Annotated in this window: 115 protein-coding genes, 1 tRNA gene and 1 riboswitch (2 of these 117 only partly in view); of the genes, 64 read left to right on the top strand and 52 right to left on the bottom strand. The window is 36.9% G+C overall.

What is annotated here, in order from left to right:
• The 3 genes from LUD75_RS16110 to LUD75_RS16100 all read right to left on the bottom strand — a co-directional run.
• On the bottom strand, positions 1-1,210 hold the 5' portion of the coding sequence (locus tag LUD75_RS16110) for an NADP-dependent malic enzyme (RefSeq protein ID WP_232706841.1). 1,073 nt of this gene lie to the left of the window's left edge; the window shows 1,210 of its 2,283 coding nt (coding positions 1-1,210); the start codon lies at positions 1,208-1,210; the stop codon falls past the left edge of the window.
• A 207-nt stretch (positions 1,211-1,417) separates the two neighbouring features.
• Positions 1,418-2,278 carry a BadF/BadG/BcrA/BcrD ATPase family protein gene (locus tag LUD75_RS16105; RefSeq protein WP_034972862.1) on the bottom strand — a complete coding sequence of 287 codons (861 nt, stop codon included), beginning with the start codon at positions 2,276-2,278 and terminating at the stop codon, positions 1,418-1,420.
• Positions 2,279-2,332: 54 nt separating this feature from the next.
• Complete coding sequence (locus LUD75_RS16100; RefSeq protein ID WP_232706840.1) at positions 2,333-2,587, bottom strand: hypothetical protein; 255 nt, start codon at positions 2,585-2,587, stop codon at positions 2,333-2,335.
• 262 nt (positions 2,588-2,849) lie between these two features.
• Between LUD75_RS16100 and LUD75_RS16095 the strand changes: the two genes are divergently transcribed.
• The 4 genes from LUD75_RS16095 to LUD75_RS16080 all read left to right on the top strand — a co-directional run bounded on the left by LUD75_RS16095 (position 2,850) and on the right by LUD75_RS16080 (position 6,628).
• Positions 2,850-3,308: a GtrA family protein gene (locus tag LUD75_RS16095; protein WP_232706839.1), complete on the top strand. Its 459-nt coding sequence runs from the start codon at positions 2,850-2,852 to the stop codon at positions 3,306-3,308.
• Between the two features lie 31 nt (positions 3,309-3,339).
• On the top strand, positions 3,340-4,068 hold the full coding sequence (locus LUD75_RS16090; RefSeq protein WP_034972868.1) for a lysophospholipid acyltransferase family protein: 729 nt from the start codon (positions 3,340-3,342) through the stop codon (positions 4,066-4,068).
• A gap of 72 nt (positions 4,069-4,140) precedes the next feature.
• Complete coding sequence (locus LUD75_RS16085; RefSeq protein WP_232706838.1) at positions 4,141-5,589, top strand: MFS transporter; 1,449 nt, start codon at positions 4,141-4,143, stop codon at positions 5,587-5,589.
• The gene (locus LUD75_RS16080) at positions 5,579-6,628 is read left to right on the top strand and encodes a DUF3810 domain-containing protein (RefSeq protein WP_232706837.1); all 1,050 of its coding nucleotides are present in this window, start codon (positions 5,579-5,581) and stop codon (positions 6,626-6,628) included. Before LUD75_RS16085 ends, LUD75_RS16080 begins: the two co-directional genes overlap by 11 nt.
• A 282-nt stretch (positions 6,629-6,910) precedes the next feature.
• Here LUD75_RS16080 and LUD75_RS16075 read toward each other — a convergent pair.
• The 7 genes from LUD75_RS16075 to greA all read right to left on the bottom strand — a co-directional run bounded on the left by LUD75_RS16075 (position 6,911) and on the right by greA (position 12,795).
• Positions 6,911-6,984 (bottom strand) — tRNA-Met (locus tag LUD75_RS16075).
• Positions 6,985-7,032: 48 nt separating this feature from the next.
• On the bottom strand, positions 7,033-8,313 hold the full coding sequence (locus tag LUD75_RS16070; protein WP_232706836.1) for a thioredoxin-like domain-containing protein: 1,281 nt from the start codon (positions 8,311-8,313) through the stop codon (positions 7,033-7,035).
• A 60-nt stretch (positions 8,314-8,373) separates the two neighbouring features.
• Positions 8,374-8,601: a hypothetical protein gene (locus LUD75_RS16065; RefSeq protein WP_232706835.1), complete on the bottom strand. Its 228-nt coding sequence runs from the start codon at positions 8,599-8,601 to the stop codon at positions 8,374-8,376.
• A gap of 11 nt (positions 8,602-8,612) precedes the next feature.
• The gene (locus tag LUD75_RS16060; RefSeq protein WP_232706834.1) at positions 8,613-10,571 is read right to left on the bottom strand and encodes a hypothetical protein; all 1,959 of its coding nucleotides are present in this window, start codon (positions 10,569-10,571) and stop codon (positions 8,613-8,615) included.
• An 82-nt stretch (positions 10,572-10,653) separates the two neighbouring features.
• Positions 10,654-11,829, bottom strand: coding sequence for an ATP-dependent Clp protease ATP-binding subunit ClpX (clpX, locus tag LUD75_RS16055; protein WP_232706833.1), 1,176 nt, complete (start codon positions 11,827-11,829; stop codon positions 10,654-10,656).
• 48 nt (positions 11,830-11,877) lie between these two features.
• Positions 11,878-12,267 carry an HIT family protein gene (locus LUD75_RS16050; RefSeq protein ID WP_232706832.1) on the bottom strand — a complete coding sequence of 130 codons (390 nt, stop codon included), beginning with the start codon at positions 12,265-12,267 and terminating at the stop codon, positions 11,878-11,880.
• Positions 12,268-12,327: 60 nt separating this feature from the next.
• Positions 12,328-12,795, bottom strand: coding sequence for a transcription elongation factor GreA (greA, locus tag LUD75_RS16045; protein ID WP_232706831.1), 468 nt, complete (start codon positions 12,793-12,795; stop codon positions 12,328-12,330).
• Positions 12,796-12,893: 98 nt separating this feature from the next.
• Between greA and LUD75_RS16040 the strand changes: the two genes are divergently transcribed.
• Positions 12,894-13,355, top strand: a complete 462-nt coding sequence (locus tag LUD75_RS16040) for a hypothetical protein (protein ID WP_232706830.1) — start codon at positions 12,894-12,896, stop codon at positions 13,353-13,355.
• Between the two features lie 15 nt (positions 13,356-13,370).
• Positions 13,371-13,820, top strand: coding sequence for a D-aminoacyl-tRNA deacylase (dtd, locus tag LUD75_RS16035; RefSeq protein ID WP_232706829.1), 450 nt, complete (start codon positions 13,371-13,373; stop codon positions 13,818-13,820).
• An 80-nt stretch (positions 13,821-13,900) separates the two neighbouring features.
• Here the strand turns inward: dtd and LUD75_RS16030 are convergent, their stop codons facing one another.
• From LUD75_RS16030 to LUD75_RS16005, 6 genes are read right to left on the bottom strand one after another with little or no spacing between them, the layout of a single operon-like run.
• Positions 13,901-14,641 carry a T9SS type A sorting domain-containing protein gene (locus LUD75_RS16030; protein ID WP_232706828.1) on the bottom strand — a complete coding sequence of 247 codons (741 nt, stop codon included), beginning with the start codon at positions 14,639-14,641 and terminating at the stop codon, positions 13,901-13,903.
• Between the two features lie 4 nt (positions 14,642-14,645).
• Positions 14,646-15,164, bottom strand: coding sequence for an ankyrin repeat domain-containing protein (locus LUD75_RS16025; RefSeq protein ID WP_232706827.1), 519 nt, complete (start codon positions 15,162-15,164; stop codon positions 14,646-14,648).
• Positions 15,164-15,706: a YceI family protein gene (locus tag LUD75_RS16020; protein ID WP_232706826.1), complete on the bottom strand. Its 543-nt coding sequence runs from the start codon at positions 15,704-15,706 to the stop codon at positions 15,164-15,166. Before LUD75_RS16020 ends, LUD75_RS16025 begins: the two co-directional genes overlap by 1 nt.
• Positions 15,707-15,729: 23 nt before the next feature.
• Entirely contained in the window at positions 15,730-16,089 is a 360-nt protein-coding gene (locus LUD75_RS16015) for a cytochrome c (protein WP_232706825.1), read from the bottom strand.
• 11 nt (positions 16,090-16,100) lie between these two features.
• Positions 16,101-16,940: a DUF5777 family beta-barrel protein gene (locus LUD75_RS16010; RefSeq protein WP_232706824.1), complete on the bottom strand. Its 840-nt coding sequence runs from the start codon at positions 16,938-16,940 to the stop codon at positions 16,101-16,103.
• A gap of 56 nt (positions 16,941-16,996) precedes the next feature.
• Positions 16,997-17,632 (bottom strand): Crp/Fnr family transcriptional regulator, encoded by a 636-nt coding sequence (locus LUD75_RS16005; RefSeq protein ID WP_232706823.1) that lies wholly within the window; start codon positions 17,630-17,632, stop codon positions 16,997-16,999.
• A 178-nt stretch (positions 17,633-17,810) separates the two neighbouring features.
• On the opposite strand from LUD75_RS16005, the gene LUD75_RS16000 reads away from it, so the two are divergent.
• The 6 genes from LUD75_RS16000 to LUD75_RS15975 all read left to right on the top strand — a co-directional run bounded on the left by LUD75_RS16000 (position 17,811) and on the right by LUD75_RS15975 (position 23,631).
• On the top strand, positions 17,811-18,326 hold the full coding sequence (locus LUD75_RS16000; RefSeq protein ID WP_232706822.1) for a thioredoxin family protein: 516 nt from the start codon (positions 17,811-17,813) through the stop codon (positions 18,324-18,326).
• Between the two features lie 120 nt (positions 18,327-18,446).
• On the top strand, positions 18,447-19,526 hold the full coding sequence (gene dinB / locus LUD75_RS15995) for a DNA polymerase IV (protein WP_232706821.1): 1,080 nt from the start codon (positions 18,447-18,449) through the stop codon (positions 19,524-19,526).
• Positions 19,527-19,703: 177 nt separating this feature from the next.
• Positions 19,704-21,215 (top strand): alpha-amylase, encoded by a 1,512-nt coding sequence (locus tag LUD75_RS15990; RefSeq protein WP_232706820.1) that lies wholly within the window; start codon positions 19,704-19,706, stop codon positions 21,213-21,215.
• A 56-nt stretch (positions 21,216-21,271) separates the two neighbouring features.
• Positions 21,272-21,673, top strand: coding sequence for a VOC family protein (locus LUD75_RS15985; RefSeq protein WP_232706819.1), 402 nt, complete (start codon positions 21,272-21,274; stop codon positions 21,671-21,673).
• Between the two features lie 20 nt (positions 21,674-21,693).
• Positions 21,694-22,446, top strand: coding sequence for an AraC family transcriptional regulator (locus LUD75_RS15980; protein WP_232706818.1), 753 nt, complete (start codon positions 21,694-21,696; stop codon positions 22,444-22,446).
• A 24-nt stretch (positions 22,447-22,470) separates the two neighbouring features.
• Positions 22,471-23,631: an NAD(P)/FAD-dependent oxidoreductase gene (locus LUD75_RS15975; RefSeq protein WP_232706817.1), complete on the top strand. Its 1,161-nt coding sequence runs from the start codon at positions 22,471-22,473 to the stop codon at positions 23,629-23,631.
• A gap of 67 nt (positions 23,632-23,698) precedes the next feature.
• Here LUD75_RS15975 and deoC read toward each other — a convergent pair whose 3' ends face one another.
• Together deoC and LUD75_RS15965 are read right to left on the bottom strand one after the other, a co-directional pair.
• A complete protein-coding gene (deoC, locus tag LUD75_RS15970; RefSeq protein WP_232706816.1) occupies positions 23,699-24,442 on the bottom strand; it encodes a deoxyribose-phosphate aldolase in 744 nt (247 codons plus the stop codon).
• A gap of 107 nt (positions 24,443-24,549) precedes the next feature.
• Positions 24,550-25,020 carry an Lrp/AsnC ligand binding domain-containing protein gene (locus tag LUD75_RS15965; protein WP_232706815.1) on the bottom strand — a complete coding sequence of 157 codons (471 nt, stop codon included), beginning with the start codon at positions 25,018-25,020 and terminating at the stop codon, positions 24,550-24,552.
• Between the two features lie 409 nt (positions 25,021-25,429).
• Here LUD75_RS15965 and LUD75_RS15960 point away from each other — a divergent pair, with 409 nt between their 5' ends.
• Positions 25,430-28,243, top strand: coding sequence for an alpha-amylase family glycosyl hydrolase (locus tag LUD75_RS15960; protein WP_232706814.1), 2,814 nt, complete (start codon positions 25,430-25,432; stop codon positions 28,241-28,243).
• A 58-nt stretch (positions 28,244-28,301) separates the two neighbouring features.
• Here LUD75_RS15960 and LUD75_RS15955 read toward each other — a convergent pair whose 3' ends face one another.
• Positions 28,302-28,832, bottom strand: coding sequence for an SRPBCC family protein (locus tag LUD75_RS15955; RefSeq protein WP_232706813.1), 531 nt, complete (start codon positions 28,830-28,832; stop codon positions 28,302-28,304).
• Between the two features lie 356 nt (positions 28,833-29,188).
• On the opposite strand from LUD75_RS15955, the gene LUD75_RS15950 reads away from it, so the two are divergent.
• Complete coding sequence (locus LUD75_RS15950; RefSeq protein WP_232706812.1) at positions 29,189-31,210, top strand: M3 family metallopeptidase; 2,022 nt, start codon at positions 29,189-29,191, stop codon at positions 31,208-31,210.
• Positions 31,211-31,304: 94 nt separating this feature from the next.
• The gene (locus LUD75_RS15945; protein WP_232706811.1) at positions 31,305-31,682 is read left to right on the top strand and encodes a YchJ family protein; all 378 of its coding nucleotides are present in this window, start codon (positions 31,305-31,307) and stop codon (positions 31,680-31,682) included.
• Positions 31,683-31,687: 5 nt separating this feature from the next.
• On the opposite strand, the gene LUD75_RS15940 is transcribed toward LUD75_RS15945, so the two are convergent.
• Positions 31,688-31,933 carry a VF530 family protein gene (locus tag LUD75_RS15940; RefSeq protein WP_232706810.1) on the bottom strand — a complete coding sequence of 82 codons (246 nt, stop codon included), beginning with the start codon at positions 31,931-31,933 and terminating at the stop codon, positions 31,688-31,690.
• A 191-nt stretch (positions 31,934-32,124) separates the two neighbouring features.
• On the opposite strand from LUD75_RS15940, the gene LUD75_RS15935 reads away from it, so the two are divergent.
• The 5 genes from LUD75_RS15935 (at position 32,125) to LUD75_RS15915 (ending at position 37,170) form a co-directional block, all read left to right on the top strand.
• Positions 32,125-32,778, top strand: a complete 654-nt coding sequence (locus LUD75_RS15935; protein WP_232706809.1) for an SGNH/GDSL hydrolase family protein — start codon at positions 32,125-32,127, stop codon at positions 32,776-32,778.
• Complete coding sequence (locus LUD75_RS15930) at positions 32,778-33,308, top strand: YfiT family bacillithiol transferase (protein WP_232706808.1); 531 nt, start codon at positions 32,778-32,780, stop codon at positions 33,306-33,308. Before LUD75_RS15935 ends, LUD75_RS15930 begins: the two co-directional genes overlap by 1 nt.
• Positions 33,309-33,326: 18 nt before the next feature.
• Positions 33,327-33,728 carry a lysozyme inhibitor LprI family protein gene (locus tag LUD75_RS15925; protein ID WP_232706807.1) on the top strand — a complete coding sequence of 134 codons (402 nt, stop codon included), beginning with the start codon at positions 33,327-33,329 and terminating at the stop codon, positions 33,726-33,728.
• A 418-nt stretch (positions 33,729-34,146) separates the two neighbouring features.
• Entirely contained in the window at positions 34,147-35,634 is a 1,488-nt protein-coding gene (hutH, locus tag LUD75_RS15920) for a histidine ammonia-lyase (RefSeq protein ID WP_232706806.1), read from the top strand.
• Positions 35,635-36,567: 933 nt separating this feature from the next.
• A complete protein-coding gene (locus LUD75_RS15915) occupies positions 36,568-37,170 on the top strand; it encodes a hypothetical protein (protein WP_232706805.1) in 603 nt (200 codons plus the stop codon).
• 360 nt (positions 37,171-37,530) lie between these two features.
• Here LUD75_RS15915 and LUD75_RS15910 read toward each other — a convergent pair whose 3' ends face one another.
• The 3 genes from LUD75_RS15910 to LUD75_RS15900 form a co-directional block, all read right to left on the bottom strand.
• Entirely contained in the window at positions 37,531-39,075 is a 1,545-nt protein-coding gene (locus LUD75_RS15910; protein ID WP_232706804.1) for a PglZ domain-containing protein, read from the bottom strand.
• Positions 39,076-39,221: 146 nt separating this feature from the next.
• Positions 39,222-40,778 carry a ribonuclease E/G gene (locus LUD75_RS15905; protein ID WP_232706803.1) on the bottom strand — a complete coding sequence of 519 codons (1,557 nt, stop codon included), beginning with the start codon at positions 40,776-40,778 and terminating at the stop codon, positions 39,222-39,224.
• A gap of 233 nt (positions 40,779-41,011) precedes the next feature.
• Positions 41,012-41,302, bottom strand: coding sequence for an HU family DNA-binding protein (locus tag LUD75_RS15900; RefSeq protein WP_027383593.1), 291 nt, complete (start codon positions 41,300-41,302; stop codon positions 41,012-41,014).
• 47 nt (positions 41,303-41,349) lie between these two features.
• On the opposite strand from LUD75_RS15900, the gene mutY reads away from it, so the two are divergent.
• The 14 genes from mutY (at position 41,350) to rimM (ending at position 54,595) form a co-directional block, all read left to right on the top strand.
• Positions 41,350-42,372 carry an A/G-specific adenine glycosylase gene (gene mutY / locus LUD75_RS15895; RefSeq protein ID WP_232706802.1) on the top strand — a complete coding sequence of 341 codons (1,023 nt, stop codon included), beginning with the start codon at positions 41,350-41,352 and terminating at the stop codon, positions 42,370-42,372.
• A 57-nt stretch (positions 42,373-42,429) separates the two neighbouring features.
• Positions 42,430-42,756 (top strand): type II toxin-antitoxin system HigB family toxin, encoded by a 327-nt coding sequence (locus LUD75_RS15890; protein WP_232706801.1) that lies wholly within the window; start codon positions 42,430-42,432, stop codon positions 42,754-42,756.
• A 5-nt stretch (positions 42,757-42,761) separates the two neighbouring features.
• Positions 42,762-43,118, top strand: a complete 357-nt coding sequence (locus LUD75_RS15885; protein ID WP_232706800.1) for a helix-turn-helix domain-containing protein — start codon at positions 42,762-42,764, stop codon at positions 43,116-43,118.
• Positions 43,119-43,186: 68 nt separating this feature from the next.
• Positions 43,187-43,377, top strand: a riboswitch (cobalamin riboswitch).
• Complete coding sequence (locus tag LUD75_RS15880) at positions 43,377-45,215, top strand: TonB-dependent receptor (protein WP_232706799.1); 1,839 nt, start codon at positions 43,377-43,379, stop codon at positions 45,213-45,215. It overlaps the preceding riboswitch by 1 nt.
• A gap of 73 nt (positions 45,216-45,288) precedes the next feature.
• Entirely contained in the window at positions 45,289-46,344 is a 1,056-nt protein-coding gene (locus tag LUD75_RS15875; protein WP_232706798.1) for a DUF5074 domain-containing protein, read from the top strand.
• A gap of 151 nt (positions 46,345-46,495) precedes the next feature.
• On the top strand, positions 46,496-47,755 hold the full coding sequence (locus LUD75_RS15870) for an NAD(P)/FAD-dependent oxidoreductase (protein ID WP_232706797.1): 1,260 nt from the start codon (positions 46,496-46,498) through the stop codon (positions 47,753-47,755).
• Positions 47,756-47,828: 73 nt separating this feature from the next.
• Positions 47,829-48,503 (top strand): tRNA (guanosine(37)-N1)-methyltransferase TrmD, encoded by a 675-nt coding sequence (gene trmD / locus LUD75_RS15865; RefSeq protein WP_232706796.1) that lies wholly within the window; start codon positions 47,829-47,831, stop codon positions 48,501-48,503.
• Between the two features lie 43 nt (positions 48,504-48,546).
• A complete protein-coding gene (locus LUD75_RS15860) occupies positions 48,547-49,602 on the top strand; it encodes a serine hydrolase domain-containing protein (protein ID WP_232706795.1) in 1,056 nt (351 codons plus the stop codon).
• 1 nt (position 49,603) lies between these two features.
• A complete protein-coding gene (locus tag LUD75_RS15855) occupies positions 49,604-50,278 on the top strand; it encodes an alpha/beta hydrolase (protein ID WP_232706794.1) in 675 nt (224 codons plus the stop codon).
• A 106-nt stretch (positions 50,279-50,384) separates the two neighbouring features.
• Positions 50,385-50,834: a hypothetical protein gene (locus LUD75_RS15850; RefSeq protein ID WP_034970033.1), complete on the top strand. Its 450-nt coding sequence runs from the start codon at positions 50,385-50,387 to the stop codon at positions 50,832-50,834.
• A gap of 117 nt (positions 50,835-50,951) precedes the next feature.
• Complete coding sequence (locus LUD75_RS15845) at positions 50,952-51,464, top strand: nitroreductase (RefSeq protein WP_232706793.1); 513 nt, start codon at positions 50,952-50,954, stop codon at positions 51,462-51,464.
• A gap of 139 nt (positions 51,465-51,603) precedes the next feature.
• Positions 51,604-52,896, top strand: a complete 1,293-nt coding sequence (locus tag LUD75_RS15840) for a deoxyribodipyrimidine photo-lyase (RefSeq protein WP_232706792.1) — start codon at positions 51,604-51,606, stop codon at positions 52,894-52,896.
• Between the two features lie 429 nt (positions 52,897-53,325).
• Positions 53,326-53,898: a 30S ribosomal protein S16 gene (locus LUD75_RS15835; RefSeq protein WP_034970017.1), complete on the top strand. Its 573-nt coding sequence runs from the start codon at positions 53,326-53,328 to the stop codon at positions 53,896-53,898.
• A gap of 154 nt (positions 53,899-54,052) precedes the next feature.
• Positions 54,053-54,595 carry a ribosome maturation factor RimM gene (gene rimM, locus LUD75_RS15830; RefSeq protein ID WP_034976531.1) on the top strand — a complete coding sequence of 181 codons (543 nt, stop codon included), beginning with the start codon at positions 54,053-54,055 and terminating at the stop codon, positions 54,593-54,595.
• A 3-nt stretch (positions 54,596-54,598) separates the two neighbouring features.
• Here rimM and LUD75_RS15825 read toward each other — a convergent pair whose 3' ends face one another.
• The gene (locus LUD75_RS15825) at positions 54,599-55,528 is read right to left on the bottom strand and encodes an XRE family transcriptional regulator (protein ID WP_232706791.1); all 930 of its coding nucleotides are present in this window, start codon (positions 55,526-55,528) and stop codon (positions 54,599-54,601) included.
• Positions 55,529-55,631: 103 nt separating this feature from the next.
• Here LUD75_RS15825 and LUD75_RS15820 point away from each other — a divergent pair, with 103 nt between their 5' ends.
• The 8 genes from LUD75_RS15820 (at position 55,632) to LUD75_RS15785 (ending at position 64,325) form a co-directional block, all read left to right on the top strand.
• Positions 55,632-56,198 (top strand): hypothetical protein, encoded by a 567-nt coding sequence (locus LUD75_RS15820; protein WP_232706790.1) that lies wholly within the window; start codon positions 55,632-55,634, stop codon positions 56,196-56,198.
• 16 nt (positions 56,199-56,214) lie between these two features.
• The gene (locus LUD75_RS15815; RefSeq protein WP_232706789.1) at positions 56,215-56,814 is read left to right on the top strand and encodes a CDP-alcohol phosphatidyltransferase family protein; all 600 of its coding nucleotides are present in this window, start codon (positions 56,215-56,217) and stop codon (positions 56,812-56,814) included.
• 176 nt (positions 56,815-56,990) lie between these two features.
• Positions 56,991-58,439 carry an asparagine--tRNA ligase gene (gene asnS / locus LUD75_RS15810; RefSeq protein ID WP_232706788.1) on the top strand — a complete coding sequence of 483 codons (1,449 nt, stop codon included), beginning with the start codon at positions 56,991-56,993 and terminating at the stop codon, positions 58,437-58,439.
• Positions 58,440-58,595: 156 nt separating this feature from the next.
• The gene (gene rpoN / locus LUD75_RS15805) at positions 58,596-60,062 is read left to right on the top strand and encodes an RNA polymerase factor sigma-54 (protein WP_034976517.1); all 1,467 of its coding nucleotides are present in this window, start codon (positions 58,596-58,598) and stop codon (positions 60,060-60,062) included.
• A 193-nt stretch (positions 60,063-60,255) separates the two neighbouring features.
• A complete protein-coding gene (locus tag LUD75_RS15800; RefSeq protein WP_232706787.1) occupies positions 60,256-60,915 on the top strand; it encodes a succinate dehydrogenase cytochrome b subunit in 660 nt (219 codons plus the stop codon).
• 11 nt (positions 60,916-60,926) lie between these two features.
• On the top strand, positions 60,927-62,939 hold the full coding sequence (locus LUD75_RS15795) for a fumarate reductase/succinate dehydrogenase flavoprotein subunit (protein WP_232706849.1): 2,013 nt from the start codon (positions 60,927-60,929) through the stop codon (positions 62,937-62,939).
• Positions 62,940-62,945: 6 nt separating this feature from the next.
• The gene (locus LUD75_RS15790; protein WP_232706786.1) at positions 62,946-63,527 is read left to right on the top strand and encodes a hypothetical protein; all 582 of its coding nucleotides are present in this window, start codon (positions 62,946-62,948) and stop codon (positions 63,525-63,527) included.
• A 24-nt stretch (positions 63,528-63,551) separates the two neighbouring features.
• A complete protein-coding gene (locus tag LUD75_RS15785) occupies positions 63,552-64,325 on the top strand; it encodes a succinate dehydrogenase/fumarate reductase iron-sulfur subunit (RefSeq protein ID WP_232706785.1) in 774 nt (257 codons plus the stop codon).
• Between the two features lie 308 nt (positions 64,326-64,633).
• Here LUD75_RS15785 and LUD75_RS15780 read toward each other — a convergent pair whose 3' ends face one another.
• From LUD75_RS15780 to LUD75_RS15760, 5 genes are all read right to left on the bottom strand, one after another.
• On the bottom strand, positions 64,634-64,870 hold the full coding sequence (locus tag LUD75_RS15780; protein ID WP_034969986.1) for a hypothetical protein: 237 nt from the start codon (positions 64,868-64,870) through the stop codon (positions 64,634-64,636).
• A 15-nt stretch (positions 64,871-64,885) separates the two neighbouring features.
• Positions 64,886-66,154 (bottom strand): DUF2851 family protein, encoded by a 1,269-nt coding sequence (locus tag LUD75_RS15775; protein ID WP_232706784.1) that lies wholly within the window; start codon positions 66,152-66,154, stop codon positions 64,886-64,888.
• Positions 66,155-66,318: 164 nt separating this feature from the next.
• Positions 66,319-67,473 (bottom strand): N-acetyl-alpha-D-glucosaminyl L-malate synthase BshA, encoded by a 1,155-nt coding sequence (gene bshA, locus LUD75_RS15770; protein WP_232706783.1) that lies wholly within the window; start codon positions 67,471-67,473, stop codon positions 66,319-66,321.
• Between the two features lie 12 nt (positions 67,474-67,485).
• Positions 67,486-67,986, bottom strand: coding sequence for a hypothetical protein (locus LUD75_RS15765; protein WP_232706782.1), 501 nt, complete (start codon positions 67,984-67,986; stop codon positions 67,486-67,488).
• Between the two features lie 16 nt (positions 67,987-68,002).
• Positions 68,003-69,754 (bottom strand): glycoside hydrolase family 3 protein, encoded by a 1,752-nt coding sequence (locus LUD75_RS15760; protein ID WP_232706781.1) that lies wholly within the window; start codon positions 69,752-69,754, stop codon positions 68,003-68,005.
• A 114-nt stretch (positions 69,755-69,868) separates the two neighbouring features.
• Between LUD75_RS15760 and LUD75_RS15755 the strand changes: the two genes are divergently transcribed.
• Entirely contained in the window at positions 69,869-70,396 is a 528-nt protein-coding gene (locus LUD75_RS15755) for a hypothetical protein (protein WP_232706780.1), read from the top strand.
• 143 nt (positions 70,397-70,539) lie between these two features.
• Entirely contained in the window at positions 70,540-71,175 is a 636-nt protein-coding gene (locus LUD75_RS15750) for a peroxiredoxin (protein ID WP_232706779.1), read from the top strand.
• A gap of 113 nt (positions 71,176-71,288) precedes the next feature.
• Here the strand turns inward: LUD75_RS15750 and LUD75_RS15745 are convergent, their stop codons facing one another.
• From LUD75_RS15745 to LUD75_RS15735, 3 genes are read right to left on the bottom strand one after another with little or no spacing between them, the layout of a single operon-like run.
• Positions 71,289-72,050, bottom strand: a complete 762-nt coding sequence (locus LUD75_RS15745; protein ID WP_232706778.1) for a hypothetical protein — start codon at positions 72,048-72,050, stop codon at positions 71,289-71,291.
• An 18-nt stretch (positions 72,051-72,068) separates the two neighbouring features.
• The gene (locus tag LUD75_RS15740) at positions 72,069-73,151 is read right to left on the bottom strand and encodes a PorV/PorQ family protein (protein ID WP_232706777.1); all 1,083 of its coding nucleotides are present in this window, start codon (positions 73,149-73,151) and stop codon (positions 72,069-72,071) included.
• A gap of 10 nt (positions 73,152-73,161) precedes the next feature.
• A complete protein-coding gene (locus LUD75_RS15735) occupies positions 73,162-74,061 on the bottom strand; it encodes a DMT family transporter (protein WP_232706776.1) in 900 nt (299 codons plus the stop codon).
• Between the two features lie 293 nt (positions 74,062-74,354).
• On the opposite strand from LUD75_RS15735, the gene LUD75_RS15730 reads away from it, so the two are divergent.
• The 5 genes from LUD75_RS15730 to LUD75_RS15710 all read left to right on the top strand — a co-directional run bounded on the left by LUD75_RS15730 (position 74,355) and on the right by LUD75_RS15710 (position 79,470).
• A complete protein-coding gene (locus LUD75_RS15730; protein ID WP_232706775.1) occupies positions 74,355-75,983 on the top strand; it encodes a carboxyl transferase domain-containing protein in 1,629 nt (542 codons plus the stop codon).
• Positions 75,984-76,021: 38 nt separating this feature from the next.
• Positions 76,022-76,723, top strand: coding sequence for a hypothetical protein (locus LUD75_RS15725; RefSeq protein ID WP_232706774.1), 702 nt, complete (start codon positions 76,022-76,024; stop codon positions 76,721-76,723).
• 146 nt (positions 76,724-76,869) lie between these two features.
• The gene (locus LUD75_RS15720) at positions 76,870-77,136 is read left to right on the top strand and encodes a DUF2089 family protein (RefSeq protein ID WP_232706773.1); all 267 of its coding nucleotides are present in this window, start codon (positions 76,870-76,872) and stop codon (positions 77,134-77,136) included.
• 5 nt (positions 77,137-77,141) lie between these two features.
• A complete protein-coding gene (locus LUD75_RS15715; protein WP_232706772.1) occupies positions 77,142-77,711 on the top strand; it encodes a YIP1 family protein in 570 nt (189 codons plus the stop codon).
• A gap of 103 nt (positions 77,712-77,814) precedes the next feature.
• Positions 77,815-79,470, top strand: a complete 1,656-nt coding sequence (locus tag LUD75_RS15710; protein WP_232706771.1) for a serine hydrolase domain-containing protein — start codon at positions 77,815-77,817, stop codon at positions 79,468-79,470.
• Positions 79,471-79,539: 69 nt separating this feature from the next.
• On the opposite strand, the gene LUD75_RS15705 is transcribed toward LUD75_RS15710, so the two are convergent.
• The 3 genes from LUD75_RS15705 to LUD75_RS15695 all read right to left on the bottom strand — a co-directional run bounded on the left by LUD75_RS15705 (position 79,540) and on the right by LUD75_RS15695 (position 82,538).
• Positions 79,540-80,640 carry a hypothetical protein gene (locus LUD75_RS15705; RefSeq protein WP_232706770.1) on the bottom strand — a complete coding sequence of 367 codons (1,101 nt, stop codon included), beginning with the start codon at positions 80,638-80,640 and terminating at the stop codon, positions 79,540-79,542.
• On the bottom strand, positions 80,621-82,105 hold the full coding sequence (locus tag LUD75_RS15700) for a helix-turn-helix domain-containing protein (RefSeq protein WP_232706769.1): 1,485 nt from the start codon (positions 82,103-82,105) through the stop codon (positions 80,621-80,623). Before LUD75_RS15700 ends, LUD75_RS15705 begins: the two co-directional genes overlap by 20 nt.
• 85 nt (positions 82,106-82,190) lie before the next feature.
• On the bottom strand, positions 82,191-82,538 hold the full coding sequence (locus tag LUD75_RS15695) for a helix-turn-helix domain-containing protein (RefSeq protein WP_232706768.1): 348 nt from the start codon (positions 82,536-82,538) through the stop codon (positions 82,191-82,193).
• A 184-nt stretch (positions 82,539-82,722) separates the two neighbouring features.
• Between LUD75_RS15695 and LUD75_RS15690 the strand changes: the two genes are divergently transcribed.
• Complete coding sequence (locus LUD75_RS15690) at positions 82,723-83,355, top strand: nitroreductase family protein (RefSeq protein WP_232706767.1); 633 nt, start codon at positions 82,723-82,725, stop codon at positions 83,353-83,355.
• A 115-nt stretch (positions 83,356-83,470) separates the two neighbouring features.
• A complete protein-coding gene (locus LUD75_RS15685) occupies positions 83,471-84,742 on the top strand; it encodes a T9SS type A sorting domain-containing protein (RefSeq protein ID WP_232706766.1) in 1,272 nt (423 codons plus the stop codon).
• A 114-nt stretch (positions 84,743-84,856) separates the two neighbouring features.
• Here LUD75_RS15685 and LUD75_RS15680 read toward each other — a convergent pair whose 3' ends face one another.
• From LUD75_RS15680 to LUD75_RS15670, 3 genes are all read right to left on the bottom strand, one after another.
• On the bottom strand, positions 84,857-86,248 hold the full coding sequence (locus tag LUD75_RS15680; RefSeq protein ID WP_034969917.1) for a decarboxylase: 1,392 nt from the start codon (positions 86,246-86,248) through the stop codon (positions 84,857-84,859).
• Positions 86,249-86,338: 90 nt separating this feature from the next.
• A complete protein-coding gene (locus tag LUD75_RS15675; protein WP_232706765.1) occupies positions 86,339-86,968 on the bottom strand; it encodes a thiamine diphosphokinase in 630 nt (209 codons plus the stop codon).
• A 180-nt stretch (positions 86,969-87,148) separates the two neighbouring features.
• A complete protein-coding gene (locus LUD75_RS15670; protein WP_232706764.1) occupies positions 87,149-87,721 on the bottom strand; it encodes a cob(I)yrinic acid a,c-diamide adenosyltransferase in 573 nt (190 codons plus the stop codon).
• A 168-nt stretch (positions 87,722-87,889) separates the two neighbouring features.
• On the opposite strand from LUD75_RS15670, the gene LUD75_RS15665 reads away from it, so the two are divergent.
• From LUD75_RS15665 to LUD75_RS15655, 3 genes are read left to right on the top strand one after another with little or no spacing between them, the layout of a single operon-like run.
• Positions 87,890-89,698, top strand: a complete 1,809-nt coding sequence (locus tag LUD75_RS15665; protein WP_347343913.1) for an ABC transporter ATP-binding protein — start codon at positions 87,890-87,892, stop codon at positions 89,696-89,698.
• Entirely contained in the window at positions 89,691-90,647 is a 957-nt protein-coding gene (locus LUD75_RS15660; RefSeq protein ID WP_232706763.1) for a YafY family protein, read from the top strand. The genes LUD75_RS15665 and LUD75_RS15660 overlap by 8 nt, the downstream gene beginning before the upstream one ends.
• Before the next feature lie 6 nt (positions 90,648-90,653).
• Positions 90,654-91,754 carry a linear amide C-N hydrolase gene (locus LUD75_RS15655; RefSeq protein WP_232706762.1) on the top strand — a complete coding sequence of 367 codons (1,101 nt, stop codon included), beginning with the start codon at positions 90,654-90,656 and terminating at the stop codon, positions 91,752-91,754.
• A 180-nt stretch (positions 91,755-91,934) separates the two neighbouring features.
• Here the strand turns inward: LUD75_RS15655 and LUD75_RS15650 are convergent, their stop codons facing one another.
• From LUD75_RS15650 to lptB, 3 genes are all read right to left on the bottom strand, one after another.
• Positions 91,935-92,411, bottom strand: coding sequence for a DinB family protein (locus LUD75_RS15650; protein WP_232706761.1), 477 nt, complete (start codon positions 92,409-92,411; stop codon positions 91,935-91,937).
• Between the two features lie 141 nt (positions 92,412-92,552).
• On the bottom strand, positions 92,553-93,047 hold the full coding sequence (locus tag LUD75_RS15645; protein WP_232706760.1) for a hypothetical protein: 495 nt from the start codon (positions 93,045-93,047) through the stop codon (positions 92,553-92,555).
• 11 nt (positions 93,048-93,058) lie between these two features.
• Entirely contained in the window at positions 93,059-93,787 is a 729-nt protein-coding gene (gene lptB, locus LUD75_RS15640) for an LPS export ABC transporter ATP-binding protein (protein ID WP_034969887.1), read from the bottom strand.
• Positions 93,788-94,030: 243 nt separating this feature from the next.
• Between lptB and LUD75_RS15635 the strand changes: the two genes are divergently transcribed.
• Positions 94,031-94,801, top strand: a complete 771-nt coding sequence (locus tag LUD75_RS15635; RefSeq protein WP_232706759.1) for an RNA methyltransferase — start codon at positions 94,031-94,033, stop codon at positions 94,799-94,801.
• Between the two features lie 50 nt (positions 94,802-94,851).
• Here LUD75_RS15635 and LUD75_RS15630 read toward each other — a convergent pair whose 3' ends face one another.
• Entirely contained in the window at positions 94,852-95,082 is a 231-nt protein-coding gene (locus tag LUD75_RS15630; protein WP_232706758.1) for a hypothetical protein, read from the bottom strand.
• Positions 95,083-95,247: 165 nt separating this feature from the next.
• Between LUD75_RS15630 and LUD75_RS15625 the strand changes: the two genes are divergently transcribed.
• Positions 95,248-96,333 carry a hypothetical protein gene (locus LUD75_RS15625; RefSeq protein ID WP_232706757.1) on the top strand — a complete coding sequence of 362 codons (1,086 nt, stop codon included), beginning with the start codon at positions 95,248-95,250 and terminating at the stop codon, positions 96,331-96,333.
• Positions 96,317-96,913, top strand: coding sequence for a hypothetical protein (locus tag LUD75_RS15620; RefSeq protein WP_232706756.1), 597 nt, complete (start codon positions 96,317-96,319; stop codon positions 96,911-96,913). The genes LUD75_RS15625 and LUD75_RS15620 overlap by 17 nt, the downstream gene beginning before the upstream one ends.
• 32 nt (positions 96,914-96,945) lie before the next feature.
• On the opposite strand, the gene LUD75_RS15615 is transcribed toward LUD75_RS15620, so the two are convergent.
• From LUD75_RS15615 to LUD75_RS15600, 4 genes are all read right to left on the bottom strand, one after another.
• Entirely contained in the window at positions 96,946-97,182 is a 237-nt protein-coding gene (locus LUD75_RS15615) for a hypothetical protein (RefSeq protein ID WP_232706755.1), read from the bottom strand.
• 163 nt (positions 97,183-97,345) lie between these two features.
• Entirely contained in the window at positions 97,346-97,918 is a 573-nt protein-coding gene (locus LUD75_RS15610) for a 5-formyltetrahydrofolate cyclo-ligase (RefSeq protein WP_262908223.1), read from the bottom strand.
• A 7-nt stretch (positions 97,919-97,925) separates the two neighbouring features.
• Positions 97,926-99,269, bottom strand: coding sequence for a rhodanese-related sulfurtransferase (locus LUD75_RS15605; RefSeq protein ID WP_232706754.1), 1,344 nt, complete (start codon positions 99,267-99,269; stop codon positions 97,926-97,928).
• A 255-nt stretch (positions 99,270-99,524) separates the two neighbouring features.
• Positions 99,525-100,103 (bottom strand): hypothetical protein, encoded by a 579-nt coding sequence (locus LUD75_RS15600; protein WP_232706753.1) that lies wholly within the window; start codon positions 100,101-100,103, stop codon positions 99,525-99,527.
• A 149-nt stretch (positions 100,104-100,252) separates the two neighbouring features.
• Between LUD75_RS15600 and LUD75_RS15595 the strand changes: the two genes are divergently transcribed.
• Positions 100,253-102,388, top strand: coding sequence for a S9 family peptidase (locus LUD75_RS15595; RefSeq protein ID WP_232706752.1), 2,136 nt, complete (start codon positions 100,253-100,255; stop codon positions 102,386-102,388).
• Positions 102,389-102,461: 73 nt separating this feature from the next.
• On the opposite strand, the gene LUD75_RS15590 is transcribed toward LUD75_RS15595, so the two are convergent.
• Entirely contained in the window at positions 102,462-102,764 is a 303-nt protein-coding gene (locus LUD75_RS15590) for a type II toxin-antitoxin system RelE/ParE family toxin (protein ID WP_232706751.1), read from the bottom strand.
• Positions 102,754-103,002, bottom strand: coding sequence for a DUF2281 domain-containing protein (locus LUD75_RS15585; protein WP_232706750.1), 249 nt, complete (start codon positions 103,000-103,002; stop codon positions 102,754-102,756). Before LUD75_RS15585 ends, LUD75_RS15590 begins: the two co-directional genes overlap by 11 nt.
• Before the next feature lie 82 nt (positions 103,003-103,084).
• On the opposite strand from LUD75_RS15585, the gene LUD75_RS15580 reads away from it, so the two are divergent.
• Positions 103,085-104,761: a peptide MFS transporter gene (locus tag LUD75_RS15580; RefSeq protein WP_232706749.1), complete on the top strand. Its 1,677-nt coding sequence runs from the start codon at positions 103,085-103,087 to the stop codon at positions 104,759-104,761.
• A gap of 124 nt (positions 104,762-104,885) precedes the next feature.
• On the opposite strand, the gene LUD75_RS15575 is transcribed toward LUD75_RS15580, so the two are convergent.
• Entirely contained in the window at positions 104,886-105,368 is a 483-nt protein-coding gene (locus LUD75_RS15575; RefSeq protein WP_232706748.1) for a GNAT family N-acetyltransferase, read from the bottom strand.
• Positions 105,369-105,475: 107 nt separating this feature from the next.
• Between LUD75_RS15575 and LUD75_RS15570 the strand changes: the two genes are divergently transcribed.
• The 5 genes from LUD75_RS15570 to recG all read left to right on the top strand — a co-directional run bounded on the left by LUD75_RS15570 (position 105,476) and on the right by recG (position 112,558).
• The gene (locus LUD75_RS15570) at positions 105,476-107,191 is read left to right on the top strand and encodes a peptide MFS transporter (protein WP_232706747.1); all 1,716 of its coding nucleotides are present in this window, start codon (positions 105,476-105,478) and stop codon (positions 107,189-107,191) included.
• A 141-nt stretch (positions 107,192-107,332) separates the two neighbouring features.
• Positions 107,333-108,844, top strand: coding sequence for a peptide MFS transporter (locus LUD75_RS15565; RefSeq protein WP_232706746.1), 1,512 nt, complete (start codon positions 107,333-107,335; stop codon positions 108,842-108,844).
• Positions 108,845-108,882: 38 nt separating this feature from the next.
• Positions 108,883-109,419 carry a thioredoxin fold domain-containing protein gene (locus LUD75_RS15560; protein WP_232706745.1) on the top strand — a complete coding sequence of 179 codons (537 nt, stop codon included), beginning with the start codon at positions 108,883-108,885 and terminating at the stop codon, positions 109,417-109,419.
• A gap of 22 nt (positions 109,420-109,441) precedes the next feature.
• A complete protein-coding gene (locus LUD75_RS15555) occupies positions 109,442-110,401 on the top strand; it encodes a tetratricopeptide repeat protein (RefSeq protein WP_232706744.1) in 960 nt (319 codons plus the stop codon).
• A gap of 69 nt (positions 110,402-110,470) precedes the next feature.
• Positions 110,471-112,558, top strand: a complete 2,088-nt coding sequence (gene recG, locus LUD75_RS15550) for an ATP-dependent DNA helicase RecG (protein ID WP_232706743.1) — start codon at positions 110,471-110,473, stop codon at positions 112,556-112,558.
• A gap of 474 nt (positions 112,559-113,032) precedes the next feature.
• On the opposite strand, the gene LUD75_RS15545 is transcribed toward recG, so the two are convergent.
• The 3 genes from LUD75_RS15545 to LUD75_RS15535 form a co-directional block, all read right to left on the bottom strand.
• Positions 113,033-113,527 carry a GNAT family N-acetyltransferase gene (locus tag LUD75_RS15545; RefSeq protein ID WP_232706742.1) on the bottom strand — a complete coding sequence of 165 codons (495 nt, stop codon included), beginning with the start codon at positions 113,525-113,527 and terminating at the stop codon, positions 113,033-113,035.
• 138 nt (positions 113,528-113,665) lie between these two features.
• A complete protein-coding gene (locus LUD75_RS15540) occupies positions 113,666-114,343 on the bottom strand; it encodes a recombination protein O N-terminal domain-containing protein (RefSeq protein ID WP_232706741.1) in 678 nt (225 codons plus the stop codon).
• Between the two features lie 50 nt (positions 114,344-114,393).
• A protein-coding gene (locus tag LUD75_RS15535; protein WP_232706740.1) for a hypothetical protein crosses the window boundary here: on the bottom strand, positions 114,394-115,343 show its 3' end. It continues 1,375 nt past the right edge of the window; the window shows 950 of its 2,325 coding nt (coding positions 1,376-2,325); its start codon lies beyond the right edge, outside the window; it ends in the stop codon at positions 114,394-114,396.

The raw sequence follows: 115,343 nt of genomic DNA, 5'->3' as shown, positions 1-115,343 counted from the left end.
CTGCTTTTGCAACAGCGATAGAAACTTTGGTGATCAATCTATTATCAAATGGTTTTGGAATGAAATACTCTTTCCCGAAACTCATATTCGTTACGTTGTATGCCAGTTTTACCATCTCAGGAACTGGTTCTTTTGCAATTTCTGCCAATGCTTTTACAGCTGCAAGCTTCATTGCCTCATTAATTCCTTTTGCCTGAACATCCAAAGCGCCACGGAAAATGTATGGAAAACCAAGAACATTGTTCACCTGATTAGGATAATCACTACGTCCAGTCGCCATCATCACATCTGGTCTTGTTGCCAATGCCAGATCATAACTGATCTCTGGATCCGGATTTGCCAAAGCAAAAACGATCGGATTATTTGACATCGAAAGCAACATCTCTGCAGACATCACATTTCCTTTTGACAAACCGATGAAAACATCTGAACCTTTGATAGCATCTTCCAAAGTGTCGATATCAGTTTGAGCTATGAAATCCAGTTTCTCTGGTGTCAAGTTTTCTCTTCTTTGATTGATGACACCTTTGCTGTCACACATCAAGATATTTTTTGGATCAAGGCCTAATGAAATGTACAATTTCGCACAAGCTACTGCAGCAGCTCCAGCTCCATTGATCACCATTTTCACTTCCCCGATTTTCTTTCCTGCAATTTCCAAAGCGTTGATCAAAGCGGCTGCGGAGATGATTGCGGTTCCGTGCTGATCATCGTGCATCAAAGGAATATCCAATTCTTCTTTCAGTCTTTGTTCTATATAGAATGCTTCTGGCGCTTTGATATCTTCAAGATTAATTCCTCCGAACGTTGGCGCAATTGCTTTTACCGTTTCGATGAATTTGTCCGGATCTTTTTCGTTGATCTCAATATCAAAGACATTGATCCCGGCGAAGATTTTGAAAAGCAAACCTTTTCCTTCCATTACTGGTTTTGAAGCTTCGGGACCGATGTCGCCCAGACCTAGAACGGCTGTTCCGTTGGAGATCACGGCAACTAGATTTCCTTTGGATGTATATTCGTAAACTTTTTGAGGATCATCGTGGATCGCCATACAAGGCACGGCAACACCTGGAGAATAAGCCAGCGAAAGATCTCTTTGTGATGAATGCGGTTTTGAAGGAATGACTTCGATCTTACCTTTTGGTTCCTGACTGTGATAATCTAAAGCAGCCTTATCGAAAGCGATCTGATCTCTTGAATTTTTTGACATTTTTAATTTCTTTTGAGTGGATCAATTGGTTGATATGACCCACAGGTTTTTATTAGGACTCTGCTGCGTAAGGGCGGAGGGCATTGTTGGAGCTCTCCCGATAGAAACTTTGCAAAGTTTCCATCGGGAAGCGACTGCCCGTAGACCGGCCCGCTTGTCCCGATTTTTCATCGGGGCAAAGGGATACGCCCAAATATCTGTGCAAAGTTAAAGCTTTGGAATGATATAGTCACGATGATAATTCACCAGACTTTCTATCGGTTTTTGAACAACGGTCCCAATCTTCAAATGAAAATCCGAGGCCGCTGCACGAAGAATATCCTCGAAAAAATAGGCAATGGAACCTATGAAATTGACCTCGCTGCTACGGCACTCTTCATACGGCATCACCTGAAACTCAAGGAAGTTCTTGAGTTCTTTGTAAATGAAATTCTGAAAATATGGGTGCGTTTTTCTATCGACAATGAAGCGTGTAAAATCTGCCATATATGCATTCGCCCGTGGATTGTGGTACATATTTTTGAGCAGATCATCAATGTTCAACTGATAAATCTCAGTAAACTGCTGGTGCAAATCTGGCGGTAGTTTCTTCATAAAATAATGACGCACCAATTGCTTTCCGAGTGCACTTCCGCTGCCTTCATCACCAATTAGAAATCCTAAAGAAGGCAATTCGGTTTTGACTTTTTCGCCATCGAAGTAGCACGCATTGGAGCCAGTTCCCAGAATGCAGACAATTGCCGGAACACCTCTGTAAGCCGCATACGCCGCCGCCAGAAGGTCCTCCTTGATATTGACCTGCGCATTGAGGAAAACCTTTTGAATCTCTCGCTCGACAATCAATCTGTTTTCTGGCGTTCCGCAGCCGGAGCCGTAGAAGAAGATGTTTTCTATGTAATCGTGGAATTTGGAAAGTGCCTGATTGTTTTCTATTTCGGGCGCAATCAATTCTGCTTTTATAATATTAGGATTGAAACCGATGGTCTCGGTCTTGAGTACTTCTGTACCATCATTTTCCAGGATAACCCAGTCGCATTTGGTAGACCCTCCATCAACAATAGCAATCATATATATATGTTTTAAAACGCTAATGTAATATTTTTTGGGAAGATTTTGTGAGAATTATGTGGATTTGCCGTCTTGTACGAGCCAATCTTCAATCTCGTCTTCCAGATAGGAAGTCTGAAGTTTGATGGCATTGATGAAATCGTCGGGAATGCTCTCTGCAGTCTCGTTGCTTTCCATATCCCAGAGTTCATCGGACATCAATTCATATTCTGAATAGATTCTTTTGAACCTCGAGCTGCTTTTTTCCAATTCCTCAATTTTTTTTTGCTGAGGCAGAAATTTTCTGTACGGTCTGTTAGAATTTTTCATTTTTTGTAATAATTATTTCGTGAGTGTGGTGTCTTGACTAGCGATGAAAAAATTTCCCGGCTGAATTTCTAGAGCCAGGATTAGTTTATAACATCGATTAATATTAAGATTTTCGTAAATAATTAGACTAAAAACAATTAAATATTCAATGATATTTTCTAAAACCTTAATATTAAATAAATGTAAAAATAATATTGATACAAAAAAATAATTTAACTATTATTTAAAAAGATTTAACAAATCGTATAAATTTGCAAACGAAATGAAACAATTACTACTTCGTCACAAGCAAATTCTATTTTTTATCATCGCCGGAGGTTTGAGCGCCATCGTCGAAATTGGAAGCTTTAAACTTTTCAGCGTTTATCTTCCGAGAGTTTTTGCGAGTGAGTATAATCTGTACGGCATCAAATATCCGTTTAGCAATATTTTATCTACAAGTTGCGGCATCATCACGAATTATTTTCTGAGCATCTGGTTTGTGTTTGAACGAGGGAAACATTCCAAGCGGAAAGAGTTCGCTTATTTCATTTCTGTTTCGGTGGTTTCTACATTCATCAGTCTGATTTTGTTCCAGATTCTTTACCATTATGTTTTCAAAGATGCAGTGGATTTAGGTTTCTATGTGTTGTCTCAGGAGATGATGAGTAAAATAAGTTCTATCGTGATTGTTTCGCTCCTTAATTATTCTGTAAAGAAAAAAGTGATATTTAACGGATAAAATCATATTTTTGAACTAAATAGATTATAAAATGAAGGTTTTGTTGGTTTATGCCTGGCGGTTTTGGATGATAGTTGTAGCGACTATTTTCACGTTGATTTTTTTCCTCCCAGTTTATCTCTTATCCATCCGAAAGGAAGATTATAAAGCCTGCTACTTTTTCATCCGCATCTGGGCGATGGGAATTTTCTACGGCACCGGTTTCCGCTACCGAATCATTAATAAGACCGATAAAAAAATCGATAAAAACCAGCCGTACGTCATCATTTCCAACCATACTTCTTTGATGGACGTGATGATTCCCTGCATACTTTTCCCCAATCATCCACTTTGCTACGTTGGTAAAAAAGAACTTGAGAAGATTCCGGTTTTCGGAAGTGTGTACAGAAGAGTTTGTGTGATGGTGGACCGGAAAAGTGCGAGAAGCCGCGCCGACGTTTACAGAAGATGTGCTGAGAGAATGCAGGACGGACAAAGCGTTGTCATCTTCCCAGAAGGTGGCGTTCCGGATGACACGAGTATTATTCTTGATGATTTCAAAGACGGCGCTTTTATCCTTTCTACCAAACATCAATTTCCGATTGCCGTTTACACTTTTGTTGGACTTAAGGAAATGTTTCCTTTTGATAATAAAAAAGGATATCCCGGCCGCGTTGATATTTTCTTCAATGATATCCTGACGCCGGATGCTCCTTTGAAAGAACTTAAAGAAAAAGCGCACGAGGAAATGCGATTGTCCCTTATTGAGAAATTAAAATAATTATTCTACCAATAAGACTTTTTACTTACATTTGTTTTTGAATATTAACCTTAAATTAACATTAAATAAATAATGGAAACACAAAAAACCAATTGGGCACAGTTTATCCCGCTCGTCACCGTTTTTTTCTTCTGGGGATTTGTCGCGGCAAGTAACGACATCTTGATTCCAGTTTTCAAAAAAGCATTCGATTTGACACAAGGTCAAAGTCAGCTCGTGTCCGTCGCATTTTACATTGCCTACACGGTTGGTTCCATCATTTATATGTTGATTTCATTAGCCATCGGAAAAGATTTGGTCAATAAGATTGGTTATAAAAACGGATTGGCGTTAGGACTTACGATTTCGGCTTTGGGAACATTGTTGTTCTACCCTGCTGCAAATCTTCAATCCTTTCCGCTGATGCTTGCCGGGTTGTTTACCGTGGCATTGGGATTCTCACTACAACAAACCGTGGCGAATCCATTGGCAATTGCGCTTGGACCTATCACAACAGGTTCTCAGCGATTGACCTTGGCAGGAGGAATCAACAATCTTGGAACCACGATTGGACCATTGATTGTGAGTTTTGCCATCTTTGGTTCTGCTGCTTCCGAGAATACCAATATGAGTATCGAAAGTGTGAAAATCCCTTACCTGGTTTTAGGTGTGGCCTTTTTAGCAGTAGCAATTTTGCTTAAATTATCTTCTTTGCCAGAACATCCTGCAACCATAGAAGAAACGGCGACAGAAGAAGGCGGCGCAAAAAATTCCGCTTTGAAGTATCCTCAATTGCTATTGGGAATGTTGGCCATCTTCATCTATGTAGGTGTAGAAGTTTCTACCGCAAGTAATTTGCCTGCGTATATGGAAACTATCGTGAATTCTCAAACAGGCGTTCTCTATACTTTGCAAGAAGTTTCTCCATTCATTTCGCTTTATTGGGCGAGTTTGATGATTGGTCGTTGGACAGGTGCTGTAGAGGCCTTCACAGACAATATGAGTCTTCAAAAAATCTTACGTTTCGTAGCGCCATATTTAGCTTTCGGTGTTTTCCTTTTGGTAAATGCAGTTGCTAAGCACGACCTTTCTCCTTTCTATGTTTATGGACTAATCATTTTGGTATTGATTGGTGCTGATATGGCAAGCAAGGGAAATCCCGCAAGAATGCTATTAATATTCTCAGCACTTGGAATCATTGCAATTACGATTGGAATGTTTACAGACGGCATCGTGAGTATCTACGCTTTCACCAGTGTTGGATTGTTCTGTAGTACGCTTTGGCCTTGTATTTTCACATTGGCAGTTAGTGGCCTTGGAAAACACACGAGTCAAGGAAGTAGTTTCCTGATTATGATGATTATGGGCGGTGGAATTGTAAGCTGGCTGCAAGGTGTTGTTTCTGAAAGTATCGGAATTCAGCACAGTTATATTGTTGGGATTTTATGTTTTGCTTACTTGGCCTTCTATGCCTGGAAAGTAAGTGGAATCCTGAGAAACCAAGGTATTAGTTTTGATAAAAAAGTTTCAGGTGGACACTAAAAAGAACATCTTTCTTAAAAATAAATTTTGGGCAATCATTCTGGTTGCCCAATTTTCGTTGTTCTTCATCCTATCGAAAATCGATGTTGCCGTTGATTTCTTTTCGCGCCTTTTTGAATGGAAAAAGAATTTTCACATTCTCTCGTTTTCGAAGTTTGGATTTTCTGTTGGTGATGTTATTTATACACTTGTTTCACTCTATTTACTCTTTGCCATCATTAATCTTATTAGAAAGAAAAAGAGTGAGACGCTAAAGCAACTATTTATTTTTATTAATGTTGCTTACTTCATCTATCAATGTTTTTGGGGAATGCTTTATTTCCAAACTCCCATCATTAAAAAACTTCCGAAAAAAGATATTACTGAACAAGATTTAAAAAACTTGACCATCAAATATCTTGCACTTTGCAAAGAAACGAGAGAGCAGGTTTCTGAAGACAAAAAAGGAATTTTCATCATTAATGATTTGAAGAAAATTGAGATGGAGATACTTTCTCAACAAAAGAATTTGCCCAGAAATATCACTTCAAAAAGCTCAGTTGAAATCTTGTCTGTTAAACCAAGCCTATACAATCAGGCGATGAATTATACAGGCATTTTAGGCTACTATAATCCTTTCACTGCTGAATCACAATTCAATCCAAATTTACCATCTACACAACTTCCTTTTACGCTGGCACACGAGATGTCGCACCAACTGGGATTTGCGCGTGAACAAGAAGCCAGTTTCATTGCTTATCTGTGTGCTAAAAAGTCCGAGAATCAAGATTTGAAGTACAGCACTCAGCTTTATGTTTTAAAAAGTTTGTTGAGAAGTCTGTCCATCAAAGATGAATCATTTGTCAAAAATATTCTATCCAATTATTCCGACAAAATGAAAAAAGATAGAAACAGCGAACTTGAGTTTTTGAAAAACCACGAAAGTGTATTGGCTGATATTTTTGGATTTACAAACGACCTATTTCTGAAATCCAATCAGCAGGATGGCAGCATTACCTATTCGTATTTCATCACACTTGTTGCTCTTTGTGAAGCATAAAAAAAGAATCGTACACGAGGTACGATTCTAAAAACACAAATGATGAAAAAAAATTTATTGCTCCTGAGTGATTGTCTCAAAAGCCCCGTAAAAGTACAACTTCTGAATATAACCTCCAAATATATTTCAATAATATTTTAAAATAATTCAAAAACTATTCACAATCAAAAAGTTACAAAGTGAATAATTTTAACATCATTGCCTCTAATTGAAGCAATAAATTTAAAATCCAGAATATTAAAATAAAAAAACTCTCTCCTTAATTAAAAGAAGAGAGTTTTGTAGCGAAGACGGGAATTGAACCCGTGACCTCAGGGTTATGAATCCTGCGCTCTAACCGACTGAGCTACCTCGCCATTTTTTGGTGGTGCAAATATAAGGATATTTTGCTTTTCACCAAATTTTTAATTAACTTTTAAGTAATCTAAAACGTCGGCCACGTGATTTGGTTTGCTAATGATTTTATTATCAGCATCTAAGACAAAATACGTCGGCGTCGCATTTATATTGTAAGTTTCTCCGTAAGAGCTGTACCAGCCTTTACCTTCCGAAACATTGATCCAAGGGAAGATGTTGGCTTTATTTTTAAACTCCTCCAGACTGCTGTCCAAAGAGAATCCTACGATCTCAATATTCTGTGCCTTCAATTTGTCATATTTCTCCAACAACTTTGGCAGCTCTGCTTCACAGTGCGAACAAGTGGATGACCAGAAGACAACAATTTTCTTAGAGGCTTTTACATCGTACAAAGATTTGGCTTTCGTATGAATGGCATTTTCGAAGTTATTGTTTGGCATTTTGGCGCCAATCTCTGTATTCTTATTCGCTTTGATGGTTGACGAAAGTCTGTCATTGATGGTACACTTAAGATTATTGGCCTGCGCAAGATATTTATCTTTCAGCTTATCCATTCCATAAGTATTGAAAATTTCAATTAATTCCGATAAGATAGTCTGACCTCTTGGTGTTTCCAAATTAACCGCATCCAGGAGCTTATCGACGCTTCCTTCTACATTTGACTTGGAAACGTTTAGGAAATTAATTAATGATGGCTTCAGTATCGTAGATGTCTCAAGATATTCACCGGATTTTGAATAGAAGTTGATAAAATCCTCTGGTTTTAATTCGGCGACCTTTTCCTGATTGGAATATTTCTGATTTTTCTGATAATAATCTAAAAATGGATGAGCCTCGTAAAGAGCAGTATCACTTTTTGACAACAAAGTGATCTCGCTGTCCAAAGATTTGTAAAATGCGTCAGAAGGCTTATAATAATCCTTAATTTGGATGAGTGCCGGAAGAATCAGTTCCTGCTTTTTCTGAACCTCTACTTCATTACTGAAAAGCTGGTTGGTCTGATCATCAAAAGTAACATTAGAAATTTTGTTCTTACTATCCAGATCTATTTTAAAATTGATATCCTTATTTTCAGAAACCATATTGACAGACGAATTCGCTTTCTGAAAAAACGCCCTCATCATTCCGATATACTTTTTGTCAACTTTAAAAGTTGCTGTGTTTCCAGATATTTTTGCTTTGGAATACAGAATTTCTTTCGATCCGTTGAAACCGTATAAATAAACATCTGAATCTGACAAATATGCTGGAATAGTAACCTTAACGTTGAATTGTGCAAATGTAACTGCAGACCATAGAATGCTGCCTGCGACCAATATTTTTTTCATAGAGTAAAAATAAAAAAAACCCACCATAAAAAGTGGGTTTTGTAATATTAAAAATAAATTTTATTGAAGTATTCTTTTATTTGATTTTGCTGCAAAATAAACAATCATCGCAAATGCCACCAAAAACAAAACAAATGTGTAAGCATCTATCGGAGATGCCGGATATCCTCCGATATCACCAGATTCCGGATTCTCCGGTGGAGGTGGAACGGACTGTGCAAAACTTAGTACGTTTACCAATATAAACAATAAATAGTAAGCCTTTTTTAATAATATATTCTTCATCATAATGTGTGTGTTTAGTTACTAATTTTTTTGATCACAACCTCCCCTTTTTCAGAAACAGTTTTCACTAGGAAAACACTTTTCGCCTGATAATTAAGTGGAATTTCATAATCTGAACCTGTCGAGATCTGAGATTTGGAATTTAAAAGCTGACCTGCAACAGAATACACTTCAACAGTTGCATTTTTCCAATCTTTAGCAAATCTTACAACCCATTTATTATCTTTTTTAGCGATTACTGTTTTAGAAAAAATTGAATTCTCATTTCCTAAAGTACCACTTTCCGGAAGTTCATAAGACAAGGCAAGATTTTGAGCACCGCTTAGGGAAAGACTTTCCCCATCTACGATTTTCACATATTGTCCACTAGGATTTTTGATGTAAAAACTATTTCCGTTGGAAAGACCGTCTGCTGCTCTTTCTCCCTTTTCATAAACTTCAAACTTTAATTGATAAGGCTGATCATAGTTGATAAAAAGCGGGATTAATTTTGATTTAAAATTAACCTCATTAGCCTCATTAATATAAACTTTATCTGTGTGATTAATATCTTCTCCTCCTTCTAACTTCTCTTCTTTAGTGAAAATCACTTTATCATCAGTAGCGTATGCCTGCAGCATCGTTGTAGCAGGACTATATCCTGTAACAGCTGAAGGTGAAACTGCGTAATATGTTCTTGCAATTTCCAGACCGTCTGCATCATACATCACAACAGCTACCTGTTTTACGATTTTATCTTCCGGAATTCCTGTGTCATCTCCATCTTTAGCAAATGCTACCGAATAATCTACTCCATCCGCACGTGAAGTATAGGCAAATCGTCTGGTTCTATTCAAGTTAATTGTTTGAGCGGCGTTTGAACTAAGTTTTACCATAAACTCACCCATTGGTTTTATTACCAGCCTGCTTGCGCTGATATCACCAGCTTGAAATACACCACTTGAAGCTAAAGCTACTATTGTATTACCATTATTATACTGACTACCAGCATAAGTATTTGTAATATTACCAGATCCATAATATGCTATCCCAACAAGATTTGATATATTATTTCCATCGCTGGCATTACCGGTCTCAGCAAGTCCAATAAATTTCAAATCTAAATTTGTAAGAAATGGATTTGCCAATTGATAAAGATTCAAAGCATAATCTGCAGCCCAATTGGGTGTTTTTGATCTAAAAGGATCATCCAGATAAGTTCGGTACTGTTCTGTATAATAATTTGCAGCATTACCATTATAACCAAAGCTACCTGCATAGCCTCCGGACAATGACATTTGTACATTTGAAGTCGTCATATCAGAAACCGGAATTCCCGTAAATGTTTTCTTGTCAGTATTTGGTACCCAGAAATAAGTATTATCTGCTCTTCTTCTAGGAATGATGTAATAAGTTAATGGTGTACCGATAACTGTAGCGTCTGTACCTCCAACAATCTGATCAAAACGGGCTCTCTCATTGTTCCATTTGAAAATAGAACTTGGATTGAATCTGCCAGAAAGAGTCTGACCACCATTAGTCAAGTTAAGGTTACCATCACCAAAAGCAGCTTTTAGATCTGCATAAGTGAAATTAAAAAACGGCAAACCTGTTTGCTGTCTTCCAGTTGTACCATTATTATAATCCGCAGTATATTCTTTATTTACCTTACCAGCAATGTTGCCTTGGGCAATTCCAGTTACATAAAGTTGTCCGTAATCTGTTGTAGAAGCCAACCTAAGATTAAAATTTGCTGTTGTGGCAAGATCAATTCTTGGTTCGGTTGCAGGAACGCCGGTAGCGGTTCCACTTATCATCACATTCCCTGAGTTGTTAACTACCGCACTTCCGAAAGTCTGCAATCCACCGCCATTGTAAAAAAGTGTTTGGGATTGAATTGTTACCAATGCAGAATTACCAACATATGTAAGCACTTGAGAAGATGCAACAACAGAGAAAAAAATCGATTGTAGAATAAATAATTTTTTAATCATTGTAATAAAATTTGTGTGTTTTATCCTGCAAAGATATTAATTTTTTAATTAGTTAGAAATTTTAATATCATTATTAAAGATTTTATAATATTGATTCAATCTTTACATCCTCTTTATTATCGATATCAAACATATAATCTTCCAGAACTTTCTCCGTCGTTCCTCTCAGTCCTCTTGCTCCAAGTCCTTTATTCATAGTATCGTCCACGATTTCTTCAATAGCCTGATCTGTAAATTCCAGTTTTACATTATCCATTTTGAAAAGTTCTGTAAACTGATTGATGATAGAATTTTTTGGTTCTTTCATAATTCTTACCAGCACATCTTTTGTCAATTTCTCAAGATAGGTGATAATTGGAAATCTTCCCAGAAGCTCCGGAATAAGACCAAAACTTTTCAGATCTATGGCGTTGATCTGACTGAGAATGTAGTCCTCATCCTCTGTTTTCCCCAATTTATCTTTAGAAAAACCGATAGCCTGCTTATTAAGTCTTCTCTCGATGATCTCAGTCATTCCATCAAAAGCTCCTCCTGCAATAAATAAGATGTTTTGTGTATTTACCTGAATATATTTCTGATCCGGATGTTTACGGCCACCTTGCGGCGGAACATTCACAATACTACCTTCCAAAAGCTTCAAAAGTCCCTGTTGAACGCCTTCTCCGGAAACATCTCGCGTAATACTAGGATTGTCAGATTTTCTGGCGATTTTATCGATCTCATCAATAAAAACAATTCCTTTCTCTGCTTTTTCTACATCATAATCCGCCACCATCAGCAATCTGGATAGAATACTTTCCACATCTTCCCCAACATAACCCGCCTCAGTAAGAATTGTAGCATCTACAATACAGAAAGGAACATTCAGCTGTTTTGCAATGGTTTTTGCCAACAGTGTTTTCCCGGTTCCGGTTTCGCCAATCATTATGATATTGGACTTTTCTATTTCAACCTCACGATTTTCATCCTGAGCGTGTAAGATTCTTTTATAATGATTGTAAACTGCGATAGACAGCTGTTTCTTTGCCTGATCCTGCCCTATCACATATTCATCAAGAAAAGATTTGATCTCTCTTGGTTTCTTCAGCTCATCCAGAGATGAAGCCATTGATGGTTTTGCACTTTCATCAGCAGTATCTTTCACAATAAGATGTGCCTGTTCTATACAGTTTTCGCATATAAAGCCATTCTGTCCGGAAATAAGGATTTTAACTTCACTTTTTTTTCTCCCGCAAAATGAACATTGATTTGGATTCATAAATATCTTGAATTCTATTAATTAAAAAAAAGAAGCCGAAACTTCTTTTTATGCATTTATTATTGATTGCTGAATTTCTTTGTATTCGTCTGGCGAAAAGATCAACCGGACATTTTTAAAATTAAGATCTTCTATATTATTAAGAGGTATGAGGTGAATATGAGCGTGTGGAACTTCCAAGCCTACCACTGCAACACCGACTCTCTTGCAGGGAACAGCTTTTTTGATCTGCTTTGCAATGTCCTGAGTGAATACCCAAAGATCTTTATAATCTTCAGAATCAAGATCGAAAATAAGATCTGTTTCCTTTTTAGGGACTACCAATGTGTGGCCTTTTACCAATGGCATTGCATCCAGGAAAGCAATATGCTTGTCATCTTCTGCAATTTTGTAACTGTCTATTTCTCCGTTGATGATTTTAGAAAAAATACTGCTCATAATCTAACTATTGATTTTGAAAAATTTCAGCAATTATCAAACCAATACTGCCTTTTTTATTTATAAAGAAATCTCTAAAACTTCGAATGAAAGTTTATTACCATTTGGCAAAATAATATCAGCTGTTTCACCGACCACTTTACCCAAAAGTCCTTTAGCGATTGGTGTGTTTACAGAGATTCTTCCAGCTTTGATATCACTTTCATTATCAGGCACAAGCGTGAATTTTTGCTCGCCTTTTGTTGCATTATTTTTCAGCCTTACCGTTGTCATAATAGAGACTTTGCTAAGATCCAGCTGAGTCACATCAATGATTTTTGAAGTCGAAACAATATCTTTCAATTTGGAAATTCTCATTTCCAGCATTCCCTGTGCTTCTTTTGCTGCATCATATTCGGCATTTTCCGACAAATCGCCTTTATCTCTTGCTTCAGCAATTTGCTGTGTTATTTTTGGTCTTTCTATGGTTTCAAGTTGTTCTAGTTCAGACTTCATTTTGTCCAAACCTTCTTTGGTTACGTAGTTCATAACAATAAAATTTATCGTTTGTATAAAAAAATAATCCGACCTTTGCCGGATACTATTTTGTCTCGAATTGAGTTTACAAATATATAATTTATTTTGAAATGAAAATTAAAAAAATCATATCCATTTTCACATTATTACTGGCTTTCAGTTTATTAACTTTCAACAGTTCCTGCAGCAACGAGCGAAATGAAACCGTAAGCTGCTTCCCAAATTCTGCCATCTCTGTACAACTCAATCTCAGTCTGCCTTCATACTATCAACTGCAAAACGTTGGAGGCTGGGTTTATGTAAGTGATGTAGGATCCGGAACCCGAGGATTGATTGTGGTAAGAGTTGTCAGCGGCTTTAAAATCTATGACAGAAATGCACCTCATATTTGCCCAGACACAAACACAACTTTAGAAGTCAAAAATGACACTACAATCTACTGCCCAAATGACGGCTCAGAATGGATTCTGATAACTGGTCAACCCGCGAACAACAGCGTCGCAAAAATCGCCCCGAAAACTTACGCTTACAGTTATGATTCTAATTCAAATATTTTATCTGTTTATAATTAATTTCCATTTCAAAATATGAAAGTTGTACTCCAGCGCGTTTCCGAAGCCAGTGTAAAAGTTGATGATGAAATTGTAGGAAAAATCAGTCAAGGTTTGATGCTGCTGATTGGCGTTGATGAAAATGATGAAAATGCAGATGCAGATTGGCTTGTAAAAAAAATAATTGATGTGAGAGTTTTCTCAGACGAAGAAGGAAAAATGAACCATTCCGTAAAAGACATCAATGGAGAAATCCTTTGCATCAGCCAGTTTACATTGATCTCTGACTACAAAAAAGGAAACCGCCCGTCTTACATCAAAGCGGCAAAGCCGGACAAAGCTATTCCTCTCTTCGACTATTTCAAAGACGAACTGAAAAAATCGGGTCTCAAAATCGAAAGTGGAATTTTTGGAGCGGATATGAAAGTTTCATTAATAAATGACGGACCAGTAACTCTGGTGTTCGACAGCAAAACAAAACTTTAAAAAATCGCCTGTTCTGATAAAAATAAAAGTCTGATCCATTTAACAAGATCAGACTTTTTTTATATTAAGGTCTTTAATTCCTAGTTTTTGATAAACTTTTCATAAGCAATCGTCCCGTCCATTTTTTCAACCTCAACAAAATAAACACCTTTGCCGAGTGTAGAAACATTCAGATTTGAAACGCCTTTTTGACTAGGCAATTGTTTCCCTGTTGCGTCAAATATCTTTACAGATTTAATTTTATCCGCATTCGTAAAGTTTAGAACATCCTGTACGGGATTTGGATAAAGCGAAACTTTGTTAGCTGCCAAAGCCGATTCATCAACGGCCAAACTCGGAGACAAAGTCAATGTTGCATAATCTCGGGCTGCGTGGTAAGCCAAGCCCAAAGCATTTCCTCTGGCGTAGAAAATCGGAACACTACCCGCAGCATTTGTAAAGACGTGATCGCCCGCTCCGCCAGCCAGCGTTCTTTTTACAACCAAAGTTCTGATGCCGGAAGCTACCGTATTAGACTGCTCTGTCCAGTTTTGAACAGCATCTGCAGCTGGCGTAACACCAATACCAGAGAAGGTGTAATCCCGGTTTGCACTACTGTTGTAGATGAATCCATCTGCACCGGACTGCATTCCGCTACTTCCAAATCCTATTCCCAAATAGCTGGTGCTACTTCCCGTAAGCGTCATTGTAACATCCGTTGCATTCACATCAATTTTTATTGTCATAGCCGTGGTTGGCAAGCTGACAACTCCCGTAGAAAATTGAGAAAACATTGTTCCGCCAATCAGTAGCGGAAGCATCTTAAGTAAGTTTGTAGTCATATTTTTAATGTTTTAGAAGATTTATTAATTCCGTGTTATTGGACTTTACAGCATATTCAAAAGCTGAAATTCCTACTGAATCTTTCATATTGATGTCGGCCTTATTCTTAAGAAGCAGACTTACAAGTTCCAGATTATTCCTTTTGACAGCCCAAAGCAGCGGCGTATTGCCGTGAGAATCCTGAATATTGGGATCTGCCTTTTTCGCCAGTAGTTTTTCAACCAACTCTTTATTATAATTAATACAAAGTGAAGACAAAGCGGTTCCTTCCGGACTGTTGTAGTTCACATCTTTTGTCATATCGATCAGATATTTCGCAACCTCTACATTCCCTCTGTAGCAGGCCAGAATCAACGGTGTGAATCCCATTGGACTGATGGTATTGATGAGATCTGGATTTTGCTTTAATAATGATTCCATTTCCTGTACAGTGCCGCTTCTGGCAACGTCAAACACATTTTTGTCCTGAGAAAAACCTAAAAAGCTAATCATTAGGAACAATAAAAAAAGATACTTTTTCATTATTTCTGAAGGATAAAATTATAGTCTACATCTACATTCTCTGCGATTTTTGCCACAACCATCTTCGGTATTTTGACTTTGAAATCTGCAGGTCTTGCAATGAATTTCCCCTGAACAACCACTTTATCATCTTTCAAATAAACAGAAGCTGAGGACTGGACCTGTTTATCAACACCGTGAAAATTAAGCGTTCCTGTAATCGTGTAAGTTTTTGCCTTTGCAGAAAGATCACTTTTGTTGAAATTTGCAATCTTACCTTTGAAACTCGTCTTCGGATATTTCGCAGATTCCGCATAGTTTTCGTTAAAATGTTCCTGCATCAGATTGGTTTTGAATTTAAAATCCTTCACCATTGCAAGAGAAGCAATTTCTCCGGTGTCTGCGTTCAAAATTGCTGTAGTTGCATTATTCTCAGCGTAGACATCTTCAAAAAGCGGCACCGACGCTTCGAAAGCTACTTTCCCAGTTTTGCTAGAATATTTTTGGGCAAAAGCAAAATTCGTTGTGAGAAAAATGCCTGTTATTAAAATGATGGGTTTCATTATTTCTGTTTTTTTTTATTTAATTAATTTTCCAAAAGCCCGTCAGCTTTCCATTTTTTGATGATATTAATATGGTCTGGAGACAAAGTTCCGCCTTGCGGCATTTTCAGTGGATCGCCGTTAGCTCGTTGTATTCTGTCGAGGATATTATCAATGGCATTTTTTGTGGCAGTGTAATCTGTCAGTGGGAAATATGGATTTGATCCGGTTGCAGAATGGCAGACCACGCAATTGCTCTGAATGATAGCTTTCACATCTTTGTTATAGGTTACCATTTCCGGAACTGGTGTATTTTCAGAAATATCTTCGAAGGTTTTTGTTTCGCAGCTTATCAATACAAAAAGGCTCAGAACAACAGTGGAAAATTTTATCGTATTCTTCATAATAATTTCTTTTAAAAAACCCTGTAAAGATTGAAGCCAAAGAAAAAATGACCTTTTAACCAATCGCCTGTTGCATTGCTGATATAGCCGCTTTCTGTATTGGCTTGGGAATTACTGAAAACCAACTGGAAAATATGCCCGCCTGTATCAATATCCATCCCGACAGAGAGTGGATTTTTGTAAAAATTTTTGTTCTCAAAATTGTAGAAATATTCCGCGTTGATGGAAACTCTTTTGGAAATCTTGTAACGTCCGCCCAAGCCTGTAGAAAACAGATTTTTGCTGTCGATCGTTGGTTCGATGAGATTTCTATGAATATAACTCGGCATCAGCTGCAAGCTGAGATTCTCTGTAAACCTTCTTGAAATCAAAACTTGCGAAACGTAAACCATTCGGTCTGCAAATTCCAATTTTGGAAAATCGTCTTTTCGGAGTTCGGAATTAATATCTAAAACATTGTAGCCAACAATATCAACCGGCGATTCGCCTTCCTGTTTTACAAGCCGGTACTTCGTTCCAAGTTCATAAGTTTTTTGGTAAGTATGTCTTGCGAAATTGACTGACATCCAATCTGTAAGTCCATAGATAACACCCAGTTTTGTAGTCGCATTATCCAGTCCGAAAAAGTTTTTGAAACCATCACTCACATCGCCGAATCTGTGCGAAATATCCAAATAGAATTCCTTCTTGGCAGGCAGTTTTGTAGATTGTGCAGTCACAATCTGCAAGGCTTTGAAGCTTGGAGAATAAGGCTCTTTCGCTGCAGAAGTATCAATTTCTTTTAACAAATCATCCTGTGCAAAAGAAAAAAATGACATTAGCAAAAGGATAAAGGAGATAATTTTCGACATATTTTCACTTTGAGTCAAAAATATGAAGTCTCTATCCTAAAAAACGGTAACTAATGTCACACTTTTTTAAGAATCTCTATCCCTAGCTGACCCTGGATGATGACGCCTTCTTTCTCATATTTTTTCAAAATCCGGCTCACAACTTCTCTGGCCGTTCCCAGATCGTCAGCAATTTTTTTATGTGAAATTTTGATAGCAGTAGCGCCGTGTCTTTTGATTCTCTGATCCAGATATTCAAGGATTCTTTTATCAAGCCTTTGGAAAACAACCTGGCTGATAGTGTCCATCATTACTTTATATCTCTGGTCATATTCCAGAAAAAAATACTGATTGAGTTCGGGATATTTTATAAGCCAGTTCAGCAATTGGGAAACAGGCATCAGCATTACTTCGGATTTCTCTTCGCTTACCGCATAGATTCTGCTGGTCTTATCTGTAAAAATCGAGGAAAAAGTCATCGTACAGCCTTCATTGGGTTCTATATAATAATACAGCAACTCTTTACCGTCATGTAAGGTAAAGACTTTTGCAAGACCGCTGATGAGTATCGGGATGTGACTTATCTTTTGTCCTTCTTTGATTAATTCTGTTTTGGCATCAACTGTTATGAATACCGCATTTTCCAGCAATTCTTTGTGAAATCCTTCATCCAAATTTTTAAATTTTGTTTTAATGAAGTTAAAATGTTCCATCCCTTTATTTTTTATTCAAAAGTAAAATATATTTTAAAACATTAATCTCATTTGATATTAAAAATAAAACAATCGCAGGATTTGAAAAATATTTATACTGATTCTAAATTGAATTCAAATTTTACAATCCATTGATTTTGCTATTTATCACTACCTTCGTTCATCAAAATTTAAAAAAATGAAGAGGATTTTAGTTTACATCTTATTAATGGTTTTCCAATTCGGATTTTCTCAGGAAGTTCCAAAAGTCCTGAAAACCAAATTTTCCAAAGAAGCCTTAGCGCAAAAATTACAGGATAAAAATGGGAAAGAAATTTCCATGAATGATATTTTGAAGCAACACCAGGGCAAAATAGTAATTCTGGATTTCTGGGCCGGCTGGTGCAAGGACTGTCTCAAAGCATTTCCAAAAGCCAAGGAATTGGAAGAAAAAAATCCCAACGTTAATTTCGTTTTTCTTTCATTGGAGCGCTCAAAAGATGGTTTTCTGAAAAGTCTTGACAAGCACGAGATGACCGACAAAGAAAATTATTGGTTCTCATCTGGCTGGAAAAACGATTTCAATAATTATATCGACCTCAACTGGATTCCAAGATACATTGTTGTAGATCAGAAATCTGCTATTGCAAAATATTACGCCATTACGCCGGAAGATCCCGAGATTCAATCCACGATTGACAAGCTGACAAAATAGAAACATCATCCCGAAATTTTTCGGGATTTTTTTTGATTAAATTTGTATTGAGCAAAATAATTAAATTTTGTAATCGAATCAAAATCTAACTTCTAAAATCTCATTTCTAACCTCTAAAAGATGCAGCGCAAAATAATCCACGTAGATATGGACGCATTTTATGCTTCCGTGGAGCAGCTCGACGATCCGAGTCTGCGTGGAAAAGCCATTGCCGTTGGCGGCGGTCATCGTGGTGTGGTTGCAGCAGCAAGTTATGAAGCGAGGAAATTCGGTGTGAGATCCGCAATGCCAAGTAAAACTGCAAGGGAAAGATGTCCGCATCTTATTTTCGTAAAACCGAGATTTGCCAGATATAAAGAAATCTCCAGCAAAATCCGAAGCATCTTCCACGAATATACAGATTTGGTAGAACCGCTTTCTCTCGACGAAGCTTATCTTGATGTGACCGAAAACAAAAAAGACATCGAGTCTGCGAATGACATTGCGAGGGAAATCAGAAAACGTATTTTCGAGGAAACAGGATTGACAGCTTCAGCAGGAATTTCCGTTAATAAATTTTTGGCTAAAGTTGCCTCGGACATCAATAAACCGAACGGACAGAAAACCATTCATCCAACCAAAATCAATGAGTTTCTGGAAAATCTTACGATTGAGAAATTCTACGGTGTGGGGAAAGTTACGGCGAACAGAATGCACACTTTGCACATTTTCAAAGGTTCTGATCTGAAAGCGAAATCTCTGGATGAATTGGAAAAGCTTTTCGGGAAATCCGGGAAATATTATTACAATGTTGTCCGCGGCATTCACAACGGCGAAGTGAAACCAAACCGAATACAGAAAAGTGTAGCGGTGGAAAGAACGTTTTGGGACGACATCAATGAAGATGAAGAAATCGACCAAAAACTGAAATCCCTGAGTCTGGAACTGGAAGAACGTCTCGGCAAAAAAGAAATCAAAGGAAAAACTTTGACGCTGAAGATAAAATACAAAGATTTCACGCTTTATACACGAAGTAAAACGCAGGAATTTTACTTCGAGGATGCGGAGAAATTCTACAACACGGCGAAGCAGCTTTGGGAATTGCGACCGTTTGACAAAGCGATTCGACTACTCGGACTTTCATTATCAAATCTTAATACGGAAGAGAAAAAACAAATTTCAGTTCAGTTGAAAATTCCGTTTGAGGAGTTTGATAACTAATCTTCAATTTTGCGAAGCGCGCCCCGGCTTGATAGGATCCCGATGTAAAAGCGGGAGGAAGCGGAAGACGGATACAGACGCCCAAATTATTTTTTCTGACAAGCTCGTAATTTTTACAAATATGACTTTTATCTTGAATCTGCGTTCCATTACGCCTTGGCGTGATATTTTCTATAGTTGAGAAATCAAATCAAACAATCTGAAAAAATCTACATTCTTATGAACGGAACTATGATACAGTTTTTCCATTGGTACACCGATGGCGACTCATTCCTTTGGAAACACGTAAAAGACCAATCACAATATCTTGCCGATCTCGGCATCACCGCAGCCTGGCTTCCGCCAGCATATAAAAGCACGTCCGGAGCTATGTCCGTAGGCTATGATCCTTATGACTTGTTCGACCTTGGGGAATTTGACCAGAAAAACAGCATTCCCACAAAATACGGTACAAAAGAAGAATACATTAAAGCAGTCAAATCGCTGAAAGAAAAAAACATTCAGGTCATTGCAGATGTAGTTCTCAACCACAAAGCGGGCGGCGATGAGCTGGAGAAATTCAAGGCGGTGAAAGTGGATGAGAACAACAGGGAAAAAGTCATCTCCGAAGTCATCGACATCGAGTCTTACACCAAATTTACTTTCCCTGGAAGAGGCGATACTTATTCCAACTTCAAATGGAATTTCACTTGTTTTACCGGTGTAGACTATGCGGAAGGAATGGATTCCGGCATCTACAGAATCTTTAATGATTTCAGTAATGGCTGGGACGAAATCATCGATAATGAAAAAGGAAATTATGATTACCTGATGTACAACGACATTGAACACCGCAATCCTTTCGTCCGCGAAGAACTGAATCACTGGGCAAAATGGTACCACGATCAAACAGATTATGATGGGGTACGACTGGACGCCGTGAAACATATTTCGCCGGGATTTTACAGAGAATGGCTGACACTTTTGCGTTCGAACACAGGGAAAAATATTTTTGCTGTCGGCGAATATTGGGCGCCGGGATTGCTGCCGCTTTTGGAAGCTTACATAGATTCTACTGAGGGTTGTATGAGCCTGTTCGATTCTTCGCTTCAAAATAATCTCCACACGGCTTCAAAAACGCCGGATTATGATCTGAGAAATATTTTTAAGGAAACTCTGCTGGGTTCTCATCCCGATAAAGCCGTTACGGTCGTTGACAATCACGATACGCAGCCGCTGCAGGCTTTGGAAGCGCCCGTTGAAACATGGTTCAAACCTTTAGCGTATGCCTTGATTTTGTTAAGACAAGACGGTTATCCTTGTGTTTTCTATCCTGATCTTTATGGCGCAAGTTATAAGGATAATGGGAAAGATGGCAATGAATACGAAATTCATCTTGATAAAGTTGACGCAATTGAGGAACTGATCAAAGCAAGGAGAGATTTTGCATACGGCAATCAGAAAGATTATTTTGAAGATGCACATTGTCTAGGTTGGGTACGGGAAGGTGACGATGAACATTCTGGCTGTGCGGTTGTTTTGAGTAATAAGGATGCTTATCACAAACCAATGGAAATTGGAAAACGATATGCGGGAAAGACTTTCTACGATTTCACCGGACATTTGGAAGATAAAGTTACAATCAGGGAAGATGGCTGGGCAGATTTTCCTTGTCCTGCGGGGAATGTGAGTGTTTGGGTGGCTGAGTAAATTTTGGTTTAAAATCTTTATATTTGATTTAAAATTAGACTATTACAAATTACAATATGGAAAACTCAGACAAAATACCAAAAGTAACCGGCATTGGCGGTATTTTCTTTTATTCCGATGATCCTAAAGAAACCAGAGACTGGTACGCTAAAAATCTGGGAATTGATACCACGGAATGGGGCGCCACTTTCGAATCGAGAAATCATAATGATACCGACATCATTGAGTCTATGCAATGGAGTCCATTCAAAACGGGAAGTAGTTATTTTTCACCGTCCAAAAAGGAATTTATGATCAATTACCGCGTTCAAAATATTGAAGAACTGGTGAAAAATCTGAGAGATAACGGCGTCACTATTCTAGATGAAATCGAAGATTCCGATTATGGAAAATTTGTTCACATCCTAGATTCCGATGACAACAAAATAGAACTTTGGGAACCTTCTGAAAGTAAATAATATTTCCTGACAGATAAAAAATGGACGAAGAATTAAAATACAGACTCATCAAGCCAGATCAGTCAATTGCTGATTTTGTGTATTGTTTTTCATCCCTTCAAAATCTGTCAACTCAAAAAGAAGGCATCGTAATTCCTAACGGAAAAATCGATTTACTTTTCTATAAAACAAGGGATAACCAGCTTCAAATTGTACTGATGGGTTTGGAAACAAGACCAAAGCCAACGCCGAAGCTGGATATTACTTCTTTCTTTTCCATCAGCTTCAATCCGCTGGCACTGGAATATATTCTTCACCAGTCGATTGCGGAGTTAGTCAATAGCGGAATGGCATTGCCCAATGATTTTTGGGATTTCAATATTGATGACCTGGATGATTTCGAAATATTTTGCGAAAAAGCATCAACTAAAATCCATTCACTTTTACCAAAAGAAATTGATGAACGAAAATTGAAATTATTCAATTTGATCTTTGAGACTGATGGAGAAATTAACATTAAGGAACTTTCAGAAAAAATAGTTTGGGAAGAGCGTCAGATCAACCGTTATTTCAAAAAGCATTTGGGGATTTCGTTAAAATATTACTGTAATATCCTTCGGTTTCAGGCTTCTCTTTTTCATATCAAAGACGGCAATCTTTATCCGCAGCTTAATTTTACAGACCAGTCTCATTTCATCAAAGAAATCAAAAAACTGTCTGGCGTTTCTCCTAAAGAACTGTTCAAAAATCAAAACGACCGATTTTTACAATTTTTGGTTTACCACACGAAGTAATTTTGCAGCATATAATTTAAAATTATGCTCATCAATAATAAATCAATCGCCATTGTCGGCGGTGGTCCCGGCGGACTGACTTTAGCAAGACTTTTACAAATGAAAGGTGCAGATGTTAAAGTTTACGAAAGAGAATTTGATAAAAATGCGAGAGTCCAGGGTTCACCTTTGGATTTGCATGAGGATTCCGGACTGGCTGCAATTCGAAAAGCTGATCTCTTAGCTGAATTCAAAGAAAATTTTCTTCTAGGCGCAGACAAAACATTGATCGTCAATGCAAAGGCAGAAGTTTTTTACAGCGATCATGAAACTAATCTTAAGGAAAATTTTGGCCACGAACATTTCCGTCCGGAGATCGATCGCGGCTCATTAAGGAAAATATTGCTGGAATCTCTGGAGCCTGAAACGGTGATTTGGAACAGTCATTTTATCGCGATAGAAAAGCAGAATAATGGGTGGCTTTTACATTTCAAAAATAAAGAATCCGTTTATGCAGATATTGTGATTGCTTCTGATGGTGCCAATTCCAAAATCCGCCCGTACATTACAGACATTAAACCAATCTTTTCTGGAATTGTAATGCTGGAAGGGAATATCTGTCAATCGAAGACGAAAGTCCCTGCTATTGATAAATTAATCGATGGCGGAAAAATAATGGCTTTCGGAAACGGGAAAAATATTTTGATGGGACAAAAAGGCAATGGCGACCTTGGTTTCTATGCCAGCTTTAAGGCTCAGGAAAATTGGGAAATCGAAAGTGGTTTGGATTTTTCTGATAAACTCCAAATTCTCAATTGGTTCAAAACCGCTTATAATGAATGGAGCAACTTTTGGTATGAGCTGTTTGAGAATGCAGAATTACCTTTCGTGCCGCGTCCTATATATTATATGCCTTTGAATCAAAACTGGAAAACTCAATCCAACTTAACAATGATTGGCGATGCTGCCCACGTAATGCCGCCTTTTGCTGGTGAAGGTGCGAATATGGCGATGTTGGATGCTTTGGAATTGAGCGAATATCTGACTTCGGAAAAATACAATTCTTTGACAGAAGCTATTTCTGAATATGAAATTAATATGAGAAAAAGAGCATCACAAGCCACACAGGAGTCTCTTGAAAACGGAGAAAAAATGCATTCTGAAAATGCTTTGGAAAAGATGCTTGAGTTTTTTGGCAGACATTAATTTAAAATTTAAACATAAAAAAACCTCCCAAAATCACTTTCGGGAGGTTTACGTTCTATAGATAAATTCAATATCCCGATCCAGCTTCGCCTTCGCCGAGAAGTGCTTTTGCTGCGGATGTTCCGATTCTTTGAATTCCTAAATTGATCATTTTCTCCGCATCTTCCGGAGTTTTCACGCCGCCTGCAGCTTTTACGGGAAGTCTTCCAGCATTGTCCAGCATAATTTTTACACCTTCAAAAGTGGCTCCGTTTGGTTTTCCGCCTTCCGTCACATAAAATCCTGTTGAAGATTTGACGAATATTTTTTCGAAATCTTTTTCTTCAAAATTTTCTTGCGCCCATTTCCAAATATTAGCCGTTAAGTCAGCAATCTGATCATCAGAAAGTGCAGCAATTTCGATAATCCATTTTACTGTTTTGCCAAAATGCAAACCTAATTTCGTTCCTTCAACAAATTCTTTTTCTACCAAATCAAGATTTCCGGATTTGAATGCTTCATAATTGATGACATAATCCAACTCGTCCACGCCATCCAAAACTGCCTGGTTGGCTTCGGCCAGTTTCTCCTCCAAAGAATAAGTTCCTTCGTGGAAACCGATGACAGTTCCTACCAAAACATCAGAGTTTTTCGAGGTCAGATAATCTTTTATTAATTTCACATAATTCGGTCGGATCATTACTTCTTTGAAATCGTAAGTAATGGCTTTATCCGTCAGCTCTCTTACTTTTTCGAAAGTCTGTTCTTCCGTCAGTCCGGATTGCTCCGGCGTTTTCAGGTATGTAGAGTCTAAATATTGATTGATTTTCATAATCAGATTTTAATTTTTCAGCGCGTAAATCGAGCAGTTTCTATTAGTACAAAAATAAAAAAAGGATACAAATATTTTGCATCCTTTTTTTATTTTATATGTTTTCATTAAACTTTTAGCTGTCTGCTGATACTTTGCTCCAGAGAAAGAATCGTTTCTGTTCTGGTAACGCCTTTCAGTTTTTGGATTTTGTTCAGAATCTCCATCAGGTGGTCATTATCCTTACAAAGGACTTTTAGGAAAATCGTGTAATTTCCTGTGGTGTAATGTGCTTCTACAACTTCATTTACAAGATTAAGATTTTTGATCGCATCCTGATAGTGACTTGGCTGATCCAAGAAAACACCAATATAAGAAACCACTTTATATCCAATTTTTCTTGGATTAAGGAAAGAAATAGAATTTTCGATTACGCCAGCCTGCTCCAATTTTTTGATTCTTTGGTGAACGGCTGTTGTAGAGATGCCAACATGTTTTGAAATGTGAGCAAGAGACGTTTTAGCATTATCCATTAACATGTAGACAATTTCTTTATCAACACCGTCTAAATGGTAACCAGATTCAGATACACTCTTCATAATTTATTTTGATTTTTGATTTTTAAATTTAATACAAAATATTTTAAATAAACGAATAATTTTAATTGAATATCAAATACAAGCTAGATATAATATCTGTTTTTTAATCAAAATAATTGTTTATTGTTTTCTATTTGGTTGTAAAAATATAGAAAATAATATGAATTATAAAATTATAATAGGATTATTTTTCCAAAACTGCAGAAATATCATATAAACTAAATTTTATCCAAATGTGTATTTAACGTTAATATTTGGTTAAAATAATCTGGACAAACATTAAAGACTTCAAACAAATGCTTTAAATAAAACATTGAAAATCAAATATTTAAAATTTAAATTTAAAGGAAAATAAATTTTGTTGGGAATCATGAAAAAATGATATATTTAAAACCTTATATATAGACCAATGAAAAATTTTTACAATCTTATCGCATTCTTTATTGCGATACTTAGCTTTGCGCAGACGCAGACGGTCACCTACTCGATCACTCCGACTGCATTCAACGAAGACGAATCGATTACCATTACCATCAATGGAAGCAGTATTAATGAAGCAACCTGGGGCGTTGCCAACAATGCGCTTTACCTGTGGTCCTGGTCGTATGATGCCAATGACGCCAACAGTGTGGACTGTCCTACCAACGGAGCGTGGACTGCATCCAGTGAAACAAACAGACTGACTTACAATTCCGGAAATGATACTTACACCATTTCATTTGTTCCAAAAACCTTCTACAACAGAACAGGATTGGGCAGAATCGGTTTCCTTGTCAAAACCAAAACCGGAAACGGACAATCTCAGGATATCTATTCCGAAGTTGGGAAATTCCAGTTTACAACCAACTCACCAAGAAATGGCTCCATTAGTTTTGTAGCTTCAGGCGGATCATATCCAATTTCTTACGGAACATCTCTTCCGGCAAATTTTGAATTGAAAGCCAATGGTGTAACCGTTCATACTGCCACCAATGTTTCCAGTATGTTCAAAGCATATCCGGTGACTGGAGATACTCAAATGGAACTGACTGCAACCAGTGTTGCTGACGGTACTGTTTTAAAATCGAACTTCACATTTGGAGTTACACCAACTGTTCAATCTGCAGCTATTCCTTCTTACATGAGACAAGGGATCAATTATGATCCGAACGATCCTACAAAAGTGGGATTGGCTTTGTATGCACCTCTTAAAAATTACGTCCATGTGCTTGGAAGTTTCAACAACTGGCAGATTTCTTCCAATTATGTGATGAAGAGAGACACCAATAACACCAATCTGTTTTGGATAGAAATTACAGGATTGACAGCTCAACAGGTTTATACTTTCCAATACCGAACTAATGACGGTGTAAAAGTAGCAGATCCTTATTCTACATTAGTACTTTCACCGGATGACGATCCTTATATCACAGCATCTACATATCCTGGATTACCAGCTTATCCTGCCGGACAGCAATATGATGTCTCTGTGATTCAGACTGCGAAACCTGCTTACAACTGGACTGTAACCAACTTCCAGAAACCTGCAAAACAAAATCTTATTGTTTATGAAGCGCTTGTAAGAGATTTTACCGAAGGAAAAAATTGGCAGGCAATGATTGACAAAATCCCTTACATAAAAGGATTAAACGTCAATGCCATCGAACTGATGCCGGTAATGGAATTTGACGGAAATAATTCTTGGGGATATAATCCTGGATTCCATTTAGCTTTAGATAAAGCTTACGGAACACCAGAAAAATTCAAAGAATTCATTGATCTATGCCATCAAAATGGTATTGCAGTAATTCTGGATGTAGCACTAAACCACGCTACAGGAAGATCGCCATTAGAGAGACTTTGGTCTACAAGCACAGATGGAAGTTATGGTGGTGTTGCAGCAAATAATCCATACTTTAACCAAACAGCTACGCACGCGTACAGTGTTTTCTACGATTTCAATCATTCAAAACCAGACACAAGATATTATGTGAACAGAGTTCTTGAGCAGTGGATCAAAGAATACAAAGTTGACGGATTCCGTTGGGATCTTACAAAAGGATTTACGCAAAACTGTACTGCATCAGACGAAGGTTGTACCGGCTCTTACCAGCAGGACAGAGTGGATGTATTAAAATTATATTCAGATTATCAATGGGCTCAGGATCCTAGTTCTTACATCATCTTCGAACATTTGGGTTCAGATGCTGAAGAGCAGCAATGGGCAAATTACAGAATCAATGAAGGAAAAGGTGTGATGATGTGGGACAATTTGATTGGTCCTTACGGTCAAAACACAATGGGTTACGACTCTAACAGTAATTTCAACAGAGTGGATTTTGAAAACCACGGATTCAGCGAAAGAAGAAATGTAACTTACGGCGAAAGCCACGATGAGGAGCGTCTAATGTTCAAAAACCTGAACTATGGAAATGGATCGGTAAGAACTCTTGCAACAGCATTGGAAAGACAAAAGGCATTCGGTGCAGTTTTCTTAGCAGTTCCTGGTCCAAAAATGATCTGGCAGTTTGGAGAGCTTGGATACGAATTCAGTATCAACAGATGTGAGAATGGAACCATCAGCAACGATTGCAGACTATCTCCAAAACCGGTAGCTTTTACCCTTGGTTATGACACCGATGCGGCTAGAAAATCAATCTATGATACTTGGTCAAAGATATTGGCAATCAGACTATCAAGCCAGGTTTTTGACACAACGACTTTCACTGTAGAATCAGGAAATCTATTACCAAGAATCTACATTTGGAATGATGCTCTACCGGCAAGCAGCCTTAAAAATGTCGTGGTAGTTGCCAACTTCACGACAACCGCTCAGACCGTGACACCAAACTTTCCTTATTCCGGAACATGGTACAATTTGATGAACAACACTTCGATGTCTGCTAGTGCCGCTACAACAGTGGTTCTTCAGCCGGGCGAATTCAGAATTTTCGGGAACCAAACGGCTTTGGCAGCTGACGAAACTAAGATTGATGCTAACAAAACATCACTTCAAATCGTTCAGAATCCGGCAACAGACGGATTATTAAAAATCAGATACAACAAAGCCAAAAACGGACAAATCAACGTGTTTGATCTTAACGGAAAGCTGGTTAAATCATTCGGAATGAAATCTGCTAAAGGAGACGAAACATTCTCTGTAAACGGATTGACGTCTGGTGTCTATATGGTTCAGTTGAAATCTGACGAAGGTTTGGCAGTTTCAAAATTGATCATCAAATAAGACAAAATAAATTTTTCAAATTCAAAATGAAATCGCCCCGAATCATCGGGGCGATTTTTTATTTCTCAGCAAGTTCTTTCAATTTTCCAAGACCTTTTGAGAATGATTTATTCATCTGCCAGGTCATCATCGGTTTCATCGGTTTGAAAACCGTTTCAATCTCATAATCTATTGTCCAAGTCACTTTGGTTCCAGCACCTTCCGTTGCTAGAAGAAGATCAGAAGTCGCAGTATCATTCATAGGCTCAATAAAATGCATTTTGGTCGCCACTTTCTCATTCGGAACAATTGCCGTGATTTCCTGCTCACCTTCTCCCACATCATCATTACCTTTCCAGTGGTAGCCGTCACCAACTTCCCCACTCGCGCCCTTGTAAGTCACCACTAGTTTCGGATCCATCTTCATCCACGGATTCCAGGTGTTGAATGCTTTCATAGAATTCACATTCTGCCAGACTTTTTCTTTCGGTGCATTGATGACGATTGACTGTTCATTGTGTGCTTTGCTGTCCACAACCAGCATAGCAATGGCACAATAAGCAATAAAGATTGCCAAAATTACACCCACGATTTTCAGAAATTTTTTCATAATAAGTATAGTTTAAGTTCAAAACAAATCTAAAAATAATTTGAATAACAAAACTTTTCCTAAGACAATATTTTATTTGGGGCGCCTTTATCCGCCTTCCGTTCCCAATCTTTTTTGCTCGACATTTCAGTTAAATTGAACTCGACGACAAGCAAAAAAGGATTTCCACTCAAGTCGGGGCGCAATTTTGTCATACTTTCACCTTTAGGTACTAAATTTGTGATTTAAATAATATATTAGAAAAGTCTTCGAAAGCCTTAGCCTGACAAACATCCTTAAAGCCTTGTCAAGGTTTCAAACCTTGACAAGGCTAACTATCAACTATCAACTATCAACTATCAACTATCAACAAAATTATGAATCCACTTTTAGAAAAATTCAACACCAAATATACCTCATCACCTTTCAACGACATTAAAGAAGAACATTACCTTCCCGCATTTCAGGAATTAGTAAAAACTGCTCAAAAGGAAATCGACGAAATCACAAACAATCCAGAAGCGCCAACATTCGAAAATACGATTGAAGCAATGGCTTTTTCCGGTGAACAATTGGACAGAGTTTCCAGCATTTTCTTCAATCTAAATTCAGCTGAAACGAATGATGAAATCCAGAAAATCGCGCAAGATGTTTCACCACTTTTGACAGAATTCTCATCCAAAATTTCACAAAACGAAAAACTATTCGAAAGGATCAAAAACGTTTACGACCAAAAAGACACTTTGTCATTGAACGAGGAACAAAAAATGTTGCTGAATGAAACGTACAAAGGTTTTGTGAGAAGCGGTGCTTTGTTGAATGAAGAAGAAAAAAAGAAACTTGAGAAAATCAATATGGATTTGTCCATCAAGTCGCTTCAATTCGGGCAAAATGCTTTGGCTTCGACCAACGCTTATTTCAAACACATCACAGACAAAGAACAATTGAAAGGAATTCCCGAAGCAATTCTGGCGCAATATGAGGAAGATGCAAAGGAAAAAGGTTTGGAAGGCTACGTGATTACGCTCCAATATCCAAGTTATCTTCCTGCACTGACTTACGCAGAAAATCGTGGATTGAGAAAAGAATTGGCTTTGGCAAATGGCAAAAAATCCTTTGACGGTGGAGAATTTGACAATCAAAACCTCATCAAAGAAATCGTAAAACTTCGTCAGGAAAAAGCGGAATTGTTGGGTTATAAAAATTATGCGAATTTCGTCTTAGAAGAAAGAATGGCAAAATCGCCGGAAAAAGTGTTTGAATTCCTAAACGAACTTTTGGATAAAGCAAAACCTTACGCTCAAAAAGAAATCGAGGAATTAAAAACCTTAGCAAAAGCCGACGGAATCGAAGAAATCCAAAGTTATGACCACGCTTTCTATGCTGAAAAATTAAGAAAACAAATATTCGATATTGATGATGAAGAACTGAAACCTTATTTCCAATTGGAGAAAGTTCAGGAAGCAGTTTTTGGATTGGCAGGAAAATTATTTGGATTAGAATTCAGGGAAATCAACGATGTTCAGAAATACCACGAAGACGTAAAAACCTACGAAATCACAGAAAACGGAGATGTAAAAGCCCTACTCTACGTCGATTATCACCCTAGAAAAGGAAAACGTGCCGGCGCGTGGATGACGAGTTATAAAAATCAGTATAAAAAAGACGGCGAAAATTCGCGTCCGCATATTTCCGTGGTTTGTAATTTTACAAAACCTACGAAAGACACGCCAAGTTTATTGACTTTTCAGGAAGTGACCACTTTGTTCCACGAGTTTGGACACGCACTTCACGGCGTTTTGGCAGACACGCAATATCCGAATCTGTCAGGAACTTCTGTAAAATGGGATTTTGTGGAATTGCCTTCCCAGTTTTTAGAAAATTTCTGCTACGAACCGGAATTCCTGAAAACCTTCGCTAAACATTATCAAACCGGAGAAATCTTACCAGACGAAAAAATCGAGAAGTTATCTCAAAGCAAATCCTTTATGGAAGGCTATCAAACGATGAGACAAGTTGGCCTAGGATTGTTGGATATGGCTTTTCATTCGGAAGTTGAAGAGTTGGAGCGTTTGAGCGTGAAAGAGTACGAAGTTGAAAAAACTGAGGCTACAATTATCTATCCATCAAATCCGGAAACAGCGACGGCACCGAGTTTTTCACACATTTTCCAAGGTGGATATTCGGCTGGTTATTATTCTTACAAATGGGCGGAAGTTTTGGATGCGGATGCGTTTCAATATTTCAAAGAAAATGGAATCTTCAATCCGGAAATCGCTTCGAAATATAAAATCCTCCTTTCTTCCGGCGGAACCAAAGACCCTATGGAATTGTTCAAAGCGTTCCGTGGAAGCGAGCCGAAAGTGGAGAGTCTGTTGAAGAGAGCTTTTGGTAGCTGAGAAATAATTACTTTAACAACGTTTGAATTGCAACCCTTTCGGAGTTTGAAACTCTGAAAGGGTTTTTCGAAAAATAATATTAAATTTTAACAAAATGACTTGTCCCTGCTGTTCCGGAAAACCTTACGAAGATTGCTGTCAACCTTATCACAAAAAAGAAAAATTTCCACCAACTGCGGAAGCTTTGATGCGTTCTCGCTTTTCGGCGTTTGCCATCCCGAACGGTGAATATCTTTGGGAAACGATTTCGCCTGGAAAACGTAAATTCCATAACAAAAAAAGCCTGCAGGAATGGGGCGAAATCAATGAATGGACAAAGTTGGAAATTGTGGATACACCGTCAGTGAACAAGGTGGAATTCAAAGCGTTTTATACGTATGAAGATGGAAATCCGCAAGTCCATCACGAGTTATCGACCTTTAAAACGATTCAGAATCGGTGGTATTATGTGAGCGGAATATTTTTGGATTAAGGAATTTAAAGCAAACCTTTTTTCTTTTTCTGTCTCAAAACATAGAGATACAAACTTTCTACTTTTGCCCTTGCCCAATCTGTTTTTCTGAGGAATTTCAATGAGGAATTGATGCTTGGATTGTCGGCGTTGAAACATCGGATGTTGATTTGCTTCCCCAATTCTTCGAAACCATTGTAATAATCTACCAATTCTTCCAAAATTGCGTCCAGTCTTTTGCCGTGTAAAGGGTCTTTCGAAGTTTGTTCCATTTTGTAAAATTATGATTTTAATATAATTTTGAACGCAAAGCGCGCAATGATTTTTTATAATTGTTGAAAATATTTTTAAGGTTCGCAAAGGCGCTTCGCTCAATTAAGATTTGAAATCTGTTAATGAATTTTATTATCAATGTAATTTCTGATTGTCGAGATTTCATATATTTGATTATAAATCAGAAAAAATGAAAATCCTAACTTTTATTATCCTTTTATTTTCTACAATGTCTAATGCTCAGGACTTCGCTAATTTCGGCAAATATCAAAAACAAAATCAAGAAGTAAAATCCAAAAATACAACACCAAACTCTGTACTGATGGGCGACTCTATCACAGAAGGCTGGTTTGCCACAGATCCGGAATTTTTCAGCAAAAACAATTTCGTCGGAAGAGGAATTGGTGGTCAGGTAACTTCGCAGATGCTTTTGAGATTTCGGGAAGATGTAATCTTATTGAAACCCAAACGCGTGATTATCCTCGCTGGAACCAATGATATTGCGGAAAATCAAGGTCCTATTTCTTTGGATAAAGTGTTTGGAAATATTGTTTCGATGGTGGAATTGGCAAAAGCTAATAACATCAAAGTGGTTTTGTGTTCGGCGCTTCCCGCGTCCGATTTCCCTTGGAGAAAAGGAATTATGCCCGCTGACAAAGTGATTGCACTGAATCAAATGATAAAAGATTATGCTCAGAAAAACAAAATCACCTACATCGATTATCACACGCCTTTGAAAGACGACAAAAATGGTTTGCCTCAAGAAATTGCAGAAGACGGAATCCATCCGAACAAATTGGGTTATGAGAAAATGGAGGCCATCCTGATGAAAAATTTGAAGTAATGAATCTTGAAGCACTAAAATTCCCAGTCGGAAAGTTCGTAAAACCGGAAACCATCACCAAAGAAATCATCGATTCCGCTATTCATGAAATTGAAAACTTTTCCAATCTTGTGAAAGCTGAAATTGAAAATCTGGATGAAAACGATTTGAAGTTAAAGTACAGACCAGAAGGCTGGACAATATCTCAAGTAGTTCATCATTGCGCTGACAGTCATATTAATAGTTACGTGCGATTCAAATTGGCTTTGACTGAAAATGTTCCAACAATTAAACCTTACGAGGAAAGTCTTTGGGCAGAATTGCCGGATAGCAAACTTTCGCCTTTTGTTTCTTTGAAGTTGCTGGAAGCGTTGCACGAAAGATGGGTTTTCATTATGAAGAGTTTGTCTGATGAAGATTTGAACAAAGAATTTATCCATCCTGAACAGCCAGAAAAGATTTCGCTCACAGAAAATATTTTGATTTATAGTTGGCATTGTCAGCATCATTTGGCTCATATTCGCCAAGCGAAGGAATTGAGATTTAATTAAGAACTTTAAAATTGAATTATGAAAAAACCAATCTCTCTTTTACTTCTACTTTTCATTAATATTTTTTCATTGGCTCAAAACAAAATTGACCAAGATTTAGAAAAATGTTTGAGTAAAGACAATTCAACAGCTGGACAAAGAAATTGTATCAATTCTGCTCAAAAATCGTGGGACAAAGAACTTAATAAAACCTACATTTCATTAAGCCAAAAACTTTCAAAAACCGGAAAAAACGAATTGGTAGAAGCGCAGAGAAATTGGATGAAATTCCGTGATTCTGAGTTCAAATTGATTGACAAATATTATTTCAATATCAAAAAAGGAACTTTGTTTTATGTGATTGCAGGGAATAAAAAATTGGAAATTGTTAAAGATAGAGCGTTGCAGCTTAAAGATTATGATGAGCAGTTTGATTATTGATAAGTTCAATACGTTAATCAATGGAAATAAACCACATTAATTACAGTTATAAAAAATTTACACTAATCATTGTTTGCGCTTTTATAATTGCACTTATTATTCCACGCATTTTAGGAAATTCTCTACGATATTCAGAGTTGAGAGTTGTTTGGCAAATTGGGATTAATACTTCGATGATTTTACACGTATTTTCAATTCTTTTTTCATTTATTAATTCGTTATTTACTTTCCTTGAATTTCGTGAAACCAAAAAATGGAATGTACTTTGGCTAATTTTAAGTCTTATTCCCTTTTTATATTGGACTTATTGGTTAACTTACATCTCTTTCTTCCTAAGCAATGACTATTGATTGATAAAATATAAAATCATTCTTACGTTCTTCCCGAAAAGTGTATTTTTAGGCAAAATTTTTTAGTAATGATTTACGGAATCGATACGCTCGGATATCAGGATGTTTTGGCAATAGCAAAAAATCCATCGCTTGCAAAACTCAGTGAAAAATCAAGAGAACAAATTATAAAGTCGCAAAAGAATGTTCAAGAAATTGTAGCTTCTGACAGGACGGTTTACGGTATTAATACAGGATTTGGACCACTTTGCGACACCAAAATATCAGAATCGGAAACAGCGCAACTTCAGCACAATCTTATTATTTCTCACGCTGTTGGTGTTGGACAACCGATTGACAAGAATATTTCAAAAATAATGATGATTGCCAAGATCCACGCTTTGTCGAAAGGATTTTCGGGTGTTTCTTTGGACGTGATCGAGCGTTTGATATTGATGTTGGAGAAAGACATCATTCCTGTTGTTCCGGAGCAAGGTTCTGTTGGAGCTTCGGGAGATCTGGCGCCTTTGGCACATTTGGTTTTGCCACTTTTGGGATTAGGCCAGGTTTGGGAAAATGATCAACCTGTTACTACTTCAATAGTTCTTGAAAAGCATAATATTCAACCTTTGAAACTTGGCCCGAAAGAAGGTTTGGGATTGATCAATGGAACGCAATTCATCCTCGCTCACGCCATTATTGGATTATCAAAATTTGAATATCTTTTGGATCTGGCAGACCTGACCGCCGCCATGAGCCTTGAAGCTTACCGAGGTTCTGCAAGTCCTTTCAAAAAAGAATTGCACGACATTCGTCCGTTTGACGGAAGTCGAAAAGTCGCAGAAAGAATGAGAAACTTCCTGAAAGATTCCGACAATCTGAAGTCTCACGAATTCTGCGACCGCGTTCAGGATCCTTATTCGATGCGATGCGTGCCACAAGTTCACGGCGCGAGCAGAAATGCCTTCGAACATTTGAAACAGATGGCAGACATAGAATTGAATTCTGTAACCGACAATCCAATCATTCTAAGTGCAGAAGAATCTATCTCAGGCGGGAATTTCCACGGACAGTTGATGGCTTTGCCTTTGGATTATTGTGCCTTGGCAGCGGCTGAATTAGGAAATATCTCTGACCGAAGAAGTTATCTTTTGCTGGAAGGAAAATATGGTTTACCTAAGTTATTAGTAGAAAGTTCTGGACTCAACTCTGGCTTTATGATCCCGCAATATACAAGTGCAGCATTGGTTACAGAGAACAAAACGCTTTGTTTCCCGGCTTCCGCAGATTCTATACCGACAAGTTTAGGTCAGGAAGACCACGTTTCTATGGGAAGTATTTCGGGAAGAAAATTCAATCAAATCCTTGGGAATCTTGAAAATATTTTGGCGATTGAATTGATGTTCGGCGCTCAAGGTCTGGAATTCAGAAGACCTGCAGTTTGCTCGGAAATTGTTGAGAAGAATTACTCCATTATTCGTTCTGTAGTTCCGAAATTGGAAAATGATAGATTAATCGGAGAAGACATTTTGAAAATTGCAGAGTTGATTGGAGAAAGGAAACTGATTGTAAATTAAAAAGGTCTTCGACTCCGCACAGACTGACAAATCTTAAAATAACTATTAGTTTTAGAGATGTCATCTGAGCGGAGATAAATAATTACGAGTGTGAAAACAGCTGCCAAAAGTACAACTTTCCATTTTCCCGAACCATTCTCTTCTATGAAAAGCGTATTTTTCTGACTTTGAAATTTGGTAGGTTTTCCAGATATCCTTTTTCGTAGGCGATAAATTCTGGTTTGTCTGCCATTACTTTTTTGACTTCTGCCCAATCCGGATCGGAAGGAAGACAACCTTTTCCGGCTGATTGTTCAACTTTAATTTAACGCTTAACTGTCCATTTTTGTTGAGCATCTTCACTGGGACATTGCTGTTACCTGAGAAAGAATTCTATTCAGCAAAATGTGTATAATTGCTTTCGATGGTTTCTACGAAATCTTCAGAATTTCTCAAATCCTGATTTTTTCAGAATTTTAATGAGTCCAGTCGAACTTCATAGATGTTTAGGAAATTATTTCACGATCTATCAAAGTTCGCAATTTTGGACGGAATGGCCAAAAAAGAAAAATATTAAATAATAAACAACACTACCTAACTAAAATTCAAATTTTAATTATTACTAGGACAATATTAATAAAAAACTATTACTATGGTTTAATTAAAAAATATTTAATAAATTATAAACTTAATATTACAAAATATAAATATTAAACCTATTTTTGAATAATTAATTTTAAAAAAACTTTATTATGAAAAACAATTTTTATATTATTTCAATTATCGGTTTATCATTAATTTCTTGTTGAAAATGGAAAAAATTATTTGGTGGCCAATACTTACACTCTACATTTAAAATATAATTCCGCCGGACAATATTTAGGAAATCTTTTTAGACCAATGAATCCCAGTGCAATTAGATTCACTTACAGATATGTTAAATTTTAGAACATAATGAAAACTTTATATATTATAACATTTTTATCCTCAATATCCATTTTTGGTCAATACATTCGTATTTCTCCAGAGTTTTCCATTAATTCTATTAAAGGAAGCAATGTAGATGTTTTGGAAACGAATATTCAAACTTATAATATTACTCTGGGTATTGATTATGCCGAGCACGAAAAATATTTCGTTTCGAGTAATTTGGGTTATAAACAGAGAGGTGGACGAGAGAATAATCCTTTATTGATGGGAAATTGGAATAAAATCACAAAACGATGGAATTACATTTCCATGAACAGTTATTTTAATTACAAATTCAATCTTTCTGATGCTTATTTTTATTTTGGAATCGGACCGGAAATTAATTTTTTACTATCTAAAAAGCCATTCGAAAATACACCATACGAAAATGACTATGGATTGAATAAGACCTTATTTTCTGCAAATACACAAGTAGGATTTACCCGTACTTTTGGGGATTTCAGATTTGGAGCTTATTCTTATTACAATTTGAATCTCTCAAAAATCGGGAAAAGTGATTTCAACAATTTAAAAAATAGCGGTTTTAATTTTGGAGTTTCTTTTGCTTACGACTTAGATAAATTATAAAAATATCTTTTTAAACAATTTCTTAATTCCTTGTCTATTTTTTGACAGGGAATTTTTTAATTAGCCTTATCAAGGTTTTGAACTGTGACAAGGCTGTTTGTGCTATTTCATTTTGATTTTAGTTTGGACAAAAGAAATACCAGACCTCAACCTAGCCCCGATTGCAACGGCATCCTTTTTTGCTTTGTGATAATTCTCGTTTTGATGCCAAAACTTCTGAAAGCAAAAAAGATATAGTGGAAAGCGGGTTGGGAACGTCTAAAGAATTACAAAACTTGGTGCTCCCAAAAAATAAAAAGGCGGAAAAAGCATTCGCTCCTTCCGCCCCGGTAAACCCAAATCAAATAAACTATGAAAAAACTACTTGGGTTCTAGGATGCTTATCGGGATGATGACTTCCTCGAGGGAAATCCCACCGTGCTGATAAGTGTCTTTGTAATAATTCACAAAGTGATTATAGTTCTTTGGGTATGCTAAAAATATATTGTTCTTCGCAAATATATACTTTGAACTCAGATTTCCCTTTGGTAGAAATAGTTTGCCGGGATCGTTGATCGCCCAGACATCTTTGTCTTCGTAGGTTAAGCTTCGTCCTGTTTTGTATCTTATGTTGGTAGACGTTTCTCTGTCGCCAACTACCTTACTAGGTTTTTTAACATAAATTGTGCCGTGATCTGTTGTAATGACCAATTTGAATCCACTTTCTGCAGCAGCCTTGATAATTTTCAGTAAAGATGAATTTTCAAACCAGTTGTAAGTGAGTGATCTGAAGGTTTTATCGTCTCTAATCAATTGATTTACAATATTATTATCCGTTTTTGCATGAGACAGAATATCGATAAAGTTGTAAACGATGACCAAGAGATCATTATTTTTGTGCTGATTAAAATCCTCCAAAATCTTTTTCTCAAAGTCTGAATTAAGGATTTTCAGGTATTTCATAGATTTGCTGGAGAGTCCAAGACGTTTCATCTGATCTTCTAGAAAATCTCTTTCAAATTCGTTTTTGTTACCATCTTCGTTGTCATTGAACCAGTTGTTTGGGAATCTCTTCTCAATTTCTGACGGCATCAATCCTGCAAAAAATGAATTACGGGCGTATTGCGTTGCTGTCGGAAGAATACTGAAATAATAATCTTCGGATGTTTTGTTGTAGAATTTGGTAAACAATGGCTCTATCACTTTCCACTGGTCATATCTCAAATTGTCAACCATTAATAGAAGAACTTTTTCCTTTTCTAATTCCGGTTTCACTTTGTCTTTGAAAAGCGTGTGGCTCATCATCGGTTTATCGTTGCTGTGAAGCCATTCTTCGTAGTTATTTTCTATAAATTTTGAGAATTGGATATTGGCTTCTTCTTTCTGATTTTGAAGCAGATCGGCGAATTCGTTGTCCGAAACTTTATCAAATTTCACTTCCCAATTCAAGATCTTTTTATAATATTCTGCCCAATCCTGATAAGTTCTCAAATATGACAATTCCATACTGAGATTCCTGAATTCCTGTTGATAATCAACTATTGTTTTCTGCTCAACGAGAGATTCGCTTTGAAGGATTTTTTTGAGTGACAAAAGAACCTGGTTTGGATTCACAGGTTTTAAAATATAATCTTCGATCTGCGAGCCAATTGCCATTTCCATAATGTGCTCTTCCTCACTTTTGGTTACCATCACGATCTTGATGGCATTATCTTTTTCTTTGATCATTGGAATGGCTTCCAGACCGGAAATTCCAGGCATATTTTCATCAAGAAATGTCAGCACGAATCTTTCTTTTTCTATCAGTTCCAAAGCCTCATTTACGTTGTTCACGGGTGTTACATTATAACCTTTGTTTTCCAAAAAGACGATATGAGGTTTGAGAAGATCTACTTCATCATCGATCCATAAAATTTTTCCTGACATATATTTTTATTTAAGTTTAAAGTATCAAAATTATGACCAAAATATCACAATAATATTTAAATAACAGATTGTAGGCGTTAAATATTAGTTAAAGGAAAAAGAAATAAAAAAAACTTTGCCGCTGCCGACAAAGTTTATAATTTTTATTAATTGGAAAAGCTGATCAATTCCTTTTTCTGAGCGTTGTAGAGATGGAACTCCAACATCTTGAAAGAATCTCTAGGAATGATAGTTACCCATTTTTTGTATTTTAGGAACCATTTGTTTTGGATGCTTGCCAGACCTTTCGTCAAATAAGCTTCCACAAACGGATGCACGTGAAGGAAAAGTTTTCCTTTCTCTGTCGCCATAATTGTTCTGATGGAATCTTCCATCTTTTCGATGATCACGATCGGAGCGATAATTTCGCCGTCCTTGTTGGGATTTTCTTCGTTGGTTTCGATGCTTTTTTCTGCGCGCACACGCTGTCTTGTCATTTGGATCAGACCAAACTTCGAAGGTGGGAGAATCTTGTGTCTTGCCTTGTCACGCTTCATCTCGTCTCGGAAATGTTCGTACAGTTCCTTTCTATGTTCCGCATCCACCATATCAATGAAATCCACCACGATGATTCCGCCCATATCCCGAAGACGAAGCTGTCTTGCAATTTCTGTGGCCGCCATTTTATTGACTGTCAAAGCGTGCATTTTGTTGGTTGATGACGATGAAATATTGTTTCCGGAGTTCACATCCACCACGTGAAGGGCTTCTGTATGCTCGATCACGAGATAAGCACCTTTTGACGCAGGAATATTCACGTGTTTTCCGAAACTCTGCTTCAACTGTTTTTCAACATTGTAATATTCCAAAAGTGGAATATGAGAATCGTAAAACTGAACGATATTTTTTCTTTCAGGAGCAATGACTTCGATGTAAGCTTTCATATCCTCCACCATTTTCTCATCATCACAAATGATGCTTACGAAATCCTGGTTGAAGTTGTCCCTCAAAATAGAAGATGCTTTGTCCTCCTCGCTCAGAACCTTGCTTGGAACTTTATTTTTCTGGATATTCTTGAAAGTCGTTTCCCACTTCTTCACTAGCTGATTCATGTCATTATGAAGTTCAGCCACTTTTTTTCCTTCAGCCACCGTCCTGATAATGACACCAAAACCTTCCGGGCGAATGCTTTCAATCAAAGTTTTGAGGCGTTCTTTTTCAGCGCCGTCGCTCACTTTTTTGGAAATCGAAATTTTATTATCAAAAGGAATCAGGACCAAAAATCTTCCTGTAAGAGAGATCTGCGTAGAAATACGTGGTCCTTTCGTAGAGATTGGCTCTTTGGTGATTTGAAGTAATACAATGTCGCCTGCTGTCAGCACTTTGTCCACCGTTCCCATCTTGTCGATGTCTTTGGAATGTTCGGCGTTTTTGAGACTTGGCGTCTGTTGTTTTTTGGAAATGGTATTTTTCAGGAATTTCTGGTAAGACAGAAATTGAGGTCCAAGATCCTGATAATGCAGGAATGCATCTTTGTCTGTTCCGATGCTTACGAAAGCAGCGTTTAAGTTCGGGGCAAGTTTTTTTATTTTCCCTAAAAAAAGGTCACCAACTACAAAATCGGATTTGGTTTTCTGCTCGTGAAGTTCAAAAAGGCGTCCATCTTCCAACAATGCGATCTTTGAAGCGTCTTCCTCATTGGAAATTATCAGTTCTTTCTTCATAACTTCATAAACTGGTTTTTTTACTAAGATTAGGTTGTAAATATAAAACAAAAATATAGTTGGCAATAGAACCAACTATATTTATATGTGTAAGACGTTAAAATAATAAATTATTTCTTCTTGTGTCTGTTTGCTCTTCTTCTTTTCTTTCTTTTGTGAGTTGCAACCTTATGTCTCTTTCTTTTTTTTCCGCTTGGCATAATTTATATTTTTATACGTTTATATTCTATTGATTATTTAACTGCAACTTTAGTTTTAACTTTCTCTACAAAAGTTTTTGAAGGTTTGAAAGCCGGAATATTGTGAGCAGGGATTTCAATTGCTGTATTCTTAGAAATGTTTCTTCCTGTCTTAGCCGCTCTTGTTTTGATGATAAAAGAACCAAAGCCTCTTAAGTAAACATTGTCTCCATTATACATAGAGGTTCTGATTTCCTGCATGAATGCTTCTATAACTTTCTGTGTATCATTCTTTTCTACTCCCAGCTTGTTCGAGATGGTATTTACCAATTCTGCCTTTGTCATTTTATAATTTTCTTTATATTTTTGGTGTGCAAATATAAGACATATTTTTGAAAACAAACAAACAAAATGCTGATTTTCTTCACATTGGGAAAAAGCTAATAAAGTGGTATGATACTAATGCCAGACAACTTCCCTGGAGAGAAAACCAGCATCCTTATAATATATGGATCTGCGAAATTCTTTTGCAGCAGACTCAGGTAAAACAAGGTCTCGGACATTACCTCAGATTCATAGAAAGATTCCCGCATGTTGAGGAACTTCACAAGGCTTCAGAAGATGAAGTTTTGTTGTACTGGAAAGGCTTGGGCTATTATTCGAGAGCAATCAATCTTCATAAGGCGGCGCATCAGATTGTAGAAGATTTTGACGGCAAATTCCCGAATCATTACAACGATATTCTGAAACTGAAAGGCGTTGGAAAATATACAGCTGCTGCAGTCGCAAGTATTTGTTTTGATGAAAAGATCCCAGCGATTGATGGCAATTTCTATCGTGTTTTGTCACGGATTTTTGCGGATGATTTTGATATGTCGAGTTCCAAAGCGTTTCAATATTTTACTGATTTGGCTTTATTAATCATGCCGGAGGACAAACCCGGGGATTTTAATCAGGCCATTATGGACATTGGTTCGGAAATCTGTAAACCAAGAAATCCACTTTGCCCGGAATGCCCCGTGAACGATGATTGCATCGCTTATCAAACGGGAAGAATAGCAGAATTCCCAGTCAAAACGAAGAAGGCAAAAGTCACAGATCTGAGCTTGAAATATTACTTCATCAAATTTCAAAACCAATTTCTCATTAAACAGAGAGGAAATGACTTCATCTGGAAAAAACTGTACGAATTTCCTACTTCTGTTCCTACAGAATGGGAAGAATTAATTGTCAATTCGAAGATCATCAATCATAAACTGACGCATAAAAATATGACGATAGAAATCAATACCATTGAATTGGAAACGAAAAAAGAGTTGAAGAAATTTGCTTCGGAAAATGATTTTCTAATAGTAGATCAAGATGAAGCTGATCAGAAATCTTTCCCAAAACCTTTGCAGGATTTTTGGATTTAAAATATTAGAAAACAATAAAAGTTTGCAAATTGAAAACTTTAATTTTATCTTTGTCCTATGAAAATCCTTGTAAAGAAAACAATTTTATTTTACACAGAAAAATATCCGGCTGCTAGAACACAACTCTTAATCTGGCATAATGAGTTTTCAAAAATGAATTTTCATAATTATAATGACCTCAAAAAGGTTTATGGAAATGCCAGCATTGTAAGCAATAACAGAGTTGTTTTTAATATTAAAGGAAATGATTTTCGACTGGTTGTTTCGATCAATTTTTCGCAGACTGCTTGTTATGTAATTTGGTTTGGAAGTCATAAGGAATATGACAAAATTAACGTTGAAACGATCGCTTTTGATGTTGCGATATTAAATTATAAAAAATAGTATTAATGACTTGGAAAGTAATAAAAACGGAAGAAGATTATAAAAAAGCTTCACTTAGATTGATGGAAATTTTCCACGCAGAACAGAATACGCCAGAAGCGGACGAACTGGATTTACTAATGGTTTTGGTCAAAGATTATGACGAAAAACATTATCAATTACCCGAACTTGATGCCTTAGAAGTGATTAAATATAAAATGGAAGAAATGGGAATGAAAGCCAAAGATCTCGAACCGATCATTGGGAGCAAAGGCCACGTTTCCGCCATCCTTTCCGGCAAGCGGGAAATCACCTTGAAAATGGCGCAAAAGCTTAAAAATTATTTCCGTATTCCTGCCGAAGTTTTTCTTCACAATGCCTGATTTGGATTGGAGAGTTTTTGAAGTCAGAGAGTTTTTTTTCAACAAAATTATTATAACAATTTAATTTCTATATTTGCCGAGAATTTGGTTCCCGAATGTTTCGGGATTAAAAGGGAATGAAGCGCAATTCTTCAACTGTCCCCGCAACTGTAAATCGCAACAAAGTATTTTGCAATCTTTGCCATTGCCCGCCTTAGGCGGGTGAGAAGGCGCAAAATCAGCGAAAGTCAGGAGACCTGCCAGAAAAAAAATTAGTCAATGCTTTCGGAGGAAAGGCAGGTCATTATGAAACGTCTATTTACACTTTTTTCTCTGTTAATCTTGCATCAATATTCCGCTCAGGAAACTTTGATCGATACTGTATTTATTGATAACCAATACAATAAAGTAGAGAAAACAGCAAAAATATCGAATCTGAGTTCTGATCAGATTTTAGAAAATTCGACATCACTTTCGGATCTTCTGAGATTTCAATCCAACATTTACATCAAGGAAAATGGTCGTGGCGCAACCTCTTCGCCTTCGTTTCGTGGAACCGGAGCGCCAAGAACGGCTTTTGTATGGAATGGAATTAATGTGAATTCTATTTTTCTTGGTCAGGGCGATATTAATAATCTTAATCCGTTGAGTTATGATAATGTCGGAATTAAATTTGGTGGCGGAAGTGTGATCTACGGAAGCGGCGCAATTGGCGGCTCGATTCACCTTAATAATACGCTGGATTTTGACAAAGGATTTCACGGAACATTGTTTTCGGAATATGGCTCTTTTGGAACTTTTAATTCATTAATCAAAACAAAATACAGCAACGAGAAATTGAGCTTCAGCTTTTCTGCAAATCATTCTCAAAGTGAAAATGATTATGAAGTTTCCGAAAAGAAATTCATCAACAGAAACGGAGAATATCAAAATACGGGATTCAATCTTGGTTTGGCTTATAAAACAGATCAGAATAACGAATTTTATCTTCAAACCCAACATTACGACAGCGATCAGCACTACCCTATTTTTGATGAAAATCAAACCAAAACAAAATATCAGGTTCAGACTTTGCGAAGTTTAGCCGGCTGGAAACTTAATTCAAACAAGATAAAAAACGATTTGAAGCTGGTTTATCTGGAAGACAACTTTCAGTATTTTGGAGACATTAATCAAGCAAAAGCCAGCGGCGGAACAGGAAAACAATACATCGTGCGAAATGACCTCGATTATTCAGTTTCAAAACAATCTTCTTTCAATTTAATTTCGGAATATCAATATAAACAGGGCGAAGGCTACCAATCCGGAATCCAAAATCCGAAAAGAAACGAATTCAACCTTTCTTTGCTTTACAGAAACGGAAATCAGGAAAAATTCTATTGGGAACTGGGTGCAAAATATGATTTTGTGGAAGGTTTTGAAAGTCCGTTTTTGTTCTCAGCGAGCGGAAAATTTAAGGTAAATAATTGGTACCAGACTTCAATCAATATTTCCAGAAATTTCAAAGCGCCAACTTTCAATGATTTGTATTGGCAGCCAGGCGGAAATCCGGATTTGAAAGCGGAAACATCGTATCAGGCAGAGATGTCGCATTACTTCAGTTACAGAAATTTTAAATTGGGAATCACGCCGTATTATATGCAGGCAAAGGATCTGATCCAGTGGATTCCAATGTCTTCCGGTATTTGGTCGCCTGTCAATGTAAGAGATGTTGATTTTTATGGTCTTGAAACCGAATTATCGTTTAATAAAAACTGGACAAATCAGAAATTGAAATCTCAAATCAGCTATTCTTATACAAGATCTACTGATCAGGAAACAAAGAAACAACTGAGTTATGTTCCGTTTAATCAGATTAATTTCAATACCAATTATCAATATAAAATGGTTGGCTTATTCGTTCAGGCTTTGTATAACAGCAAAATCTATACAGACAACGATGAGAATCGTTTTATAGATGACTACTTAATTTTAAATGCCGGAATTACTATTAATCCAATTAAAAATATTCAGATTGGCTTCAAGGTCAATAATATAACGGATATGGTGTATGCAACGGTAGATTACTACTTTATGCCAAAAAGGAATTATGCTGTCAGCCTGAATTTAAATTTTTAAAACAATAAATATATAATGAACCCAGCAATTTGCGGTAAACATTATTCAAATAAAAACAATAAATAAATATATTATGAAATTCAACAGATTTTTAACCGCAGTTTTTGCATCAGCCCTTTTGGTTGTTGCATCTTGTAATGACGATGACGAGATTTACAACAATCAGGAAACTTCTTACAGTGGGATTCTGGTTGTCAATGAGGGTTCATTTACAAAACCAGATGCCAGCGTAGACTTTCTTTCTTCAGATTTAAGTGAAGGAAAATCGGACATTTACACAAAGGCAAATAACGAAAATCTTGGAGACGTTCTCCAAACGATCGGTTTCAAAGGGACTAATGCTTATTTGGTTGTTAACAACAGCAACAAAATTGTGATCGCAAACCGTTTCAATTTTAGCAAAAATACAACTGTCACTTCCAATCTTGTAGGTCCAAGATACATCGCATTTACAGAAAGCCAGTATTACGTTACAAACTATGATTTTGCCAATGTAAAAAAGTTGAACATCTACAACAATGCAGACAATACATTCATAAAAAGCATCAACTTTGACCGTTACGCAGAAAAAGTAGTGGAAGCAGGTGGAAACATCGTTGTACAGACAGATGGAACTCTTTACAATTTTGCAACCAACTCTATGGACATTACAGGTCACACGATAACGATTGTAAAACCGTCTACCAATGCTATCGACAAGACAGTTATATTGCCAGATTCAGGAGCAATTTCTGATCTTATTTCTTACGAAGGCTATGCTTACGCTTTATCTTCGGGGAATACAGATTCTTACATTTATAAGATCAATGCAGCAGACGGAACTTTTACTGTAACTACGCTTACCGGAATTCCAAACGTTCAGAAATTAAGAATCGAATCTGGCAACTTCTATTTCTTAGATGGTGCTAACAAGGTTTATTCTAAGAACATGTCATCAGCAACCTCTGCTGTCACTACATTATTCACAACACCGGCTTATTCTTACAGTTTTAATGTGATAGACGGGAAGATTTTTGTATCCAATTCGAGTTTTAGCGGAGAAAGTACATCTTATGTTTATTCACTAAGCGGAAATCAAATCAAATCGTTCAAATCCGGAATCGGAACGAATGGTTTCTATAAAAATTAATTTTTCATCATTTGTGTTTTTAGGGGTCCTGTCAGATTATTCTGGCAGGGCTCTTTTTTATTTTAAAAAATGTTTTTTTTAATAAATTTCAAGCATAATATTTGCTGACTCACAAGCCAAATAAAAACCTTAATTTTATAAAAAATTCGCAATGAGGGAAAAGATTGTCATTATCGGAGGTGGTTTCGCAGGTTTGCAGCTTGCAAGGAATCTTAATAATCAGGGAAAATATAAAGTGATGGTCATAGATAAAATGAACCACCATATGTTCCAGCCTCTCTTCTACCAAGTGGCAACAGGAAGAATCGAACCTTCCAATATCTCCTTCCCTTTCAGAAAAATCTTTCAGAAATCTAAGAATATCCAATTCCGGATGACTGAAGTCAAAAAGATTATTCCGTCCGAAAACAAAGTGATTGGCGAAGACGGCGTTTTCACGTATGACAAACTCGTGATCGCAACAGGCTGTAAAACCAACTTTTTCGGCAACGAAAAAATGCAGGATTTGGCGCTCGGAATGAAAAATACCCAGGAAGCCATTACGATCCGAAATCATATCTTAATGACTTTCGAGAAAATGATTATTGAAAGGAAAGCCAGTGATGATGGGAACTGGAATCTCGTAATTGTAGGCAGCGGACCAACCGGCGTGGAATTGGCAGGTGCATTTTCTGAAATGAAATCCAGCATCTTGCCAAGAGATTATCCGAGAATGAATTTCTCCGATCTTAATATCATTCTAATAAGTTCGAGCGACAAACCTTTGGACGCCATGAGCCAGGAATCTCAGGATGCAGCGGAGAAATATCTGATCCAGCTGGGTGTCAACTTTATGAAAAACGAACGTGTGACGGATTATGACGGCGAAGTGATTTATATGAAAAGCGGTAACTCTATCCCAACCAATAATGTAATCTGGGCAGCGGGCGTTACAGGAAATATCATTGATGATTTTAATATAGAAAACCTTGTCAGAAACCGATATATCGTTGACCGGTACAACAAAGTCAAAGGTTTCGATAATATCTTTGCCATTGGCGACATAGCATATATGGAGACGCCAAAGTATCCACAAGCGCATCCACAGTTAGCAAATGTGGCCATTAATCAAGGGAAAAATCTGGCTAGGAATTTCAAAAAAGAGTCGGAAAAAGACTGGACAGAATATGAATATATTGACCGTGGATCGATGGCGACTATTGGAAAACACCGCGCAGTTGTCGACCTTCCTAAATTTAAATTTCAGGGATTTCTTGCTTGGTATTTCTGGATGTTCTTACATTTGATGCTGATTCTGAGCGTTAGAAATAAGCTGGCCATTTTCTTCAACTGGATGTGGAGTTACATCAACAAAGATTCTTCATTAAGGTTGATCATTGCGCCATCAAGAAAAAACGCTACAGAACAGTAATATAATCGATAGTTGATAAATGATAATTGATTGCAATTCATCACTTATCATTCATCATTCATCATTTATAATTATGCGAATAGACATCATAAGTGTACTTCCAGAACTGATGGAAAGCCCATTCCAAACCTCGATTTTGAAAAGAGCGATGGAAAAAGGATTGGCAGAAGTGCATTTTCACAATATCAGAGATTGGAGCACCAACAAACACCGCAAAGTCGATGACGAACCGTACGGCGGTGGCGCAGGAATGATAATGACAGTCGAACCTTTGGACAACTGCATCTCCGACCTAAAATCGCAAAGAGATTACGACGAGATCATCTACCTCACACCAGAGGGCGAAACTTTGAATCAAAGAATTGCGAATACTTTATCTATCAAAAAAAATCTGATTTTCCTTTGTGGACATTACAAAGGCGTTGACCAACGAGTTCGTGACCTTCACATCACGAAAGAAATTTCCATCGGCGACTACGTTTTGACTGGCGGAGAATTGGCGGCCTGTGTTTTGGCAGATTCCGTCATCCGACTTTTGCCTGGCGTTTTGAATGATGAACAAAGTGCTTTGACGGATAGTTTCCAAGATAATCTTCTTTCGCCTCCAATCTACACAAGACCAGAAACTTACAAAGGTTTATCTGTTCCAAAAATCTTGTTAAGCGGAAATACTTCAGCCATTGAAGATTGGTTGCACGATGAAGCAGTGAGAGTGACGAAGGAAAGACGACCTGACCTTTTGGAATAATTTCAGGAAAAAACCAAACTTTTAACCAATTTCAAAAACACAAATGAGACACTTTTTCAAATTGGCTGGCTTTGTTGTCGCTATTTTATTGACATCTTGTAAAGCCGAAGCACAACGAAAAGACGATTATTCATCCAAAATCGACAGCTTAATCAAGGGCAAAACGCTACGAACTTTCAACGGCGTTGTTTTCATTCAACAAAATGGAAAAGAAAAATATTCTAAGGCTTTTGGTTACGTGGATTTCAACAAGAAAACGCCTTTGAAAATTAAGGATAGATTTTCGACAATGTCCATCGCCAAGCAGATTACAGCAACCTTGATTTTGCAAGAAGTTGAAAAAGGAACGATTGATTTGCACGTCCCAATTCGGAAATATTTGCCGGATTTCGAATATTCGTGGGCAGATACCATTACCGTTCATCACTTATTGAATCATACTTCGGGACTTTACAGCGATGATTTGAAACCAACTTTGAAATTGAAAACGGGAACGGAATTCAGTTATTCCAATGTCGGATATTCTGTCGCGGGATTGGTCTTGGAAAAACAAAGTGGGAAAAGTTACGAGGAATTGGTGACGGCATTATTCAAAAAATGCAAAATGAATGACAGTGCTTATCCTAACGAAAACAATAGTAAACTTTTGACAAAAGGCCACACCATTAGAAAAGACGGCAGTTTCAAAATGAATGAAAAATCAAGTTTTGATACTTCGTATTATTTTGGAAGTCATCTGATTGTGACCGCACCCGATTTAGCCAAATGGAACGAAGCTTTGCACAACGGCAAACTTTTGAAACTAGAAACTTATAAATTAATGACCAATTATTCTGTAACGGCAACACATCAACTCTTTGGTGAAAATCCGATTGGTTATGGCTACGGTTTGAGAATCAATGACAAGGGCAACATCAACGAAATTGGGCACACAGGTTTTCATCCAGGTGAAGGTTTTACGGCGGTCAATTTATATTATCCGAAGACCAAAACGAGCATCATAGTAATGGAAAATGTGGCGAATGAGAATTTTGATATTGCTTATTATTTTGAGCAGGAAATCAGAAAAATTGTATTAGAAAGTAAACTTCTAAAATAATATGAAAAAGCTTATAAACCTTATTCCGCTTGTACTTTTTCTGATTTTTACCAGCTGTAATTCCAATAAAGAAGCTCAAAAATCTGAAACCGAAAAAGATTATATTTTCTTTATTCATAATAAATTTCTGGAAGAAAATCCAGATGGAACTTTCGCAGATAAATACAACGTAACAGTTGATTACAAAGGCATTTTACAGTCTTTCAAAAATGACGGCTTTGTGGTTTTCAGCGAAAAAAGAAATCCAAAAGCCAATGAACGTGCATTTGCAAACAAAGTCGTTTCTCAAATCGACAGTTTAATTTCAAAAGGTGTTCAGCCCAATCACATCACGGTTATCGGAACTTCAAAAGGTGGTTACATTGCACAATTTGTTTCCACTTTTGCGAAAAATCCGGATTTGAATTTTGTTTTCATCGGCAGTTTTCAGGATTCTGATATTGAAGAAATTCCAACAATCCAGTTCTGTGGGAATATTTTGACAATCTATGAGAAATCTGACATATTTGGTGTTTCAGCAATTAGGCGAAAGGAAACTTCGAAGTTAAAAGTTAATCATTTTAAAGAAATCGAATTGAACACAGGATTGAAACACGGATTTCTATACATCGCTTCTGATGAATGGATAAAACCTTGCAAAATGTGGGCGAAACGAAATTATGAATTGAGTCAGTAAAATCTCAATGACAAAAGACAAAAAGCCTTGTCAAGGTTCAAAACCTTGATAAGGCTAATATTTCGATTCCAAAAAATAATTTTTATCTTTATTCAAAATTGGATTTATGCAGAAGACGGTTTACGATAAAAGTGAGTTGCGCAATTTTGTGAATGACAGCATTTCGGGGAAAGTGAAGACGCTTGAGTTTTACCTCAATTTCTCTCTGGAAGCCAGCCGGGACATCAAGAAAACTTCAAAATACGATTCGATAAGAGAAGAAATCCAGGAGGAAATTTATCTCTTGGACAAACAAATGGTTTCGCTGAAAAATATGCAACGCGAAATGCGAAGAGTCCTGAACTCCGTTTCCGACAAGGTGAAACTCGGTTCGCTGGTCATCACAAACAAAGCCCGTTTTTACATATCGGTTTCTTTGGGGGAATTTTTCTTCCAAGGCGACCGCTTCTACGCCATCTCGCCAGAAAGTCCAATGGCACAAACGATGATGGGAATGCAAGCCGGCGATTCCTTTGTCCTCAATAAAATCGGACAGGAAATTGTGGAGGTGTTTTAAAATTCCCATCCTTTGGAGGGGTGGCGAAAATTTGAAAAATTTTTGACGGGGTGGTTACTACTTGACTCTTTTTTCTTTCCTCTTTGCTCTTTTATCTTTCTTCCCGTATCTTTGAATATGGAAAACGCTAAAATTTTAAAAAACATCATAGAAGAGCGCAGAAGCATCTTCCCAAAAGATTACACCGACAAAGAAATCCCTCAACATATTCTTGACGAAATACTAAGCAACGCCGTTCTGGCGCCCAATCACAAGCGCACAAAACCTTGGCGTTTCAAGACTTTCAAAGGTGAGGAAAAACAAAAGCTTGGATTGGAACTTCAAAATATTTATAAAAATTCGACGGCGGAAGCTCAGTTTCTTCAAAAGAAATATGATGATATTGGATTCAAGATTTCGAAGGCGAATGTTGTGGTTTCAATTGTTGTCAATTTCAGTGGATTGGTTCCGGATTGGGAGGAGATTTCGGCCGTTTCTATGGCGGTTCAGAATATGTATTTGACTTGTACGGCAAATAATATCGGTTGCTACTGGAGTTCACCAAAAATCGTTGAGCAACTGAAAAATGCTTTGACCATCGAAGAAAACCAGCAATGTTTGGGATTGCTCTATATGGGAAGTTTGGAATAATTTTTATTTCATAAATTTTTTACTCTCGCAGATTTAGCAAATCCAGCAAATTTTCATTATCGGTTAATCTGCAAAATCTGCCCAATCAGCGAGAAATATTTATGACATTTAAATTCTTAATTCATTTTAAACTTCATCAATGCAAAAAGTTTCAATATTCTGGTTTCGACGCGACCTTCGTTTGGAAGACAACAAAGGTCTGTACGAAGCTTTGAAGTCCGTCGAGAAAGTGATTCCGATTTTTATTTTCGATAAGGAAATCCTGGGGCAGCTTGAAGATAAATATGACCGACGTGTCGATTACATTCATCAGGTTTTGGAAAAAATCAATCTTGAACTGAAAGAATCCGGAAGCAATCTTCTGACTTTCCACGGAAAACCATTGGAAATTTTCAAACAACTGCAGAAGGATTATGATTTGAAATCCGTCTATTGCAATCGGGATTATGAACCGTCAGCTATTAAAAGAGATGAGGAAATAAATAAATTTCTCAATACTAAAAAGATTGATTTCGTTGATTTTAAAGACCAAGTTATATTTGAAAAAAATGAAGTTTCAAAAGACAACGGCGAACCTTACACGGTTTACACACCTTTCTCCAACAAATGGAAAAAACTTCTGACCGAAGACGGTTACAAATCGGTTAAGATTGATAAAACCCAATTTCTGAATTTACCTTCGAAGAAAATACTGAGCTTAAAAGAAATCGGATTTGAGAAAACAGATTTTGATTTTGAAGAACCAACGCTGGAATCGAAAATCATAGATGACTACGATAAAAAAAGAGATTTCCCGGCTTTGGATGCGACGACGCATTTGGGAATTGCGCTCAGGTTTGGAACCATCTCCGTTCGCAAATGCGTGAAATTCGCCTTAAGTCACAACGAAACTTGGCTTAATGAATTGATTTGGCGGGAGTTCTTTATGCAAATCCTATTTCACTTTCCGAAGGTTGTCAATTATTGTTTCAAAGAGAAATACGAAAATATCCCGTGGCGGAACAACGAATCCGAATTTGAAAAATGGAGCAACGGCGAAACTGGGTATCCCATCGTAGATGCAGGAATGCGCCAACTAAACCAAACCGGCAGAATGCACAACAGAATCCGAATGGTCACTGCGAGTTTTCTCACAAAACATCTTTTGATTGACTGGCGCTGGGGCGAAGCTTATTTTGCGAAGAAATTGTTGGACTATGATTTGTCAGCCAACAACGGAAACTGGCAATGGGCGGCAGGTTGTGGTTGCGATGCGGCGCCGTATTTCCGGGTTTTCAATCCAGATGAGCAGACGAAAAAGTTTGACAAAGATTTGAAGTACATCCGAAAATGGAATCCTGATTTTGAAAAAGACATTGTGGAGAACCGAATCGTGGAGCATAAATTTGCGAGGGAAAGAGCTTTGGAGACTTATAAGAAAGCTTTAAAATAATGTTTTTAACCACAAAAGTCACAAAAGTTTTTAACACTTAAGTTGATGATAAGATTTGTGAGGTAGTTCAATTAAGGACACATAAGTTTTGGAAATCTTCCATTCTTTGATGACTTAATTGTTTGATTAGAATTGTTCATAACTATCTAAATTTTCAAGAATTGTTGATTGGATGACAAATCCCATAGCCCTGATTGCAGTGGAAATCCCACAGCAGGCGTTGGGAAAAGCCAGGCGCGAGGAATTGCAACGGAAAGCAGGTTCCCGGCTCCGAAGATTCAAAGTTTTTTTATTCGATATTCGAGGTTTGAAAAAACTTCTGACATCTGACTTCCAACTTCTAACTAAAATTTTTCGTAATCGAAAATTTTGTATATCTTTGCACACTTAATATTTAACCGGGACGTGTTCCCACAATTTTAAAATTATATGTCAGTAAAAATCAGATTACAAAGACACGGTTCGAAAGGAAAACCTTTCTTCCACATCGTAGTTGCGGATGCAAGAGCTAGAAGAGATGGTAGATTCATCGAAAAATTAGGTACTTACAACCCAATTACAAACCCAGCAACTATCGATTTGAACGTTGATTCTGCTGTTAAATGGTTGAACAACGGTGCACAGCCAACTGACACTGCAAGAGCTATCCTTTCTTACAAAGGTGCTTTGTACAAAAAACACCTTCAAGGTGGTGTGGCTAAAGGTGCTTTTGACGAGGCTGAAGCTGAGAAGAGATTCGCTGCTTGGGTTGACGCTAAAGATGCTAAAGTACAAGGTAAAGTTGAAGGTTTATCTACAGCAAAATCTGACGCTAAGAAAGCGGCTTTGGAAGCTGAAGCCAAAGTAAACCAAGCAAGAATTGACGCTGCTGCGAAAGCTGAAGCTGATGCAAAAGCTGCTGAAGAGGCTGCAAACGCACCTGCTGAAGAAGTTGCAACTGAAGAAACTGCGACTGAAGAACCAACTGCTGAAGCAGAAGGAACTGAAGAAACTCAGGCGTAATTCTTTACAAAAAGATACAATCTCAAAGACACGATAATCTCGTGTCTTTGTTGTTTAATAAAAATCAATTTGTTTCCCCAGCCCTAAAGGGAGCAAATTGATTTTCATTCCACCCTTTAGGGCTGGGGAAAGAAGAAAATTAATCTTTGAAATAATGAGAAAAGAAGACTGCTATTTTTTAGGAACCATTACCAGAACGCACGGACTGCAAGGAAACGTCATCCTGAAATTGGACACAGACCAACCTGAAATGTACGATAAACTGACATCGATTTTTTTGGAAATCAATGGATTGCTGGTTCCGTTTTTTGTTGAAAAACAGCAGTGGCAGAGAGGCGACACAAAAATCCTTTCTTTCAAAAATTCTTCCGAAGCCTTGGTGAATCAGACCATTGGGAAAGGTGTTTACCTCCCACTTTCTACCCTTCCGCCTTTGACGGGGAAAAAATTCTATTACCACGAGGTTGTCGGTTTCGAAATCCGTGAAGAGGATGGAAAATCTTGCGGAACGATTGTTTCCATCAACGATATGACGGCTCAGAATTATTTCATTCTGAATCTTGCCGGAAAAGAAATCATCATTCCACTTATCAAAGATTGGATTCTTGAGGTAAATCGTGAAGAGAAATTCATCAAAATGTTTTTACCGGAAGGTTTGATGGATGTTTTCTTGGTGCCTTCGAAAAAGGATGAGTAATTCCTAAATCGAATTCTTCAGACTTTCTATTCTTTCCAACATACTATTGAAAAATTTTTTACGGTCGCGTTGTCCGGAAAAGCTGAGCGACGTTGAGTTTTTGATTTGATGTTGAAAGAAATTGAGCGCATCATCACACGTACTTTGGTCATCCGTCATCATATAACCGAACATATTGTAAGGCACGAAAAGCGATGATTTTTCTTCATTTTTGAATAAAATACTATTGTTCAGAATTAGAATATCGTGGGCATAGATGTGGAAATTTTTGTTTTCATTTTCTGCTTTTTTCTCGATGCTTTTGATTAATATTTTCAGTTCTTCGAGAATTAATTTCGCAGTTTCCTTGGACAGAATTTCGATTTCTGAATAAAATAAAACCTGATTCAGAATGCTGGAAATGGTGGTGTTGTTCCAGATTTCTGTCACGTTCAAATTCTCATATAGACTTTTCAAATCTTCACTTTTGTCGGAATATCTTTCTAATTTGAAATCGTCGAACGGTTGCATAAAGTCTTTTTCGTTCAAGAGATTCATCCAGACAAACAACTTAAATCTCGACAAAACCGAATCCGAAATCGTATAAAAAAACGGAATGTCCTTCGCAGAATAGTAAACCTCGGTTTCTTTGTTGATTTTGAAATCATTCAGAAGATGCAAGGCGTCATCAAAATAATTGAGCAAATCCGTGACGGTTCTGATGGGTTTGGTTTTCTTCGCAATGATTTGTTTGTCACTTTCCATAAAACTGTCGAGCGAAATGTTATAGAATTTTGCCAAAACCAGACTTTCTTCCAGAGAAAATTTAGACTTCATCGATGTTCTTCGGTGCGATGCGTCGTAGCTAATGTTGAGAACATTGGCAATCTCATCGTTCAGAGATTTGTCTCCAATCTTGCTTCGAATCTGTTTCAATAAAAGTTCCTGATACATCTTTTGCGATTTTCACAAATTTAGAAAAAATATTAATTCTTTTCCGCATTGAGAAGATTGGGTTTCGAATATAATTTTACATCATCATTAAAAAGATAAAATTATGAAAACGAAAATATTAGAACTCGCCATTCTTCTGACAACGCTCACTTCTTGCGTTAGTTTTGACAGAAAATTAATCAAAGATGATTTGACAAAGATTTCTGAAAACAACGGGAAATCAATCGATGGAAAATATGAATTCAAAGGTTATGATAATTCAAGTTCATTAATTTCAATACCAAGCGAATCCATAGGAATTGCCAGAATGTTGGATTTGAAAAATCAAGGTTTGGAAGATTGCGACTTGTTGGAAATCAAATCTAAAAAATTGGACACCAAACTTTACGAATTGGAATTGACATTATTCAAAAATGATTCGGTCAAACATTCTTACAAGTTGAACGCCACTTTGAAAAACGGAATCTTGACCTTGAAAAACCGAACGACAAAATGCACTGGAATCCCCTACTTCCTCGGCGGATGCGAAGTTTCCCAATCCAGAATCGGTTTGACGGCAGACAATAATCTTGTGATTCACAGCTACAACGACAACAACGGTTCTTTTCTTTTTCTAATGTGGGCTGGCCGAACGATTAATTACGCAGAGAAATTCAAACGTATTCAATAATTTTAAAACATTAATTATGAAAAAGTTACCATATATTCTCATCGCTATAAGGTTTCTACTTGCGCCAATTATTTTCCTATTGGCTTATTTTGAAATTGAAAATTCCCGGAATTTGATTTTAATATTAATGTACTTCGGATTGTTCACCGATATTTTTGATGGAATCATCGCCCGGAAAGTTGGCGTTTCATCAGAAAAACTGAGACGATTGGACAGCCAAACGGATTTGGTCTTTTGGTTATCGATTGGTTTTGCGACGTTTTTTTTGAATCCGGAAATCATCCAAGAACATTGGAAAAGCATCGCTTTGATTTTCATAATGGAAGCTTTGTGCTATATTGTCAGTCTTTGGAAATTCGGGAAAGAAACTTGCACGCACGCTTGGCTGGCAAAACTTTGGGGACTGAGTTTGCTCATCGCTTTCACTTCTCTTATTGGATTTTCGGAAGCTGGCTGGGCATTTTACTTTTGTGTGATTTTGGGTTTCATCTCGCATTTAGATGTTATTTTGATTATTTTAATCTTACCAAAATGGCAGTTTGATGTTCCAAGTTCCTATCACGCCTGGAAAATCAGAAATGGAAAACTATTGAAAAAATCTGTTTTGTTGAATTAAGATATTTGCTCTCGCTGATTTGGCAGATTGAGCAGATAAAAGTCTCGAAAAAAATCTGCTTGATTGGTAAAATCTGCGAGAAAAATCGATTCAAATTAAAATGGAATAGTTCTGTTGATAATCTCACAATAAATTACAACGTTTTTTCGTAAATTTGCGCACATTAATTTTGTACAATGAAACGACAGACAATTAAAGACCTATTATCAGATTACAAAAAAGTATTACATCACGACATTACCGTTCAGGGTTGGGTTCGGGCTTTCCGTTCCAATCGTTTTATCGCGCTAAATGATGGTTCTACGATTAATAATTTGCAAATCGTGGTTGATTTTGAAAGTTTTGATGAGGAAACCATCAAGAAAATCAATACGGCTTCGTCTTTGAAAATTGTAGGTGAAGTGGTGGAAAGCCAAGGCGCGGGACAAACCGTGGAAATCATTGCGAAAAAAATCACGATTCTGGGCGACAATTTCTTTGAGGAATTGCAGTCCACGATTCTTCAGCCGAAGAAACACAGTTTGGAAAAATTGCGTGAGCAGGCACATTTGAGATTCAGAACCAATGTTTTTGGGGCGGTTTTCAGAATCCGTCACTCGGTGAGTTTTGCGATTCACTCGTTCTTTAATCAAAATCAATTTTTCTACATCAACACGCCAATCATCACTGGCGCTGATGCAGAAGGCGCTGGAGAAATGTTCGGCGTTACGAATTTTGACCTTAATAATATGCCGAAAACCGAAGAAGGCGAAATCGATTTTTCTCAGGACTTTTTCGGAAAGAAGACCAACTTGACCGTTTCTGGACAATTGGAAGGCGAAACTGCGGCGATGGGATTGGGAAGAATTTACACTTTCGGACCTACTTTCCGTGCAGAAAACTCCAATACAACGCGTCACCTTGCTGAGTTTTGGATGATTGAGCCGGAAGTTGCGTTCAATAATCTTGAGAATAATATTGACCTTGCTGAGGATTTCTTGAAATATGTGATTCAATATGTTTTGGACAACTGCAAAGATGATTTGGAGTTCCTTGACAAACGTTTCGAAGAAGAGCAGAAATCGAAACCAGAGAAAGACAGAGCAAAAGAAGGCTTGATTGAAAAACTTCAAAACGTGGTGGCGAAGCGTTTCAAGAGAGTTTCTTATACGGAAGCAATTGAGATTTTATTAAACTCAAAAGAAAATAAAAAAGGCAAATTCCAATATCCGATTGAGAAATGGGGAACCGATTTGCAGTCTGAGCACGAAAGATATTTGGTGGAGAAACATTTCGAAACACCAGTTGTCCTTTTCGATTATCCGAAAGAAATCAAGGCTTTCTATATGAAACTGAATGACGACGGAAAAACGGTTGCTGCGATGGACGTTCTTTTCCCAGGAATCGGAGAAATCATCGGCGGTTCTGAAAGAGAAGCGAGACACGACGTTCTACTTGAAAAAATGAAAGACTTTGGTGTTGACGAGCACGAACTTTGGTGGTATCTTGATACGAGAAAATTCGGTTCTGTGCCACACGCCGGGTTTGGATTAGGTCTTGAAAGATTGGTACTTTTCGTAACCGGAATGACGAACATCAGAGATGTGATTCCTTTCCCGAGAACACCAAAAAATGCAGAGTTCTAAGATTTAACAAAATATAAAAGCAAAAACCTTCAGAAAAATCTGAAGGTTTTTTGTTAACTATTATTAACTCATCAAAAATCGTGCTAAACCTGTTGTTTTTTGAAAATTATTTTTTAACTTCGTAAAAGTTAATCATAACTGATAAACGTTACAAATATGCTAAAGCAAAATCTACAACTTAGACTCGGACAAAAACTTGCTCCACAACAGATTCAACTGATGAAGCTGATACAACTTCATACTTTGGAATTTGAAGAAGAACTTGAAAGAGAGCTTGAGGAAAATCCTGCTTTGGAAAAAGTTAACGAGGAGGAAAGCAAAGAAGACGACTACACCGCTGCTGAAGAAGCCTATGAAAACGAAGGCACAGAAAGCATTGAAACGGATTTCGATGTCAATGATTATCTTTATGATGACGAGCCAAATTACAAGACCGCCAGCAGCAACTACTCTGCGGACGATGAGGAATTTGACAACCAGTCACTTTTGACGGAAGGACAAACGCTTTATGATTATCTATTGGAGCAAATCAGATTGTCAACCGTTGAGGAAGAAGATTTGAAAATTTGTGAATATGTGATTGGAAATCTGGATACAGACGGTTATTTAAGAAGAGACATTAAATCCATTGTTGACGATTTGGCATTTTCACAAGGTATTTATACAACCATTGAAAGAGTTACTTATATCCTTGAAAATTACGTTCAGAAATTGGACCCGCCAGGTGTTGGCGCAAGAGATTTGAGAGAATGTCTTTTGCTTCAAATTGAGAAAAAAGTAAGTTCAAATAAAACTGTAATTCTGGCAGGAAATATTTTGAGAAATCAATTTGATGCACTTGCCAATAAGCATTACAACAAAATCATCCAGAAATACGACATCGAGGAAGAAGATTTAAAAGATGCGCTGGAAGAGATTGCAAAACTATCTCCTAAAGTTGGTGGAAACTTTGATACTCAAACGATTACCATTAACCAGGAAATCATCCCGGATTTTGTACTTCAAGTAAAGGACAATCAGGTTATTCCAACATTAAACAACAAAAACGCACCTTCGCTTAGAGTTTCGGATGAGTACAAAGAGATTTTAACGACTTATTCTCACGATAAAAAATCTGCAGAACACAAACAGGCAGCACTTTTCATTAAGCAAAAACTGGATGCGGCAAAATGGTACATCGATGCAATTAACCAAAGACAGAATACGCTTTTGCAAACCATCACAGCGATTGTAAAACTTCAGAAAGATTATTTTATTTCTGGAGACGAGAAAAACATCAGACCAATGATTCTGAAAGATGTTGCCGATATTACTGGATTTGACATTTCTACAATCTCCAGAGTTGTTAAAAGCAAATACGCCGATACACCAAACGGAATTGTTTATTTGAAAAATTTATTTTCCGATTCATTAACGAATGATGATGGCGAGGAAGTTTCAACCAAAGAAATCAAACAACATTTGCAGGAAGCTATTGATAAAGAAAACAAAAGAAAACCCTGCACAGACGATGCTTTGGTAGGAATCCTAAAAGAAAAGGGTTATAACATCGCGAGAAGAACGATTGCAAAATACAGAGAACAACTCAACATTCCGGTCGCAAGATTGAGAAAAGAATTATAATAGACAAAATCCCGAATCAATTTCGGGATTTTTCTTTTCATATAATATAGATTGACTATCAGATTTGAAATATCGTTAACATTCCCTTAAAGTTATTTAGAAAGATTACAAACTGTATTTTTGTGATATTTCTCAATGTTAGTTGAGTCAACTATTTTCTAAATTTGTGGAAATTCAAATAACAAACAGAATTATGGCAGGGACTACGTCTTCGATAGGCAGAAAATATGCTATGGCACTTTCAGCAATGTTTTTGCTGATTTTCTTGATAATGCATCTTTCCGTAAATTTATTATCAATTTTCGGAGAAACGGCTTACAACAATGCCTCTCAATTTATGGGATACAATCCCTTGATTCAATTTTTGATGCAGCCAGTATTGATGGTCGCAGTAATTTTCCATTTCGTAATGGGATTCATCCTGGAAATCAGAAACAACAGAGCACGTCCTGTAAAATATGCAATGAACCAAGGATCAGCCAATTCAACCTGGATGTCGAGAAATATGATTATTACAGGTGCTGTGATCTTGGCATTTCTAGCTTTGCATATGTACGATTTTTGGTACCACGAGATGAATTACAAATACATTGAAGGTCTTCCTGTAGAGGAAAATCGTTTCTGGGGAGATTTGCACAACAAATTCAGTAATCTTTGGAGAGTTGTACTTTATGTAATTGCATTTGTCTTATTAGGTCTGCACTTAGCACACGGATTCCAGTCTTCTTTCCAGTCCATCGGAGCAAGACATCCTAAGTACACGCCTTTCATCAAAGCTTTTGGAAACTGGTATTCTGTACTTATTCCACTAGGATTTATCATCATCGCTGTTTATCATTTCGTTACTCAATAATAATAAAATAAATTATGGGTTTAGATTCAAAAATTCCTTCCGGTCCACTTAAGGACAAATGGAAAAATCATAAAGATCACATGAACTTGGTTGCTCCAAACAACCGGGACAAAATAGATATTATCATCGTCGGAACAGGATTAGCGGGCGGTTCTGCTGCTGCGACTCTTGCCGAGCAAGGTTATAATGTAAAAGCATTCTGTTATCAGGATTCTCCAAGAAGAGCGCACTCTATCGCTGCTCAAGGTGGTATTAATGCTGCTAAGAATTATCAGGGTGACGGAGATTCAACTTACAGATTGTTCTACGATACGATCAAAGGTGGAGATTACCGCGCAAGAGAAGCTAATGTTTACAGATTGGCTGAAGTTTCTGCAAATATCATCGACCAATGTGTTGCGCAAGGTGTACCATTCGGAAGAGAATATGGCGGACAGTTGGACAACCGTTCATTTGGAGGTGTTCAGGTAAAAAGAACTTTCTACGCTAAGGGACAGACTGGACAACAGTTATTATTAGGCGCTTATTCCGCGCTTAGCCGTCAAATCGGAAAAGGACGTGTGAAAATGCACAACCGTCACGAGATGCTGGATCTTGTAATCGTTGACGGAAAAGCAAGAGGAATCATCGCAAGAAATCTTGTAACAGGAGAAATAGAAAAACATTCTGCACACGCGGTTGTAATTGCTTCCGGAGGTTATGGAAACGTGTATTTCCTTTCTACCAACGCAATGGGATCTAACGTTTCTGCAGCATGGAAAATTCATAAAAAAGGAGCTTATTTTGCAAATCCTTGTTATGTTCAGATTCACCCGACTTGTATTCCGGTTCACGGAACGCAGCAGTCTAAATTAACTTTGATGTCAGAATCTCTTAGAAACTCCGGAAGAATCTGGGTTCCTAAAAATATCGAAGATTCTGTTGCCATCAGAGAAGGAAGACTTAGACCAGAAAATATCGCTGAAGAAAATAGAGATTATTATTTGGAAAGAAGATATCCTGCATTTGGGAATTTGGTTCCTAGAGACGTTGCTTCCAGAGCTGGAAAAGAACGTTGCGATGCCGGATACGGAATCGAAAATAATGATACGAAAGAAGGTGTTTACCTTGATTTCTCAACTGAGATCATCAAAAAAGGTAAAGAAGCCGCTATCGAAAAACATATTCACAATCCTACAGATCAGCAGATTTATGATCTTGGAAGGGCTTGGATCGAAGAAAAATATGGTAACTTATTCGTAATGTACGAGAAGATTACTGCTGATGATCCTTACAAAACACCGATGAAAATCTATCCGGCTGTTCACTACACAATGGGTGGCGTTTGGGTTGATTACAACTTGCAATCTACAATTCCTGGATGTTTCGTCGTTGGAGAAGCTAACTTCTCGGATCACGGTGCTAACAGACTTGGAGCTTCTGCTTTGATGCAAGGTTTGGGAGACGGATATTTCGTTTTACCTTACACGATTGCAGATTACCTTTCTGCAGACATCAGAACCGGAAAAATCTCTACAGATACAACGGAATTTAACGAAGCTGAAAAAGAAATTAAAGAAAAAATCAATTTCTTCTTAACAAATAAAGGAACGCATACGGTAGATCATTTCCACAAACAATTGGGTCATATTATGTGGAACAAAGTTGGAATGGGAAGAACACCTGAAGGTCTTAGAGAAGCGATCAAAGAAATCGAGGAAGTGAGAAACAACTTCTGGAAAGATGTGAGAGTTCCTGGTGAAGCTGACAATATGAATCCTGAATTGGAAAAAGCTTTCAGAGTAGCAGATTTCTTAGAGTTAGGACAATTGATGGCGATTGACGCGCTGAACAGAAATGAATCTTGTGGAGGCCATTTCCGTGAAGATCACGCAACACCGGAAGGTGAAGCAGAACGTGACGATGTAAATTACAAATACGTTGCAGCGTGGGAATACAAAGGTATGGACATCAATCAATCTGTAGTTCACAAAGAAGACCTTGTGTACGAGAATATTGAAGTGAAAGCAAGAAGTTACAAATAACAGCAGATGAAAATTATCAATAAATTATTTGTACTAATTGTCTTGGTTTGCGGACTATCTACTGCGTATTCTCAGAAAGTTACAACACAGGAAATTGACAAGCCTACAGAAGGTAAATCTTTGGTTTACATCTTGAGAACTGGCGCAGGCGCACTGATCAACTTTAGAATTTATGACAAAGATAAATTCTTGGGAGCACTTTCAGGTTTTAAATATATGGTTTATGAGTGTGAACCGGGAAATCACATTTTTTGGGCAGCATCCGAAAATAGAGATTTTGTAGAAGCTAATTTAGAACCTAATTCAGTTTATGTATTGAATGCCGAAGGCCAAATGGGCGCCTTCATTGCGCAGGTAAGTCTTAGTCCTTTAAATCCGAATGAATTTCGGGACAAAAGAACATTTTATCAGGTAGTAAAAGGTGCAAAAAAACAATTATATGTTCCTACAACAGATGATAAAACTGAAAATATCAAAAGTGGATTAGAAAAATATGATGCTTTAAAAGCTTCAAATTCTAAGAAAATAAAAGTATTAGCATCCGATATGAAATTTGAAAATGCTGATAAACCAGAAAAAAATAAATAATCTCCATTCAAAAATATATACAACATGAGTGCAAAAAAAGGCTTAAATCTTACGCTGAAAATTTGGAGACAAAAAAACAATAAAACAAAAGGTCAATTCGAAACCTATAAATTGGCTGATGTTTCCACGGATTCTTCATTCCTGGAAATGTTGGACATCCTGAACGAGCAGTTGATCAACAACGGACAAGATCCAGTTGCATTCGATCACGATTGTCGCGAAGGAATCTGCGGAATGTGTTCACTTTACATCAATGGTAGAGCGCACGGACCTGATACAGGAATTACGACTTGCCAGTTGCATATGCGTCATTTCAAAGATGGCGAAACCATCCACATCGAACCTTGGAGAAGTGCTGCTTTTCCGGTGATCAAAGATTTGGTGGTTGACAGAAGTGCTTTTGACAGAGTAATGGCTGCCGGCGGATTCGTATCTGTGAACACTTCCGGAAACACTTTAGATGCCAACGCAATCCTGGTTCCGAAAGAAGACGCTGACAAAGCGATGGATGCTGCGGCATGTATCGGTTGCGGCGCTTGTGTGGCTTCTTGTAAAAACGGCTCAGCAATGTTGTTCGTTGGTGCAAAAGTATCTCAGTTCGCATTGTTGCCTCAAGGTCGTGTAGAAGCTACCAGAAGAGTTCTGAACATGGTAAAAGCAATGGACGAAGAAGGTTTCGGAAACTGTTCCAACACGGGCGCTTGTGAAGTAGAATGTCCGAAAGGAATCTCTCTAGAGAACATCGCAAGAATGAACAGAGAATATGCGTCTGCAAACCTTAAAACTGCAAATCCATAAGTGTAGATTTTAGAAGTCAGATATTAGAATTTAGACTAATATTTCAAAATACAAATCCGGTTGAGTTTTTCAATCGGATTTTTTGTGGATTATATTTGGGCAGCTATTTCCGTCTTCCGTTCCCAATCTTTTTGCCTTTGCTTTTCCAGCCGCAAAAAAGGATTTCCACTCAAGCCGGGCTGCGGATTTCAGTACAAAACAACATTTGTCTATAAAACGAAAACCCGTTCAAAATCTGAAACATTAAACCGGCTTAAATATCTTTAAAGCAATCTGCAAAATTTGCTAAATCTGCGAGATTAAAATTTTTACAAATCAAAAACACTCGGTCTCTTCGTCACAATACAATCCTTAATCCAGAGCATAAAAGCCAATCCGAGATAAAACAAAAAGAAAATCCCAGCCGTCGCAAACGTAGAATAAATAAAGAAAACACGCAATTTCGAAACCGGAATTCCGAGTTTGGTTCCGTATCTTGTGAGCACGCCAAACCATTCTCTTTCCATTTTGTGGCGCATTCCGTTGATTACAATTGGCTCTTTCATTTTGGATTTATTACTTTAATCGTGGCTCTTCAACAACTGAAAACCGATACTGCAATTTAAGCATTTTTTCTGAGTGCAAAATGTTTTGTATTGGTAAAGAAAAGCCTGTGTCTTCAAAGCATTTTCAAATTTCACACCCAAGTTTTTCCATTCATCCAGTACAGAATTCTTCTCCGATTTCAGCTGTTTGTAGAATTCAAAAATATCATCTACAATTTCCGGATTGTGATTCTTTTGATAAAAATATTTGATGGGAAGAATCGCATTAATGATAATCAAATCGATGAAATCTCTGCTCGACAATTTCTGACTTTCAACCGGTGAAATTTTCCCAAAATTAAAATGATTGTCCCAATATTCCGAAGCCGAAACATTTTCAAAAATCAAATACAAATCATCAACAGTCTTTGCCCCAATAATCTTCGAAAAGAGATTGGGCTGAGAATGATAAAGATTTGCCAATTGCGAAAGCCGAATCGTCGGGAAATTTGGTGGACGGAGTTTTGAGAATTTTGGATTGATTCTAACCTCTGACAAATTGAATTTCACTTTCAAAAAATCAAATTCCCGTTTCCAGACTTTCATCATTTCATCTTTTGGCTCGTCCAGAAAATTACAAATCCCGAATAGCAAAGCTTCCAACTGAACTTTATTCTGTTTGATTTTTTGAATGACTGAGAAATCCAGACTTTCAGCCAATTGCAGAAAAATCTCCGCGTTGACTTTCAATCCAAACGTGTAAGCCAATTGCTGAAACAGAACCGCTTCATAATTATTCTGATTTTTCTTTAATGATAATTCCAACGCCTCAGATTTGAAATCCAATTTTTTCAACAAAACTTCCTCCTCAAAAAACAACGGAATTTTATCTTTATCAAACAAATCTTCACAAGGAACAAACGAATGTTCTTCCCTCAAATTCTGATGTTTTTGAATCAAGGTTTCATCAATATAATCCTTGAGTTCCAAGGTCGGAATCTGTTGGTTTTCCAATTCAGGAATTTCGCAATCATTGATATAAACAGCGTGCAAAATCAAATTCCCAAACTCGGGATTTCCGGAATGATTATGGAAAAACCAATCGGACGCTTTGGTGTGAATTTCGATGTTTCCGGCGAAAATGATATTGTCAATTTTAATCTTTGCAAACAAAAAATCCGGTCCCGAATTCTTATTCCATTCGCCGAATTCTAAGATTTCAATATTCTTTCCATCAACGGAAACAAAATCGAACCGCCGGAATTTCTTAAAATTCCAGAGATATTGTAATATTTCTTCATTCATTTGTGTATTGATTTTCGTTAAACAAAAACCCTTTCAAAGTACGTGACTTCGAAAGGGTTAAGTTATAAAAATATTTTTAATTGTGAATTAATATTGGACACTTCGACTCCGCTCAGTGTGACATTTCAATAATAATCATTTGAGCATTGTCAGTCGAAGACCTTCTATCTAACATCAATCAACTTAGCTTCTTCAAACTTCGTAATCGTGGTTTCGTACATCTCGATGTAGATTGGAAGGATATTTTTGAGGTCGAATTTCAGTGCTTGTGCTTTCGCATTCTTTTTCATTTCGGCAAGAAGCTCTTCGTTGCTCAAAAGTTTGATGCAGTAATTGGACATCGCTTCCACATTTCCGATTTCAGCCAAAAATCCGGTTTCGCCTTGAATATTAACTTCGGGAATTCCACCCGCATTACTGCTGATTACCGGCGTTTTTGCCGCCATCGCTTCCAGAGCCGCCAATCCGAAACTTTCCTGCTCGGAAGGCAAAAGAAAGACGTCTGAAAGCTGAAGAATCCTATAAAGATCGTTGACTTTTCCAAGCAACTTGATTTTCCCAATCAATTCTGGATTTTCTTCCAGAAACTGGTTGATTTTCTCCATCTCTGGACCTTCGCCGATGATGATGAGTTTTGATTGTACCTTTCTGTTCACATTCCTGAAAATCTCCAAAACATCCTGAATTCTCTTTACTGGACGGAGATTCGAAACGTGAATCAGGATTTTTTCGTCGTCGCTGGCAAACTGTTCTCTTTGGCAAGTTTTGCAATCATCGAAAACAGAATTATCAATAAAATTGGTAATCACCTGAATCTCTTTGTGAATATTGAAAAACTGGAGCGTATCTTTTTTCAGACTTTCGGAAACAGAAGTTATCGTATCGCTCTGATTGATAGAGAATTCGACGGCGTGTTTGTAACTTGGATGTTGGCCAACCAAGGTAATATCTGTCCCGTGAAGCGTCGTCACCAAAGGCACATCTTTGTGTTCTGCCTTCAACATTTGCTTTGCCGTGAACGCGGCGTAAGCATAAGGAATCGCATAATGCGCGTGCAAAATATCCAGTTTGTAAAGGTTGACAACTCGATAAATCATCGATGACAAGGCGATATCATAAGGCTGGTACTGGAACAACGGATAAGTCTGAACATTCACTTTGTGGAAGAAAATGTTCGGATTGGTAACGTCCAAACGTGCTGGCAATGCAGAACTTATGAAATGAACTTCATAACCTTTGTCGGCCAGACTCATTCCTAATTCCGTTGCCACAATTCCGCTTCCGCCGTAGGTTGGATAGCAAAGTATTCCTATTTTCATTAATTACTTATTTTATTTTCTGTGATTGTTTCCTTTTATTTCATCAATGAATAATAATTTCCCATCAACGATATTGTACAGTCTAACAGGATAAACAATGTCTATTATTGGTGAATTTTTTAAAATATATGTTTCAATATTTTCCTTCTTTTTTACAGTGACAAATCTGTCAATGAAATTTGCTTCATCATAAATTACTGTTTTTTGTAAAAATTCATCTTGATAGACACCATAGCACAGTTTTTTTAAATCGTCTCTTATTCCAAAGACTGACATTGTGATAAATAAAGAATAATTTTTATCTTCTGGATTGGAATATTTTGGAGGTAAAATTACCACTTCGTAAATAAAATGTCCATCACTTAAAAATTGAGAGTCAGATTTATCAATAGGATTTTCCTTCTGATATTTAATTATTTCTTTATATAAATCATTGTTAATACCTGATGTATTTTCTTGTTTTGCACAAGACAATAGAAAAAACAGAATAATAATACTTGCTGGAAATTTCATTTTTCGTCTTCCAAATTTACTCAATTACTGTCTTGGAATTCTTCGTTTCCGAACTATTTTTTCTATCGGTTTGATTGGCTGGGATTTTAGCGTCAATATCCATTCCCATTCCGAATTTTAAATTGTCATTGACCAAAACCGGAAGTCTTCCCCAGATTTTAGTTTGACCTAAAAGTCCGTTGGCTGTGGCTTTCATCGCGTCATCATTATTTTCGTAAGAAACTAAGACTGTGGAAACTTTGGAAATATCAATATCTTTCAAAGCGTAAGGACTTCCGAAAACATCAAGAATCACAGTTTGATTTTTGCTTAAATCTGAAAGAATCTTTTTGCTTGAATCTGAGATTTTATATGGTTTGTAAGCCGTGGAATTATCTTTATGAAAACCGACAATCACTTTTGAGTTAGCTGGAATTGAATTGATTTCCGAAGCTTTTTTCAAAATCACCGTCGTTTCTGTATTCAATTGATTGAGGAAAGTTTCGTAAGGCGCTTCTTCCAACGGAACATAATAATAAGTTTCTTTGCAATCAAGAGGCAACAATTTCTTGTCATTTTTAATTAATGTCAAGGCGTTGGAATACATTTTCTGGACGATTTCGGAATGTGAAGCGTTGTTCAAATCTTCGTTGATGTTTTCCGGGTTAACGTTGGAATATTTATCAAGACCTAGAAAATATTTGGTCAAAAGAATTTTCTTCACGCTCTCCTCTACTCTACTTTGCGAAATTTCTTTATTATCAATCGCTTTCTGAATCAACCTTTTTCCAGTTGCAACATCCTGCGAAAACAACATAATATCATTCCCAGCTTTGAAAGCCAACGCATCCAATTCTCCCGCTTTGAACTTGTTTGCAACCGCGCCCATATTAAGCGCATCGGTGATAATCAAACCTTTGTAGCCGTATTTTTCTTTCAACAATCCAGTGATGATTTTTTTGGAAATCGAAGCTGGAATTCCTTTTTCGATTTCAAGACTTGGAACATAGAGATGTGCGACCATTACGCCACCGATTCCTTTGTCCATCAATGCTTTGAAGGGTGCTAATTCGGTTTTTTCCAATCGTTCCATATTGTGGGAAACAACTGGCAAATCCAAGTGAGAATCTTTGTCCGTGTCGCCGTGACCAGGAAAATGCTTGATTGCGCCAAGAACTTTGTTGTCCTGCAAACCGTTGGAATATGCCAAAGCGGAATTCACGACATTATTGACATCAGAACCGAAACTTCTGTTTCCAATAATTGGATTGTTTGGGTTCGTATTCACATCCACAACGGGCGCAAAATCCCAATTGATGCCCATCCGCTTGCAGTCTTCGGCAATTTTGGATGCCATATCGTGAATCAGATTTTTATCCTGAATCGCTCCCAACGTAATTGCCCAAGGATATTTGTGTGCTTTTGCAATCCTCTGGAAAACGCCCCATTCTGCATCCATCCCAATCATCAACGGGACTTTTGACTTGGACTGGAATTCGTTGACCAAATTAATTTCTCTCGTCGCATCGTCTTGCATCAAAATCAATCCACCGATTTTATCATTCAAAACAATATTTCGGATTTGGTTGATGTGTGCTTCGTCCTTATTCGTATAAAGTGCAACGATGAAAAGCTGACCAAGTTTTTCCTCCTGTGAAAGCGCATTGTAGGTTTTATCAACCCAATCGTTTGCTTTTTTGAGGTCGGAACTGGAGAGATTTTTTGGTTGGTATTGAGGGAAATAAAACTGCGAAATAAAAGTTATTATTATAAGACTTAACCTTTTCATTTTTTTGATATCTAAAATTTTAGAAACTTTCCATAAAGATATTAAATCCGCTGAAAACAGCTATTTTTATGGTCTGTTATTTGTAATAAAATTATAACGTAAAAAATTTAACTTATGAAAAAGTTCCTTCCCCTTTTATTAATACTGATTTCCAGTATATTTATTTTTAGCTGTAAAGATGACGATGATGATGTGCAAGTACAAGTTGAGTATCCTGCTGTTTATGATGTCAATCTTAATTTTATAAAAGATCCTGAATTTAATAATTTATATCATTACACTGTCGAATTCAACCGTGCTCTATTAAATCAAGATATTGTTTTGGTTTATCGTAAAAATAATCCTGGCGCAAACAGCCCAATTTGGGAGCCTCTTCCAAAAACTTATTACTTTAGCGGAGGTAGTTCAATGGATTACATTTTCGATTTTACAACTGCAGATGTTCAATTAACTTTAGATGCAGATTTCGATCTTACTATACAGGATGGCCTTTTCAAGAGCACATATCTCAATGGACAAACTTTCAGAGTTGTTTTAGTACCAGCGGTTTTTGGCAAAAATTCTGTTGATCCACGAACTTTATCTTACGAAGAAGTGATTGCAAAATACAATATCGACGACAGCAAAATTGGTAAATTGTAAAAAACACTTATCAAAATAAACTAGGACCATTTAGAATTATCTGAATGGTTTTTTTATGATCAAAAATAATTAATACTAAATTAGTATGAATTGAAATTTTTATTATTAAATTTGTTATCCATTAATCAAAAAAATATTACAATATGTCTATAAAACTTGGCGATACAGCTCCTGATTTCGATGCAGAAAGCAGTCTTGGAAAAATTAACTTTTACGAATATCTGGGTAATTCCTGGGGAATTTTGTTTTCTCATCCTGCGGATTACACACCGGTTTGTACTACGGAACTTGGACGAACCTCGGAATTGAAACCGGAATTTGATAAAAGAAATACAAAAGTTCTGGCACTAAGCGTTGATGGAATCGAAAATCATAAAGGCTGGATTTCTGATATTAATGAAACTCAAAATACTGAAGTGGAATTTCCAATCATTGCCGATCAGGACAAAAATGTCTCTGAGCTTTATGATTTCATTCACCCAAATGCAAACGCCTCTCTCACTGTAAGGTCTTTATTAATCATCGATCCGAATAAAAAAGTAAGACTCATTATCACTTATCCGGCTTCTACGGGAAGAAATTTCACCGAGATATTAAGAGTTCTGGATTCCCTACAATTAGTTGACGGCTACGGCGTTGCAACACCTGTCGATTGGAAAGACGGTGAAGATGTCATCGTCCCTGCCGCACTTTCTCAGGAAGATGCCGAGAAAAAATTTACAAAAGGTGTGAAAGTCGTAAAACCATATTTGCGATATACACCTCAGCCAAATAAATAGCGATTGGCTGATAGCAATTGGCTTTTAGCGCTTTGCTTAATAAAATTTATTATACAAAAAATGGTCGGAATTGCTTCTGACCATTTTTTTATCAAGATAAAAATTATTTCAAATTAATTTGCAGTGAAGATTTCATTTGCAAACTCACCATTGCTTTTTGGCATCTCAATGACGATGTTTCCATTTTCGTAATAGCCAAGTGTAGATTCTCCTGAACTCAATTTTACTCTGTAAACGTCTTTTTTAGCCGTTGATTTAAAAGTTGCAAAAGGAACGGAACTGTTGCCGTCAACCAAAATAAATTGATCATCAGCAATCTGAATCTTTTGGAATGTCTTATTTTTATTGGTGTATTTCTGAGCTGTTGACGTTTGCGAAATTACTTCTTTTGCTTTTGGCTCTTCAGAAGTTTTTACAACTTCTTGAGATTTTGCCTCTGCCAGATTTTCGATTTGCGACGAAGGATTTGAAACCGGAATTTTCACTACAGCCTGTTTCAAAGCATCCTGATAGCCAGCTTCGAATTCTTTAATCGTACTGCTGCCCTTCTCTTCTAATACTATTTGATTGCTGCAATTTTTGAATTGAATGATCAGTTTGTTCCGGAACATACTTTTATCATTCAAAATATCAGCATTCAAAACTTTGCAAGGATTTCCGAGTGCATCAGCTGGCCAATTTGACTTATTTTCCGGCAGAATAGTATATTTTTTTCCTTTCAACGATTTTTCGAGAATCGTATTCAAACCGTATGATTTGTTTTCTTTAAAATCAGCCAACTCCGACGGAACTGAAATATATCTGTAGTCAGAAACTGCCTGAGATTTGATGAATGTAATTACAGCAATTGCAAGTAACGTTGAGATTTTTTTCATGATGAAAATTTGATTTTATTAATTCCTAAAACCCTGCATATCCAGTTTCAAAGAAAAGAAATTGGAATAGAAATTTGAACCTCCGATTCCGGAATTTGTGATGGCATAATCCAAAGTTAAGCCTTTATATTTAATACCTATTCCTGCACTTGGCTGGAAAGATACTTTTCTTTTAAGATCTTCGATATCAGAAATAGTTTGAAATCTATTAAACCCTAATCTCACAAAAATCATATCCTGAAAGATCAATTCTCCACCGGCATAAGGTGTGATGCTGGCAAAATCAGTGGAAACCAAGGCTGCCGTTTTTGCAAAATCAATGTTGACGCCAGCTTCTGGTAGTAATTTTAAATCTCTGTTGAATTCAAATGTTTTGCTGAAACCTACATTCAGTTTTGGCATTGTGATTTCCATTTTGTCCGTCGGAGCAGGATTAAATTCTTCGCCATTTACCACCGCTGATAATTCTTTTTGATTAATCGTCCAGAAATTGACAGTCGTGGTGGCATCTCTCAGCATAAAACCGTAATTCCAGTCTGTATCCGAATGATAAATTGCGCCCACATCAAATCCAAAACCGTATCCGCTGGCAAACTTTCCGACATTCCTGTAAACTACTTTCGCTGTGGCACCTACATCTAATTTTTGATTTCCGTTCGGATGAAATGCGTAAGAAAACAAAGCTGCGTAATCTGAAGTCGAGAAAGAACTGATTTTATCATAATCAATATTCCCTTCTGAATCAATCAATTGTGTTGTATTGAGAATATTATCGACGCCGAGCCTTACTAAAGAAATAGCAAAAACACCGTTCCCATAATCCAAAGGTTTGGCGTAAGACAGATAATCGTATTTCGCGATGGATTCAAAATATTCTGCGTGCATTGCTGCAACCTGCCAGTCACGGTCGATTTTGATCAGTCCAGCCGGATTCCACATCGGAGAATAGACATCATCCTGATTGGAAACCACCGCGCCACCCATTGCGAGACCTCTTGCACCGGCACCTATATTCAGGAACTCATTGGAGTATTTTCTGATGATTTGCGCATCAGAAAACTGGGTTAAAATTAGCAGTAAAAAAAATAAAATTCTTTTCATTAATAAGTGTTTACAGAGGTTTTGTTTCTGTAATGGCATCTCCCTTTTTCCGTCTCGATTTGATGATTCCGTTGACAACAATCGAGGCTATCATCACGAAAGAGGCACCATAAAAAACAGGACTCATATGCTCTGATGCTCCAAAGATAAAAAAAGCTAAGATAATCCCGTAGACCGGTTCCAGATTTACAGTTAAAATCAACGTGAAAGGCGAAATAAACTTCATCAGTTTCACACTTTCAAACATTGGATAAGCTGTAAAGACAGAAGCCAGCAATAATATTAACGCAATATCGGTATAACTTATTTCGCTGACATTGGAAATTTGTCCTGTAAAAAGAGAAAACAAACTGATAATCAACCAGCCGCCGGCAATCTCATAAAAAATAATATTTCCCGAACTGGTTTTTCCGAACATTTTTCCGTTGAAAACTGAAAATATCGTCCCGAAAAGTGCACAAAGAATTCCATAAATGATTCCCTCTTTATATTTGAGTTCCGCATTGAAAATCAAACAAATACATACCACAATGATAAGACCAATAATGACTTCCACCCAATCCGGCTTTCTGCGATAGACCAAAGGCTCAATTAAGGATGCAAAAAGTGTTGACAGCGAGAGGCAGGATAAGGCAATTGAAACATTTGAAACTTTGATCGACTGGAAAAAAAACAGCCAGTGAAAAGCCATCACACTTCCGATCCCGACGAGTTGAAATAAAAGATATCTGGAAACCTTGATACTTTCTTTTTTGATTAATCTAATATATAAATAGAGAAAAACCGCAGCAAACAGCATTCTGTAAAACACCAGAACCTGAGCTTCTGCCAAAATCAATTTTCCCAGAATTGCCGTGAAACCCCATAAAAAAACGATAAAATGTAACCTCAGCAAATAAGAATTCTTCATTGGAATAATTGATTTTCAGTCTGCAAAATTATGAATAAATATTACAGATTGTAAGTCTAAAAATGAATATTGGAAATCGATCAGAAAATTAAAAAATCCGTCCAGAAAACTCAAGACGGATCTTTTAATAAAGAACTTATTAAAAATAACATAAACTAACTAAAAATTTATTGTATTTGGATTTATAACGGAGAAATCCGAATTATATTTTACAGAGATTTAAAAAATCAGGAATTGTACTTTCCGCTTTGTGATTATTTAAAATATTTTATCTTTAGAGCAAAGAAAAACCAATGGATTTAGAATTCAATAAAAGAGAAGATATCAACAAGCTGAAATATTCTGACATCAAGAAAACCTTGTCAAAAATCAAACTGGGCGGCGGTGAAAAATCTCTTCAGAAACAGCGCGATCAGGGAAAAATGACTGTACGGGAAAGACTGGAATATCTTTTCGATAAAAATTCTGACGCCATAGAAATTGGTGCTTTTGCAGGCCACGAAATGTACGAAGAGTATGGCGGATGTCCTGCCGGCGGCGTTGTGGTAATGATGGGATATGTTTCCGGAAGGCAATGCATCGTAGTCGCAAATGATGCGACCGTGAAAGCTGGCGCTTGGTTTCCAATCACAGGAAAAAAGAACTTGAGAGCTCAGGAAATTGCAATGGAAAACCGTTTGCCAATTATTTATCTGGTAGATTCTGCAGGTGTTTTCTTACCGATGCAGGACGAAATTTTCCCAGATAAAGAAATGTTCGGAAGGATTTTCAGGAATAATGCCAAGATGAGCTCGTCCGGGATTGTTCAGATCTCCGCGATTATGGGAAGTTGTGTAGCTGGCGGCGCCTATCTTCCGATTATGAGTGATGAAGCAATGATTGTCGACAAAACCGGAAGTATTTTTCTGGCAGGCAGTTATCTAGTGAAAGCAGCAATCGGTGAAAATATTGATAATGAAACACTTGGCGGCGCAACCACACATTGCGAAATCTCCGGCGTTACGGATTATAAAGCCAAAGACGACAAAGATGCTCTAGATCGAATCAAGAATATTATGAAATCTCTCGGCGATTTTGACAAAGCCGGATTTGACAGAATCGAAAGTGTGCCACCAAAAGAAAATCCAGACAATATTTTCGGATTAATGCCTGCCATCAGATCTGATCAATATGATACATTAGAAATCATCAAATGTCTTGTCGATAATTCTGAATACGAAGAATACAAGCCAGATTACGGCAAAAGCATTATTTGCTGTACCGCCAGAATCGATGGCTGGAGCGTCGGAATTGTGGCCAATCAAAGAAAAATGGTAAAAAGCGGCAAAGGCGAAATGCAGTTTGGCGGTGTGATTTATTCTGACTCTGCTGACAAATCGACCCGTTTTATTGCCAATTGTAATCAGAGAAAAATTCCGTTGGTTTTCCTTCAGGATGTGACAGGATTTATGGTTGGCTCGAAGTCGGAGCAAGGCGGTATCATCAAAGACGGTGCAAAAATGGTAAACGCCGTTGCTAATTCAGTCGTTCCAAAATTCACAGTTATTACAGGAAATTCTTATGGTGCAGGCAATTATGCAATGTGCGGAAAAGCTTACGATCCGAGACTGATTGTCGCCTGGCCTTGGGCAGAACTAGCTGTGATGGGCGGTTCGCAAGCCGGAAAAGTTCTGCTTCAAATCCAGGAATCTGCGTTGAAAAAGCAAGGCAAAGAAATTACCGATGAGGACAGAAAAGAACTGCTTGACAGAATATTAAAAGATTACACGCGCCAGACGCAGCCCACTTATGCGGCAGCAAGACTTTGGACAGACGCCATCATCAATCCTGTGGATACTAGAAAATGGATCAGTATGGGAATTGAGGCTGCCAATCATTCTCCGATTACGGAAAAATTTAATCTCGGCGTTATTCAGGTATAATTTTTGTATTGTGTTGATTTTTAAAAGACACAATACAAATGAAAAAATATTTTATTATGGTTGCCGGATTTCTGGCAGCCAATTCTTACGGACAATGTACAATTGCCGGAAACTCGACCATCAAAATTAATGAAAATGCATCCTATTCCGTGGATGCAAAAGCGCAGTGCGAAGATTGTTACTCCTGGAAGTTAGATCAAAATCTGAAAACCGACGGAAATTTAAAATCAGGTGTAATCAATGTGCAAGCTTTAAAAATTGGAAAACAGACACTTTCGGTTTCAGTTTTCAATGTTCAGAGTCTGCAGTGTGAAAAAACAATCGAAGTTGTGGATGACAATCAAAGTGTTGCAAAAAACAAATGCGGCGTTAACATCGACGATTTCAAGGAAATAAAAGTTAATGATTCTGTCATCTCATTTTTCCCGAACGAAAATTCTTCTGATTATTCCTACGAATGGATGGTAACTTATGCCAACGGTGAAGTCAAAAACTCTTCAGAAAAAATTCCGCAGTTTTTCTTTTCAGAGATTAATTATGTTAAACTCGTAAAGTTGAAAATCATCAATAAAATTGCAAATTGTACCGTTTCCATTTCCAAAAATTACGACCAATACTACTGGAAACCGACAACGACCGTCGGAAAAATTGAGCAAAAAGTTTATTCGCCTGTAAGTTACAGTGACTATATAAAATCTTCAGACAGGAATAAGATTGAAAGGTCTGATAAAGATAATTAATGCTTTTCCGATGAATTTAAATTTTAAAAACTTCCAGTGATTGGAAGTTTTTTTGTGCTTCAAATCAAACTAATATTTAATAAAGTTAAAATATTTTTTAACTTTATTAAAATAATTATTACATTTGTAAAATAATATTTGATAAAATGAAACTTCCAATAGTTTGTCCAAGCTGCGATCATACGTTGAATGTCAGCCAGATGAAATGCCCATCTTGTGAAACCAATGTCAATGGAAATTATGAACTTCCTGTTCTCCTAAAACTGAGTCGAGACGATCAGGACTTCATCCTCAACTTTTTCCTTTCCAGCGGAAGCATTAAAGAAATGGCAAAACAAGCCGAACTCTCCTACCCGACGATGAGAAACAAAATGGACGACCTCATCGAAAAAGTTAAAAAACTTCAAAACTGAAACCTATGACCTGGAAAACTATTTTTAATCCGTTTGAGAAATTTGATGAGAAAAAGCTGTTGTTAATTGGAATTATCTTCTTCATTCTCAATTTCTTCGGTTGTTTTTATGCAGGAATGATCAATGACAGCATCTTCCACTTATCAATATTAGAAGAAGGTCAAACTATTTGGGACATTGTCAGGATCAATTCTTTAAGCTACATTTTTGCAATCGTAGTTTTAATCATTCTAGCCAAATTTTTTAATAAAAGATCCAGAATCATCGACATCTTCAATACAATTTTGATTTCGCAGATTCCATTAATCATTACGATGCCGATGATGGCTCTGCCTTTTGTGAAAGAAGCTAACAGAAACATTTCGTCTATAGCAGGAAAATTCGCAAAAATAGAAATGCTGGATCTGATCATAGTAGCTGTGGCAGGATGTATAACACTTCCCTTTCTAGTTTACAATATCGTGCTTTACTACAATGGATTCAAAACGGCTACCAATATTAAAAAATGGCAGCACATTGTAATCTTCGCAGTTGTGTCTCTTATTACCACAATTATCAGCCAGACCATCTTTTAATTCAACCTTAAACATATCCAATCGCAGTCAGCACATTCCAAATGAGATTCACAAAATCTCGGATGGTTTTGTATGACCTTACAACAACACTAAATATTTACTTATGAAAACCAAACTATTATTGGTGCTGATTTTATTAGCACAGACTTTTTACGCCCAGGATTTGATCGGTTCTTGGAAAGGCGAGCTCGATCTTGGCGGGACGCAACTACCTCTGATCCTTACTATTAAAAAAGAAAACAACGGTTACACCTCATCCGGAAAAAGCCCGAAACAATCCGAAAAAATCATCACGGTTGACAAAACCGAATTCACCAATAATGAATTGATTTTCGAAATGAATGAGATCAATGCGTCTTACAAAGGAACTTACAAAACAGATCATTTTGAAGGGACTTTTACGCAGAACGGACGTCAATTTCCATTAAATTTTTTCAAAAGCAACAATGACGAAAACTTAAAAGATGAAAAAATAAAAGACATTGGAAATCGTGAAATCAATACTACGAAACTGGATGATTTCTTTGATTATCTGATTCAAAACAAACAAGCTGTTGGCAGCATTTCCATCTTCAGAAAAGGGAAAGAAGTTTACAAAAAAGACTTTGGACAAGATCAATTACCGAATGTAAAATGGGATTCTGACACGCGTTATCAAATTGGTTCCATCAGCAAATTATTCACTGCTGTAATGCTAATGCAGCAAGTAGAGAAAGGAAAACTTACCATTTCTGACAAGCTTTCCAAATATTATCCTGACATTCCAAATGCCGACAAAATCAATTTGGAAATGATATTGAATCACACCAGCGGATTAGGCGATTATGTTGGCGAAAATTACCAATGGCTTTTCAAAAAATCGGTTGGCGATAAAGCAATTCTTGACACGATCAAGGCTCAAGGTGTGGAATTTCAGCCGGGTGAAAAAACGAGATACTCCAATTCTGGCTACTATTTGCTGAGCAGAATTCTGGAGAAAGTGGCCAAGAAACCTTACAATGTTCTTTTGAAAGAAAACATCACAAGCAGAGCCGGGATGAAAAATACTTTTTCAGAGCTTGACCATCCGAATAATGTCTTTAAATCTTATGAGAATGAAAAAGGAATCTGGAAAGAAAAAGAAGATTTTGATTTCAGAAATTGTATTGGATTGGGCGATATCGTCTCGACTCCGAATGATCTGAATGTCTTTATTAATGCATTATTTAACAACCAATTTGTAAAAAAAGAAACGTTGGAAAAGATGATGCCGAAGCCGGGAAGCAAATTGGATTTTGGACTGGGAATGATGGCAGTTCCTTTTTACAATCAGGTTTCATTTGGTCACGGTGGCGATACATCGGGATCACACGCTGTGACATCTTACAGCAAGAAGGAAGATTATTCGGTTTCAATGGTCATCAATGGCGAAGAATATCCTCACAACAATGTTGCAATCGGCGTTCTTAATATTATCTATGATCAAAGTTTCGAGTTTCCGAAATTTGATACTCCGACGGAAACAAAATCTTCTGATGGGAAACTAAAGCAATACATTGGTGAATACACTTCTCCAGACATCTCTTTGGATCTGAAAGTTTTTGTGAATGACGGCAAACTTTTCGCACAGGGAAAAGGCCAGCCGGAATTTCCTTTGGAGTTGGTAGAGAATGATCAGTTCAAGTTTGAGCGGGCTGGAATCAGGATCATTTTCTTTCCGGAAAAGAATCAGATGCAGCTTTTGCAGAACGGGAAAACTTATAACTTCAACAAGAAATAAAATAAAGAAAACGAGGCTGATCCGGTGGAACAGCTTCGTTTTGATTTGTATATATATAAAGAAAGACATTTAGTAATTTATCGATTTAAGCATATTAATCTTTTTTCTAATGTAAAATAAACTGACGATTGTAAATAAAATTATCAAAACAACAAATAAATAGAACATTTTTTGGTTATTATCAAATTCTGAATTTTGCGTTTCTATATTTTTTTTCAGTAAATCTGAGAAAGATTTTTTCTCTACTTCATCATTCGTAAGCAGATTTTTTTCCAGCTTTTGGTTGTAGTAAAAATATTGCGGTGCATTATTTTGGTTAAGATAATTTTGACTGAGTGCATCATAAACTTCAGTTAACAATCCGACATTTCCCGTATTTCCAATCTTCTTTTCCGTTTCTGATAAAATCTGATTGGCCTTCACAAAATCCTTTTTGTTGTCATAAGTTATCGCCAAACCTACTTTCGCATAATCCGAAACTTCAGACATCTTGTAGCGGTCAGATTCCTGTATGACATCCAGGAAAAGTTTTTCGGCTTCATCCGCTTTTCCAATATCTATCAAAGAATAGCCTTTTTGGATTCTGGTGATATTTTTGTTCAGGAGACTGCTTCTGTCATTATTTTTATTGTACTCAAAAATGGCTTTATCAAAATAAGTGATCGCAAACGCCGGATCCAGATTATCCTTATAAATCAATGCTTTAACAAAATAAATATTCGCACTCATCTGATTAAGAGACGGATCTTTCAGAAAATCAATAATCGTTTCTGCCCGGTTGAGATAATTGATCGCTTTCTTATTAAGTTTCAGGATATAATACTGATTTCCAATGAATCCCAAAGTATTGACCATCATTAAAGAATCTTGCGACTTCTGCGAAATATCCAACGCTTCAAACCCGGATTTCAAAGCTGCAGAAGACAGATGTTTTACAGAATATGCACTTCCTTTAGCAAGAAGCAATTTACTCTGGAGCTTGTCATCATCGATTTTCGGCTCCAGTTTTTTCACCATTATCAATGCAGAATCCGGATCCACAAAAGCCATTCTGTCGACTTCTGAGATCTGCTTTTCCAATTTGGTTTCAGATTGTGAGAAACCAAATACTGAAAAAATTAAAAATAGGATGTACAAACCTTTCTTCATATCATCTGTTTTTAATTTCATCAATAAATTGCGAAGGGCTTTTCCCGGTCACATTTTTAAAAATAGTTGTGAAAGTCGTACGTGATGCAAACCCTGCTTCCTCTGCCAAATAACTTGTTTTATACTGCAGATATTCAGGATTTTGAGTTAATTTTTCTACAATATAATTGACTCTCAGCTCATTCAGATAATTATTGAAATTCTTGCCTTTGTGTTTATTAATGACTTCTGACAGATATTTGGAATTGGTATTCATCCGCTTTGCCAAAACGGATAATGATAGCGACGGATCTCGTACATCTTTGCTTTTCTCAAAAGTTTCAAGATTGGAAAGTATCAGATTTTCAGTCTTTTCCGGAATCGTAAATACGTGACTGGCCTGGAAATCTTTCAGTTGATCGCTTAGCCGCTGCTCATACTCTTTAGAAATATTTTCTTTTTCGAATTCGACAGTCGCAACATTTGCTTTGCTTTTAATGATAAAATAATATATCAAACTGATTATTAACGATAAAGATGCAACAGCAAACAATAAAAATAAAATTTTATTCTGGAATTCTTTCTGCTCGTGAATTTTCGCATTTTCTTTCTGATCGATAAGATTGATGACGTTGACTCTGGCTTCCTGTTTGTCGGCTAAAGTCGATTTTAATAATTTGATATATTCTCTTCTGGTACCAAAACAATCACTGGAATTACTTCCACAAGCTTGTTTTGACCAATCTTTGTAAAAATCGATAAAGAAAACACCATCGTTAAATTGTGGAAATTTTTTCTTTAAATTATTAACATTGAGTTGATTGAATGTTCCATTTTTAATTTGAAATTTCAAATCGATCAATCCAGAAAGAAACTGAAAATAACTTTCGGAATTTTGGAAGTTATAGGATTTTTTATTCTCGATATTAGACTTAACAATCTGTAATCGTGAATTATATACAGGATCTAAATTTGGTTTATCATTAATATGAGTTTGGATCTGAGCCAGACTTTCCTTTTGTTTTCCCTGATGATAAAGTTTTAAAATCTTTAATTCATTAACCCAGGATTCGACGCAGATTTTTTCATCTTCGTTTTTTAAAGATTTTGCAAATTCATTAATATCATCTAAAACTTCGCTGTATTCATCATAAAAACCAAGTTCAAGATAAAGTTTCCCAATGAGATATTCATTTTTTGATTTAAGAAAATCATCATCCACATTTTGTGAAATCCTGTCTGCCGAAATTAGTTTTACGACGGCGTCATTGTACTTTTTCAGATTAAAATAAATCTCAGATTGCAGAAGCAAAGCATTATACACATCTTCCGCAGTCCCAAAACTCTGATTTGAAACAATATACTGAGCCGTTTTAACAGCCTTTTCCGGGTCAGAATACATCAGTGATTTAACGTCTTTTGTCAGATTTTGCGCATCGTTGATTTGGGCATTTACATTTACTGCAAGCACCAAAAACAACAGCAGAGAAAAAATTCTGACCAGCATTTTTTATAAAATCAAAGACAAGGTTTAAAGATAAAAAATTCTAAGATCAATCCAATTTAAAAAATTAATTTAGATTAAAATTAGATTAGTTTTCCAATACCTTTCCAACAATTCTTTTTCGGTGCTGAATTCCCCAATCTGCGAGATTTTCTATGACTTTTTTCAACGTGTAGCCATATTCTGTCAGTTCATATTCTACACTTACAGGCTGGGTTTTGAGCACTGTTCTTTTCAGCAATTGATTGACTTCCAGATCTTTCAATTCACTGCTCAGCATTTTTGCAGAAATTCCTTCAATTTCTTTCTGCAAATCGGAAAATCTCATTTTATCATAGCACAGTGCGGCGATGATGTGCATCTTCCAACGGCCTTTCAAAACATCCATCGTATCCTGGACGGCCATCATATTGGTTTTGCAGCATTTTATTTTCATAACTTTCATATTTAAATAACCATTAATCTTATTGATATATGATAAGAAATCAAATTCGAAAATCATATAAGCATTTAATTATCAATTAGGTAACTTTTTAGTAATGATAACTTTTCGTAACCTCATTACAAAAATAAACTTTTCTTACTTAACTTTGTAAGCTCAATTTAAAAAAATATTGAAAATGAGTTTATTAGAAGACTTGAACTGGCGTTACGCAACAAAGAAAATGAATGGCGAACCCGTTTCTCAAGATAAAGTAGATTACATTTTGGAAGCTGCAAGACTGGCTCCATCTTCTTCTGGTTTACAGCCATACCGGATTTTTGTGATCACCAACAAAGAATTATTAGAGCAAATTCAGCCGATTGCTTATGGGCAAGGTCAGATCATCGATGGTTCACACCTGTTAGTCTGGGCAGCTTGGGACGGTTATTCTCACAACAGCATTTCCGATGTTTTCGAAAAAACGACGAAAGAAAGAGGAATTCCCACCGAAACGATGGACGATTACAAAGCAAATCTTTGGGGAATGTACGAACCACTTGGCAGCGAATGGCACGCAACGCACGCTGCGAAACAGGCTTACATCTCTTTCGGACTGGCGATCGCAGCCGCAGCTGAACAAAAAGTAGACGCTACGCCAATGGAAGGTTTTAACAACCAAGCTCTAGACGAATTGTTAGGATTTGCAGAAAAAGGACTGAAAAGTGTTGTCCTGCTGCCTTTAGGATACAGAGACACCAGCGGTGACTGGTTGGTAAATCTGAAAAAATACAGAACACCAAGCGAAGAATTCATCACAGAAATCAAATAAAATAGAAAGCGTCCTGAAAAAATCGGGACGCTTTTTTTTAACATTTAAAGTATGCTTTATTTATTCCAAAACCATTCAGTTATAAATTAAAACTGTATTTTTGCAAAAAAAATTAATGCGTACAACTCTATCATTTTCATTACTTTTCGCAGGATTATTTTGCAACGCTCAGTTAGAAGTGAAAGTCCTCGACATCATTGCAAATCAGGTCATTTATGACTCAAATGCGAAAAAAATCTACGCCAGTATTCCAAGTGCCAATGGCGCAAACGGAAACAGCATCGGCGTCATCGATCCGGTAAGCCAAACTCTTGAAACGACTTATTTCATTGGCAGCGAACCAAATGTACTGGCTATTTCTGATAACAATCAGTATCTATACGTTGGTTTTGACAGTGCCTCTCTAGTAAGAAGATGGGACATTGCCAGCAAATCTGTAAATTTACAATTCTCATTAGGCGCTGATCCTTCACTTGGAGCTTTGTTTGTAGAAGATATGGAGGTGATGCCAGGAAATCCTAATACAATTGCAATCTCTAGAAGAAACGTAGGTTTCTCTCCAAAACACGAAGGCGTTGCAATCTATGACAACGATGTGAGAAGAGCAACTACTACCCAAGATCACACCGGAAGCAATAGAATCGAATTTGCAAGTAACAATCTACTTTGGGGATATAATAATGAATCTACTGAGTCTGGTTTGAGAAAAATCAACATTTCCGCTGCAGGAGCAACGCAAGGCACTGTTTACCCCAATCTTTTTTCCAGCTTCAGTTCTGATTTTATAAGAGAAGGTAATTTTTTGTATTCTACAGAAGGTAAAGTAGTAGATATCTCTTCTGGAACACCATTCCTTCTGGGTCAATTTACGAACACATCTGGTGCCAATGCTTTTGACACAGCCACTCAATCTGTAGCGTATGCAAGTTCTGAATATTCTTCTGGCAATATCACTTTCAAAAGATTCAATCCAAATACTTTCTTGTTAAAAGACAGCACACCTATTCCAAACGTTCAAGGAAGCACAGAATCGATGACTTCTTGTGGCGCTGGTTGCTACGCTTTCACAACATACTCCTACAACTACGGCACCGACGTAACGACAGGCAAAATTGTGATTGTAAAAGACAAATCATTGGCTGTGGAAAATCTTTTGAAGGCGAACAAAATCACTGTTTATCCTAATCCTGTTTCCAATTATTTGAAGATTGATACGGATAAAAAATTCACAGAAATTAAGCTTTCAGATTATAGCGGTAAAATCATCAGAACTTTAGATGCTAATGAAAGAGAATTTGATATTTCGAACATCAACAGCGGAAATTACTTGCTGATAATGACCGATATCAATGGTACAAAAACGACAGAGAAAATCATCAAAAAATAGATTTTCGTCATTATACAAAAAAGGCTTTTCAAATTTGAAAAGCCTTTTTTTATGCTTACAATTTAGATTCTGTTACTTTAAATTGTTGATTAAAAATTCAAATCAGTTGATATTTTAATATCCCAAAAGTTTCAAAACGTCTTCCGGCCTTTGCTCCTCACGGAAAAGCTCGTAAGTCAGATTCCCGTCTTCGTCTTTATCAATCAAAATATGCTTTGGCTGAGGCATCAGACAGTGGTGAACACCGCCGTAACCTCCAATTGTTTCCTGATAAGCGCCTGTATGGAAAAATCCGATGTACAAAGATTTTGTCTCATTGAAAACCGGAAGATAAATCGCATTCGTATGTTGCTCAGAATTGTAGTAATCATCTGAATCACAAGTCAATCCACCAAGAAAAACTCTTTCGTAAGAATCTTCCCAACGATTCAATGGCAACATAATGAAGTGACGGGAAATCGCCCAAGTGTCCGGCAAAGTCGTCATAAAAGATGAATCAATCATATTCCATTTTTCTCTGTCGTTCTGACGTTTCTGAGAAATAATTTTATATAAATGGCCTCCACTTTCTCCAACGGTAAAACTTCCGAATTCCGTGTATATATTTGGTTCTTCAACACCTTCTTCCTCACAGAATTTCTTAATTTGAGACACAATCTCATTGACCATATATTGATAGTCATAATCGAAATTAAGCGATGTTTTGATCGGAAAACCGCCACCAATATTAAGTGAATCCACTTCCGGCGCAATCTTCTTCAATCTTGCGTAAACGCGGAGACATTTGTACAATTCATTCCAGTAATACGCCGTGTCCTTGATTCCGGTATTAATGAAAAAGTGAAGCATTTTCAGCCTCGCATTTGGGTGTTCCGCAATTTTCTGGCTGTAATATGGGATGATATCTTTGTATCCGATTCCTAATCTTGAGGTATAAAATTCGAATTTCGGTTCCTCCTCAGAAGCAATTCTGATTCCAATGTCAAAAGTCCTGTCGATACTTTCTGTCAGCTTATCCAGCTCTCTATAATTATCCAGAATCGGAGTGATATTTTCGAAACCGCTGTTGATTAAATCTGAGATTTTGGTTAAATAGTCATCAGTTTTGAAACCGTTACAAATCACTTCGATACTTTTATCTACTTTTCCTTTATCATAAAGGGATTTCACGATGTCCATATCGTAAGCGGAAGACGTTTCCAGACTGATGTCATTCTTCAACGCTTCTTCCACAACGAACGCAAAATGGCTGGACTTCGTACAGTAGCAATATCTGTAGGTCTTTTGGTAATCGTTCTTTTCAAAAGCTTCTTTGAACCAGAATTTTGCCCTTTCAATATTCTGAGAAATCTTTGGTAAATAATTGAACTTCAAAGGAGTTCCAAATTTTTCCACAACTTCCATCAGGTTGATATCGTGGAATTTCAGATTATTTTCTTCTACATTGAATTCTTCTGTAGGAAAATAAAGCGTTTGGTCAATTAGTTCAGAATATTTTATTTTCATTTCCGGCTAAAAAAAGTTAATTGTTTTACGGTACAAAAATGATTAAAAAAACTGAATTTCTACGTTAATAATTCTATAAAAAATGATGAATCATTTCCCAACAAAAATCAGCAAATCACCTTCTTTATATTTAATGGAAACTTCCTGATTCTCTGCGATATTCCTCGTTCCAATTCTTTCACCGAGAATCAAATCTTCATTATATAAAGGCCATTTCAAACCTTGTGTTTCAATATTTTTAGCAATTGGAAAAGGCATTAATGAAATCATCTTGTCCTTCACATCAGAAATTGAGAATTCTCTTGGAATAAAATAATATGACGAATAATTATCAAAAAATCTAAGATTCACTTTATCTTTAAAGAAAAAAGCGACGCTCAAGTTTCCAAGAAAATGGTCTTGCTCTCCTCCACTCGCGCCGTAAACATCGATATTTTCAAAACCTTTTCCAAGAATAATTTCTATCGCTTTGTGAAAATCCGTTTTGTTTTGGTCGGGTGTTTCGATGATTTCAAAGCTGTCACGCTGAGGCTCTCGAAGCGTTTCCAATTTAAATGAATCAAAATCGCCCGAAATAAAATCCAATTTTTCTAATGAGAAACTCAATTCCTTCAAATAATGAAAAGCGCCATCTGTACAAGCAATCAACTCATAATCTGACAGATTTGGAAATTCTTTTGGTGGTTCTCCGTTGATGAAAAGTAATGCTTTATTTTTCACTATCTTTTTTATGTTTCATTTTGAAGAAAAAGCCTTTTTCACTTTCGTTTGTTGGTTTAGAAACCTTACAAGAAGTTAGAAGACTTGCTCCAAGTAGTATTAGAATCAGTTTTTTCATCGCGTTTTTAAAAAAAAATTAAAGTAAAATTCAGTAAGCTTTTGTGACTTTTGTGGTTAAAATCATTTTCTATCATTAGGATTCCAATATTCCTCCGGCTCATTATTCAATTTCGAAACATATCTCGCCAAAACAAAAAAATAATCCGACAAACGATTCAAATATTTGATTAATTCCGCTCGCACTTCTTCCGACTGATTCAGGAAAACCAAACTGCGTTCTGCACGTCTGCAAACGGTTCTCGCCACGTGAAGAAACGTCGATGCTTTACCACCGCCAGGCAAAATGAAATATTGCAAAGGTTCCACTTTCTCTTCCATTGCATCCATCCAATTTTCCAACTCTTCGATTTCTTTGTCTGAAATCACCAATGGCAATCTGGCTTTTCCATTAGCCATAAACAATTTATCAATCGGCGTCGAAGCTTCCGAACCAACTGTAAAAAGGTCAAACTGGATTTTTTTGAGTTGAGCAATCACAGCTTCATCATCAATATGTGATTTCGCCACGCCAATGTTCGCATTCAGTTCATCGATGTTGCCGTAAGATTCCACCCTTGCGCTGGCTTTGGAGATTCTGCTTCCGCCGTAAAGTCCAGTTTCGCCTTTGTCGCCTGTTTTTGTATATATTTTCATTCTGAAATATTATTGTATAAAATTAAACTTTTTATTTTTGAACCACATAGGCACAATAGAATTTTAAAACAATTTTTTCTAAAAGTTCAAATAGCTATTTAAGCTTAATTTTATTATGCATTTCCTATGTGCCTATGTGGTTTTTAAATTAATCCTTAAATTGTACAAATGAAAAAGCCGTTTCAAAAAACCACCAATCTCATTCATATTTATCAGCAGTTGCGACGCTTCATCAAACCTTACCGAATGATGATTTTTGTGACTTTGGCCTTGACTTTCATCGGCGCTTTGTTCGCTCAGGTCAATCCTCTGGTTTTGAAATACACGGTGGACGAAGTGACCAAACTCACGCAACTTCCCAATCCGATGGAACAAGGAATTCACGTTTTAACCTTAATTTCAATCATACTTTTGGGAAAAGAATTGGCGAATATTTTCATTCAATTTGGGCAGAAATTTTATGGGGAAAAGATTAGAATAAATGTCAGTTCAGAACTCGCACAAGAAGCTATCAACAAAATCCTGACTTACCGAATCGCCTATTACAACGACGAAAACCACGAATCAGGAAAACTTCAAATCCGAATCGACCGAGGAATTGAAAGCCTCACAAAACTCGTTCAAAATTTCTTCATCGATATTCTTCCGCTTTTTTCCACGGCGATTATTGCGCTGATTGTGATGTATATGCAGAATGTTTACGTCGGTTTGGTCTCAACTTTTGTAATTCCGATTTATTTTTATGTTACATCAAGACAAGCTAAAAAATTAGGAAATGTAAGACGAACACTCAGAAATCAGCGTGAGCAGAAAACTTCCGGACTTTTGAATTTGATTAATTCGATAATGGTCATCAAGAGTTTTGTCCGAGAAAAATTTGAAGGAAGCAAGCAATACAATCTTCAGATGAAGCTGATGGAAAGCCAACTTTACACCCGACGAACGAGTTTTATCTATGACGGTTTGAAAACTTTCATCGAGCAATTCGGCGTTGTTTTGATTATCCTTTTGACCGTCTATCTTGTGCTGGACCAGCAGATGACGATTGGTGCGATTATGCTTCACATTATGTTGTTCAACAACGTTTCTGCGCCCATTCGTCAGCTTCACAGGATTTATGATGATATGAATGACGCTTTTATTTATGCCGAAGGTTATTTTGAAATCCTGAACGCCGATGAGGAAACCGAACCGAACGGAACCATCAACAATATTCCAATCAAAGGAAATTTCGAAATCAAAAATGTGGATTTCACCTATCCAAACGGAATGAAAGCGCTTCACAACGTTTCCCTCAAAATCGAAAATGGGAAAACGACTGCTTTGGTTGGACTCAGTGGCGCAGGAAAATCGACAATCATCAACTTGCTTTGTAAATTCTACGAACCAGATTCCGGTGAAATCCTTTTGGATGGGAACAATCTGAATGATTTTGATAATGACTTTCTGCGAGATGACCTTGGATTGGTTCTTCAAAAAAATCACATTTTCAAAGGAAGTATCGAGGACAATATCCGTTACGGAAATCTTCACGCCACTTTTGACGAAATAAAAGAAGCATCAACCAAAGCCTATCTCCACGAGCAGATTATGGATTTGCCAGAAGCTTACAACCACGACGCCACGCAACTTTCCGGCGGACAACAGCAAAGAATTGCCATCGCTAGATTGTTCCTGAAAAATCCGCCAATAATTTTCCTTGATGAACCAACTGCAAGTCTGGACGCAATTGCCACGGAACAAATTAAAAATTCTCTTGATGCGATAAAACAAGGACGAACAGTTGTGATTATTTCACATTCGTTGTCGCAGATTTTGGATTCGGATATGATTTATGTAATGAAAAAAGGCGCAGTTGTAGAAAACGGGACACACGAAGAATTGTATGAAAAAGATGGAACTTACCGTGAAATTTTCGATGCATCTGCAAGAAGTCTGAATCTTGATAGATTGGTGAAAACTTATAAAGATGAATGAAGACCATTACATAAAAAAAATAGACCGCATCACCTCGATTCTCGTGCAATTGCAAAGCAAACCGACTGTACGTGCGCAGGATTTGGCGGATAAATTTGAGGTGAGTGTCAGAACAATTTACAGAGACATTAAAACTTTGGAAAATGCAGGCATTCCGATTTTTGGGGAAGCTGGTTCGGGTTATTCTTTGGTCGATGGTTACAAACTGCCGCCCGTGATGTTTACGAAAGAAGAAGTTCTCAGCTTTATCACAGCGGAAAAACTGATGCAGAATTTCTCCCACGAAAGTCTCGGTTCGCATTACAATTCGGCGATGGAAAAAGTGAAATCTGTCCTTCGGAATTCAGAGAAAAATCTGGTGACCGATATTGAAAATCAAATCAACATCTATTCTTATCAGCCGGAAAAAACGGATTCGATTAAAAATGTAATTCCGACCATTCTGGAAAGTATTTCTGAGAAGACGCAACTAAAAATCAATTATGAAAGCGCAAAAAATGAAGCTTCGGAACGAATCATTGAAGCGGTTGGGATTTTTTTTGAATTCAATTATTGGTATGTGATGGCGTTCTGTACGATGCGGAAAGATTACCGACAATTCCGTGTTGACCGGATTTTGAAAATCATTAAAACCGCGAATCCTTTTCATCAGGAATATGGAAAAGTCGCAGATTACAAGCAAAAATCGAATACGGAAAAAGTTCAGGTCAAACTTTTGGTCGAGAAGAAAATAATGCCTCACATTATGCACTCGATGAAATATTACGGCTGGATTTCCGATGAAGAAACGGAAAATGGAATGCTCATCACCTTCGAAACGAGTTGGATTGATGAGGGTTTTCCGCGCTGGTTGATTACCTTTGCGGATTATGCGGAGATTATCGAACCGAAATATCTCAAGGATACGATGGCTGATTTATTCCAAAATATTTCAAAAAAATTAAATTAAAAAAATATGAAGTCTTTACTTTTACGAAGTTTTCTATTGATGACAATCGCTTATTCTACGGCACTTTCCGCGTGTTCTGCTTTTCTGTTGCGGGGAAAAGACCATTGTGTGGTTGGCTTCAATGAAAACTGGAAAACGATGCCTGGAATGATTGTCGTGAACAAACGCGATGTCTTAAAAAGAAATATCAGCTGGGAAAATCTCACTACCGACAATTTGAATTCCAAAAAACAATGGACTTCGAAATATGGTTCCGTGACTTTCAATCTTTTGGGTTATGATTTCCCTTGTTATGGTGTGAATGAAAAAGGACTTTTTTTGGTTGAACTTTACCTTGAAGAAACTTCGAAAGTTGTAAATCCCAAACAGCCAAATATGTTTTGGGCGCAATGGATTCAATATCAACTGGATAATTATAAAACGGTAAAAGAAGTTGTTGACAATCTGAACAAAGGACCAAACATCGATTGGTGGCCCAATGCGCCGGGAAGTCATTTTTTTCTGACCGATGCGAAAGGAAATGCAACAACGATTGCTCTGCTTAATGGAAAATATAAAGTCCTGACCGACAAAGAAATGCCGATGCCACTTTTGTGCAACAATCAGTACAAAAAGGATTTTGACAAGGCAAAGAAATTTGATTTTCTGGGCGGAAATGAGAAATTCGAGTATGAGAAAAGCGGAAATTGGGACGACCGTTACAACCGCGCTTATTATCTGCTTCAAAATTACAAATACGACGCAAAACCGGTAGATTACGCCTGGAATATTCTGAATTCCGTTCACGCCGGCGAATGGCAAACCGTGATTGATGCTAAAAATATGAATCTCTTTTTCCGTTCGGATTTAAAGAAAGAAATCAAGAAAATCGATTTGACAAAACTGGATTTCTCCAAGAATTCTACGGTGAAATATCTGGATATTCATACCGATGAATTGGGCGAAGTGAATCAGGATTTCCAACCGTTGACATTAAGTAAAAATAACGAATATGTGGAAAAGGGTTTTCCGATTGGATATGACAACAAGGAATTCGGAACTTCGGAAATGTTTGCAAAACTCAAGGAAAACATTGTGAAATTCTTTAGTAATATTTTACCTAACTAAAAGATTGAACCACATAGACACATAGTTTTTTAAGGTTTATTTTGAAAAAAATATCAAGATTAAATAGATTTAACAATAATCCTATTTAATCTTTTTCCAGAATCACATTACATTTTTTCTATGTGCCTATGTGGTTAAAACAAAAAGAACTTTCAGAAAACCCTGAAAGCTCTTTGCTTTTTATCTTTCCCAGAAAAATGGTGGCTCGATTCCCAAAGCTCTCAGGTAAACGCAACCTTGACCACGGTGATGAATCTCATTATCAACGAAATAAAGAATATTCTGATAAACCGGAAATTCATATTGACCAAACAAATTGAAAGTCTCCTGAAAACGTTCCTCAGAAATCTGACTGAAATATTCGTTAATCACTTCCGTCTGCTCATCCCATTTCGCAAGGATTTCTGCTTTGGTTGTTGGCTGGAAAGCCTCTTCGTCGAAAGTATTGTCCGAACCGTCAACAATGGCTTTCAAAGCTGGTCCGGCGATTGCCAAAAGTTCAAGTGTCAATTTGGAGAATGGTCTCATTCCGCCGATTGAAAACTCGAATAAATCTTTTTCAGGAAAAGCTTCTATCACTCTTCTGGTCAGATTTCTATGGCCTTGCCAATGGATTAAAAGTTGTTGTGAGTTGAGGACTGTGGCTGTTGCATTCATAATAGTTTGTTTTATTTGATACAAATGTACAGCGAGGTTGTGACAGCAGTTTGTCAGGAGTTATTTTTAATATTGAATTTTAGTTACATAAAAAAGTCGCAAGAAAAACTTTACGACTTTAAATATTTTAATTAACTATAATTATTCAACCAGCTTTCCTTCTTTATAGATTTGAATCACTTTCTCTTTGCCTTCGAACTTGTACATTTCCCATCTTCCATCATAAACTCCTTTTTTCCAATTTCCAATCGCTCTCAAACTTCCATCATCAAACCAATATTTATGTGTTCCATTTGGTTTTCCATCAATAAATTCTCCTTCTCGAGCTTTATTTCCATTAGAATGCCAATATTCCCAAATTCCATCTTCTTTTTTATTCTGGATTTTGCCAATCGAACTGATTTTACCATTTAAAAAATATGCCTTTTTAACTCCATCAGTAATTGGTTTAAATTCTAAAGTTTTAGATTGTTGTTCTGTAAGGCTATTACTATTCTTAAGAAAATCAGATTTTGCAATCAAAGTATTATTAATGTAAATCTCATATTCATCAAGATTCATATTTTGAGCATTGATTTTTATAAATGCTGAAAAAATCAAGAAAACTGTTAAAAGTAAATTACAAATAGATTTCATTGAAGCAAAATTTAAATCTTCTCAAACCTAAAATTCTCCCCAAGATAAGCCTGTCTCACTTCCGGGTCATTCGCCAAATCCTCTGGAATTCCCTCTTTCAGGATTTTCCCTTCGAACATAATATACGTTTTGTTGGTAATCGCCAAAGTCTGCTGAACGTTGTGGTCGGTAATCAGAATCCCGATATTCTTCTCCACCAAAGACCTCACGATTTTCTGAATATCCTCCACCGCAATCGGGTCAACACCCGCAAACGGTTCATCCAAAAGAATAAAATTCGGACTGGTCGCCAGGCAACGCGCAATTTCCGTACGGCGTCTTTCACCTCCCGACAGCAAATCGCCACGGTTTTTACGAACGTGTTCCAGGTGGAATTCCTCAATCAATTCATCGCATTTTTTCTGCTGTTCCTTTTTGGAAAGCTTCGTCAATTGCAATACGCCCAGAATATTATCCTCCACAGACAACTTCCGGAAAACCGATGCTTCCTGTGCCAAATAGCCAATTCCTTTTTGCGCACGTTTGTACATCGCGTCCTGCGTAATATTTTGATTATCAAGAAAAACGTTTCCTAAAGTCGGCTTCACCAATCCAACAATCATATAAAACGACGTCGTTTTCCCCGCACCATTTGGCCCCAAAAGTCCGACTATTTCGCCTTGCTGAACTTCCAATGACACGCCTTTCACCACCTTTTTCGGCCCGTATTCCTTGATTAAATTTTCTCCTCGTAAAATCATAAAACAAAGATATATATTTTTTGCTGGAAGTAGGAAGATGGAAGTTCATCTCAATCTATTTTAATGTGGGTTTAAAATTTACAACCACATAGACACATAGAAAAAGCATAATTCTTTATGTTAAAAAAGATAAAATAGAACTAATATTAAAGCAATACAAAAACTATGTGCCTATGTGGTTTATAAAATTTTACATTATTAACTTAAACAGTCTTTTAATATCTTTGTGAAAAATTTCCAAAAATGCTCATCGAAAGCCTTCAAAACGAAAAAATCAAAAGACTGACCAGACTTCTCACCAAAAATCAGGAAAGAAGAAAAGCCGGCGTCTTCATCGTAGAAGGTCAGCAGGAAAACGAGCGCGCCTTGGAATTCGGAAATCTTCCCGAGGAATATTACATCTGCGAAAATATCTTCAAAGGGAAATTACCAACGACAAAAATCCATTACGTCTCCGAAAAACTGTACGAGAAAATCGCTTATCGCGGAACGACAGAAGGAATTATCGGCATTTACAAATTGGAACAAAGAAACTTAGACGAGTTTAATCCGAAAAAAGATTCAGCCATCATTATTTTAGAAAGTGTAGAAAAACCAGGAAATCTTGGCGCTATTTTGAGAAGTTGCGAAGCTTTCGGAATCAATGCCTTAATTGTCACTGACCCAAAAACGGATTTTTACAATCCAAATGTCATCCGTTCCAGCGTTGGCTGTCTTTTTGGTATGAATATTTTCCAAGCCTCGAATGATGAAACTTTAGAATTCCTAAAAATCAATGACTATCAAATTTTCACTACTTTTATGAGTGAAGATGCAAGGAATATTCAAGAGAAGAATTTGAAAAGTAAATCGGCTATTTTATTCGGAACAGAACATTCTGGCTTGAGTGACTTCTGGAAACAGAAAGGAGAAAATGTCCTCATCCCAATGGCAGGCACTATCGACTCTTTGAATCTTAGCAACGCGGCGGCAATCACCTGCTACGAAATCTTGAGACAGAAATTAGAGAAATAAAAAAACCGCTTCTCGAAAGAAACGGTTTCAAATTTTTAACTTGGTTAAGATTATTTTTTAGCAGCAGCAGAATCAACTTTTACAGCAGCAGCATCAACTTTAGCAGCAGCAGAATCAACTTTTACAGCAGCAGAATCAACGTGAGCAGCAGCAGAATCAAGAGTTGCAGCAGAAGAATCTACAGCAGCAGAATCAGCAGAAGTAGTTTCTACGTTTTCAGTTTTTTTACAAGCAACAAGAGTTAAAGCAGCGATAGCAGCTACGAATAATGACTTTTTCATAATAATAATATTTAAATTGTTAGTTAATAGATGTTCTCTTTTGAACGGGACAAAATTACACCAATAAATAAATTTTGCATTTGAATATTAATTGTAATATATTTGTAAAATACGATTTACAAATTAATATATCTGAAAATCAATAATTTAAGCAATTACACAACTTTGACCGATATAGAATTTTTATATTTCCAAAACTTAAAAAAGGCTGTTCAGGATAAATATCTTGAGTCGCACTCACCGTCTTTTGATGATATTTCCAAATGGAAAGGGATTGACATTATCTATTTCCAGGAAGATCTTAGACAAAAAGCAAAAGGAAATATTAGCGAAAAAACCTTTTATACCTACTTTAAGAATAATGCTCAGGAAAAAATTCCAAGAATTGATATGCTTAATATCCTTTCTGTATACGTTGGTTTCAATTCCTGGTCAGAATTCAGAAAGAAAAATCCAATCGCAGTAGAAGAAAAGAAAACTGTTGAATCTACACCAAATCCAGTCATAAAAGAAGCTTCTGTAGCTGAAAATTCGGAATTAACGAAAGTTTCAAAACCAGAAATATCGGTTGACAATCAGGCTTTTGATGAGATCAATCAGAATATCAACTTCAGCAACACCGAGAGTAAACCTAATTTCTTGAAAAGATATCTTTGGCTGGGAATTTCTGTATTTCTCTTTGCAATTGTTTTGATTTTGGTTTTCTACGATAATCTTTTTTATAAAAAATACACTTACGCATTTACAGACGCCGACAGAAACTCATCGATAAAAGGAGAATTAGATGTGAAAATAATCCGCGACAACGAATCTCCAATCTTGTTCAAAGTAAAACCGAACTCACCTTTTGTTTATGAAACCAAGAGTAAGAAATTGAAAATGATCATTTCCTCTCCTTTTTATAGGACTGACGAAGTAATAAGAGACTTGACAAACGCACCAGAATCAGAAAATATTGAACTGAAACCGAATGATTACGCGATTCAATTATTCTATTATTCAAAATCAATCCAGGATTTTAAGAAAAAAACGGAACAGCTGAACAGATTGATCAGTGACAAAGCATTGATCTACCAAGTGGTTGACAGCGACATCTACGGAATAGAAACGATGGACAAGCAGAAGTACATCTCACTCGTAACGCTTCCGACGACTTCTCTTGAGAATCTGGAAGTAATTGATTCTCAGATGGAAAATGGAAAAATTGTAATGATTAAATTTAGAATTACAGACGATGAAAAATCAAAATAAATTGTATTGGTGGACTTTAACTCTGTCAATACTCATTTCAGGGTTGATTTCCTGCAACAAAAAATATGATGGCGAGGACAACTCCCTGGAAACCATAAGAAACGCAAACAACAACGTAACTTACACAAAATCAAGCCTTGACAGTTTGCAGGCGATCAACGTGATTACTTCTCAGAAAGTTCAGGATTTACTGGACTTATCTACACTTTACACATCCGGAAATAAGGACACAGAAATAGATTCGGTGATCTACACACAGATGCAGGCTCATTTTATGACCAAGGATTCAAACAATCTAAAACCGTTATTAAAAGAAATGGACAGTTTGAAAGTGAGATTTGCGAAAGTGAACAATCTGAAGACTTCAAAATCAGTGATTGCCAATGATACTTTGGATTTTGCAGACTTCGATGTGGAGTATTATGATAAAAAAAGAACTTACATCACGACTGTAAATCGGAAAGCGCAATATATGCTGAAGGCTTCGCCGGTGAAATTTCAGAAAGAGTTCAAATTCTACTTTAATAATTTCTACAAGAAAGAAACAGACAGTACAAAAACAACAAAACCCGCTAATTAGCGGGTTTTGTTTTAATTAAATCTGGGATTTAATTATTTTTTGATAGCATCTTTAGTTGCTTTCTCGTCAGCTTTTACTTCAGCTTTAGCAGAATCAGCAGTAGCTTTTACAGAATCAACAGTTGCAGTAGCAGTAGAGTCGATTGCAGCAACAGCAGAATCAGCAGTAGCGTCAACAGAATCAACAGCAGCAGCTTCTACTTTATCAGTTTTTTTACAAGCTACAAGAGAGATAGCAGCGATAGCAGCTACGAATAATGACTTTTTCATAATGGTAAGATTTTAAAATTAATATTATTGTTATGTTTCTTGAATTATCTTTCGTTATAATTACAAGACAAAAGTAGCACCGTCTGACAAAAATCATTAAAAAATAGCTTGTAATAGCCTTGTAAAAACATTTTACAATTTAATATAATTGATTCTCAGTATTTTAATTAAATTCAAAAATCTGATTTGGAGTAATTAAAATGTCTAATTGGACATCTTTTTCAAAAACATCAGTGACAATTTCATTTGGAGGAAAGAAATTTAGTCCGATTTTTTTTTCAGTATTTGAATATTTAGAAAAGAACTGATCGTAGAAACCTTTTCCGTAGCCAACTCTATTTCCTGACGCATCACAATAAAGCAAAGGTGTCAAAACATAGTCCAGTTCTACGTTTGAAGCATTGTTAGAAATTGGTTCTTTGATTCCCCAACTATTAATTTCAAATTCTGAATCAGGAAAAATCTCAACAGAAATAATTTTTTCACCTTGGATTTTCGGAACAAAAACTCTAATTTTATTTTCAAAAAAATAATTGATAAAAATCTGAGTATTCACTTCATTAAACTTTTGAATTGCTAAAAAAACATTAACCTTTTGATTTTCAATAGGATTAAATTGTAAAATAAATTTTTCTAGCAGTTTTTTAGACAAAAAATTGACCTCATCTTGCGATAAGGCCATTCTTTTTGCTTTATAAAGTGTTCTAAGTTCGTTTTTTTTGAGACTTAAATCCATCTTTATTTTATAAGATTTTATACAATTTGTCAGACAATCTTACTCGAAATGGAAGCTCAAAAGTAATTTGGTCTCCAGCTTTTGCAGTTTGAACCGAATTTCCATCAACAACCATTTCATTGATAACAATCTCTTGTTCACCAGTTGTTGGTCCTGAAATCAAAACTTTATCACCAACAGAAAGTTCATTTGAAAGTAGAAACTGAGCAATTTTTGATTTAGTATAATAATGCTCCGCCTTTCCAATCAAGGTTTTCTTCACTTTTATCTTCTGACGAATATCTTTTGCCTTAGCCAAAGGTTTATCGGTCAAATCACCAGAATTTTTAAACTTCAAAGCTTCAGACTTCCCTTTTCGGAAAACTTTATTGCCAACCTGAAGTCCTTTTCTCAACGCCAATTGCTCTTCCACAGACAAATGAATGATTTCTAAACATTCCGAAGAACAAGTGTTTTCCATCATAGCTTTACACTCATCACATTGGATAAACAACAAATGACAAGCATCATTCGCACAATTAGTGTGATTATCACAAGGTTTTCCACATTGATGACACTGCGAAATGATATCGTCCGTAATTCTTTCGCCCAATCTGTGATCGAACACGAAATTCTTCCCTACAAATTTACTTTCAACACCTTCTTCCTTTACCTGACGCGCATATTCAATGATTCCGCCTTCCAATTGGTAAACATTTTTAAAACCCTGATGTTTAAAGTATGCACTCGCCTTCTCACAACGGATTCCGCCAGTACAATACATCAATAGGTTTTTATCTTCTTTGAAATTCTGCAATTGTTCATTGATAATCGGCAAACTTTCTCGGAAATTCTCAACATCCGGTGTAATCGCACCTTCAAAATGACCGACTTCACTCTCGTAATGATTCCTGAAATCCACCACAATCGTATCCGGATTCGCCAGCAAATCGTTGAATTCCTGAGCTTTCAAATGAATTCCTTTATTCGTCACATCAAAAGTCTCATCATTCAAACCATCCGCAACAATCTTGTTTCGAACTTTAATCGTCAACTTCAAAAATGAGTGATTATCCTGCTCCACAGCCACATTCAGACGAATGCCTTTCATAAAATCGTAAGCTTCCAACGTCTTGCGGAAAGCCTCAAATTGGTCCGCAGGAACACTCATCTGAGCATTGATTCCTTCGTGCGCCACATAGATTCGGCCAAGCGCATCCAGGGCGTTCCAGGCTATAAATAAATCGTCACGAAATTTCTTTGGGTTTTCAATTTTGGCATACGCATAGAAAGACAATGTAAGGCGTTCCTTACCAGCTTCATCAATAAGTCTGGCTCTTTCTTCTGCGCTTAAGGTGTTGTACAGTTGCATGCTATAAACGTTTTAAGTGAGAAAAATAATGGCGCAAAGATAAGAAATTTGGCTGATAGTTTTCGATTGACAGTTATCAGTATTTGGGCGTGACCCTCGCCAACCCTAATGCCACCGCTCGGGTCGGGCTATCCGCTACAATCTTTTTCCCACACCAATTCCCCCGCAAAAAAGGATTTCCACTACTATCCCTCACGCATAACGATTCTGACTAAAAACAACATTTCCAACAAACAGACGATTAGTTTTCTGCCGTTATATTATCACGACATAAATAATTCCGTTAGGGTCTTTCAGCACATTTCTGGGATGTAAATCAGAAACAGTATATGTTTCATTAGAAAAAGTCGTGCTATTTATTTTATCAAAATCAAGTGACAGCATAAAAGTTTCAATTTCCTGAGGTGTTGCCTGCACGGCATTTTTCACAAAATCTTGCTTGATAATAACTTCAACATACGGCACTCGATTTTTGCCATTGTCAAAGCCTGTGAAGCCAACAAAATCGTACTTTGTTTCTGGGAAAAGAATATTATGGATAGTAAGTTGCTTAAAAAGATTGGAAATCAGAAAACCAGAATTAAAAAGATTGTTGGACTTGTAAATGATGCCATTTTCTTCATCCAAGGCGAGCGTATTTTCATATCCGCTTACTTCCGTCGGTTTGCCAAGAGAATAGAAATTATCTATCCACAAATCATTTGCTTTAGCATAATCAAAAGCTGTTTGTTTCTCAAAATCTTCTTGCTCGTGACGTGTTAGACTTTTTTGTCCTTGGCGTTTTCTCTGAGCTTCTTCAAGGCATTCTCCAAATTGACTGGTGATTTTTTCCATTCTTTTATTTGTTTGATTGCGGCTTCCGAGTTGCGCTTGTGTGCCTCCGTCAGATATTTAGTTTCCATAAAAGAGAAATTGTTATTTCAAAGATAGATATTTTTTTCAAAATTTTGTTTTGTTATATTTACAACTCTAAAATCTTAAAAATGAAGAAAGTCCTTTTTGCTGTCGTTACGATGACAGCAGTTCTCTCACAAAACACTTATGCTCAAGAAATTACGCTCGATAAAATCTATTCCGGCTATTATCGCGGAAAAGGAATTGCTGGAATTGCATCCTTGAATGACGGCGAAAACTACGCCACCATCGAGAAAGACGGCATTGCAAAATACAATTACAAAACGTCTCAAAAATCCGGAAATATCGTGGATGGAAAATTCGAATCGTATATTTTCTCTGCCGACGAATCCAAAATCTTGTTGCAAAAAGAAAGTGAGTCGATTTACAGACATTCATTTTTGGGGAAATTTGATGTCAAAGATTTGAAATCAAATAAAGTAATGCCTCTTAATAATGGCAATTACATCCAAGAACCGAAATTCTCTCCGGACGGAAGCAAAGTCGCTTTCATCGTAGATAATAATTTATTCTATCAGGATTTGACTTCAGGAAAAATCACGCAAATTACTAATGATGGAAAGAAAAATTCTATCATCAACGGCCTTGGTGACTGGGTTTATGAGGAGGAATTTGGTCACGCAGATTATTATCAATGGAACAAAGCCGGCGACGCTATCGTTTTTGTGAAATTTGACGAATCGAAAGTTCCGGAAATCTACATTCCAATCTACGGAAAATCGCTTTATCCTACCGAAATGCGATACAAATATCCAAAAGCTGGAGAAACCAACTCGACTGTTTCTGCTCAATTATATCAATTAAATTCAGGGAAAACTACCACTTTAAATATCGCAGGTTTCGAAAATCATTATATTCCACAAATCTGGAAAACCAACGATGCAAACGAAATCGTCATCGCCACGAGCAATAGACATCACAGCAAAGTTGATTTGATAAAAGTGGACACAAAATCCGGAAACTTAACCAAACTGTTCTCGGAAACCGACAACGCCTGGATAGAAACCGACAATCTGACTTTAGAATTCTTGGATGACAACTCTTTCCTTTGGGCCTCGGAGCGTGATGGTTACAGACAATTGTATTGGTACGATAAAGCCGGAAAATTGAAAAAACAAGTTGCAAAAGGCAATTGGGAAATCACCGATTATTATGGTTACAACCCAAAAACGAAAGAAGCTTACATCCAAACCACAGAAAAAGGAAGCTTGAATAAAGTCGTTTCCAAACTGAATATCAACTCTGGTAAAACGACTTTGATTTCTTATCCTGAAGGAAACAACTCGGCAAGTTTCAGCAAGACTTTTAATTATTTCATTAATACAAATTCTACGGCTGGAACACCTTATAAATATGTCTTGAAAGATGAGTCTGGAAAGGAAATTAAGGAACTTCAAAACAATAATGAATTGCTTTCTAAACTTCAGAAAGACAGCTTTGTGACGAAGGAATTTATCACCATTCCAAACTCTGCAGGCGACCAATTGAATGCTTGGATTATCAAACCAAAAAACTTTGACCCGAACAAAAAATATCCATTATTTATGTTCCAATATTCTGGTCCTGGTTCTCAGCAAGTTTCAAATTCTTGGGACGGAGGAAACGGAATCTGGTTTGAAATGCTGGCTCAAAAAGGTTACGTCGTCGCTTGTGTGGACGGCCGTGGAACTGGTTTCAAAGGTTCGAAATTCAAAAAAGTGATTTACAAACAATTGGGGAAATATGAAATCGAAGACCAAATCTCTTCCGCACAATGGTTTGGAAATCAATCCTATATAGACAAATCAAGAATCGGAATCTTCGGATGGAGCTATGGTGGCTATATGAGCTCCTTGGCAATGACGAAAGGTGCTGACGTTTTCAAATTGGGAATCGCAGTGGCTCCGGTGACAAACTGGAGATATTATGACAGCGTTTACACAGAAAAATTCCTGCAAACACCGCAAGAAAACCCAGACGGTTACGACCAAAACTCGCCAACGACTTTCGCACAATTATTAAAAGGAAAATTCCTATTAATCCACGGAACAGCTGATGACAACGTGCATTTCCAAAACTCAATGGAGTTTTCTGAGGCATTGATTCAAAACAAAAAACAGTTTGAATTTATGGCTTATCCAGACAAAAATCACGGCATCTATGGCGGACAAACCAGACCTCAGCTTTATGAGAAAATGACGAATTTTATTTTGGAGAATTTGTAAAAGGCTGGAAGTCGGAAGACCGAAGCTGGAAGATAAAAAAATCCGCAGAAGATGTTTTTCTTTTGCGGATTTTTTATAATCTATTTCCCCAAATTTCAGGATTTCTTGAAGTGTGATAAACACCAATAATCAAGATTGAATGATTTGAATCAAAATATTGATAATGAATTCCAAATGGAAAACTTTTCAGATAACAAATTCTGCAGTCATTATATTTAATTTCCTTTGACAAAGGATTTTGTATCAAAAATTCAATCTCATTTTCAAACTCTTCAAAAAATCTATCGACTAATTTCCTATTTATTTTCTTATACCAATCTTTGATTTCCCTTAAATCTGTTTTTACAAAAGGAGAAAAATCAATTTTACTTTTCATCCTTCAACGTTGCAATGTAATCACTCATTTCAGATTCTGAAACGATGCTTGTTGGGTTTTCCGAAATATACTTTAATCTTTTATTAGTTTCCTCAATTTGCCAATCTGGAACTTCATTTTGATTTTCAATTGCTGAATATTTGAATTTCAAAAAATCCACAAAATCATTCACCTCATCGTACAAATCCTCGGGAAGTGTTTTGATATTATCCTCTAAATGTTTTATTGTGATTGCCATTTGGACTACTTTTTATCAAAGTTATTAAAATTTTTTTATTCATTTTAAAATTCTATTTTTACGACGCAAGAAAATAAACCATATGAAAACTAAACATCCTAAAGGCCTACCTTATCTATTTTTCACAGAAATGTGGGAACGTTTTGGTTATTATTTGATTTTGGGGATTTTTGTCCTGTATGTCATAGAACCGAACGGCGACAAGGGCGGACTTGGATTGCCAGATAAAATGGCGGATGATGTTTTCGGAACCTATATTGCCTTGACTTACTTGACACCTTTTCTTGGTGGATTTTTGGCGGAAAGACTTTTTGGTTATATCAAATCCATTTATCTCGGTGGCGTTTTGATGGCAGCTGGTTATATCGGATTGGGAGTGTTCAAAGAGCTACCCTTATTCTACGGTTCCTTAGGATTAATTATAATCGGGAACGGATTTTTCAAGCCGACTATTTCTACAATTCTGGGGAATCTCTACTCAGAAGAACCTTACAAAAAAAATAAAGATACGGGCTACAATATTTTCTATATGGGAATCAATATTGGGGCATTTATCTGCAACATTATTGCGGCCTATATGCGAAACCGATTTGGCTGGGGTGAGGCATTCATCGCGGCTGGCGTTGGAATGTTGATTGGCTTGGTGATTTTCAGTTTTGGGTTGAAACATATCCGTCACGCTTGTGAAATGAAAGCGGCGAAAGAAGGCGACAGCAAGATTTCCGACGTTCTCTTGAAAGTATTTTTACCAGCCTTGATTGTCGGCGCCATTGGTTGGATTGTTCCAGGGAATATCTTTGGAAGTGATAGCACGGATGCGTTTATTTTCGCCTGTGTTCCTGTTATTTATTTTTACGTTTCACTTTACTTCAAAGCGCATCAGGACGAGAAAAGGTCGATTGGCGCCTTGCTGATGATATTCTTGGTTTGTATGTTTTTCTGGGCGATTTTCAAACAGAACGGAACAGCCCTGACACGTTGGGCCAATTACTACACAGACCGTAGTATTCCTGAAAAATTGGTGGAACCGATGCGTGGCATTTATATGTTGGATGGAAAAGATGGAACAACCGGAAAATCCTATGAAGACAAAGAAGTTGCCGTTTACGACGACCAATTCCGTTCGCAAAAAAATGAGGCTGGTGAGACGATGAAAGTTTCCGGAAAAGATGTTTATTTCAAAAATATAAATCCAGAAGAACGCGCTCAGCTAGCAACAAATCCTAAGCAGGAAGTTTACCTTTTCAATACCGAACTTTTCCAATCTGTGAATCCGTTTTGGGTAATTGTCCTCACGCCGGTGATTGTCGGATTCTGGGCAATATTCCGAAAACGCGGAAAAGAACCGACGACGCCAACGAAAATTATGATTGGCCTTTTCATCACCGCTTTGTCCTGTCTTGTGATGGTGGGCGCTGTGTTTGCCGGAAATAATGGCGCTGTGAAAGTGTCGCCGCTTTGGCTGGTTGCCAGTTATGGCGTTGTGACGATTGGTGAACTCTGTCTTTCGCCGATGGGATTATCCGTCGTTTCAAAATTGTCCCCTGCGAGATTGACAGCCTTGATGATGGGTGGATTTTTCCTCGCCAACTCAGTCGGGAACAAGCTTTCCGGGATTCTTGCCAGCACTTGGTACAATTATGAAAATAAGGAATATTACTTCCTTGTGAATTTTGCCTTGCTGATTTTCGCTTTTATTTTAGGAATTTTTATGTTGAAGTTTCTGAATAAGGTGATGAAGGAAAATGGAGTTGATTAATATTTAAACACCGCATTGTCGCAGCCCGACTTGAACGGAGCTCATTTTTTTTGCGGCTGGAAAAAGCGATGGCAAAAAATAGCGGGAGTGGAAGGCGGAAATAGCTGCCCAAATTATTATCAGTCTAAATTTTCTGAAACGCCAACCTCGGTGTTCCATCCGCAACATAAATGATTCCGCACTTTTCGTAACCGAGTTTTTCCAAGACTTTTTGCATCGCGATGTTGGTTTCGTGCGTATCGATTCTGATGTTCGGGAATTGGGAAAAACACCACTCGAAGCAGAATCTCGCGACGCCTTTTGTTTTTCCGTTGGATGCCAATCTGTGGATGACGCCGTACTTTTCGTCATTCAACCAAGTTCCGTTTTCAATTTTTGCATAATTTGGGTCATCACCAATAATGAAATCGAAAGTCGCAACGATGTCATCATTTTCGATAATCAAAAAATTAAATCCATTATCAATACTATCCAACATCAATTCCTTGGAAGGATAACCATTGGTCCATTGGATTAGGTTTCCACTTTCCCGCATCAGCTGTCTGGCCGTGTCGATGCAGTTCATTATTTGGTTGATGTCTTCCGGATTTGATTTTCTGACTTCCATAATTTTAAGATTATCGGGTGCAATTGTGTTAATCGTCGCAATTTAGCTTTCCCGTTTATGAAAAAAAACTATATTTGTTACCTTTAAGAAAATTTAACAATTTAAAAATGGATACAATACAGACTAATTCTAGACATCCTAAAGGTCTATGGGTTCTATTCGGAACCGAGATGTGGGAGCGTTTTAACTTTTATGGAATGAGAGCACTATTGACGCTCTTTATGGTAAACTCCCTATTGATGAAGGAAGGCGATGTTACCATCATCTATGGTGGATTCCTGGCTCTTTGTTATTTGACACCAATGCTGGGAGGTTTCATTGCGGACCGATTTTTAGGAAATAGATATTGTATCATCGTCGGTGGCGCTCTGATGGCCATCGGACAGTTCCTGATGTTTATGAGTGCTTCTACATTTGGAGCAGACCTAGGCTCAGCACAGATGCTGATGTGGATTGCGCTGGGCGTGATTATCTTCGGAAATGGATTTTTCAAACCGAATATCTCTTCGATGGTTGGAAGTCTATATCCAAAACAGGAAAAATCAAAGTTAGATTCAGCATTTACGATTTTCTATATGGGAATCAATTTGGGTGCATTTCTTGGACAGTTCATCTGTCCATTCATAGGAGATGTTAAAGACTCTGCTGGCGTACGTGACATCCACGCTTTCAAATGGGGATTCTTGGCCGCTTCTATTGCGATGACAATTGGAACAGTGACATTTATTATCCTTAAAAATAAATATGTGGTAACGCCGGAAGGAAGACCTATCGGTGGTCTACCAAAAAATAATACGGCCGAGGATTTCGAAGAAGGAGAAGCGCAAACGGCCAATTTCTCAGGGAAATCTATTGGTTTTGCTGTGGCTATTTTTGTGGCGGCATTCTTTGGATTCCAATATCTATTTGTAGATAAGATTGGTTTTAGTTCCGTTGGGATGGGAGAATTTGTGAAAGCCGTAATTTATCCATTCATCTATTCTATGGGAATTGCTTTGGCATTTTTGATTATGTCTTCTGCGGAAAACAAAGTGGAGAGAGATAGAATCTGGGTAATATATATCGTTTCCTTTTTCATCATTTTCTTCTGGGCAGCTTTTGAGCAAGCAGGTTCATCTTTGACATTCATTGCAGATAACCAAACGGACAGAAATATCTTTGGCTGGAATATGCCACCATCAATGGTTCAGATTTTCAATGGATTGTTCATTGTCATTTTGGCAGTTCCGTTTAGTATGCTTTGGGATAAGTTAAGAGCCGCAAAAAAAGAACCAGTTTCTCCACTGAAACAAGCCATTGGACTAGGACTGATTGCTTTAAGTTACTTCATCATTGCCTACAATGTAAAAGATTTGGGAAGCAACGGCTTGTTGGCTGTAAAATGGTTGATTTTACTTTATCTAATCCAGACAATGGGAGAACTTTGTTTGTCACCAATTGGATTATCTTTGGTAGGTAAATTGGCTCCGAAAAGATTTGCATCCTTATTATATGGTGTTTTCTTCATCGCAAATGCCGCAGGTTATGCATTATCGGGAACTTTGGGTGCCATCTTACCAGCAACTGGAGACAAATTCACCAAAGCGAAAGAGCTTGGAATCAACCTTCAGGATGTTTTGGACAAGAAAGTAACTCTAACTGCCGAACAGGTCGCAACTTTTACAAAAGAACAGTTACCAATGGCAAATCCATCATTTGTAGGATATGAAATCCATAATTTGTTTGAGTTCTTTATGGTATTTGTAATCCTATGTGGAATTGCAGGTGCTATCTTGGCTTTAATTTCTCCAATTTTGAAGAAAATGATGCACGGCGTCAACTAATAATTAAATTTTATAACCTTATACAAAACCACCGAATATTCGGTGGTTTTTTGTTAAATTCGTATGGCGAAAATCTGAATTATTGTTGTTTTTCATCAACATTTGAATCAATTATCATTTATCATCCATCAATTATAAACAATGAACCTCACTCTCGAACAAATACAGGACTTCAAAGGAAAATATCCAAAACAAATCTGGTCGCTTTTTTTCTCCGAAATGTGGGAACGTTTCTGCTTCTACGGAATGCGTGGAATGTTGGTTTTCTTTATGATTTCACAACTCAAGTTCGATGATGAGCAAGCGAATTTACAATATGGCGCAACACAGGCTTTCGTCTATGCATTCACATTTGTGGGTGGACTTTTTGCAGATAAGATTTTAGGATTTAGGAAGTCTCTATTTTGGGGAGGATTGCTGATGATTGTCGGAAGTTTGATTCTGGCGACCAATCCACACGATTATTTCTTCCTTGGGATTTCATTTACTGTTGTAGGAACAGGTTTCTTCAAACCAAATATTTCCACAATGGTTGGGAAATTATACAAATCCGGAGATTCCAGAACCGATGCCGGGTTTTCACTTTTCTATGCTGGAATCAATCTAGGCGCACTTTTAGGCGGTTATCTTTGCATCGCCATTGGAAAGGGTGAAATGTTATCACGCTTGATTCCAGAACACAAAAGATGGAATGTGGCTTTCGGTTTGGCTGCCATCGTGATGGTAGTTTCCTTAATTAATTTCATTTTTACTCAAAGACAATTAGGGCCAATCGGACTTCAACCTCAAAAATTAAATGCGGACGGTACTTTCTCACCATTAGCAAAATGGAATGAATACAGCGTTTATATCTTATCCTTAGTTTTCGTTCCATTAATTATGATAATGGTCTCTGTTCCGGAATACACCGATTATTTTATGTGGACAGTCGGTCCTTTGACGCTGATTTATCTGTTTTATGAAATGACAAAAGTAAGCTCATCCGAAAGAAACAAACTTTGGGCAGCTTTGGTTTTCATCATTTTTTCAATCGTTTTCTGGGGAATTTATGAGCAATCTGGAGGTTCATTAAGTATTTTCGCGGCGAACAATCTGAACAAAGATTTATTGGGATTAGACCCGAATGGCGTCAACAATTCCGGAGGTGCATTCTTTATTATTTTCCTGGCGCCAATCGTTGGTTTGCTGTGGATTTGGCTGAGCAAAAGAAAATTGGAACCGAATACATTAATCAAATTTGGATTGGGATTTATCTTTCTTGGATTGGGATATTACGTGCTTTTCGCAACCAAATTCTTTGCAACTTTACAAGGAATTACTTCACTAAATATTTTTACAATTGCATTGCTGGTAATCACTTTCGGGGAATTGTGTCTCTCTCCCATCGGATTATCAATTATGACAAAGCTTTCCACCGAAAAACTGCAGGGAATGATGATGGGAATGTGGTTTTTGGCTTCGGCCTATGGACAATATGTGGCGGGACAAATCGGTGCGGGAATGGCAAAAGTGAAAACTGGCGCCAACAATTATGACGCTCTCATCACTTACACCGATGGATACAAACAATTGGGTTTATATGCCTTAATTGCGGGCGTTGTGCTAATTTTGATTTCTCCTCTCGTAAAAAAATTAATGCAAGATGTGAGATAATGATTTAACTAAAATCCTTTTCAACAATCAAAACACAGATGAAAAAAAACACATTTTTACTAATTCTCTTTTTGCTCCCCATCTTTGGATTTTCGCAAGTCCAATGGATGACAATTTCCCAAGCGCTGGAAGCTCAGAAAAAGGCACCGAAAAAAATTCTTATCGATTTTTACGCAGACTGGTGCGAGCCCTGCAAAGAGATGGAAAGCGAAACCTACAATCATCCCGAGATTGCGAAAATCATCAATGAAAATTTCTACGCCGTGAGGTTTGAAAGCGACGGAAATTCCACCGTCGATTTTCTTGGACACAAGTTTACAAACCCAGACTACAAAGGCAAAAAAGGCAAATCCACGCTTCATCAGTTCTCGAAATATATGAACATCAATATGATTCCGACAATGGTTTTCCTTGATGAAAACACCGACCCGATTACCAGTCTTTCGGGATTTCTGAAAGCGAAAGAAGTGGAACCTTACTTCTCGATGATTGCGTCCAACGACTATAAAACCATCAAATCCAGACAGGAATGGGAAGGTTATCAGAAGAAGTTTAAGTCGAAGATTAAGGAATAATACTAAACTAATAACCTAAAATATGAAATCACTTTTATCTCTTTTACTTCTATTTTTCAGTCTATTCGCATTTTCACAAATCTCAGAACTACTTCCTTCAGAAAAAGAATTATTAAAAACCTCATCAAATCAAGCCTGTCTTTGTATTGACTCTATTAATATCAAAAATAAAACAAGCTTACAGGTTTCCACAGACATTAGTAATTGTATTGAAAAGCAAACCACAGCTTACCAGATGACAATCAAAATTTTGAAATCACAGAAAGAAGTAGAGAAAACTGGTAACAAAAAGGTCAATATCGAAATCAACACCAATCAAAACTCAAACGAATTCAAGAAATATTACTATGAATTGGAAAGAGAACTGAGAAGTAACTGTGTGAGCCTGAATGACAAAATAAATACCAACGAGAAAAAGTCAAATCATTCTGTTTCTGAAAATGACAAAGCATTAGATTTTTATAATCTGGGAATCAAAGAAAATGAAGCTAAAAATCACAAAAAGGCTTTAGAATATTTTCAAAAAGCTGTTAAAGAAGACCACGATTTCCCATTTGCTTGGGATAACATTGGATTTACAAACAGAGCGTTAGGAAATTATGATGATGCTTTGAAAGCTTATCAAAGTTCGTTACAAATTGACCCGACAGGCAAAATGCCACTTCAAAATATTCCAATCGTTTATATTTATAAAAAGGAATATCAAAAAGCTGTTGACGCTTACTTGGATTTGAAAAAAATATATCTCGACGACCCAGAAGTTGATTATGGAATTGGTGTCATTTATTATGACCATCTAAAGGACAATCAAAAAGCATTAGATTATATGTGTAAAGCATATAATAAGTATACTGAAATGAAGTCTCCATACAGAACTGACGCGGAATCGATTATCCGAAATATCTATCAGATTATGTCACAAGAAGGAAAGAAAGATGATTTTTTGAAAATATTGAAAAACAACAATATCAATTTTGAATAATTACCTACTTATTGTTCATTGAAAAATCAATAAAATTTCCCGAAATTCGTCGGAACAAATTTTCCTTTCTTGACATTAGAAACTTCCATAGAATTTCTCAAAGGCATCGGCACCGAACGCGCAAAACTCATCAGAAACGTGTTGGGAATTTCGACTGTGGAAGATCTGCTCACCTTTTACCCAATCCGATATATCGATAAAAGTAAAATCCACAAGATTGGAAATATCGCCAAAGATACAGAGGCAGACATTCAGTTAAAAGGAAAGATTACGGACATTCAGGAAGTGGTTTACGAGAAGGGAAAACGATTGTCTGCGAAATTCCGCGATGAGACTGGAACGATGGATTTGGTCTGGTTTCGATATACGAATTGGATGAAAGATGCGATTCCATTGAATCAAGAGATTTTCATTTTTGGAAAGGTCAATTTCTTTAATGGAAACTTCTCGATGCCACATCCGGAAATCGAGGTTGATGAGAAAAAAGCTTTACAAGGAACACTTCTACCCGTTTATCCCGGAAGTGAAAAACTGACCAAGCGAGGGATCACAAATAAATTATTTCAAACCGTTATTTTCAATCTTCTGAAAGATTTACCTAATTTTATTCAGGAAAATCTGCCGGATTATTTGATGAAATCGATGAAGTTGATTGGACGATTGAATTCCTATTATTTCATTCATTTCCCTAAAGATTTAAAACAATTTGATGAAGCCAACAGGCGATTGAAGTTTGAAGAAGCTTTCTTTTTCCAGCTCGGTTATGGCTTGAAGAAACTTCATCAAAAAACAAAATCTTTCGGAAATCCGTTTCCAATCGTCGGCGAATATTTCACCAGTTTTTATGAAAACAATCTTCCATTTGAACTCACGAACGCGCAAAAAAGGGTTCTGAAAGAAATCAGAATCGATATGAAACGGTCGACCCAAATGAACCGATTGCTTCAAGGCGACGTTGGTTCCGGGAAAACGATGGTGGCGTTATTAACAATGTTGATTGCGATGGACAACGGTTTTCAATCTTGTTTGATGGCGCCAACGGAAATCCTGGCTCAACAACATTTTAATTCCATCAAAGAATTACTTCAAAACACGAATATCAACGTCCGACTTTTGACAGGTTCTTCCAAAACAGCGGAACGGAAAATCATCCACGAAGAATTGGAAAACGGTCAACTTTCCATCTTAATCGGAACGCACGCCCTTTTGGAAGACAAAGTGAAATTTCATAATCTTGGTTTGGCGATTATCGATGAACAGCACAGATTTGGAGTTGCTCAGCGTGCTAAACTTTGGGCAAAAAATAACATTCCGCCACATATTTTGGTAATGACCGCAACGCCTATTCCGCGGACTTTGGCGATGAGTTTTTATTCCGATTTGGATGTTTCTGTGATTGATGAAATGCCGGTTGGAAGAAAACCAATCATCACCGCTCATCGTCGAGAAAAAGACCGACTTTCAGTTTATAATTTCTGCCGGGAAGAGATTGAAAAAGGAAGGCAAATCTATTTCGTTTATCCGCTCATCGAGGAATCGGAAACATTAGATTATAAAAATCTGATGGAAGGTTTGGAACACGTGATGAACTTCTTCAAAAGCTATAATGTGACGATGGTTCACGGCCGAATGAAACCTGCGGAGAAGGATGCCAATATGCAATACTTCGCTTCCGGACAAGCGCAAATTATGGTCGCAACAACCGTGATAGAAGTTGGTGTAAATGTTCCGAATGCTTCTGTAATGGTTATAGAAAGTTCGGAGCGATTCGGATTATCACAGCTTCACCAGTTGCGCGGACGCGTTGGTAGAGGCGCAGAACAAAGTTATTGCATTCTGATGACGGGCGACAAACTCAGCAAGGAAAGCCGAACCAGAATCAAAACGATGGTGGCAACGACGGACGGTTTCAAAATCTCGGAGGTTGATATGGAATTGCGTGGACCAGGCGACATTCTCGGGACCCAGCAAAGTGGTGTTGTGGATTTCAAAAAGTTGAGTTTGATAGAAGATTCTGCCATCATCAAAGCTTCAAAACTGGCTGTTGAAAAGATATTGGAACAAGATGCCCTTCTCACGCGTCCCGATAATCAGATGATGAAGCAATATTACATCAAGCAATATAAAGGAAAAAATAAGTGGTCGCAGATTAGTTAGGGTTGGAGGGTTTTAGAGTTGGAGAGTGCGAGCGTTTGAGGATTGGAGTGTATGCTAATAAAAAAGTCCGCTACGAATAACAGACTTCTTAAATTTAAAAAAATAGTATATGAAGAAAAATTACTATCAGGCATTTGCTTGATTTCGTTCTGCGACAAATCTAAAATTATACTTGACATCAAACTTTAATGAATCGTTATCCCTTTATAAATAATACTTAAGAATCAATTCAGATAAGTTTCAACGAGAATTAATACCGCGATAACATTACTTTGATTGATTGATTTTGGAAATTGTTTTTATTTAATTAATGAACTTAAAATCAGGATTTAAAAAAAATCCGAAAATTATTAGTTAAAAAATGGAAATTTGATGTTTCAAAGTTGTTCATCATCCATTCATTTTTCGACATTAAATCTTGACGAAAATCAATCACAAAAAAAGCACTTGCGATGGTTGCAAATGCTTTGAAAGTTATTTATGGATAATGAATTCCATTAGATAATCATCCATTACGTAACCATTCCCGATATCAAAAATCGCTTCGTCATAGACTTTGAAACCTTGTGATTCGTAGAAACTTTTGGCGTTGTTGTTTTTATTGACGGTTAAAGTCAATCTTTTGTCGCCAGATTTTTGAGTTTCAGTTTTGACGAATTCCAATGCTTTCTTCCCAAGACCTTTTCCCTGCGCTTCCTTTACAAAATAAATACGGTGAAGTTTTGTAGTCTTTGGTTCATTATGAAATTCAAAACCGATAAATCCTAAAAAGACCTCATCTTCTTCAATCAAATAATATTGATAATTTGGGTTTTCGAAATGGGTTTTCAAGGTCGATTCAGAATACATCAAATCTAACATATACGCGATTTGCTCTTGCTCCAAAATGTTGGCATAAGCTGATTTCCAGGATTCTTTTGCGAGGTTTTGGATTATGGAAATATCTTTTTCTATGGCTTTTATAATCATAAAAATATGTTTGATGAATGAAAATTTAACGCAAAGTTCGCAAAGTTTTTTTTAAAAATTATTGAAAATACTTTAAGATTCGCAAAGACGCTTCGCTCATCAAGGAATTAATTAAAATTCTGTAGTTGAAAATTTAACCTAAAAAATCTCTTTGATGATTTCCAATGACCTTGGTTCGCGGAAATCTGTAAAATGATAATGAAAATATACTAAAATCGAATCAAGGAAATTTTGTTTTTCGCTTCGGCTGAGTTTGATGCTATATGGGTCTTGCGACGTGATAAGGTCTTTCCAAATATCGGAAATCGTCTTGTCAAAAAAGTGATGCATCTCAATATCTTCGAAGTTTCCGGTTTCGGGATTGAGGTAAGTTTTATCGGAAAATAAAGGCTGTAAACCTTGCTGTTTCAGAAGTCTGAAAATAAAAATCAAATGCGACTGGAAATTATCGATTTGCAATTGACTCAAGAATATAGAAATCTCAGAATAAATTCCAACGTTCTGATTTTCATTCCTCAAAACTTGATTCAACAAATCGGAAACAAAAAACAAAATAGAATTTTTCCGAATATCCGAACTGAAAAAATCAACATTCTTCTGCTCTATCTTCTGAACATTTTGGATGCTTTTCTTCTTGTCGGACGTGTACAGCAATAATTCGTTCAATGGGAAAAGGAAGGCCTTCTTTTTGTTCTTCGGCGCGTAGATGCCTTTGGCAAAGAAACTTTCGAAGCCATTTTCCCTACAAAAACAATGGAGAACAGCATCGTGATCTCCATATTTTGTATAAGACAGTAAAAAAACTTCTTGTGTCATCAAAAGTAGATGTTAGAAATTAGATTCTAGAAGTTAGATTTGAATTGTTTTTAGTTTACAACCGCAATTTTAGCCGTTGCCGTATCGGTTCCGTCCTCATTGGTCATTAAAACATAATAAATTCCGGAAGCCACTCTCACGCCTCTTTGGTTGGCAAGATTCCATTCGAAGTAACCGCCATTTGCCACTGCGGAATGTACGAGATTTCCAGCAGCATCTGTGATTCTGATATTAGCTTTGGATGCTAATCCCCTAATTCTAACATTACCTTTGTATTGTGAATAAACCACAGGATTTGGATATACCAATACATTTCCAAAGTTAGAACTTACTTCTGTAACATCACCTTGGTATACCATAATACCATCTAAAGTTGCAAAATATACTTTTCCGGTTTTTTCATCAATTTTAATATCAGTAACACTATTGTTTGGCAAAGGAGAATTGGCTTTTGTAAAATGATAAATTGTTTTATCTCCATTAGGACTGATATAAAACACACCGCCGCCATCAATGGAAACCCATTTCTGATTTCCAGAATCTGCAATGATCTGTAAAATTTTACCGTCACGGAATAATTCTTCTGCTAAACCATTCTCTTCTATAATAATAGGATCTGTCTGCGGGCTTTCTTCCAATATAGCAGCCTTTGGGTTGGAAAGTATTCGCAATCCTTGATTAGCCCCTATCCATACATCATCATTATTATCCACCGTCACAGATGTTGCACTGCTATTCGGAAGATTATTATTTTTAGTCAGAACTTTAAATTTATCATCTGAAGTTGAACTTGCTGTCTTGTTGTAATCGTACATAAAAAGTCCGCCGGCATCTGTAAATGGCGCAGCCATGTACAAGATACCATCTTTTGCAAATGGCTTCTGGATACCGCCGATATTAAAAATTGTAAAAGGTGATGCACCAAAGGAATCAGTAGATTTATTCAGTAAATAAAAACTGGAAGTGGGACAGATGACAGGAAATGATGGACAGGTAAATT

Origin of the sequence: Epilithonimonas sp. JDS (assembly GCF_021261315.1) — a bacterium.
Classification (GTDB): Bacteria; Bacteroidota; Bacteroidia; order Flavobacteriales; family Weeksellaceae; genus Epilithonimonas.
This window is presented reverse-complemented; position numbering and strand designations above follow the sequence as displayed.

What these genes read in the sequence shown, in the direction of transcription:
- LUD75_RS15690 (WP_232706767.1), top strand. Translation starts at nt 82,723, where the DNA reads ATGAGTTTATTAGAAGACTTGAACTGGCGTTACGCAACAAAGAAAATG.
- LUD75_RS15885 (WP_232706800.1), top strand. Translation starts at nt 42,762, where the DNA reads ATGACTTGGAAAGTAATAAAAACGGAAGAAGATTATAAAAAAGCTTCA.
- LUD75_RS15950 (WP_232706812.1), top strand. Translation starts at nt 29,189, where the DNA reads ATGAATCCACTTTTAGAAAAATTCAACACCAAATATACCTCATCACCT.
- LUD75_RS15615 (WP_232706755.1), bottom strand. Translation starts at nt 97,182, where the DNA reads ATGAAAAAGTCATTATTCGTAGCTGCTATCGCTGCTATCTCTCTTGTA.
- LUD75_RS16090 (WP_034972868.1), top strand. Translation starts at nt 3,340, where the DNA reads ATGAAGGTTTTGTTGGTTTATGCCTGGCGGTTTTGGATGATAGTTGTA.
- LUD75_RS15665 (WP_347343913.1), top strand. Translation starts at nt 87,890, where the DNA reads ATGAAAAAGCCGTTTCAAAAAACCACCAATCTCATTCATATTTATCAG.
- LUD75_RS15870 (WP_232706797.1), top strand. Translation starts at nt 46,496, where the DNA reads ATGAGGGAAAAGATTGTCATTATCGGAGGTGGTTTCGCAGGTTTGCAG.
- LUD75_RS16010 (WP_232706824.1), bottom strand. Translation starts at nt 16,940, where the DNA reads ATGTCGAAAATTATCTCCTTTATCCTTTTGCTAATGTCATTTTTTTCT.
- LUD75_RS15565 (WP_232706746.1), top strand. Translation starts at nt 107,333, where the DNA reads ATGAACCTCACTCTCGAACAAATACAGGACTTCAAAGGAAAATATCCA.
- LUD75_RS15875 (WP_232706798.1), top strand. Translation starts at nt 45,289, where the DNA reads ATGAAATTCAACAGATTTTTAACCGCAGTTTTTGCATCAGCCCTTTTG.
- LUD75_RS15610 (WP_262908223.1), bottom strand. Translation starts at nt 97,918, where the DNA reads ATGGATTTAAGTCTCAAAAAAAACGAACTTAGAACACTTTATAAAGCA.
- LUD75_RS15905 (WP_232706803.1), bottom strand. Translation starts at nt 40,778, where the DNA reads ATGAAGAAAGAACTGATAATTTCCAATGAGGAAGACGCTTCAAAGATC.
- LUD75_RS15835 (WP_034970017.1), top strand. Translation starts at nt 53,326, where the DNA reads ATGTCAGTAAAAATCAGATTACAAAGACACGGTTCGAAAGGAAAACCT.
- hutH (WP_232706806.1), top strand. Translation starts at nt 34,147, where the DNA reads ATGATTTACGGAATCGATACGCTCGGATATCAGGATGTTTTGGCAATA.
- LUD75_RS15750 (WP_232706779.1), top strand. Translation starts at nt 70,540, where the DNA reads ATGTCTATAAAACTTGGCGATACAGCTCCTGATTTCGATGCAGAAAGC.
- LUD75_RS15680 (WP_034969917.1), bottom strand. Translation starts at nt 86,248, where the DNA reads ATGAAAATAAAATATTCTGAACTAATTGACCAAACGCTTTATTTTCCT.
- LUD75_RS16015 (WP_232706825.1), bottom strand. Translation starts at nt 16,089, where the DNA reads ATGAAGAATACGATAAAATTTTCCACTGTTGTTCTGAGCCTTTTTGTA.
- LUD75_RS15685 (WP_232706766.1), top strand. Translation starts at nt 83,471, where the DNA reads ATGCGTACAACTCTATCATTTTCATTACTTTTCGCAGGATTATTTTGC.
- LUD75_RS15670 (WP_232706764.1), bottom strand. Translation starts at nt 87,721, where the DNA reads ATGAAAATATATACAAAAACAGGCGACAAAGGCGAAACTGGACTTTAC.
- LUD75_RS15600 (WP_232706753.1), bottom strand. Translation starts at nt 100,103, where the DNA reads ATGGAAAAAATCACCAGTCAATTTGGAGAATGCCTTGAAGAAGCTCAG.
- LUD75_RS16030 (WP_232706828.1), bottom strand. Translation starts at nt 14,641, where the DNA reads ATGACTACAAACTTACTTAAGATGCTTCCGCTACTGATTGGCGGAACA.
- LUD75_RS15800 (WP_232706787.1), top strand. Translation starts at nt 60,256, where the DNA reads ATGGCAGGGACTACGTCTTCGATAGGCAGAAAATATGCTATGGCACTT.
- LUD75_RS15880 (WP_232706799.1), top strand. Translation starts at nt 43,377, where the DNA reads ATGCTTTCGGAGGAAAGGCAGGTCATTATGAAACGTCTATTTACACTT.
- deoC (WP_232706816.1), bottom strand. Translation starts at nt 24,442, where the DNA reads ATGAAAATCAATCAATATTTAGACTCTACATACCTGAAAACGCCGGAG.
- LUD75_RS15960 (WP_232706814.1), top strand. Translation starts at nt 25,430, where the DNA reads ATGAAAAATTTTTACAATCTTATCGCATTCTTTATTGCGATACTTAGC.
- LUD75_RS15705 (WP_232706770.1), bottom strand. Translation starts at nt 80,640, where the DNA reads ATGAAATTAAAAACAGATGATATGAAGAAAGGTTTGTACATCCTATTT.
- LUD75_RS15575 (WP_232706748.1), bottom strand. Translation starts at nt 105,368, where the DNA reads ATGGAAGTCAGAAAATCAAATCCGGAAGACATCAACCAAATAATGAAC.
- LUD75_RS15660 (WP_232706763.1), top strand. Translation starts at nt 89,691, where the DNA reads ATGAATGAAGACCATTACATAAAAAAAATAGACCGCATCACCTCGATT.
- rpoN (WP_034976517.1), top strand. Translation starts at nt 58,596, where the DNA reads ATGCTAAAGCAAAATCTACAACTTAGACTCGGACAAAAACTTGCTCCA.
- LUD75_RS15890 (WP_232706801.1), top strand. Translation starts at nt 42,430, where the DNA reads ATGAAAATCCTTGTAAAGAAAACAATTTTATTTTACACAGAAAAATAT.
- LUD75_RS15935 (WP_232706809.1), top strand. Translation starts at nt 32,125, where the DNA reads ATGAAAATCCTAACTTTTATTATCCTTTTATTTTCTACAATGTCTAAT.
- LUD75_RS15560 (WP_232706745.1), top strand. Translation starts at nt 108,883, where the DNA reads ATGAAAAAAAACACATTTTTACTAATTCTCTTTTTGCTCCCCATCTTT.
- LUD75_RS15855 (WP_232706794.1), top strand. Translation starts at nt 49,604, where the DNA reads ATGAAAAAGCTTATAAACCTTATTCCGCTTGTACTTTTTCTGATTTTT.
- LUD75_RS15620 (WP_232706756.1), top strand. Translation starts at nt 96,317, where the DNA reads ATGAAAAATCAAAATAAATTGTATTGGTGGACTTTAACTCTGTCAATA.
- LUD75_RS15630 (WP_232706758.1), bottom strand. Translation starts at nt 95,082, where the DNA reads ATGAAAAAGTCATTATTCGTAGCTGCTATCGCTGCTTTAACTCTTGTT.
- LUD75_RS16105 (WP_034972862.1), bottom strand. Translation starts at nt 2,278, where the DNA reads ATGATTGCTATTGTTGATGGAGGGTCTACCAAATGCGACTGGGTTATC.
- LUD75_RS15760 (WP_232706781.1), bottom strand. Translation starts at nt 69,754, where the DNA reads ATGAAAAGGTTAAGTCTTATAATAATAACTTTTATTTCGCAGTTTTAT.
- LUD75_RS16070 (WP_232706836.1), bottom strand. Translation starts at nt 8,313, where the DNA reads ATGAAAAAAATATTGGTCGCAGGCAGCATTCTATGGTCTGCAGTTACA.
- LUD75_RS15700 (WP_232706769.1), bottom strand. Translation starts at nt 82,105, where the DNA reads ATGCTGGTCAGAATTTTTTCTCTGCTGTTGTTTTTGGTGCTTGCAGTA.
- LUD75_RS15945 (WP_232706811.1), top strand. Translation starts at nt 31,305, where the DNA reads ATGACTTGTCCCTGCTGTTCCGGAAAACCTTACGAAGATTGCTGTCAA.
- LUD75_RS15825 (WP_232706791.1), bottom strand. Translation starts at nt 55,528, where the DNA reads ATGTATCAGGAACTTTTATTGAAACAGATTCGAAGCAAGATTGGAGAC.
- trmD (WP_232706796.1), top strand. Translation starts at nt 47,829, where the DNA reads ATGCGAATAGACATCATAAGTGTACTTCCAGAACTGATGGAAAGCCCA.
- rimM (WP_034976531.1), top strand. Translation starts at nt 54,053, where the DNA reads ATGAGAAAAGAAGACTGCTATTTTTTAGGAACCATTACCAGAACGCAC.
- LUD75_RS15985 (WP_232706819.1), top strand. Translation starts at nt 21,272, where the DNA reads ATGGAAAACTCAGACAAAATACCAAAAGTAACCGGCATTGGCGGTATT.
- LUD75_RS15910 (WP_232706804.1), bottom strand. Translation starts at nt 39,075, where the DNA reads ATGTCAGGAAAAATTTTATGGATCGATGATGAAGTAGATCTTCTCAAA.
- LUD75_RS15730 (WP_232706775.1), top strand. Translation starts at nt 74,355, where the DNA reads ATGGATTTAGAATTCAATAAAAGAGAAGATATCAACAAGCTGAAATAT.
- LUD75_RS15580 (WP_232706749.1), top strand. Translation starts at nt 103,085, where the DNA reads ATGAAAACTAAACATCCTAAAGGCCTACCTTATCTATTTTTCACAGAA.
- LUD75_RS16020 (WP_232706826.1), bottom strand. Translation starts at nt 15,706, where the DNA reads ATGAAACCCATCATTTTAATAACAGGCATTTTTCTCACAACGAATTTT.
- LUD75_RS15915 (WP_232706805.1), top strand. Translation starts at nt 36,568, where the DNA reads ATGAAAACTTTATATATTATAACATTTTTATCCTCAATATCCATTTTT.
- asnS (WP_232706788.1), top strand. Translation starts at nt 56,991, where the DNA reads ATGAAACGACAGACAATTAAAGACCTATTATCAGATTACAAAAAAGTA.
- LUD75_RS15545 (WP_232706742.1), bottom strand. Translation starts at nt 113,527, where the DNA reads ATGATTATAAAAGCCATAGAAAAAGATATTTCCATAATCCAAAACCTC.
- LUD75_RS15745 (WP_232706778.1), bottom strand. Translation starts at nt 72,050, where the DNA reads ATGAAAAAAATCTCAACGTTACTTGCAATTGCTGTAATTACATTCATC.
- LUD75_RS15860 (WP_232706795.1), top strand. Translation starts at nt 48,547, where the DNA reads ATGAGACACTTTTTCAAATTGGCTGGCTTTGTTGTCGCTATTTTATTG.
- LUD75_RS15605 (WP_232706754.1), bottom strand. Translation starts at nt 99,269, where the DNA reads ATGCAACTGTACAACACCTTAAGCGCAGAAGAAAGAGCCAGACTTATT.
- LUD75_RS15930 (WP_232706808.1), top strand. Translation starts at nt 32,778, where the DNA reads ATGAATCTTGAAGCACTAAAATTCCCAGTCGGAAAGTTCGTAAAACCG.
- LUD75_RS15585 (WP_232706750.1), bottom strand. Translation starts at nt 103,002, where the DNA reads ATGGCAATCACAATAAAACATTTAGAGGATAATATCAAAACACTTCCC.
- LUD75_RS15590 (WP_232706751.1), bottom strand. Translation starts at nt 102,764, where the DNA reads ATGAAAAGTAAAATTGATTTTTCTCCTTTTGTAAAAACAGATTTAAGG.
- LUD75_RS15755 (WP_232706780.1), top strand. Translation starts at nt 69,869, where the DNA reads ATGAAAAAGTTCCTTCCCCTTTTATTAATACTGATTTCCAGTATATTT.
- LUD75_RS15635 (WP_232706759.1), top strand. Translation starts at nt 94,031, where the DNA reads ATGCTCATCGAAAGCCTTCAAAACGAAAAAATCAAAAGACTGACCAGA.
- LUD75_RS15695 (WP_232706768.1), bottom strand. Translation starts at nt 82,538, where the DNA reads ATGAAAATAAAATGCTGCAAAACCAATATGATGGCCGTCCAGGATACG.
- LUD75_RS15595 (WP_232706752.1), top strand. Translation starts at nt 100,253, where the DNA reads ATGAAGAAAGTCCTTTTTGCTGTCGTTACGATGACAGCAGTTCTCTCA.
- LUD75_RS15965 (WP_232706815.1), bottom strand. Translation starts at nt 25,020, where the DNA reads ATGAAGAGTGTATCTGAATCTGGTTACCATTTAGACGGTGTTGATAAA.
- LUD75_RS15655 (WP_232706762.1), top strand. Translation starts at nt 90,654, where the DNA reads ATGAAGTCTTTACTTTTACGAAGTTTTCTATTGATGACAATCGCTTAT.
- LUD75_RS16040 (WP_232706830.1), top strand. Translation starts at nt 12,894, where the DNA reads ATGAAAATTAAAAAAATCATATCCATTTTCACATTATTACTGGCTTTC.
- LUD75_RS15765 (WP_232706782.1), bottom strand. Translation starts at nt 67,986, where the DNA reads ATGAAATTTCCAGCAAGTATTATTATTCTGTTTTTTCTATTGTCTTGT.
- LUD75_RS15540 (WP_232706741.1), bottom strand. Translation starts at nt 114,343, where the DNA reads ATGACACAAGAAGTTTTTTTACTGTCTTATACAAAATATGGAGATCAC.
- LUD75_RS15980 (WP_232706818.1), top strand. Translation starts at nt 21,694, where the DNA reads ATGGACGAAGAATTAAAATACAGACTCATCAAGCCAGATCAGTCAATT.
- LUD75_RS15925 (WP_232706807.1), top strand. Translation starts at nt 33,327, where the DNA reads ATGAAAAAACCAATCTCTCTTTTACTTCTACTTTTCATTAATATTTTT.
- LUD75_RS15850 (WP_034970033.1), top strand. Translation starts at nt 50,385, where the DNA reads ATGCAGAAGACGGTTTACGATAAAAGTGAGTTGCGCAATTTTGTGAAT.
- greA (WP_232706831.1), bottom strand. Translation starts at nt 12,795, where the DNA reads ATGAACTACGTAACCAAAGAAGGTTTGGACAAAATGAAGTCTGAACTA.
- LUD75_RS15815 (WP_232706789.1), top strand. Translation starts at nt 56,215, where the DNA reads ATGAAAAAGTTACCATATATTCTCATCGCTATAAGGTTTCTACTTGCG.
- LUD75_RS15975 (WP_232706817.1), top strand. Translation starts at nt 22,471, where the DNA reads ATGCTCATCAATAATAAATCAATCGCCATTGTCGGCGGTGGTCCCGGC.
- LUD75_RS15790 (WP_232706786.1), top strand. Translation starts at nt 62,946, where the DNA reads ATGAAAATTATCAATAAATTATTTGTACTAATTGTCTTGGTTTGCGGA.
- LUD75_RS15725 (WP_232706774.1), top strand. Translation starts at nt 76,022, where the DNA reads ATGAAAAAATATTTTATTATGGTTGCCGGATTTCTGGCAGCCAATTCT.
- dtd (WP_232706829.1), top strand. Translation starts at nt 13,371, where the DNA reads ATGAAAGTTGTACTCCAGCGCGTTTCCGAAGCCAGTGTAAAAGTTGAT.
- LUD75_RS15715 (WP_232706772.1), top strand. Translation starts at nt 77,142, where the DNA reads ATGACCTGGAAAACTATTTTTAATCCGTTTGAGAAATTTGATGAGAAA.
- LUD75_RS15780 (WP_034969986.1), bottom strand. Translation starts at nt 64,870, where the DNA reads ATGAAAGAGCCAATTGTAATCAACGGAATGCGCCACAAAATGGAAAGA.
- LUD75_RS15720 (WP_232706773.1), top strand. Translation starts at nt 76,870, where the DNA reads ATGAAACTTCCAATAGTTTGTCCAAGCTGCGATCATACGTTGAATGTC.
- LUD75_RS16025 (WP_232706827.1), bottom strand. Translation starts at nt 15,164, where the DNA reads ATGAAAAAGTATCTTTTTTTATTGTTCCTAATGATTAGCTTTTTAGGT.
- LUD75_RS16065 (WP_232706835.1), bottom strand. Translation starts at nt 8,601, where the DNA reads ATGATGAAGAATATATTATTAAAAAAGGCTTACTATTTATTGTTTATA.
- LUD75_RS15735 (WP_232706776.1), bottom strand. Translation starts at nt 74,061, where the DNA reads ATGAAGAATTCTTATTTGCTGAGGTTACATTTTATCGTTTTTTTATGG.
- LUD75_RS15710 (WP_232706771.1), top strand. Translation starts at nt 77,815, where the DNA reads ATGAAAACCAAACTATTATTGGTGCTGATTTTATTAGCACAGACTTTT.
- LUD75_RS16085 (WP_232706838.1), top strand. Translation starts at nt 4,141, where the DNA reads ATGGAAACACAAAAAACCAATTGGGCACAGTTTATCCCGCTCGTCACC.
- LUD75_RS16060 (WP_232706834.1), bottom strand. Translation starts at nt 10,571, where the DNA reads ATGATTAAAAAATTATTTATTCTACAATCGATTTTTTTCTCTGTTGTT.
- LUD75_RS15845 (WP_232706793.1), top strand. Translation starts at nt 50,952, where the DNA reads ATGGAAAACGCTAAAATTTTAAAAAACATCATAGAAGAGCGCAGAAGC.
- LUD75_RS16000 (WP_232706822.1), top strand. Translation starts at nt 17,811, where the DNA reads ATGAAGAGGATTTTAGTTTACATCTTATTAATGGTTTTCCAATTCGGA.
- LUD75_RS16050 (WP_232706832.1), bottom strand. Translation starts at nt 12,267, where the DNA reads ATGAGCAGTATTTTTTCTAAAATCATCAACGGAGAAATAGACAGTTAC.
- LUD75_RS15740 (WP_232706777.1), bottom strand. Translation starts at nt 73,151, where the DNA reads ATGAAAAGAATTTTATTTTTTTTACTGCTAATTTTAACCCAGTTTTCT.
- clpX (WP_232706833.1), bottom strand. Translation starts at nt 11,829, where the DNA reads ATGAATCCAAATCAATGTTCATTTTGCGGGAGAAAAAAAAGTGAAGTT.
- LUD75_RS15555 (WP_232706744.1), top strand. Translation starts at nt 109,442, where the DNA reads ATGAAATCACTTTTATCTCTTTTACTTCTATTTTTCAGTCTATTCGCA.
- LUD75_RS16005 (WP_232706823.1), bottom strand. Translation starts at nt 17,632, where the DNA reads ATGGAACATTTTAACTTCATTAAAACAAAATTTAAAAATTTGGATGAA.
- dinB (WP_232706821.1), top strand. Translation starts at nt 18,447, where the DNA reads ATGCAGCGCAAAATAATCCACGTAGATATGGACGCATTTTATGCTTCC.
- LUD75_RS15940 (WP_232706810.1), bottom strand. Translation starts at nt 31,933, where the DNA reads ATGGAACAAACTTCGAAAGACCCTTTACACGGCAAAAGACTGGACGCA.
- LUD75_RS16095 (WP_232706839.1), top strand. Translation starts at nt 2,850, where the DNA reads ATGAAACAATTACTACTTCGTCACAAGCAAATTCTATTTTTTATCATC.
- LUD75_RS15650 (WP_232706761.1), bottom strand. Translation starts at nt 92,411, where the DNA reads ATGAATGCAACAGCCACAGTCCTCAACTCACAACAACTTTTAATCCAT.
- LUD75_RS15900 (WP_027383593.1), bottom strand. Translation starts at nt 41,302, where the DNA reads ATGACAAAGGCAGAATTGGTAAATACCATCTCGAACAAGCTGGGAGTA.
- LUD75_RS15645 (WP_232706760.1), bottom strand. Translation starts at nt 93,047, where the DNA reads ATGAAATCTATTTGTAATTTACTTTTAACAGTTTTCTTGATTTTTTCA.
- lptB (WP_034969887.1), bottom strand. Translation starts at nt 93,787, where the DNA reads ATGATTTTACGAGGAGAAAATTTAATCAAGGAATACGGGCCGAAAAAG.
- LUD75_RS15840 (WP_232706792.1), top strand. Translation starts at nt 51,604, where the DNA reads ATGCAAAAAGTTTCAATATTCTGGTTTCGACGCGACCTTCGTTTGGAA.
- LUD75_RS16100 (WP_232706840.1), bottom strand. Translation starts at nt 2,587, where the DNA reads ATGAAAAATTCTAACAGACCGTACAGAAAATTTCTGCCTCAGCAAAAA.
- LUD75_RS15785 (WP_232706785.1), top strand. Translation starts at nt 63,552, where the DNA reads ATGAGTGCAAAAAAAGGCTTAAATCTTACGCTGAAAATTTGGAGACAA.
- LUD75_RS15820 (WP_232706790.1), top strand. Translation starts at nt 55,632, where the DNA reads ATGAAAACGAAAATATTAGAACTCGCCATTCTTCTGACAACGCTCACT.
- bshA (WP_232706783.1), bottom strand. Translation starts at nt 67,473, where the DNA reads ATGAAAATAGGAATACTTTGCTATCCAACCTACGGCGGAAGCGGAATT.
- LUD75_RS15570 (WP_232706747.1), top strand. Translation starts at nt 105,476, where the DNA reads ATGGATACAATACAGACTAATTCTAGACATCCTAAAGGTCTATGGGTT.
- LUD75_RS15775 (WP_232706784.1), bottom strand. Translation starts at nt 66,154, where the DNA reads ATGAATGAAGAAATATTACAATATCTCTGGAATTTTAAGAAATTCCGG.
- LUD75_RS15955 (WP_232706813.1), bottom strand. Translation starts at nt 28,832, where the DNA reads ATGAAAAAATTTCTGAAAATCGTGGGTGTAATTTTGGCAATCTTTATT.